At 69.7% G+C, this 113,330-nt stretch carries 98 protein-coding genes and 6 pseudogenes (1 of these 104 running past the window's edge); 48 read left to right on the top strand and 56 right to left on the bottom strand.

The window, feature by feature from the left end:
- The 4 genes in view from ASF58_RS07605 to ASF58_RS07590 are tightly spaced (at most 2 nt apart) and all read left to right on the top strand, a layout consistent with a single transcriptional unit that may run on beyond the window.
- A protein-coding gene (locus tag ASF58_RS07605; protein WP_055949817.1) for a DUF4345 domain-containing protein crosses the window boundary here: on the top strand, positions 1-246 show its 3' portion. The gene continues 171 nt to the left of window position 1, outside the view; the window shows 246 of its 417 coding nt (coding positions 172-417); its start codon lies off the left edge, out of view; it ends in the stop codon at positions 244-246.
- A complete protein-coding gene (locus ASF58_RS07600) occupies positions 243-2,258 on the top strand; it encodes an FUSC family protein (protein WP_055949814.1) in 2,016 nt (671 codons plus the stop codon). The genes ASF58_RS07605 and ASF58_RS07600 overlap by 4 nt, the downstream gene beginning before the upstream one ends.
- On the top strand, positions 2,258-2,452 hold the full coding sequence (locus ASF58_RS07595; protein WP_055949811.1) for a DUF1656 domain-containing protein: 195 nt from the start codon (positions 2,258-2,260) through the stop codon (positions 2,450-2,452). The genes ASF58_RS07600 and ASF58_RS07595 overlap by 1 nt, the downstream gene beginning before the upstream one ends.
- Before the next feature lie 2 nt (positions 2,453-2,454).
- Positions 2,455-3,474 (top strand): HlyD family secretion protein, encoded by a 1,020-nt coding sequence (locus ASF58_RS07590; protein ID WP_055949808.1) that lies wholly within the window; start codon positions 2,455-2,457, stop codon positions 3,472-3,474.
- Between the two features lie 698 nt (positions 3,475-4,172).
- On the opposite strand, the gene gatB is transcribed toward ASF58_RS07590, so the two are convergent.
- From gatB to ASF58_RS07565, 5 genes are all read right to left on the bottom strand, one after another.
- Complete coding sequence (gene gatB, locus ASF58_RS07585; RefSeq protein ID WP_055949805.1) at positions 4,173-5,645, bottom strand: Asp-tRNA(Asn)/Glu-tRNA(Gln) amidotransferase subunit GatB; 1,473 nt, start codon at positions 5,643-5,645, stop codon at positions 4,173-4,175.
- 98 nt (positions 5,646-5,743) lie between these two features.
- Positions 5,744-6,043, bottom strand: a complete 300-nt coding sequence (locus tag ASF58_RS07580) for a hypothetical protein (protein WP_055949802.1) — start codon at positions 6,041-6,043, stop codon at positions 5,744-5,746.
- A 10-nt stretch (positions 6,044-6,053) separates the two neighbouring features.
- Positions 6,054-7,535, bottom strand: a complete 1,482-nt coding sequence (gatA, locus tag ASF58_RS07575; protein WP_055949800.1) for an Asp-tRNA(Asn)/Glu-tRNA(Gln) amidotransferase subunit GatA — start codon at positions 7,533-7,535, stop codon at positions 6,054-6,056.
- Positions 7,536-7,656: 121 nt separating this feature from the next.
- Positions 7,657-7,944, bottom strand: a complete 288-nt coding sequence (gene gatC / locus ASF58_RS07570) for an Asp-tRNA(Asn)/Glu-tRNA(Gln) amidotransferase subunit GatC (RefSeq protein WP_055949797.1) — start codon at positions 7,942-7,944, stop codon at positions 7,657-7,659.
- A gap of 147 nt (positions 7,945-8,091) precedes the next feature.
- Positions 8,092-8,271, bottom strand: a complete 180-nt coding sequence (locus ASF58_RS07565; protein WP_055949794.1) for a hypothetical protein — start codon at positions 8,269-8,271, stop codon at positions 8,092-8,094.
- A 113-nt stretch (positions 8,272-8,384) separates the two neighbouring features.
- On the opposite strand from ASF58_RS07565, the gene ASF58_RS07560 reads away from it, so the two are divergent.
- Positions 8,385-8,930, top strand: coding sequence for an SMI1/KNR4 family protein (locus ASF58_RS07560; protein WP_055949791.1), 546 nt, complete (start codon positions 8,385-8,387; stop codon positions 8,928-8,930).
- Between the two features lie 71 nt (positions 8,931-9,001).
- The gene (gene ruvX / locus ASF58_RS07555) at positions 9,002-9,496 is read left to right on the top strand and encodes a Holliday junction resolvase RuvX (protein WP_055949789.1); all 495 of its coding nucleotides are present in this window, start codon (positions 9,002-9,004) and stop codon (positions 9,494-9,496) included.
- Positions 9,497-9,573: 77 nt separating this feature from the next.
- On the opposite strand, the gene dprA is transcribed toward ruvX, so the two are convergent.
- From dprA to acnA, 5 genes are all read right to left on the bottom strand, one after another.
- Positions 9,574-10,749, bottom strand: coding sequence for a DNA-processing protein DprA (gene dprA / locus ASF58_RS07550; RefSeq protein WP_055949786.1), 1,176 nt, complete (start codon positions 10,747-10,749; stop codon positions 9,574-9,576).
- A gap of 31 nt (positions 10,750-10,780) precedes the next feature.
- Entirely contained in the window at positions 10,781-11,380 is a 600-nt protein-coding gene (gene plsY, locus ASF58_RS07545; RefSeq protein ID WP_200930185.1) for a glycerol-3-phosphate 1-O-acyltransferase PlsY, read from the bottom strand.
- Between the two features lie 5 nt (positions 11,381-11,385).
- Entirely contained in the window at positions 11,386-12,693 is a 1,308-nt protein-coding gene (locus ASF58_RS07540) for a dihydroorotase (protein ID WP_055950087.1), read from the bottom strand.
- A gap of 110 nt (positions 12,694-12,803) precedes the next feature.
- The gene (locus ASF58_RS07535; protein ID WP_055949781.1) at positions 12,804-12,992 is read right to left on the bottom strand and encodes a DUF1508 domain-containing protein; all 189 of its coding nucleotides are present in this window, start codon (positions 12,990-12,992) and stop codon (positions 12,804-12,806) included.
- Positions 12,993-13,169: 177 nt separating this feature from the next.
- Positions 13,170-15,869 carry an aconitate hydratase AcnA gene (acnA, locus tag ASF58_RS07530; protein WP_055949778.1) on the bottom strand — a complete coding sequence of 900 codons (2,700 nt, stop codon included), beginning with the start codon at positions 15,867-15,869 and terminating at the stop codon, positions 13,170-13,172.
- Positions 15,870-16,323: 454 nt separating this feature from the next.
- Here acnA and ASF58_RS24805 point away from each other — a divergent pair, with 454 nt between their 5' ends.
- The 3 genes from ASF58_RS24805 to ccmB are packed head-to-tail and all read left to right on the top strand — an operon-like array spanning position 16,324 to position 18,009.
- Positions 16,324-16,671: a hypothetical protein gene (locus ASF58_RS24805; RefSeq protein WP_244477215.1), complete on the top strand. Its 348-nt coding sequence runs from the start codon at positions 16,324-16,326 to the stop codon at positions 16,669-16,671.
- A gap of 22 nt (positions 16,672-16,693) precedes the next feature.
- Complete coding sequence (gene ccmA / locus ASF58_RS07525; RefSeq protein ID WP_055949776.1) at positions 16,694-17,344, top strand: heme ABC exporter ATP-binding protein CcmA; 651 nt, start codon at positions 16,694-16,696, stop codon at positions 17,342-17,344.
- The gene (gene ccmB, locus ASF58_RS07520) at positions 17,344-18,009 is read left to right on the top strand and encodes a heme exporter protein CcmB (protein WP_181017307.1); all 666 of its coding nucleotides are present in this window, start codon (positions 17,344-17,346) and stop codon (positions 18,007-18,009) included. The genes ccmA and ccmB overlap by 1 nt, the downstream gene beginning before the upstream one ends.
- 4 nt (positions 18,010-18,013) lie before the next feature.
- Here ccmB and opgC read toward each other — a convergent pair whose 3' ends face one another.
- From opgC to ASF58_RS07500, 4 genes are all read right to left on the bottom strand, one after another.
- The gene (gene opgC / locus ASF58_RS07515) at positions 18,014-19,231 is read right to left on the bottom strand and encodes an OpgC domain-containing protein (RefSeq protein ID WP_082512902.1); all 1,218 of its coding nucleotides are present in this window, start codon (positions 19,229-19,231) and stop codon (positions 18,014-18,016) included.
- Positions 19,232-19,355: 124 nt separating this feature from the next.
- Complete coding sequence (locus ASF58_RS07510) at positions 19,356-20,543, bottom strand: L-dopachrome tautomerase-related protein (RefSeq protein ID WP_055949774.1); 1,188 nt, start codon at positions 20,541-20,543, stop codon at positions 19,356-19,358.
- 39 nt (positions 20,544-20,582) lie between these two features.
- Entirely contained in the window at positions 20,583-21,566 is a 984-nt protein-coding gene (locus ASF58_RS07505; protein ID WP_156375575.1) for an SMP-30/gluconolactonase/LRE family protein, read from the bottom strand.
- 66 nt (positions 21,567-21,632) lie between these two features.
- On the bottom strand, positions 21,633-22,910 hold the full coding sequence (locus ASF58_RS07500) for an L-dopachrome tautomerase-related protein (protein WP_082512901.1): 1,278 nt from the start codon (positions 22,908-22,910) through the stop codon (positions 21,633-21,635).
- Between the two features lie 391 nt (positions 22,911-23,301).
- Between ASF58_RS07500 and ASF58_RS07495 the strand changes: the two genes are divergently transcribed.
- Positions 23,302-24,771: a PAS domain-containing methyl-accepting chemotaxis protein gene (locus ASF58_RS07495; RefSeq protein ID WP_055949772.1), complete on the top strand. Its 1,470-nt coding sequence runs from the start codon at positions 23,302-23,304 to the stop codon at positions 24,769-24,771.
- Positions 24,772-24,844: 73 nt separating this feature from the next.
- Here ASF58_RS07495 and ASF58_RS07490 read toward each other — a convergent pair whose 3' ends face one another.
- The 3 genes from ASF58_RS07490 to ASF58_RS07480 form a co-directional block, all read right to left on the bottom strand.
- Positions 24,845-25,024 carry a hypothetical protein gene (locus ASF58_RS07490; RefSeq protein ID WP_055949770.1) on the bottom strand — a complete coding sequence of 60 codons (180 nt, stop codon included), beginning with the start codon at positions 25,022-25,024 and terminating at the stop codon, positions 24,845-24,847.
- 118 nt (positions 25,025-25,142) lie between these two features.
- Positions 25,143-26,051, bottom strand: coding sequence for a response regulator transcription factor (locus ASF58_RS07485; RefSeq protein ID WP_055949769.1), 909 nt, complete (start codon positions 26,049-26,051; stop codon positions 25,143-25,145).
- Positions 26,044-29,406, bottom strand: a complete 3,363-nt coding sequence (locus ASF58_RS07480) for an ATP-binding protein (RefSeq protein ID WP_055950076.1) — start codon at positions 29,404-29,406, stop codon at positions 26,044-26,046. Before ASF58_RS07480 ends, ASF58_RS07485 begins: the two co-directional genes overlap by 8 nt.
- A gap of 385 nt (positions 29,407-29,791) precedes the next feature.
- Between ASF58_RS07480 and urtA the strand changes: the two genes are divergently transcribed.
- From urtA to ASF58_RS07425, 12 genes are all read left to right on the top strand, one after another.
- Positions 29,792-31,051: an urea ABC transporter substrate-binding protein gene (gene urtA, locus ASF58_RS07475; protein ID WP_055949766.1), complete on the top strand. Its 1,260-nt coding sequence runs from the start codon at positions 29,792-29,794 to the stop codon at positions 31,049-31,051.
- Positions 31,052-31,200: 149 nt separating this feature from the next.
- A complete protein-coding gene (gene urtB, locus ASF58_RS07470) occupies positions 31,201-32,127 on the top strand; it encodes an urea ABC transporter permease subunit UrtB (RefSeq protein WP_055949763.1) in 927 nt (308 codons plus the stop codon).
- 14 nt (positions 32,128-32,141) lie between these two features.
- On the top strand, positions 32,142-33,296 hold the full coding sequence (urtC, locus tag ASF58_RS07465) for an urea ABC transporter permease subunit UrtC (RefSeq protein ID WP_055949761.1): 1,155 nt from the start codon (positions 32,142-32,144) through the stop codon (positions 33,294-33,296).
- Between the two features lie 8 nt (positions 33,297-33,304).
- The gene (gene urtD, locus ASF58_RS07460; protein WP_055949758.1) at positions 33,305-34,090 is read left to right on the top strand and encodes an urea ABC transporter ATP-binding protein UrtD; all 786 of its coding nucleotides are present in this window, start codon (positions 33,305-33,307) and stop codon (positions 34,088-34,090) included.
- A gap of 86 nt (positions 34,091-34,176) precedes the next feature.
- On the top strand, positions 34,177-34,866 hold the full coding sequence (urtE, locus tag ASF58_RS07455; protein WP_055950073.1) for an urea ABC transporter ATP-binding subunit UrtE: 690 nt from the start codon (positions 34,177-34,179) through the stop codon (positions 34,864-34,866).
- Positions 34,867-34,895: 29 nt separating this feature from the next.
- The gene (locus tag ASF58_RS07450) at positions 34,896-35,912 is read left to right on the top strand and encodes an alpha/beta fold hydrolase (protein WP_055949755.1); all 1,017 of its coding nucleotides are present in this window, start codon (positions 34,896-34,898) and stop codon (positions 35,910-35,912) included.
- Between the two features lie 128 nt (positions 35,913-36,040).
- Entirely contained in the window at positions 36,041-37,270 is a 1,230-nt protein-coding gene (gene fmdA, locus ASF58_RS07445) for a formamidase (RefSeq protein WP_055949752.1), read from the top strand.
- Between the two features lie 217 nt (positions 37,271-37,487).
- Positions 37,488-37,811: a zinc ribbon domain-containing protein gene (locus tag ASF58_RS24800; RefSeq protein ID WP_082512899.1), complete on the top strand. Its 324-nt coding sequence runs from the start codon at positions 37,488-37,490 to the stop codon at positions 37,809-37,811.
- A gap of 142 nt (positions 37,812-37,953) precedes the next feature.
- On the top strand, positions 37,954-39,432 hold the full coding sequence (locus tag ASF58_RS07440) for a carbohydrate porin (RefSeq protein ID WP_055949749.1): 1,479 nt from the start codon (positions 37,954-37,956) through the stop codon (positions 39,430-39,432).
- Positions 39,433-39,511: 79 nt separating this feature from the next.
- Complete coding sequence (locus ASF58_RS07435; protein ID WP_055949747.1) at positions 39,512-40,564, top strand: aliphatic amidase; 1,053 nt, start codon at positions 39,512-39,514, stop codon at positions 40,562-40,564.
- A gap of 190 nt (positions 40,565-40,754) precedes the next feature.
- Complete coding sequence (locus ASF58_RS07430) at positions 40,755-43,691, top strand: PAS domain S-box protein (protein WP_055949746.1); 2,937 nt, start codon at positions 40,755-40,757, stop codon at positions 43,689-43,691.
- Between the two features lie 154 nt (positions 43,692-43,845).
- Positions 43,846-44,064 (top strand): hypothetical protein, encoded by a 219-nt coding sequence (locus ASF58_RS07425; protein ID WP_162242033.1) that lies wholly within the window; start codon positions 43,846-43,848, stop codon positions 44,062-44,064.
- 311 nt (positions 44,065-44,375) lie between these two features.
- Here ASF58_RS07425 and ASF58_RS07420 read toward each other — a convergent pair whose 3' ends face one another.
- The 12 genes from ASF58_RS07420 to ASF58_RS25645 form a co-directional block, all read right to left on the bottom strand.
- The gene (locus tag ASF58_RS07420) at positions 44,376-45,179 is read right to left on the bottom strand and encodes an inositol monophosphatase family protein (RefSeq protein WP_055949742.1); all 804 of its coding nucleotides are present in this window, start codon (positions 45,177-45,179) and stop codon (positions 44,376-44,378) included.
- Positions 45,180-45,235: 56 nt separating this feature from the next.
- Complete coding sequence (locus ASF58_RS07415) at positions 45,236-46,174, bottom strand: choline kinase family protein (protein ID WP_082512898.1); 939 nt, start codon at positions 46,172-46,174, stop codon at positions 45,236-45,238.
- Between the two features lie 19 nt (positions 46,175-46,193).
- A complete protein-coding gene (locus ASF58_RS07410) occupies positions 46,194-47,168 on the bottom strand; it encodes a phosphotransferase (RefSeq protein ID WP_055949739.1) in 975 nt (324 codons plus the stop codon).
- Entirely contained in the window at positions 47,165-48,463 is a 1,299-nt protein-coding gene (locus tag ASF58_RS07405; protein ID WP_055949737.1) for a Zn-dependent hydrolase, read from the bottom strand. Before ASF58_RS07405 ends, ASF58_RS07410 begins: the two co-directional genes overlap by 4 nt.
- Complete coding sequence (locus ASF58_RS07400) at positions 48,438-49,190, bottom strand: DeoR/GlpR family DNA-binding transcription regulator (protein ID WP_055949735.1); 753 nt, start codon at positions 49,188-49,190, stop codon at positions 48,438-48,440. Before ASF58_RS07400 ends, ASF58_RS07405 begins: the two co-directional genes overlap by 26 nt.
- A 438-nt stretch (positions 49,191-49,628) precedes the next feature.
- Positions 49,629-51,173 (bottom strand): amidase, encoded by a 1,545-nt coding sequence (locus tag ASF58_RS07395; RefSeq protein WP_055949732.1) that lies wholly within the window; start codon positions 51,171-51,173, stop codon positions 49,629-49,631.
- A gap of 39 nt (positions 51,174-51,212) precedes the next feature.
- Positions 51,213-51,926 carry an ABC transporter ATP-binding protein gene (locus ASF58_RS07390; RefSeq protein ID WP_055949730.1) on the bottom strand — a complete coding sequence of 238 codons (714 nt, stop codon included), beginning with the start codon at positions 51,924-51,926 and terminating at the stop codon, positions 51,213-51,215.
- On the bottom strand, positions 51,923-52,666 hold the full coding sequence (locus ASF58_RS07385; protein ID WP_055949727.1) for an ATP-binding cassette domain-containing protein: 744 nt from the start codon (positions 52,664-52,666) through the stop codon (positions 51,923-51,925). Before ASF58_RS07385 ends, ASF58_RS07390 begins: the two co-directional genes overlap by 4 nt.
- On the bottom strand, positions 52,663-53,754 hold the full coding sequence (locus tag ASF58_RS07380) for an urea ABC transporter (protein WP_055949725.1): 1,092 nt from the start codon (positions 53,752-53,754) through the stop codon (positions 52,663-52,665). The genes ASF58_RS07385 and ASF58_RS07380 overlap by 4 nt, the downstream gene beginning before the upstream one ends.
- Positions 53,751-54,623, bottom strand: a complete 873-nt coding sequence (locus tag ASF58_RS07375; protein WP_055949722.1) for a branched-chain amino acid ABC transporter permease — start codon at positions 54,621-54,623, stop codon at positions 53,751-53,753. Before ASF58_RS07375 ends, ASF58_RS07380 begins: the two co-directional genes overlap by 4 nt.
- An 8-nt stretch (positions 54,624-54,631) precedes the next feature.
- A complete protein-coding gene (locus ASF58_RS07370; protein WP_055949719.1) occupies positions 54,632-55,885 on the bottom strand; it encodes an ABC transporter substrate-binding protein in 1,254 nt (417 codons plus the stop codon).
- 55 nt (positions 55,886-55,940) lie between these two features.
- On the bottom strand, positions 55,941-56,099 hold the full coding sequence (locus tag ASF58_RS25645; protein WP_156375573.1) for a hypothetical protein: 159 nt from the start codon (positions 56,097-56,099) through the stop codon (positions 55,941-55,943).
- A gap of 174 nt (positions 56,100-56,273) precedes the next feature.
- On the opposite strand from ASF58_RS25645, the gene ASF58_RS07365 reads away from it, so the two are divergent.
- From ASF58_RS07365 to ASF58_RS07340, 6 genes are all read left to right on the top strand, one after another.
- On the top strand, positions 56,274-57,380 hold the full coding sequence (locus tag ASF58_RS07365; protein WP_055949716.1) for a ring-opening amidohydrolase: 1,107 nt from the start codon (positions 56,274-56,276) through the stop codon (positions 57,378-57,380).
- A 4-nt stretch (positions 57,381-57,384) separates the two neighbouring features.
- A complete protein-coding gene (hydA, locus tag ASF58_RS07360) occupies positions 57,385-58,806 on the top strand; it encodes a dihydropyrimidinase (protein ID WP_055949713.1) in 1,422 nt (473 codons plus the stop codon).
- 123 nt (positions 58,807-58,929) lie between these two features.
- Positions 58,930-59,925, top strand: a complete 996-nt coding sequence (locus ASF58_RS07355; protein WP_055949711.1) for an ABC transporter ATP-binding protein — start codon at positions 58,930-58,932, stop codon at positions 59,923-59,925.
- 50 nt (positions 59,926-59,975) lie between these two features.
- On the top strand, positions 59,976-61,250 hold the full coding sequence (locus ASF58_RS07350; protein WP_055949708.1) for an extracellular solute-binding protein: 1,275 nt from the start codon (positions 59,976-59,978) through the stop codon (positions 61,248-61,250).
- A gap of 70 nt (positions 61,251-61,320) precedes the next feature.
- Positions 61,321-62,271 carry an ABC transporter permease gene (locus tag ASF58_RS07345; protein ID WP_082512897.1) on the top strand — a complete coding sequence of 317 codons (951 nt, stop codon included), beginning with the start codon at positions 61,321-61,323 and terminating at the stop codon, positions 62,269-62,271.
- A 2-nt stretch (positions 62,272-62,273) separates the two neighbouring features.
- Entirely contained in the window at positions 62,274-63,164 is an 891-nt protein-coding gene (locus ASF58_RS07340; RefSeq protein WP_055949705.1) for an ABC transporter permease, read from the top strand.
- Positions 63,165-63,315: 151 nt separating this feature from the next.
- Here ASF58_RS07340 and ASF58_RS07335 read toward each other — a convergent pair whose 3' ends face one another.
- The 7 genes from ASF58_RS07335 to ada all read right to left on the bottom strand — a co-directional run bounded on the left by ASF58_RS07335 (position 63,316) and on the right by ada (position 73,084).
- Entirely contained in the window at positions 63,316-64,344 is a 1,029-nt protein-coding gene (locus ASF58_RS07335) for an ABC transporter ATP-binding protein (RefSeq protein WP_055949703.1), read from the bottom strand.
- Positions 64,341-65,402 carry an ABC transporter ATP-binding protein gene (locus ASF58_RS07330; protein WP_055949701.1) on the bottom strand — a complete coding sequence of 354 codons (1,062 nt, stop codon included), beginning with the start codon at positions 65,400-65,402 and terminating at the stop codon, positions 64,341-64,343. The genes ASF58_RS07335 and ASF58_RS07330 overlap by 4 nt, the downstream gene beginning before the upstream one ends.
- A complete protein-coding gene (locus ASF58_RS07325) occupies positions 65,399-66,328 on the bottom strand; it encodes an ABC transporter permease (RefSeq protein WP_055949698.1) in 930 nt (309 codons plus the stop codon). Before ASF58_RS07325 ends, ASF58_RS07330 begins: the two co-directional genes overlap by 4 nt.
- Positions 66,328-67,281, bottom strand: a complete 954-nt coding sequence (locus ASF58_RS07320; protein WP_055949695.1) for an ABC transporter permease — start codon at positions 67,279-67,281, stop codon at positions 66,328-66,330. Before ASF58_RS07320 ends, ASF58_RS07325 begins: the two co-directional genes overlap by 1 nt.
- Positions 67,282-67,485: 204 nt before the next feature.
- A complete protein-coding gene (locus tag ASF58_RS07315) occupies positions 67,486-69,033 on the bottom strand; it encodes an ABC transporter substrate-binding protein (RefSeq protein ID WP_156375588.1) in 1,548 nt (515 codons plus the stop codon).
- 388 nt (positions 69,034-69,421) lie between these two features.
- Positions 69,422-71,776, bottom strand: a complete 2,355-nt coding sequence (locus tag ASF58_RS07310; RefSeq protein ID WP_055949690.1) for a TonB-dependent receptor — start codon at positions 71,774-71,776, stop codon at positions 69,422-69,424.
- Between the two features lie 216 nt (positions 71,777-71,992).
- On the bottom strand, positions 71,993-73,084 hold the full coding sequence (ada, locus tag ASF58_RS07305) for a bifunctional DNA-binding transcriptional regulator/O6-methylguanine-DNA methyltransferase Ada (protein ID WP_082512896.1): 1,092 nt from the start codon (positions 73,082-73,084) through the stop codon (positions 71,993-71,995).
- 181 nt (positions 73,085-73,265) lie between these two features.
- Between ada and ASF58_RS07300 the strand changes: the two genes are divergently transcribed.
- Complete coding sequence (locus tag ASF58_RS07300) at positions 73,266-73,553, top strand: hypothetical protein (RefSeq protein ID WP_055949687.1); 288 nt, start codon at positions 73,266-73,268, stop codon at positions 73,551-73,553.
- A gap of 161 nt (positions 73,554-73,714) precedes the next feature.
- On the opposite strand, the pseudogene ASF58_RS07295 reads toward ASF58_RS07300, so the two are convergent.
- The 4 genes and pseudogenes from ASF58_RS07295 to ASF58_RS07285 all read right to left on the bottom strand — a co-directional run.
- Positions 73,715-74,411 (bottom strand): annotated as a pseudogene (locus ASF58_RS07295) (PhnA-like protein); the annotation flags it as partial.
- Between the two features lies 1 nt (position 74,412).
- A pseudogene (locus ASF58_RS26995) lies at positions 74,413-74,630 on the bottom strand (PhnA-like protein); the annotation flags it as partial.
- A gap of 45 nt (positions 74,631-74,675) precedes the next feature.
- Positions 74,676-74,820: pseudogene (locus ASF58_RS27605) on the bottom strand (PhnA-like protein); the annotation flags it as partial.
- A gap of 826 nt (positions 74,821-75,646) precedes the next feature.
- A complete protein-coding gene (locus ASF58_RS07285) occupies positions 75,647-75,877 on the bottom strand; it encodes a CsbD family protein (RefSeq protein ID WP_055949685.1) in 231 nt (76 codons plus the stop codon).
- A 707-nt stretch (positions 75,878-76,584) separates the two neighbouring features.
- On the opposite strand from ASF58_RS07285, the gene ASF58_RS07280 reads away from it, so the two are divergent.
- From ASF58_RS07280 to ASF58_RS07250, 9 genes are all read left to right on the top strand, one after another.
- Positions 76,585-77,067 (top strand): sigma-70 family RNA polymerase sigma factor, encoded by a 483-nt coding sequence (locus ASF58_RS07280; RefSeq protein WP_244477213.1) that lies wholly within the window; start codon positions 76,585-76,587, stop codon positions 77,065-77,067.
- A 552-nt stretch (positions 77,068-77,619) separates the two neighbouring features.
- Positions 77,620-77,844 (top strand): hypothetical protein, encoded by a 225-nt coding sequence (locus tag ASF58_RS25640; protein WP_156375572.1) that lies wholly within the window; start codon positions 77,620-77,622, stop codon positions 77,842-77,844.
- 113 nt (positions 77,845-77,957) lie between these two features.
- Positions 77,958-78,110, top strand: a complete 153-nt coding sequence (locus ASF58_RS25635) for a hypothetical protein (RefSeq protein ID WP_156375571.1) — start codon at positions 77,958-77,960, stop codon at positions 78,108-78,110.
- Between the two features lie 608 nt (positions 78,111-78,718).
- Positions 78,719-79,825, top strand: coding sequence for a BMP family ABC transporter substrate-binding protein (locus tag ASF58_RS07275; RefSeq protein ID WP_244477212.1), 1,107 nt, complete (start codon positions 78,719-78,721; stop codon positions 79,823-79,825).
- Between the two features lie 69 nt (positions 79,826-79,894).
- Complete coding sequence (locus ASF58_RS07270) at positions 79,895-81,019, top strand: ABC transporter permease (RefSeq protein ID WP_156375587.1); 1,125 nt, start codon at positions 79,895-79,897, stop codon at positions 81,017-81,019.
- A gap of 39 nt (positions 81,020-81,058) precedes the next feature.
- A complete protein-coding gene (locus ASF58_RS07265; RefSeq protein WP_055949672.1) occupies positions 81,059-81,979 on the top strand; it encodes an ABC transporter permease in 921 nt (306 codons plus the stop codon).
- Between the two features lie 53 nt (positions 81,980-82,032).
- The gene (locus ASF58_RS07260; RefSeq protein ID WP_055949669.1) at positions 82,033-83,061 is read left to right on the top strand and encodes a formamidase; all 1,029 of its coding nucleotides are present in this window, start codon (positions 82,033-82,035) and stop codon (positions 83,059-83,061) included.
- Positions 83,058-83,771 (top strand): isochorismatase family cysteine hydrolase, encoded by a 714-nt coding sequence (locus ASF58_RS07255; RefSeq protein WP_055949667.1) that lies wholly within the window; start codon positions 83,058-83,060, stop codon positions 83,769-83,771. Before ASF58_RS07260 ends, ASF58_RS07255 begins: the two co-directional genes overlap by 4 nt.
- A gap of 117 nt (positions 83,772-83,888) precedes the next feature.
- On the top strand, positions 83,889-85,403 hold the full coding sequence (locus ASF58_RS07250; protein WP_244477224.1) for an ABC transporter ATP-binding protein: 1,515 nt from the start codon (positions 83,889-83,891) through the stop codon (positions 85,401-85,403).
- A gap of 53 nt (positions 85,404-85,456) precedes the next feature.
- Here the strand turns inward: ASF58_RS07250 and ASF58_RS07245 are convergent, their stop codons facing one another.
- The gene (locus ASF58_RS07245; RefSeq protein WP_055949663.1) at positions 85,457-87,043 is read right to left on the bottom strand and encodes an alkaline phosphatase D family protein; all 1,587 of its coding nucleotides are present in this window, start codon (positions 87,041-87,043) and stop codon (positions 85,457-85,459) included.
- A 508-nt stretch (positions 87,044-87,551) separates the two neighbouring features.
- On the opposite strand from ASF58_RS07245, the gene ASF58_RS07240 reads away from it, so the two are divergent.
- The 6 genes and pseudogenes from ASF58_RS07240 (at position 87,552) to ASF58_RS07215 (ending at position 94,809) form a co-directional block, all read left to right on the top strand.
- Entirely contained in the window at positions 87,552-88,220 is a 669-nt protein-coding gene (locus tag ASF58_RS07240; RefSeq protein WP_156375586.1) for a response regulator transcription factor, read from the top strand.
- 316 nt (positions 88,221-88,536) lie between these two features.
- Entirely contained in the window at positions 88,537-88,908 is a 372-nt protein-coding gene (locus ASF58_RS07235) for a response regulator (protein ID WP_055949661.1), read from the top strand.
- A 476-nt stretch (positions 88,909-89,384) separates the two neighbouring features.
- Complete coding sequence (locus ASF58_RS07230; RefSeq protein ID WP_055949658.1) at positions 89,385-89,831, top strand: (2Fe-2S)-binding protein; 447 nt, start codon at positions 89,385-89,387, stop codon at positions 89,829-89,831.
- 10 nt (positions 89,832-89,841) lie between these two features.
- Positions 89,842-92,088 carry a molybdopterin cofactor-binding domain-containing protein gene (locus tag ASF58_RS07225; RefSeq protein WP_055949656.1) on the top strand — a complete coding sequence of 749 codons (2,247 nt, stop codon included), beginning with the start codon at positions 89,842-89,844 and terminating at the stop codon, positions 92,086-92,088.
- Positions 92,089-92,116: 28 nt separating this feature from the next.
- Positions 92,117-93,125, top strand: a pseudogene (locus ASF58_RS07220) (SLAC1 anion channel family protein).
- Between the two features lie 433 nt (positions 93,126-93,558).
- Positions 93,559-94,809 carry an ATP-binding protein gene (locus tag ASF58_RS07215; RefSeq protein ID WP_055949653.1) on the top strand — a complete coding sequence of 417 codons (1,251 nt, stop codon included), beginning with the start codon at positions 93,559-93,561 and terminating at the stop codon, positions 94,807-94,809.
- A gap of 30 nt (positions 94,810-94,839) precedes the next feature.
- Here the strand turns inward: ASF58_RS07215 and ASF58_RS07210 are convergent, their stop codons facing one another.
- The 5 genes and pseudogenes from ASF58_RS07210 to ASF58_RS07195 form a co-directional block, all read right to left on the bottom strand.
- The gene (locus tag ASF58_RS07210; protein ID WP_055949651.1) at positions 94,840-95,652 is read right to left on the bottom strand and encodes an SDR family oxidoreductase; all 813 of its coding nucleotides are present in this window, start codon (positions 95,650-95,652) and stop codon (positions 94,840-94,842) included.
- Positions 95,653-95,984: 332 nt separating this feature from the next.
- On the bottom strand, positions 95,985-98,147 hold the full coding sequence (locus ASF58_RS07205; RefSeq protein ID WP_055949648.1) for a malate synthase G: 2,163 nt from the start codon (positions 98,145-98,147) through the stop codon (positions 95,985-95,987).
- Positions 98,148-98,538: 391 nt separating this feature from the next.
- Positions 98,539-98,647: pseudogene (locus tag ASF58_RS26990) on the bottom strand ((S)-ureidoglycine aminohydrolase); the annotation flags it as partial.
- A gap of 1 nt (position 98,648) precedes the next feature.
- A pseudogene (locus ASF58_RS24790) lies at positions 98,649-99,180 on the bottom strand (cupin domain-containing protein); the annotation flags it as partial.
- A gap of 99 nt (positions 99,181-99,279) precedes the next feature.
- Complete coding sequence (locus tag ASF58_RS07195; protein ID WP_055950056.1) at positions 99,280-100,590, bottom strand: dicarboxylate/amino acid:cation symporter; 1,311 nt, start codon at positions 100,588-100,590, stop codon at positions 99,280-99,282.
- A gap of 203 nt (positions 100,591-100,793) precedes the next feature.
- Here ASF58_RS07195 and ASF58_RS07190 point away from each other — a divergent pair, with 203 nt between their 5' ends.
- Both ASF58_RS07190 and ASF58_RS07185 read left to right on the top strand, forming a co-directional pair.
- A complete protein-coding gene (locus tag ASF58_RS07190; protein ID WP_055949644.1) occupies positions 100,794-101,672 on the top strand; it encodes a LysR family transcriptional regulator in 879 nt (292 codons plus the stop codon).
- Between the two features lie 570 nt (positions 101,673-102,242).
- Positions 102,243-102,755, top strand: coding sequence for a DUF892 family protein (locus tag ASF58_RS07185; protein ID WP_055949641.1), 513 nt, complete (start codon positions 102,243-102,245; stop codon positions 102,753-102,755).
- A 123-nt stretch (positions 102,756-102,878) separates the two neighbouring features.
- On the opposite strand, the gene ASF58_RS07180 is transcribed toward ASF58_RS07185, so the two are convergent.
- Positions 102,879-103,241, bottom strand: coding sequence for a cytochrome c family protein (locus tag ASF58_RS07180; RefSeq protein ID WP_055949638.1), 363 nt, complete (start codon positions 103,239-103,241; stop codon positions 102,879-102,881).
- A gap of 213 nt (positions 103,242-103,454) precedes the next feature.
- On the opposite strand from ASF58_RS07180, the gene ASF58_RS07175 reads away from it, so the two are divergent.
- Positions 103,455-103,850 (top strand): DUF4149 domain-containing protein, encoded by a 396-nt coding sequence (locus ASF58_RS07175; protein WP_055949635.1) that lies wholly within the window; start codon positions 103,455-103,457, stop codon positions 103,848-103,850.
- Positions 103,851-103,931: 81 nt separating this feature from the next.
- Here the strand turns inward: ASF58_RS07175 and ASF58_RS26655 are convergent, their stop codons facing one another.
- The 7 genes from ASF58_RS26655 to ASF58_RS07140 all read right to left on the bottom strand — a co-directional run bounded on the left by ASF58_RS26655 (position 103,932) and on the right by ASF58_RS07140 (position 111,560).
- Positions 103,932-104,450: a hypothetical protein gene (locus ASF58_RS26655; RefSeq protein WP_200930184.1), complete on the bottom strand. Its 519-nt coding sequence runs from the start codon at positions 104,448-104,450 to the stop codon at positions 103,932-103,934.
- Between the two features lie 507 nt (positions 104,451-104,957).
- Positions 104,958-105,329 carry a hypothetical protein gene (locus tag ASF58_RS07165; protein WP_156375570.1) on the bottom strand — a complete coding sequence of 124 codons (372 nt, stop codon included), beginning with the start codon at positions 105,327-105,329 and terminating at the stop codon, positions 104,958-104,960.
- Positions 105,330-105,373: 44 nt separating this feature from the next.
- Complete coding sequence (locus ASF58_RS07160) at positions 105,374-106,522, bottom strand: patatin-like phospholipase family protein (protein ID WP_156375585.1); 1,149 nt, start codon at positions 106,520-106,522, stop codon at positions 105,374-105,376.
- A gap of 186 nt (positions 106,523-106,708) precedes the next feature.
- On the bottom strand, positions 106,709-107,188 hold the full coding sequence (locus tag ASF58_RS07155; protein WP_082512891.1) for a MucR family transcriptional regulator: 480 nt from the start codon (positions 107,186-107,188) through the stop codon (positions 106,709-106,711).
- 26 nt (positions 107,189-107,214) lie between these two features.
- Entirely contained in the window at positions 107,215-108,717 is a 1,503-nt protein-coding gene (locus ASF58_RS07150) for an efflux transporter outer membrane subunit (RefSeq protein WP_055949629.1), read from the bottom strand.
- 9 nt (positions 108,718-108,726) lie between these two features.
- Positions 108,727-110,292 (bottom strand): DHA2 family efflux MFS transporter permease subunit, encoded by a 1,566-nt coding sequence (locus ASF58_RS07145; protein ID WP_055949626.1) that lies wholly within the window; start codon positions 110,290-110,292, stop codon positions 108,727-108,729.
- Complete coding sequence (locus ASF58_RS07140) at positions 110,289-111,560, bottom strand: HlyD family secretion protein (protein WP_082512890.1); 1,272 nt, start codon at positions 111,558-111,560, stop codon at positions 110,289-110,291. The genes ASF58_RS07145 and ASF58_RS07140 overlap by 4 nt, the downstream gene beginning before the upstream one ends.
- Before the next feature lie 179 nt (positions 111,561-111,739).
- On the opposite strand from ASF58_RS07140, the gene ASF58_RS07135 reads away from it, so the two are divergent.
- On the top strand, positions 111,740-112,399 hold the full coding sequence (locus ASF58_RS07135; protein ID WP_055949623.1) for a TetR/AcrR family transcriptional regulator: 660 nt from the start codon (positions 111,740-111,742) through the stop codon (positions 112,397-112,399).
- Positions 112,400-112,547: 148 nt separating this feature from the next.
- Here ASF58_RS07135 and ASF58_RS07130 read toward each other — a convergent pair whose 3' ends face one another.
- Positions 112,548-112,769 (bottom strand): hypothetical protein, encoded by a 222-nt coding sequence (locus ASF58_RS07130; protein WP_055949620.1) that lies wholly within the window; start codon positions 112,767-112,769, stop codon positions 112,548-112,550.
- A 26-nt stretch (positions 112,770-112,795) separates the two neighbouring features.
- Positions 112,796-113,218 carry a hypothetical protein gene (locus ASF58_RS07125; protein WP_055949616.1) on the bottom strand — a complete coding sequence of 141 codons (423 nt, stop codon included), beginning with the start codon at positions 113,216-113,218 and terminating at the stop codon, positions 112,796-112,798.
- Positions 113,219-113,330: the final 112 nt, after the last annotated feature.

The raw sequence follows: 113,330 nt of genomic DNA, 5'->3' as shown, positions 1-113,330 counted from the left end.
GGCATCCTGTTCTGGACCTGCGTGCCCGGCATCGAGGCCAAGACCACCCTGTTCCGCTTCCTCACCCTGGTGGTGGCCCTCGGTGGACTCGCCCGCCTCCTCGGCTGGGCTCTGACGGGATTGCCGTCCTTCCTGATGCTGGCCGCCCTGGCCGTCGAACTCCTCGTCACCCCGCTGCTCTGTCTGTGGCAGGCCCGGGTCGCGGCGCGTGCCCCCGACGCGATGCCCGGCGGAGTCCCGGGGTGAGCACCGTCGCCGACAGCCTGCCCCGCCTGCCGGACCGGATCCTCGCCGCCCTCGAGCGCGTGATCCCGAAGCCCGCCGCCTGGGCCTTCGCCGTGCGGATCTGGCTCGCCATGGTCCTGGCTCTCTACGCGGCCTTCTGGCTGCAGCTCTCGAGCGCCTCCTCGGCGGCCGTCTGCGTGGCGATCCTGGCCCAGCCCAAGCGCGGGCAGGCCCTGTCGAAGGCACTCTACCGCTTTCTCGGCACCCTGGTGGGCGCTGCCGTGGCCATTGTCCTGATGGCGCTGTTCGCGCAGGACCGGGTGGTGCTCCTGGTCGCCTTCGCGACCTGGCTCGGCCTGTGCGTCTTCACCGCCCACTTTCTGCAGGATACCCGCGCCTACGGGGCGATGCTGTCGGGCTACACCGTGGCGATCATCGCCATCGCCCATATCGATACGCCACAGAGCACCTTCGACGCGGCCGTCGAACGGGTCGCCGCGATCACGCTCGGTATCGTGGCGATCACCTTCATCAACGACGCCCTCGGGTCGCCGAGCATCTGGCGGACCGTGCGCGACACCCTCGGCGACGCCCTCGCGGAGACCCGGGCCTTCGCCCGCGAGACCCTGACGCAGGGCGATCCCGGCTCCGAGCGGACCGCGGCGCTGATCCGCAAGATCGCCGCCCTGCGGGGCGACGCCAGCGCCATCGCGGGTGAACTCGACGACGGGCCGGACCGGGCCGCGGGGGCCCGCAGCGCCATCGCGGCGCTCTACGTCATGGCGGCGGCCGCCCGCCATCTTCGCGGGGCCGTGGCCCGCCTCCCGGCCCCGCCGCCCGCCGTGGTGGAGGCGCGCGCCCTCTGCCTCGGGCTCACGGAGCCGGAGGCCGACGCGGTCCGGGCGGCGGCACGTCTGTCGGATCTCGTCGAGGATGCGGTGCGCACGGGCGGCCAGCCCCTCGACGCGATCCTCGCCCTGCAGCGCGCCCTCGACTTCGCCCGGGCGGCCGCCTTCGCGGCGGACGGGCATTGCGTCCTCGCCCATGGCGGCCGCCCCTTGCGCGACGTGCCGCTCCCGACCCACCGCGACATGCCGGAAGCCCTTCGGGGCGCCATGCGGGTGGTGATCGCCTTCGGCCTCACGGCTCTCCTGCTCGTCGCCACGGGATGGCCCGCGACCTCCTTCGCCCTGGTCCAGGTGGCGTCGACCTGCTCGCTCTCCTCGATCACCCCCGACCCGCGCGTCTTCGCCAAGGGCGTGCTCATCGGCATGCCGCTGGCAGCCCTCTGCGCCGGTCTCGTGCTGTTCGGGGCGCTCGCCGGCGTCCAGGGCTTTCCCCTGCTGGCCATCGCCATAGCGCCGGTGGTCTTCGCCGCCTGCTTCCTCAGCCTCAATCCGCCGACCTTCGGCATCGGTTTCATCCTGCTGGTGTTCTTCCCCGTGCTGCTCTCGCCCGCCAACCCCCAGAGCTACGACCCGCAGGGGTTCCTCACCAACGCGTTCCTGGTGATCTTCGCGGCCCTGATCCTCTTCTTCACCGTCCGGGTCATCCTTCCCGTCTCCAATGCCCGTCACCGCGCCTTCGCCCTCGATTCGGCCCGGCGCGCCCTGGTCGAGGCCCTGGCAGGCCGAGGCGGCGACGCCACGACGCGGACCAGCCTCAACAGCGACCGTCTGCTGCAATTCGCCCGCTGGAGCTCGGGCAGCGCGGCCGTGCGCCGGGCGAATCTCGACCGCGCCTTCGACCTCGCCCGGATGGAGTCGGCCGCCGCCCGCGCCCAGGCGCAGTTGCGCGGTCTCGCCCGGGACAAGGCCCTGACGTCGGTCGCCGGCCGGGCCGGCGCGGCCCTCGCGAACGTCGATGTCGGCCGGATGCGGGAGGCCGCTGCGGCCCTTCTCGCCGCCGGCGGACAGGCCGATCCGGCCACGCGCCTGCACCTTGCCCGGGCGGTGAGCGACCTCGCAACCGCCGCCCACGTTGCCGAGGGCCAGGGGCGCTTCCTGCGGCGCCTCGGCATCCAAGTCGCCTGATGCGCAGCGACCTCGATCTCGGCGGCGTGATGCTCTCGCCCTTCGTGGCCTACGCCGCCGGCGCACTGGCGATCCTCGTGGGGCTGCGCCTGATCTTCGCGCGCCTGCGCATCGCCCGCTACGTCGCCAACCCACCCCTGGCGGAAGCCGGCCTCTACGTCTGCATCCTCGCTCTCCTGATCGTGTTCCTGTGACCATGGCTCAAGACCCGCCCGCCGAGACCGCCGCCACAGGCTCCGACAGCCGCCCCCGTGCTGCGCCGGATACCCGCCCCCGCGCGCCCGGCCGGGGGCGCCGGGTGCTGCGCCTGCTGATCACCGGACTCATCCTGGCCTGCGCCTTCGTGGCGGCAGCCTTCGTCTGGCAGTTCTACGTGACCGCTCCCTGGACCCGCGACGGAAGGGTGCGCGTGCAGGTCGCCAGCGTGGCGCCCCAGGTCTCGGGCCAGATCACAGAGCTGCGCGTCGCCGACAACCAGACCGTGAAGAAGGGCGACATCCTCTATGTGATCGATCCGTTCGACTTCGAGGTCTCGGTGACTTCGGCCCAGGCCGAGCTCGACAACCGGGAGGCCGACCTCCAGGTCAAGCGGACCCAGGCCGCCCGGCGCGAGGCGCTGACCACCCTCTCGACCTCGGTGGAGGAGAAGCAGCAATATGCGGGCACCGCCAAGATCGCCGAGGCGGCGGTGGCCTCGGCCAAGGCGCAGCTCTCTCAAGCCAAGACCAACCTCCAGCGCACCCAGGTGCGCTCGCCGGTGAATGGCCGGGTGACGAACCTCCTGCTGCGTCCTGGCGACTATGCCACCACCGGCACGGTCAACATCGCCATCATCGACACCGATTCCTTCTGGATCGACGGGTACTTCGAGGAGACCAAGATGGCCCATATCCACGTGGGCGATCCGGTCTCGGCCGAGCTCCTGGGCTACGACCCGCTGATCCGTGGCACGGTGGAGAGCATCACCCTGGGCATCAGCACCGCCAACGCCACCGCGAGCACCCAGGGCCTGCCCAACGTCGACCCGGTCTACACCTGGGTCCGCCTCGCCCAGCGGGTGCCGGTGCGCATCCGCATCGAGGCGGTGCCCGAGGGCGTCACCCTGGTCGCCGGCATGACCGCCACCGTCTCGGTGGGCGAGCCCGGTACGCATCGGCAGGACTGGCTCGCACGCCTGCGGAGCCGCTTCCCCGGAGCTGCGGCCCCCACCCCGTAGGCTGTTGCGCCATGGCGAGGGGTTGCAGCCGCGCCCAAGCGACTGCCGCGACAGGATATTTCAAGGCTGTGGCGATGGAAATGAATACAGTCGCGAAATCCTGCAAATAGGCTCTTGACGCATTCACGATCCGGTCGCACCTTGATGTGGTGCTTCGACGGCAAAGCACAGCTCAAGCAACGAGGAGGCCTTGATCGGATAACGATCACGACCGACCGGACGCAGGAGATGTTGGAATGACGCCACCCCAGCAGGCGGCTGCGGCGATCATCCAGGGCTGATTCGACCTGGACGTTGAGCAGCGCACACGCGAATTACGGGACGGAAGCGGTCTCCGGGGCACAGAAGCGGCCATCACGGCACGACTTCAGACATGCACCAGGCCCCACCTCGGCCGCTTCCGCCGCCAGTTTTCTCAACACAGGCTGGTGCGCGTCGCGCCGGAATTCCATGAGAACGTTCATCTCGACACGTCGCCGCTGCGCTTCCGCGCGAGCGGCTCGACCCATGCGCGGGAGCATCTGAGCCAGGGTTCGGGCGCCGACGGACCGCGACCGTCACGCTGAGGAAGGCCGGTCCCGCGCCCGAAGGCAGCACGCGCTCTCAGCGGACGATGCATGCATCGACAAGCCGGACGGGCCGGTTCGCCAAACGGTTCCGGCCGCGGCTGTCCGACGCGCGGAATACAGGCCCGATCGCTACTCGATCCCGAGCTTCGCCTTCAGCAGCGCATTCACCGCCGCCGGATTGGCCTTGCCGCCGGTCGCCTTCATGGTCTGGCCGACGAACCAGCCGAGGAGGGTCGGCTTCTCACGCGCCTGGGCGACCTTGTCGGGGTTCTTGGCGATGATCTCGTCCACGGCAGCCTCGATGGCGCCGGTGTCGGTGACCTGCTTCATGCCGCGCGCATCGACGATCTGGCGCGGATCGCCGCCCTCGGACCAGACGATTTCGAACAGGTCCTTGGCGATCTTGCCCGAGATCACGCCCTCGCCGATGAGGTCGACGATGGCGCCGAGCTGGTCGGCCGAGACCGGACTGGACTCGATGCTGTGGCCCTCCTTGTTCAGGCGCCCGAACAGCTCGTTGATGACCCAGTTCGCCGTGGCCTTGCCGTCGCGGCCCTTGGCCACCGCTTCGAAGTAGTCGGCCGAGGCGCGCTCGGCGATGAGCACGCCGGCATCGTAGGGCGACAGCCCGTAGGACTCGATGAAGCGCGCCTTCTTGGCGTCGGGCAGCTCGGGCAGGCCGGCGGCCAGGGCATCGACGTAGGCCTGGTCGAATTCCAGCGGCAGCAGATCCGGGTCCGGGAAGTAGCGGTAGTCGTGCGCCTCCTCCTTCGAGCGCATGGAGCGGGTCTCGCCCTTGCCCGGATCGAACAGGCGGGTCTCCTGGCTGATCGTGCCGCCATCCTCGATGATCGCGATCTGGCGCCGGGCCTCGGTCTCGATCGCCTGGCCGATGAAGCGGATCGAGTTGACGTTCTTGATCTCGCAGCGCGTGCCGAGCGGGTCACCGACTTTCCGCACCGAGACGTTGACGTCGGCGCGGAGCGAGCCCTTCTCCATGTCGCCGTCGCAGGTGCCGAGGTAGCGCAGGATGGTGCGCAGCTTGGTCACGTAGGCGCGCGCCTCCTCCGACGAGCGCAGGTCCGGCCGCGAGACGATCTCCATCAGGGCGACGCCGGAGCGGTTGAGGTCGACGAAGCTCTGGGTCGGGTTCTGGTCGTGCAGGGACTTGCCGGCATCCTGCTCCAGGTGCAGGCGCTCGATGCCCACGGTGATCGACTCGCCGTCGGGGAGATCGACCAGCACCTCGCCCTCGCCGACGATCGGGTCCTTGAACTGGCTGATCTGGTAGCCCTGCGGCAGGTCCGGATAGAAGTAGTTCTTCCGGTCGAACACCGAGCGGTGGTTGATCTGCGCCTTCAGGCCGAGGCCGGTGCGCACGGCCTGGGCCACGCACTCCTGGTTGATGACGGGCAGCATGCCGGGCATCGCCGCGTCCACCAGGGAGACGTGGTCGTTCGGCTCGCCGCCGAACGCGGTGGAGGCGCCGGAGAACAGCTTCGAGCGGCTCGTGACCTGGGCGTGGATCTCCATGCCGATCACGACCTCCCAGTCGTGCAGGCCGCCCTTGATGAGCTTCTTGGGGTTCACGGCAGCGGTCATGATGGCCCGAATTCAGCGTTGCGGGGCGCGGGGATGCGCCGGAAGGGGTGCGTGGCGCGGCTTCGCGCCGGAAAAGGTGGAAGGGCCCGCCGGCGCGGTCAAGCGCGCAGGCGGTAGAGCTGGTGCGCCAGGAAGCCCACGGTGCCCCACAGGAAGCCGGCGATCCAGCGCACGGGGAAGAAGGTCGGCCCGTCGTGGCTCACCGGCGCCGGCCAGGGAATGCCGATCGCGGTGACGGCCCAGGATACCAGAACCGAGATCGCGAAGGCCATCAGCGACACGAGGATGACCTTCACGAACTGGTCCGACTTCCAGCCCATCACCAGGGCGATGGCGATCAGCACCGGATCGAAGGCGGCCCAGATCCAGACGTCGAAGGGATAGACCGGGACCGTCATCGGGCGCGCCTCATGCCCACCACGCGGCCGGCAGCCTGGTCCGCCCGGCGGCGTCCTCGATCACCTGGGCGGCGGCGAACAGCGTCTCCTCGTCGAAGGGCCGGCCGATGAGCTGGAGCCCGAGGGGCAGCCCCTGGGCGTCGAGACCGGCCGGCACCGAGATGCCGGGCAGGCCCGCCATGTTCACCGTGATGGTGAACACGTCCTGCAGGTACATCTCGACCGGATCGCCCGAGCCCTTCTCACCGATGCCGAAGGCCGCCGACGGAGTCGCGGGGGTGAGGATCGCGTCGATGCCGGAGGCGTAGGCCTGCTCGAAGTCGCGCTTGATCAGGGTGCGGATGCGCTGGGCGCGCACGTAGTACGCGTCGTAGTAGCCCGCCGAGAGCACGTAGGTGCCGATCATGATGCGGCGCTTCACCTCGCGGCCGAAGCCGGCGGCGCGGGTGTTCTCGTAGAGGCCGGCGATGTCCTTGCCGGGCACCCGCAGGCCGTAGCGCACGCCGTCGTAGCGGGCGAGGTTGGAGGAGGCCTCCGCCGGCGCGACGATGTAGTAGGCCGGGAGCGCGTACGGGGTGTGCGGCAGCGAGATCTCCCGCACCGTGGCGCCGGCGTCCCGGAGCATGGCGGCGCCCCGGTCCCAGAGCGCCTGGATCTCGGCCGACATGCCCTCGACCCGGTACTCCTTCGGAATGCCGATGGTCAGCCCCTTCACGCCGCGGGCGACGGCGGCTTCGAAGTCCGGCACGGGCAGGTCGGCGCAGGTGGTGTCGCGCGCATCCTGGCCGGCCATCGAGCCGAGCAGGATCGCGCAGTCGCGCACCGTCCGGGCGATCGGGCCCGCCTGGTCGAGGGAGGAGGCGTAGGCCACCGTGCCCCAGCGCGAGCAGCGGCCATAGGTCGGCTTGATGCCCACGGTGCCGGTGAAGGCGGCGGGCTGGCGGATCGAGCCGCCGGTATCGGTCGCCGTGGCGCCGAGGCAGAGATGGGCGGCCACCGCCGCCGCCGAGCCGCCCGACGAGCCGCCCGGCACCAGTTTGGCGTCCGATCCGGCGCGGCGCCATGGCGAGACCACGTCGCCGTAGGCGGAGGTCTCGTTGGACGAGCCCATGGCGAACTCGTCGAGGTTCAGCTTGCCGAGCATCACCGCGCCGTCGCGCCAGAGATTGGCGGTCACGGCCGATTCGTAGGCGGGCATGAAGCCCTCGAGGATCTTCGAGCCGGCGGTGGTCGCCACGCCCTCGGTGCAGAACAGGTCCTTGATCCCGAGGGGAATGCCCTCCAGCGGACGGGCCTGTCCGGAGGCGATCCGCCCGTCGGCCGCCTGCGCCATGGCCAGGGCCCGGTCCGGCGTCTCGACGAGGTAGGCGTTCAGCCCCCGCGCCTTCTCCATGGCGTCGAGATGCGCGCGGGTCAGGTCGGTGGCGGAGAAGTCCTTGGCCTTGAGCCCGTCGCGGGCCTCCGCCAGGGTGAGTTCGTTCAGAGAGGTCATGGGTGGGAGAGTCCTGGGCGCTCGTCCTGGTGGGTCCCGGGGCACCGCCGCCGTCGCCGTTCGGGCGCCGGGCGGACCGTCCCTCGGGGCGGCCGGGTTCGGGGGTCGGCGGCGCGTACGCCTACTCGACGACCTTCGGCACGAGGAAGTAGTGGTCCTCGGTCTCAGGCGCGTTGGCCACGATGGCGTCGGCCTTGGCCCCGTCGGTGACCACGTCCTCGCGCTTCTTCATGGCCATCGGCGTGACCGAGGTCATCGGCTCGACCCCCGTCACGTCGACCGTGCCGAGTTGCTCGACGAAGGCCAGGATCGCGTTCAGCTCGCCCTGCAGGGGGGCGACCTCGTCCTCGCTCACTGCGATGCGCGCCAGGTGCGCGATGCGCCTCACCGTCGTTGCGTCGACCGACATGCTGTCTTCAGATCCTCAGGGCCCCATCCGAAGCCCGGCGGGGTTCCGCGGGCGATGGAGCGTCGCGCCGGGCTATAGCACCCGCCTTCCCGCGCTCGCAACGGCGCGGCCAGGCGCGTACCGGATCGGGAACGCGACCCCGGCGTCTCAGGCGATCGCGTGATGCGGCAGCACCGGCGATTCGATCAGGATCCCGGCCCGCGCCGGCCCGCGATCCGCCTGCCGGAACCCGACGAGGAGGATCTCGCAGGCCAGGGCCAGCATCAGCTTGTGCCGCAGGGGCATCCGGCGTGGGGCGGGCGTGGTCGCGCGGGGCGGCAGGGGCATGCGGTCGGCTTTCAGCGTCTTAACGGTTCTTTAACCCTGCTCTGGCCGATCCGGTCCCCGCAAGGCTATGACAACGTTTCTTCAAGGTTAACGGCGAGCCGGAGATCAGATTCATGTGGGAGACGGTGTTCTCGCCCTGTGCGCCGGGGCCGGTCGCCACCGAGGCGGCCCTCGACCGGGCAGAGGCGGAGCTCGGCTACGGCCTGCCCGAGAGCTATCGCACCTTCTGCCGGAGCCTCGGGGCAGGGCTCGCCAACGGCTATTTCCGGGTGGCGGTCCCGAGCGAGGCACCCGAGACGGACCTCGTCGCCCATTCCGAGCTGATCGCCCACAGCATCGCCTCCGTCCTCGGCGACCGTCCCGAGCATCGCTTCGAGGTCGAGGGCGACGATCCGAGCGTCATCGAGCGGGCCGGCTTCTTCGGGCGCTCCGAGGCTGGCGAGTTCCTGTTCTGGGACGTGGTGCCGGGGCGCGACGAGTACGAGATCTGGGTCCTGGGCGCCGACCTCGAATCGGTGCGCTTCGGCGGGGCCGACCTCGTCGACCTGATGCGGCGGAGCCAGGGCGCGGCCGTGCGCGGCATCCTCGGCATGGGCGCCGAGCCCCTCCCCGCCAGCTTCGTCGGCGACGGCACCGAAGGTTCGACCGGCCTGCACTGATCCGCCAGGAGCCCCTTGCCGGCCGGGGCCGGATCGCGCAGGACGGGCGCCGGCACGGGAGAGCGACGGACATGGACGAGGCCGAGATGCGGGCCTTCGCGGAGGCGTCGCAGGGCGGCCCCCGCCTGATCGGGATCGACCTCGGCACCAAGACGATCGGGCTCGCCCTGTCGGATATCGGGCGCCAGATCGCCTCGCCCCTGGAGACCATCCGGCGGGTGAAGTTCACCCCGGACGTCGCGCGCCTGCGGATGCTGTGCGAGACGCATGCCGTCGGTGGCCTCGTCATCGGCCTGCCCCTGAACATGGACGGCAGCGAGGGCCCACGGGTCCAGTCGACCCGTTCCTTCGTGCGCAACATGAAGCCGCTGCTGCCCCTGCCCGTCCTCTACTGCGACGAGCGCCTCTCCACCGCCGCCGTCACCCGCGCGCTCATCGCGGCGGATGCCTCGCGGGCCAAGCGCGGCGAGGTCGTCGACATGCTGGCCGCCGCCTACATCCTGCAGGGCTGCCTCGACCAGATGCGCCGCGCCCTGGGCGAGGAGGAGCCCGACGACGACGCCTGATGCGGTGTCCGTGGCCGGGAGCGGGCGCCGTCGAACGCCGCCGTCCCGAAGGACTCGGGGCACCCGTCTGACGGCCCTCACCCCACCAGGGACACCGATCCGCTGCCGTGGCGCTCGATGCGCCCGTCGAGCTCCAGCTCGAGCAGGGTGGTCTGGACGACGCGGACGCTGAGGCCGGCGGTGCGCGCCAGCTCGTCGGTCCCGATCGGGGTCGGGCTCAGATAGGCGATGAGACGGGCGCGGTCGTCGGTCGGCTCCGGTGGGGCGAAATCTTCGGCGGGGAGCGGCAGCACGATGCCGTCGACGTCGAGTTCGTCCCAGAAGATCGGCGCGTCGGCGAGGTCCGGCCGGTCGACGGCCAGGGCCTCGACGCTGCGCGCATCGGCGCCGCCCGCCAGCAGCGGGGCGATGACGTCGGTGACGTGGGTGGCGTCGGAGACCAGGGTCGCGCCCTGGCGGATCAGGTCGTTGGTGCCTTCCGCCCGCGGGTCCAGGGGAGAGCCCGGCACGGCGAAGACCTCGCGGCCCTGCTCTAGGGCGAAGCGGGCGGTGATCAGCGAGCCCGAGCGGCGGGCGGCCTCCACCACGACGGTGCCGTAGGCGAGGCCGGAGATGATGCGGTTGCGCCGGGGAAAGTCGCGGCCGCGCGGCTCCCACCCCATCGGCATCTCGGCCAGCACCGCCCCGCCCGCCTCCAGGATCGCCTCCACGAGGGCGGCATGGTTGGCCGGGTAGATCCGATCCTGTCCCCCCGCCAGCACCGCCACGGTGCCGGGCGCCAGGGCGGCCCGATGGGCGCGGGCATCGATGCCGCGCGCCAGACCCGAGACCACGACGAGACCGGCGTCGCCGAGCCCGCGGGCGAGGCGCTCGGTAAAGGCGAGGCCGGCGGCCGAGGCGTTGCGCGAGCCGACGATGGCGATGGCCGGGCGATTCAGGATCGCGGCCTCGCCCCGGATCGCGATCAGCGGCGGCGCCGAATCGGCGGCCTGCAGCAGCTTTGGGTAGTCCGCCTCCCCGAGGGCGACCAGGCGGGCGCCCAGGCGACTGGCCGCGTGGAGCTCGGCCTCGGCCTCGGCCCGGCTCGGCGGCGTGATGCGCCGGCCGCTGCGGCCGGTGAGGTTCGGCAGGGCGTCCAGCGCCGGGCCGGCGCCGCCGAAACGGTTGACCAGGGTGCGGAAGCTGCGCGGGCCGATGCCCTCGCTGCGGATCAGGCGCAGCCAGTCGAGACGCTGGGCATCAGTGAGCTGCATCGCCCTCCCCTCACGGAGCGGGCGGCGAGCCTCAGCCCTTCTGCCCGATGCGCCCCTCGGTCCCGTCGATCAGCCGACGGATGTTGGGCGCGTGCTTCCACCATAGCAGGATGGCGAGCAGGAGAAACAGGCCTGCAACCGCAGGCTGTCCCAGGGCCCACAGGATGAGGGGTGTCAGGCCCGAGGCCGCCAGGGCCGCGAGGGAGGAGTATTTCAGCGTGAAGGCGAGACCGAGCCAGATGGCAGCGAAGGCCAGGAGGCCGAGGGGGCTCAGCGCCAGGAGGACGCCGAGGAAGGTCGCCACTCCCTTCCCGCCCTTGAACCCGAGCCAGACCGGGAACAGGTGCCCCAGGAAGGCGCCGAGGCCGGCGACGAGGGCCGCCTCCAGCCCGAAGCGGCCGGCGATGAGCACCGCCAGCGTGCCTTTCAGGGCGTCGCCCAGCAGCGTCGCGGCCGCGAGACCCTTGCGCCCGGTGCGCAGCACGTTGGTGGCGCCGATGTTGCCGGAGCCGATCGCCCGCACGTCGCCGAGCCCGGCATAGCGGGTCAGGATCAATCCGAACGGGATCGAGCCGAGAAGGTAGCCCCCCGCCAGCGCGGCCAGCAGCAGGGTCCAGGGCAGGGTATCCAGGGTGATCACGCGGCGGCCTCGGTCTCGGCGGGGGCGCGGAAGACGATGCGGCCCGCCACCATCGTCAGGATGGCGGCCCCCTGGAGGCGCGCCTCGTCGAAGGGGGAGTTCTTCGAGCGGGACTTCAGCGCGCGCTTGTCGATGACGTAGGGCAGGTCCGGATCGATCAGCACCAGGTCGGCGGGCGCGCCGGCTGCGAGGCGTCCGGCCGGTCGTCCGAGGAGCGCCGCCGGGCTTGCGCTCAGGGCGGCCAGCAGGCGCGGCAGGGTGACGTCGCCGGTATGAACCAGCCGCAGGGCCGCGCCGAGCAGCGTCTCGATCCCCAGCGCCCCGTCCGCGGCCTCGGCGAAGGGCAGGCGCTTGGTCTCGACGTCCTGCGGGTTGTGGTCGGAGACGATGACGTCGATCACGCCCTCGTTGAGGCCGGTCACCAGGGCGAGGCGGTCGGTCTCGTGGCGCAGTGGCGGCGAGAGCCGGCAGAAGGTGCGGTAGTGCCCGATGTCACCCTCGTTCAGGACGAGGTTGTTCACCGAGGCGCCGCAGGTGACCGGCAACCCGTCCGCCTTGGCCCGGCGCACGATCTCGATCGAATCGGCACAGGAGATCATCGCGGCGTGGTAGCGGGCGCCGGTGAGGCGCACGAGGCGGATGTCGCGCTCCAGCATCACCGTTTCGGCCTCGCGCGGGATGCCGAGGAGCCCGAGGCGGGAGGCCATCTCGCCCTCGTTCATCACGCCGTCGCCGACGAGGTCCGGCTCCTCCACGTGCTGCATCAGCAGGGCGCCGAAGTCGCGGGCATAGGTCAGCGCGCGGCGCATGACCTGGGCATTGGTCACGGCCTTGAGGCCGTCGGTGAAGGCGACGGCACCGGCCTCCTGCAGCAGGCCGAACTCGGTCATCTCTTGGCCCGCAAGGCCCTTGGTGATGGCGGCGGCCGGCAGGACGTGGACGCTGGCCGTGTCGCGGGCGCGGCGCAGTACGAAGTCGACGATGGCCGGCCCGTCGATGACCGGATTGGTATCCGGCATGCAGACCAGGGTGGTGACGCCGCCGGCCGCCGCCGCCGCGCTGGCGCTGGCCAGGGTCTCCCGATGCTCGGCGCCGGGCTCGCCCACGAAGGCCCGCAGATCGATGAGGCCGGGGCTGAGGACGTGGCCTCCGCAATCGACGGTTTCGGCCTCGTCCGGCACCCCGGCGAGGGGCCCCCAGCCGACCTCCTGGATCAGGCCGTCGCGCACGAGGACGTGGCCGGGCGCCTGGCGGCCCGTGGCCGGGTCGCAGAGCGTCGCGTGGGTCAGGAGGATGGGGCGCATCGTCATGCCTCGCGGTTTCGACCGGGCGCGCCGTGGCGTCAAGCCGGATGCGATGGGCACGCTACTGCGGGACGCAGCGGCGTGCCCTGGCAGGGCTCAACTGCGTCGTCTCAGACCTCGTAGATCGGATCGTTGCCCGAAGCCTTGTTGAGCTTGAGGCCGTGGAGGCAATCCGCCTTCGCCACGTAGCTCTCGCTGCTCTTGGAAATCTCCTCGCCGTTCTTGGCGTAGTAGATCCAGTACCAATGCCCCCGAACGTCCTTCTTGATTTTGTAGCAGGGGTAAGACAACGCCGACATCGCTTCGCTCCTCGATTCACGGCGGCCAACGGGGACCTCCGATGTAAATCAAACTCTAGGTTTGATTTACATCGATTTGTTAACCTGAGTGAAGTTTTGCAAGGCCTCTGGAACGGAAAAAGGCCCCGCCCTTTCGGGCGAGGCCTCAGATTCGCGGTCCGCAGAGGCTGGGGAGGCTTACGCCGCCAACGAACGCAGGACGTAGGGCAGGATACCGCCGTTGCGGAAGTACTCGAGCTCGTCGAGGGTATCGATGCGGCAGGTCAGCGGGACCTCCCGCTTCGTGCCGTCCGCGGAGGTGATCTCGGCGATCATGGTCTGGCGCGGCTTCAGGTCGCCCGACAGGCCCCGGATCGAGACCGTCTCGTCCCCCTTGAGGCCGAGCGAGGCCCAGGAGGTGTCGCCCTGGAACACCAGGGGCACGATGCCCATGCCGACGAGGTTCGAGCGGTGGATGCGCTCGAAGCTCTCGGCCACCACGGCGCGGATGCCCAGGAGCTTGGTGCCCTTGGCCGCCCAGTCGCGCGACGAGCCGGTGCCGTATTCCTTGCCGGCGAAGACGACGAGCGGGGTTCCCTCGGCCTGATACTTCTGCGCGGCGTCGTAGATGAACATCCGCTCGCCCGAGGGCTGGAACAGCGTCCAGCCGCCCTCGACCACTGTTCCGGACGCGTCGCGGACCATCTGGTTCTTGATGCGGATGTTGGCGAAGGTGCCGCGCATCATGACTTCGTGGTTGCCGCGCCGCGTGCCGTACTGGTTGAAGTCCTGCACCCGGACCTGATGCTCCTGCAGGTAGGCGCCCGCCGGGGAGTTCGCCCGGATGTTGCCCGCCGGCGAGATGTGGTCGGTGGTGATCGAGTCGAGGAAGAGGCCGAGGATGCGGGCGTCGACCACGTCCTCCACCGGGGCCGGGGTCTTCTGCATGCCGACGAAGTAGGGCGGGTTCTGCACGTAGGTGGAGGTCGAATCCCACTTGAAGGTCTCGGCCTCGGTGACCTCGACGGCCTTCCAGTAGTCGTCGCCGCCGAACACGTCGGCGTAGCGGGACTTGAACAGGGTCGAGGTGATGTTGGCCTCGATGAACGCCTGCACCTCGGCGCTCGAGGGCCAGATGTCCTTCAGGTAGACGGGCTGGCCGTCAGACCCGGTGCCCAGGGGCTCGGTGGTGATGTCGATCTGCATCGAGCCGGCCAGCGCGTAGGCGACGACCAGCGGCGGCGAGGCGAGGTAGTTCGCCCGCACGTCGGGGTTCACGCGGCCCTCGAAGTTGCGGTTGCCCGAGAGCACGGCGGCGGCGACGACGTCGTTGTCGTTGATGGCCTTCGAGATCGGGGCCGGCAGGGGGCCGCTGTTGCCGATGCAGGTGGTGCAGCCGAAGCCGACGAGGTTGAAACCCAGGGCATCGAGGGGCTTCTGCAGGCCGGCGCTCTCGAGGTACTCGGCCACCACCTGGGAGCCGGGCGCCAGGGAGGTCTTCACCCAGGGCTTGGAGCGCAGGCCCTTGGCGACCGCGTTGCGGGCCAGGAGGCCGGCGCCGATCATCACGCTCGGGTTCGAGGTGTTGGTGCAGCTCGTGATGGCGGCGATCACCACGTCGCCGTGGCCGATGTCGAAGTTGGCGCCCTCCACCGGGTAGCGCTTGGCGATGTCGGCGGCCTTCTTGAACTCGGTCTCCATCGACTGCGCGAAGCCGGGCTTGGCACCGTCGAGGAGCACCCGGTCCTGCGGACGCTTGGGGCCGGCGAGCGACGGGCGCACGTCGCCCATGTCGAGTTCGAGCGTGTCGGTGAAGACCGGGTCCGGCGTGGCCGCGTCGCGCCACATGCCCTGCGCCTTGGCGTAAGCCTCCACCAGGGCGATCCGGTCGTCGGCGCGGCCGGTGACCTTGAGGAAGTCGATGGTCTTCTGGTCGATGGGGAAGAAGCCGCAGGTGGCGCCGTATTCGGGGGCCATGTTGGAGATCGTGGCGCGGTCGGCCACCGCCATGTCGTCGAGGCCGGGGCCGTAGAACTCCACGAACTTGCCGACCACGCCCTTCTTGCGCAGCATCTGGGTCACGGTGAGCACGAGGTCGGTGGCCGTGGTGCCCTCGGGCAGCTTGCCCGAGAGCTTGAAGCCGACGACCTCGGGGATCAGCATCGAGAGCGGCTGGCCGAGCATCGCGGCCTCGGCCTCGATGCCGCCGACGCCCCAGCCGAGGACCGCGAGGCCGTTGACCATGGTGGTGTGCGAATCGGTGCCGACGAGGCTGTCCGGATAGGCGAGCTCGGTGCCGTCTTCCGACTTCGTCCAGACCGTCTGCGACAGGAACTCAAGGTTCACCTGATGGCAGATGCCGGTGCCGGGCGGTACGACGGAGAAGTTGTCGAAGGCCGACTGGCCCCACTTGAGGAAGGTGTAGCGCTCGCCGTTGCGCGAGTATTCCAGCGCGACGTTGTCGGCCAGCGCCTTCGGGGTGCCGAACTCGTCGACGATCACCGAGTGGTCGATCACGAGGTCGACCGGCACCAGCGGGTTGATCTTCTGCGGGTCGCCGCCCAGAGCCACCATGGCGTCGCGCATCGCGGCCAGGTCGACCACCGCGGGCACGCCGGTGAAGTCCTGCATCAGCACGCGGGAGGGGCGGAAGGCGATCTCGGTCTCGGTCTTCCCCTTGTTGCCGAGCCAAGCGACGGTGGCGGAGATGTCGTCCTTCTTGACCGAGCGCTCGTCCTCGAAGCGCAGCAGGTTCTCGAGCAGCACCTTCATCGAGAAGGGCAGCGCGGTGGCGTCGGCGAGGCCGGACTTCTCGGCATGGGGGATCGAGTAGTAGGTGTAGGACTTGTCTCCGACGGTGAGGGTCTGGCGAGACTGGAAGCTGTCGAGCGATGCCACGGCGTTATAATTCCTCGCGAGCGGTTGGTCGAACACGCGCAGGCATAACCTGCGCCACGAAAACACGTGTTCGGCTGGGAGCGCTATGAAGCGCGCGCCGCCCCGGGGGTGCCCGGATAGGGTGTTGCGCGAAGGGCGATTTGGACGCCCTGAAATCTCGCGCGGCGCAGCCTGCGCGCGTTATAGAACACTTCGAAACTGGCCGCTACCGGTGCCCTGACACCGGGTGAGATCTGTTCGGACGCGTCTTCGCCAACCGAGGCCCCCCCCCTGCTGGGCTCCGGCAATCCGATGGCGACACCGATGCGCGCGCTGCGCCTGCCGCCCGAGATCGAAGACCGCCTGGAGGCGCCGGCCCGGCGCACGGGCCGGAGCTAGGACGATCACGTCGGGGACGCCATCCTCGAACACTTGGAAAATCCTGGAAAACCTGGAGGATCTTGAGGACGCCGAGATGCGCCTCGCGGCGGTCCGCAGCGGCGCGAGGGATGCCGTTCCCCTGGATGACCTGCTGTCGCGCTCCGGTCTGCGGGATTGGGTTCGAGCGTTCCGCGGAACGCGAACTCGCCGGTGTCGATCACGCGGCGGCCCAGCGCAGCCTGAGTTTTCTGCGCGACCGGGCTCGCCACTGGACGATCCGCGTGTCATTGGCGAAGCCCGGAAGGGCTCTCGGCTCGGCAACTTCTGGAAAGACCGGATCGGCGACGTTCGCGTGATCGCCGCGATCGAGGACGACGCCCTGCGCATCCTCGTGATCAAGATCGGCCACCGCGGCGACGTCTGCCGGTCGCTGGTTCGATGAGGCTCATGATTCAGGACCCCCCGTGCGGCTGACCGCTCAAGACCTCGCCGTCCGCCGCTCCGGCCGCCGCATCTTCTCGGGCCTGTCCTTCGCCCTCGGGCCGGGGGAGGCGCTGATGGTCACCGGGCGGAACGGGGCCGGCAAGTCGACGCTGCTCGCGGTGCTGGCCGGCCGGCTCAAGCCCGAGGCCGGAACCGTCACGGCGAGCGAGGTCGGCGAGGCGACCCTGTCCGAGTGCCTGCACGTGGTCGGCCATCGCGACGGGCTGAAGAGCCCGCTGACGGCGGAAGAGAACCTCGCCTTCGCCCGCGACCTCCTCGGCGCACCGACCGCGAGCCCGCAGGCGGCCCTGGAGGAACTCGGTCTCGGCCACGCCCTGCGCCTCCCCGTGGCTTATCTCTCCGCCGGCCAGCGCCGGCGGGTCGCGCTGGCCCGCCTCCTGGTCTGCCGACGTCCGCTCTGGCTCCTCGACGAACCGACGGCCGCCCTCGATGCGGCCTCACAGGAGGTCCTGGCGGGAATGATGGCGCGGCACCGTGCGGCGGGCGGCCTCGTCATCGCGGCGACGCACCAGGCCCTCGGCCTCGTCGACGCCCGGGAATTGCGGATCGAGGCGCCCGCTGCATCGACGCAGGCCGCTCCGGCGGCCGCGGCCGACGAGGTCTGGTGGTGATGCGCGCCCTCAGGGCCCTCGTCGCCCGCGACCTCGCGCTCGCCGCCCGCGTCGGCGGTTCGGGGGCGCTCTCCCTCGTGTTCTTCCTGATGATCGTCGCTCTGGTGCCGTTCGCCCTCGGCCCGGACCTCAACCTGCTCTCGCGGATCGGCCCGGCCATCCTCTGGCTCGCCGCGGTGCTCTCGACCCTGATCGGCCTCGACCGCCTGTTCCAGGCCGACGAGGAGGACGGCTCCCTCGACCTGATGAGCGGCTCGCCGGCCCCGCTGGAGGGCGTCGTGCTCGCCAAGGTGCTGGCGCACTGGCTCACCACCGGCCTGCCGCTCGCCCTGGCCTCGCCCCTGTTCGGGCTCCTCGTCGCCCTCGACGGACGGGCCATGGCGGCGACCGCCCTCACCCTGCTGGTAGGCACCCCGGCCCTGACCTTCGTGGGTGCCGTGGGCGCCGCCCTCACCGCCTCGATCCGCCGGGGCGGGCTCATCCTGGCGGTCGTGGTGCTGCCGCTGATGATCCCGACGCTGATCTTCGGCGTCTCGGCCAGCGAGTCGGCCCTCGGCGGCACCGTCCCGTTCACCACGCCGCTGGCCATCCTGTGCGCTCTCAGCCTGATCGCGGGCGTGATCGGAACGCTCGCCGCCGCCGCGGCCCTGCGCTGGTCGGAATAGGGCGTCAGGCGAGCGCCGCGCTCTCCCGCAGGCCGAGGGCGGGGCGATCCGGTGTCGGAACCTGAGGGTCCCGCCGGGAAGCTTGACCCTCCGGTTGCGCGGGGCGGGAGGGCTGCGTCCGGCCCGGGCGCCCGCCGATGTGCAGGGCGATGCCGATGAACAGCGCGATCATGCCGGCTTCCAGGAGCAGCAAGGGAAGCCAGGCGGCGTTCCAGGACAGGGCGGCGAGATCGAGCGCCTCGCTGGCGAGCATGGCCCCGATTGCGCCGGCGGTGAAGACCGGAAGGGAGCGGCGGCCGAGCCGGGTCAGCATGTGGTCGCGCGGCACCTGGTGCAGCAGGCGGATCAGCGGAGCCCGCGGCAGGGCCATCACCAGGTAGGCCAGGGCGAGCACGTGCAGGACGCGCAGGGGCGACTGGTAGGTCTTGCTCGCGCCGAGCCAGAACGCGTCGTTGCGCGTCGCGGCCCAGTCGGCGGCCGCCGGCCAGAGACGCACGACGACCACCGCCAGCACGAGGTAAGCGACGAGATAGGCCAGGGCGAGGCCGGTCAGCCATCGCGGGCGCGGCAGGGCGACGCCGTTGACCAGGCCCTGTCCGATCGTGATCCCCACAGCGAAGATCAGGGTCCAGGGCAGGATCGTCAGGAAGAAGGGCGCGCCCGTGAGGCTGTTGCTCAGCACCAGGTGGAAGTGACCGGCCGCGATCCAGAGCAGCAGCGCCGGCGGCAGGGGCGCCCAGAACCGCCACCCGGCCAGGCGCAACAGGATCGGTGCGATCAGCATCAGGGCCACGTACAGGCGCAAGACGGACGAGTAGCCCACCGTCTGGCGAAGGGTGAGCGCGTGGCCCAGCAGGTTCGGGAAGCCGTGCTCCCGCAACAGGCCGGTTTCCTGCGCGTGCACGCCCGTCACGCCGCGAAGGGCCAGGATGGCTGCCAGGAGACCGAGCGTCGCGAAGACGATGGCCAGTTCGAAGGCGTAGATCCGGGCCGCCCGCCGCCACAGGTGAGCGACGATGTCCGGCAGCCGGCGCCGCGAGGCCTGGCTCGCCGCCAGGGCGATGGAGATGCCGCTGAGCAGGACGAAGATGTCGGCGCTGTCGGAGAAGCCGAGCCGGGAGGGCGACACGACCGAGATGGCGCCGTCCTGGATGTGGTTCACGAAGATATTGATCAGGCACAGACCGCGAATGGCGTCGATCGTGGACCTTCGCTGCGGCATGCCTCACCCCGATGCGGCCTAGACGCACCCAGGTTAGGAACGAAAGCTTAAGGTTGCGTTGCAACCGCTGCGGGTGATTCCGGGAAACGGCTCGGCCGTGCCCCGGGATGCGGATCCGCGCGCCTCACGCCGGATCGGCGTCGATCCGCATCCGCAGGATGGCGTAGGGCGGTGCCTGCAGGTCCTTGCCGCCGTTGTATTCCGGGCGCCGGTTCACCTGGGCGGACGAGATGTGGAGCCAGCGATCCGGGGTGATCCAGAACGTGTCGGCCCAGATCAGGCGCGGATCGGACGCGATGAGCGTGACGGTGCCGTCGGGGTCGCGCCGGCCGACCGCGTTGAACTCCTGCATGGCGAGGTAGACCCGGTCCTTCGAATCCGTGGTCAGGCCGCCGGTCATGCCCTTCTCGCCCAGATCCGTGACGCCGGCCGCCACGGCCGCGTCGCTGGACTCGGGATCGAGGAGCGCGGCGGTCTCCACCGCGTAGAGGCGGCGCCCGATCAGCGGAGCGTAGTAGAGGCGTCGTCCGTCGGGACTGAGGGCGATGCCGTTGGCCCCACCCTGGACCGGGCGCGGCGGTCCCTCCCCCTTCCGCTGCACCACCGGACGGTCCTCGACGATCTTGAGAAGGCCTTTCTGCGACTTGGTGCTGGCATGACCGGCGAGGCGGCGCACCACCCGGCCGCTGGCGAGGTCGACGGCCAGGATGGCGCCCTCTCCGTCCTGGCCCTGGTCGGTGATGTAGGCGCGGGCGTAGCCGTCGCGGATATCCACCCGCAGGTCGTTGAGCGACGAGGTCGGAGTGATGCCGGCCTCCAACGGGACCACCCGGCGGATGCGGTTGTCGGAGAGATCGATCTGCACCAGCTTCGCCCCGCCCTTCACCGGCGGTCCGGAGCCGTCCGGCAGGCCGGCATCGAGGCACCACAGGGTGTCGTCGCGGTCGAAGACCCCGTTGGGCACGTGGAACAGGCGGGCCTGCGGGTTCTCCGGGTCGGGCTGGTTCGTCGGCAGGTCCGGGTAGGGCCGGACCTCTCCGTCCGCCAGCACCTCGCCCAGGGTGTAGGGCACCGTCGCGGTGAAGCGCGGCATCATCACGAAGCGCCGGCCGCCGGCCGAGATGGCGAGGCCGGTGGGGGTCGAGGGGGCGTTGGCGGTGAAGGCGAGCTCGAGCCCGCCCGCCGCCCGGCGGGTGGCGACCTCCGGGGACGGCGCGGCCACGGCCTCTCCGGGGCGGGCGAGGGCCACCGTCCCGGCGAAGCCGGCACCGGCAATGCCGGCAGCGAGGAGGTCACGGCGAGCGAGCGTCATGGTGGGATCCGGTCGAGCAAGGGGGAGGAAGATGGCGGGTCAGCCCCGGGCGGAGCCGCGCACCCTGAGATCGATGGCGAGGACGTGGGCCCCCGCGCCGATGAAGAGGCGCCGGCCGTCCGGGCCGCCGAAGGCGACGTTGGCGGCGTCGGTCGCGGTGGCGATGCGTCCCAGGAGCGTGCCGTCGGGCGCGTAGATCCGCACGCCGTCGAAGCAGGCGGCGTAGACCCGGCCGTCGGCATCCACCGCGAGCCCGTCCGGCACGCCGGCCTCCACGGTGGCGAAGGGCTTCGGGGGGCCGAGCCTCCGGCCCTCCAGCACCGGGAAGGCCAGGATGGTGCGGGCGCCTTCCGGGTTCTTCAGGGAGGCGCTGGTGTCGCTGACGTAGAGGCGGCGCCCGTCCGGGCTGAAGGCGATGCCGTTGGGCTGGCCCACGGCGTCGGTCATGCCCTCGACCCGGCCGGACGGATCGATCCGGTAGACCCGCCGCGCCGCTTGCGCCGGAATTGCCATCAGGCCCTCGTCCGGCATGGTGATGCCGAAGACGGGGTCCGTGAACCAGATCGCGCCGTCCGGAGCCAGGGCGGCGTCGTTGGGGGAATTCAGAGGCCGGCCCTCGAAGGCGTCGGCCAGCACCGTGAGGCTTCCGTCCGGCTCCCGCCGCACGACCCGGCGCCCGCGATGCTCACAGGTGACGAGACGGCCCTCGGCGTCGAGGGTGTTGCCGTTGGCGTTGTTCGAGGGATCGCGAAACACGGCGGCGCCGCCGTCGTCGGCGATCCGGATCATCCGGTTGGCCCGGACGTCGCTGATGATCAGGCCGCCGAGGCCGGGGGCGTAGCACAGGCCCTCGCACCAGCGTCCGCCCGCATAGAGCGTGCGCAGCGCCGCGCCGGGATCGAGCACGTCGCGCAGCCGCGGATCGTCGACCCGGACGATGGGGGCCGCTGCGGCCGGCCAGGCGCGCAGGGCGAGGACCGCTCCCGCGCCGCCGAGCAGCGCGCGTCGTCGTATCGTCGGCATCGATCCTCGGGGGGGCTGCGGGTGCGATGAGGGCGCCGCCCCGTCGGCGGGGCGGCGCGGGACGGGTCAGCGCGCGGCCGGCGCGGGGGCGGTCGAACCGGTGGCGTCCGCTGTTCCCGGCTTGAAGCTCCACAACTCCGTCGGCAGGGCCGCCGGGGCGTCGGGCTTGTAGAAGGCCGAGTCCTGGATGTGCGAGGTGGTGACGTAGAGCGTCCCGTCCGGCCCTTCCGCGAAGGTGTCGGGCCAGCGCAGGCGCTTGTCCTGCACCACGGTGCTCAGGGTGTTCCCCTTCGCCGAGAGGTCGCGCACCTTGATCGAATCGTCCTGCGGCGATGTCACGTACATCCGCCCGTCCTTGCGGGCGATGATCAGGCCGTCGGCCGGCCCGTTCTCGCCCACGGGCTCGATGCGGCCCGACACGCTCTTGTCGGCCAGCGCGGTCGGCATCAGCGCGTTGGTGATGCTCCCCGCGAGGGTCTCGGTGGGCAGGCTGTAGAGCGTCTTGCCCTTGATCGCCTGCCAGTACAGCGTCTTGCCGTCGGGGGAGAGGGCGATGCCGTCGGCGGCGAACTCGACGCCGCGCCCGTCCGGCCGGCGCAGGGGCTTGCCGTCATAGGTTACTGTCACGCTCTTGTCGGGCTGCGTCGTCGGATCGCCGTCGAGCACCCGGTGGGCCCGGCCGCTGTCGAGGTCGACCACCACCAGGGCCCCCTTGGCACCGGAATCGGTCAGGTAGGCGGTCTTGCCGTCGGGGGCGAAGCGCACGTCGTTGAGGTAGGAGCCCTGCGGTGCGACGCTTTCGTCGAAGGCGATGGTGCGCGCCGGCTGGTTGGTCTTCAGGTCGATCTCGACGAGCTTGGGACCGCCGGGCACGAGCGCCGCCATGGCGGGCGCCGCGGGATCCAGTACCCAGAGGTTGCCGTTCGGGCCCGCCACAACGCTCTGCACGCAGACCCAGTGATCCTTGGCCGTGACTTCATCCTTGCGGGCGTTGCGCCAGGAGTTCCAGGCCGCATCGGGGAACGGCACCAGCTTGCCGTCCTTCAGCTCGGCGACCGACACCTCGGTGTCCTCGGTCCAGCGGGGGAAGTTCACGAAGATCCGCCCGTCCTTGGACACGGTGACGCCCGTCACTTGGTGGTCGAAGCTCGCCACCTTCGTGAGCGATGCCGTCGGCGCGGCGGCGCTGCCCTGTGCCAGGACGGTGCCGGGCACGAGGACGGCTCCCGGGAGGAGGACGGCGCCCAGGAGGGCCGCGGCGAGCGTCCGGCCCTGCCGCCGAGGGCGGGCCGACCGGCGCGGAAGCGCGGCGAAGAACGGATGGTCGGACTGATGGTGCGTCATCGGAACCCTGGAAAATGGAATCCCTGGCATCGGACCCCTTGGCATCGCGACGATCGAACCGCGCGGTGTGCGAACCGTGCGGTGCGATCATGACGGCCTAACGCATGAAGCGTCGGCCAAGGTTCATCCGCCCCGCGAGTTGTGAACGGCCGCCGCCGGCGGCGCGACCCATCGGAGGCGTTGGATCGCGCGGTCTGCGCGCTTTGAGCGAATTTGGCTCTCGTCCCGATACAAGAGCGCTCAGCGCGATTTCACGAACTCTTTTTGACGAAGACGTTTCAGGTTCTTTGGCCGTTAAAGACAAATTCATGGATTGTAACTAAATTTACTCACATCAGGCTGTGACTGGAATAGTCGCATACTAGAAACGTATCCGGGAAAGAAACTAACGATGTTGGGGTCCGGTCTTCGTGCAACGCTCGAGGCGCTCGATCGATCGCAAGGTCGCATCGAATTCGCGATGGATGGAACTGTCCAGAGCGCGAACCAGATCTTTCTCGACCTCCTCGGATATACCTTCGACGAAGTCCGTGGCCGGCCGCACAGCTTGTTCGTGCCTCCCGAAGAGCGGGACACGGCAGCCTACCGGGCATTCTGGGACAGCCTGCGCCGGGGCGAGCATCAGGCCCGTGATTTCTGCCGGATCGGCAAGGACGGCGGCCGGATCTGGATCCGGGCGAGCTACAACCCGATCCTCGATCGGCGCGGCAAGCCGATGAAGGTGGTGAAATTCGCCACGGACATCACCGAGCAGGTCACGCGCAACGCCGCGTTCGAGGGCCAGATCACGGCGATCAACCGGTCGCAGGCGGTGATCCACTTCACGCCGGACGGTCTCGTCACCGACGCCAACCCGATCTTCCTCGAGACCCTCGGCTACCGCCTCGACGAGATCAAGGGCCGGCACCACAGCCAGTTCGTGGCGCCGGCGGACTGGGCGACGCCGGCCTACGCCGCCTTCTGGACCGCGCTGGCGGGCGGCGCCTACCAGGCCGGCGAGTTCCGCCGCTTGGCGAAGGGCGGCCGCGAGGTGTGGATCTACGGCGCCTACAATCCGGTGTTCGGACCCGACGGCCGGGTGGTCTCCGTGGTGAAGTTCGCCAGCGACGTCACCGCCCAGGTCGCCGACCGGCTGCGCCGCCACCAGGGCCAGCAGGCGATCGACAAGGATCTCGGGATCATCACCGGCTCGATCTCCGACGTCAGCCATCAGGCCACCCTCACGGCGGAGGCGGCGGCCCAGACCTCCGGCAACGTCCACGCGGTGGCGGCGGGCGCCGAGGAGTTCTCGGCCTCCATCGAGGAGTTGAGCCGCCACGCGTCCGAGGCGAGGACCGCGTCCGAGGAGGCGGTGGTCCGGGCCCAGGAGGCCTCCGGCATCATCGCCGGGCTGACCTCCGCCGCCGACAAGATCGGCGAGGTGGTCTCGGTCATCCGCACGATCGCCGACCAGACCAACCTGCTGGCGCTCAACGCCACCATCGAGGCGGCCCGGGCCGGCGAGGCGGGGCGCGGCTTCGCCGTGGTCGCGGCCGAGGTGAAGGCCCTGGCCAACCAGTCGTCCCGGGCCACCGAAGAGATCGGGACGCAGATCGCGGCGGTGCAGGGCTCCACCAACCAGGCCGTCACGGCGATCGAGGCCATCGCGCGGACGATCGGCCATCTCAGCGAGATCTCGGTGAGCGTCTCCTCGGCCGTGACCGAGCAGGCCGCGGTGACCCGCGACATGACGGTCAACATGCAGAACGCCGCCCGCAGCGTTGAGGTCGTGCGTCAGAACATGGACGGGATCGCCGCCGCCGCGATCGACGTCGACGCCTCGGTGCGCAAGGCCGGCGCCGCGGCCCGCGCCCTCGCCTGAGGGGCGGGCGCGGCCAAGGCGCGAAAGGCCAAGTCGGGCGAGGCCAAGGCGCGAAAGACCAAGTCGGGACGGATCAGTCCGGGCGCGGGCCGGCCCCGGGCTGCATCACCGTGGGCTCGGAGCCCGAGCCGCGCACCCGGCCGCGCAGGGAGGGAGGCGCGCCCGGCCGTCCGGGTTCGCGCCGCTCGAGGCCGGGCACGACGCGCTCGGTGAGGTCCACGCAGCGGCCGACCAACCACGTCATCCAGTTCATCGCGAAGCTCCCAGCCTGACCTCTCTCCTAGATCGGGTGTCGCGCCGCCAAAGCGAGGGGGCGAGCGGGAATTATCCACGCCGTCTCCGAACCCGCGCGGGGTCCGGACCGCCGCCCCTCAGTCGAGGTCCTGCAGGTGGCGGGCGGCGATGACGGACGCGGCCGTGCGGTTCTCGACGCCGAGCTTCTCGTAGATGCCTTCCAGGTGCTTCGTCACCGTGCGGGGGCTGAGGCCCAGGATCTCGCCGATGTCGCGGCTCGACTTGCCCCGCGAGAGCCAGAGCAGCACCTCCGCCTCCCGTCCGGTGACCCGCAGGCGCAGGCGCAGGCGTTCCAGTCCCGCCTCGGTGCCGTCGCGCGACAGGCGCAGCAGGATCTCGTCGCCGGTGCCGCCGATGAAGCTGAAGGTATAGGCGGTGCCCGCGCGATCGCCGAGGGTCAGGGCCGGCGCGCCCGTGCCGGCGAGGCAGCCCCGGAGCCAGGCGGCGCCCTGCGGCGGCAGGCTCAAGGGGGCGCCGGGTTCGGTGAAGCCGCCGAGCAGGCGGGCGGCCTGGGGCGTGCCCCACAGGACCGTGCCGTCGCGGTCCACCGCGAACAGGGTGCGGCCGGTGGTGTCCAGGGCGGCTCGGGCGCTCTGTGCCGCGCGGGCGCTCGCGAGATGGACCCGGATGCGGGCCAGGATCTCGTCCGGCGCGATGGGCTTGGTGACGTAGTCGACGCCCCCCGCCTCCAGGCCCTTCACGATGTGCTCGGTCTCCGACAGCCCGGTCATGAAGATGACGGGGACGTGGGCGAGGTGCCCCTTCGCCTTGAGGCGGCGGCAGGTCTCGAACCCGTCCATGCCCGGCATCACCGCGTCGAGCAGGATCACGTCCGGGGTGATCTCGTCGACCAGGGCCAGGGCGAGGTCGCCCGCCACCGCCACCACCACGGTGGCGCCCGAGCGCTCGATCGCCTCGGTGAGGAAGCTCAGGGTCTCGGGGGAATCGTCGACCACCAGGACGGTATCGCGCTGCGCCTCAGCCATCGGCGGGCTCCAGCAAGCCTTCGATCACCGCTCGGGCACGGCGCAGGTCGAAGGCGGCGGTGAGCCCCCGCATCTGCGCGATGAAGGCGGTCGGTGCCGCGGGTCCGCCTTCCATCTCGGCGAGCTTCGCCTCGATGCCGCGGACGTGGCCGATGCGCACGAGGCGCAGGAGGTCGGCGAGGTGCTCCGGGCGGGGGGGCGGCGCGGCGGCCGCGGGCGGGGCCGCCGCGGGGGCCTCGCCCGCGGTCCAGTGGAGGCCGAGGAGCCCGGTGACGCATTCGAGGAAGTCGCGCAGGTCGAAGGGCTTGGCGATGATGGCGTCGTGGGGCGCATCGCTCCCGCGCGATGGGCTGATCTCGTGCACGTTGGCCGACATCATGGCGATGCGGCCGGTCTGGCCCGCCTCGCGCAGGGCCTTCGCCAGCACCCAGCCGCTCATGCCCGGCATGGCGATGTCGAGGAGGAACAGGTCCGGCGGCCGCGTCGCCGCCAGCGCCAGGCAGGCCGGGCCGTCGCCGGCCTCCAGCACCACGAGGCCCAGGGGTTCGAGGATGTCGCGCATCAGGCCGCGATGGGCGGCATCGTCGTCGGCCACCAGGATGGTGCGGCGGGCCCCCGCATAGGTGCGCGCCGGCGCGCTGGCCTGGGTCAGGACCGGCTTCGGGCGCGCCACCGAGGCGAGCATCAGGCGCACGCGAAAGCGCGTGCCGCGCCCGACCTCGCTCTCCACCGTGATCTCGCCTCCCATCACCTGGGCCAGCAGGTGCGCGATGGTCAGTCCGAGGCCGGTGCCGGGCGTGGAGCGGGCCGCCGCCAGGGAGCCGCGCTCGAAGGGCTCGAAGATCCGCTCCAGGTCGTCCGGGCGGATGCCGAGGCCGGTGTCGCTGATGGTGAACACCGCGATCTGGTTGCGGTAGGTCAGGTCGAGGGTCACCGTGCCGGCGGGGGTGAACTTGATCGCGTTCGACAGGAGGTTGAGCAGGATCTGGCGCAGGCGCTTCTCGTCGGTGGCGACCACCGCCGGCAGGGTCTCGGGCCGGGTGAAGCGGAAGGCCAGGGCGGCGCCCTGGGCCTGGAGCCGGATCATGTCGACGATCTGGTCGAGAAAATCGGCGAGCCGGACCTCGTTGCGGTGGATCTGGAGCCGTCCGGCCTCCATCCGGGAAATGTCGAGGAGGCCGTCGATCAGGCCCGAGAGGTGCTGGGCCGAGCGCCGGATGACCCGGATCCCGTTCTGGCGCGGGGCCGGAATCGAGGGATCGCCCTCGAGCAGCTGCGCGTAGCCGAGCACCGCGTTGAGGGGCGTGCGCAACTCGTGGCTGATGCCGACCACGTAGCGGCTCTTGGCGAGGTTGGCGGCCTCCGCGACCTCCTTGGCCTGCTGCAGCTTGGCGTCCGTGACCTTATGGGCCTCGATCTCGGCCTGGTAGAGCCCGGTCTGGCGGGCGGTCTCCTCCAGGGCGACCCGGCGGCTCTCCTGGGCCAGCACGAACAGCCAGGCGACGATCCCCAGGATGACGATGAGGATCAGGAACACGCTGGTCAGCGCCGCGCCGAGGACCGCGCGGTGCTCGGGATGCTCGGCGCTGGCCCCCGCATGCACGATGCCGAGGATCAGCCCGATCGCCACCACCAGGGTCAGCATCAGGGCGAGGTAGCGGCCCAGCGGCGCGCCGATCCAGGCGGCGGTGCGGGCCGGGGCGACCCGGGCGAGCACGCTCTGGGCCTGGGCCTCCAGGCGTCCGTGCGGCTTGCAGAGGTCGCCGCAGCGGGCATCGAGGGAGCAGCATAGGGAGCAGATCGGCCCTGCATAGGCCGGGCACTGGGCCATGTCCTCGGGCTCGAACGGGTGCTCGCAGACCCGGCAGGTGATCTCGGCCGCGCCCTGCCAGTCGGTGCGCGGGGTACGGGCGAGATAGTAGCGCCCGCCGGTGGCCAGGGCGATGGCGGGGGCGCCGAGGCAAGCGACGGCCAGGGCCAGCATTGGCGCGAACGGCACGGCGGGCGCCCCGAACCCGCCCGCATGGGCCACGAACCCGCTGAGGATCGCCAGCGCCATGGCGCCGGTCCCCACCGGATTGATGGCGTAGAGATGGGCGCGCTTGAACTCGATGCCGGGGGGCGACAGGCCGAAGGGCTTGTTGATGGCGAGGTCCGCCGCCAGCGCGCCGACCCAGGCCGAGACCACCACGGCGTAGAGCGACAGGGTGCTGACGATGGTCTTGTCGATGCCGAGCTCCATCAGCAGCAGGGCGATGGCGACGTTGAAGACGAGCCAGACCACGCGGCCCGGATGGCTGTGCGTCAGGCGCGAGAAGAAGTTCGACCAGGCGATCGAGCCCGCATAGGCGTTGGTGACGTTGATCTTGAGCTGCGAGACCACCACGAACAGGGTCATCAGGGCGACGGCGCCGAACCCCGAGGGCAGCACGTAGCCGAAGGCCACCGCGTACATCTGGGTCGGCTCCGCGGCGCGCTCGGCCGGGACGCCGTGCGCGATGGCGAGCACCGCCAGGAACGACCCGAGCAGGATCTTGAGCATCCCGGGCAGGATCCAGCCGCCGCCGGCCCCCAGCACCGCCGCCCACCAGCGCCCGGAGCGCTCGGGGGCGCGCGCCGGCACGAAGCGCAGGAAATCGACCTGCTCGCCGACCTGGGCCAGCAGCGCCAGCAGGATGCCGGAGGCCAGCCCGAAGCGGGGCCAGTCGAAGCCGCCGAGGCCGTCGGCCCCCGGATGGGCGAGCCAGGCCGCCACCGGCGCGTCCCCGGCCCAGGCGATGCAGGCCAGCGGGATGAGGTTGAGGACGATCCAGACCGGCTGCGTCCAGAGCTGGAAGCGGCTGATCATGGCGATGCCGTAGACGACCAGCGGGATCACCGCGAGGGCGCTGACGAGGTAGCCGAGGCTCGGCGGCAGCCCGAAGCAGAGCTCCAGGGCCAGGGCCATGATCGCCGCCTCGATGGCGAGGAACAGGAAAGTGAAGCTCGCGTAGATCAGCGAGGTCACGGTCGAGCCGATATAGCCGAAGCCGGCGCCCCGGGTGAGGAGGTCGATGTCGACGCCGTAGCGGGCGGCGTAGAGGCTGATCGGCGTCGCGGTGGCGAAGATGATGGCGCTCACCACCAGGAGCGCCGCCAGGGTGTTGGTGAACCCGACCGTCAGCACCAGGGTGCCGCCGATCGCCTCCAGGGCCAGGAAGGAGAGCGACCCGAGGGCGGTCTGGGCGACCCGGAACCCGGACCAGCGCCGCGCCTTCTTGGCGGTGAAGCGCAGGGCATAATCCTCCAGCGTCTCGTCGGCGACGAGGCGGTTGTAGTCGCGCCGGATCGGCAGGATACGCTGGTGCTCGGTCATCGTGTTCGGCGGGGACGGTATCATGCGGCGCAGGGTCTGGCGCGGCATCCCGGCTCGTCCGAAACCGCGGCGCTCCGTCCTCCCCAGCCAAGCAAGGACCGTGCCTGGATTCCCGTGCGCCCATGCGGGCGCGCGTCGCGCTCGGCGGGCGGAGCGGCGATGGCCTCCGGGGCGATCGGTCCCGCGGGGTGCGGTCCGAAGCGGCGGCGTCCGAAGCCTAGTGGGGGAGACTCGCGGGGAGTTCGACAGCATGGGCCCGTCCGCCGGGGTCCGACATACGCAAAACAGCGTATAGGCCGCACCGCACCACGCGGCCTAGCCTCCGCTCCGTCGATCCACGGCCGTCCGATGCGCCGTGCGACGACCGACAGGGGTTTTGGGCACGATGGCAGAGGACAAGGGCAACGGCCTGCAATCGGCGCTCCGGCGCAGGCTTCTCATGGGTCTGGCCGGCGCTCCGGCGATCGCCTTGATGCCGCGCATGAGCTTCGCGGCCGCGCCGCCGACCTCGGCGGTGAACACCACCGGCCTCGCGGTGACCGACACCGAGGTCACGGTCGGCATCCTGCACTCCGCCACCGGCACGATGGCGATTTCCGAGACCGGCTCGATCCAGGCCGAGAAGCTCGCGATCTCGCAGATCAACGAGGCGGGCGGCGTGCTCGGCCGCAAGATCAAGATCATCCAGGAGGACGGCGCCTCCGACTGGCCGACCTTCGCGGAGAAAGCCAAGAAGCTCCTCGTCAACGATCACTGCGCCGCCGTGATGGGCTGCTGGACCTCGGCCTCGCGCAAGGCCGCCTTGCCGGTCTTCGAGCAGTACAACGGCCTCCTGTACTACCCGACCTTCTACGAGGGCCTGGAGCAGTCCAAGAACGTCTTCTACACCGGCCAGGAGGCCACGCAGCAGATCCTCGCGGGCCTGAACTGGGTCAACAAGGAGAAGGGCGGCGACACGTTCTTCTTCATCGGCTCGGACTACATCTGGCCCCGGACCTCGAACAAGATCGCCCGCAAGCATGTCGAGAACGTGCTCAAGGGCAAGGTCGTCGGCGAGGAGTACTTCCCCCTCGGCCACACGCAGTTCAACTCGGTGATCAACAAGATCAAGCTCACCAAGCCGAAGGTGATCTTCGCCGACGTGGTCGGCGGCTCCAACGTGGCGTTCTACAAGCAGCTCAAGGCGGCCGGCATCGACCTGTCGAAGCAAATCCTCCTGACGATCTCGGTCACCGAGGACGAGATCGATGGCATCGGTGGCGAGAACATCGCCGGCGCCTATTCCTGCATGAAGTACTTCCAGTCGATCGACAACGCGAACAACAAGGCCTTCGTCTCGGCCTTCAAGAAGATGTGGGGCGAGAAGACCGTCATCGGCGACGTGACCCAGGCGGCCTATCTCGGGCCGTTCCTGTGGAAGATGGCTTGCGAGAAGGCCGGCTCCTTCGACGTCGACAAGGTGGTCGCCGCCTCGCCGGACCTCGAGTTCAAGGCCGCGCCCGAGGGCTACGTCCGGATCGATCCGAACCATCACCTCTGGTCGAAGACCCGCGTCGGCAAGGCGCTGCCGGATGGCCAGTTCGAGATCGTCTACACGAGCCCCGAGCTGATCAAGCCCGATCCGTTCCCCAAGGGCTACCAGTAGAGACAGCTACCAGTAGAGACAGCTACCAGTAGAACCCGCTCCCCCAGGACCTGCTCCCCCCTCCCCTTGCGTGGGGAGGGGGACGTCTACGGTGTTGATCGGCCCGATGCTTGCACATCCTTCGGCGGCATCCTTCGGAGAACGAACCCATGTTCGGCGACTACTCCCTCGGTGATCTTGGCGCGATCTTCGCGATGCAGGGCTTCGCCGGGCTGATCCTGTTCTCGGTCTACGTGCTGATGGCCCTGGGGCTGGCGATCATCTTCGGCCAGATGGGGGTGATCAACATGGCCCACGGGGAGTTCATGATCCTCGGCGCCTACATGACCTATCTCTGCTCGGGCTTCTTCCAGAGCCACCTGCCGGCCCTGTTCCCGGCCTACTTCTTCGTGGCGATGGCCCTGGCCTTCCTGGCCTCCGGGGCGCTCGGAATGCTGGTGGAATGGGCGCTGATCCGCCACCTCTACAAGCGCCCGCTCGACACGCTGCTGGCCACCTGGGGCCTCTCGCTGATCCTGCAGCAGGCCTACCGCTCGATCTTCGGCGCCCGCGAGGTCGGCGTGGAGCTGCCCGCCTGGCTCATCGGCTCCGTGCAGGTCACCGACACCATCGAGATCCCGATCAACGGCATGTTCGTGATGGCCATCACCACCCTGATCACCGTCGGCGTCGCGATCCTGATGTACCGCTCCCGCTTCGGCGCCCAGGTCCGCGCCGTGGTGCAGAACCGCGCGATGGCCGGCGCCGTCGGCATCGACACCGAGAAGGTGGACCGCCTGACCTTCGGCCTCGGCTGCGGCATTGCCGGCATCGCCGGCTCGGCCTTTACCATGGTGGGCTCCACCGGGCCGACCTCGGGCCAGCTCTACATCGTCGACACCTTCCTGATCGTGGTCTTCGGCGGCGCCGCCTCCCTGCTCGGCACCATCGCCTCGGCCTTCTCGATCTCGCAGACGCAGTCGACCCTCGAATTCTTCCTCTCGGGCTCCACCGCGAAGGTGATCACGCTGCTGGCGGTGGTCGGCATCCTGATGCTGCGGCCGCAGGGCCTCTTCACCCTCAAGGTCCGGCGCTGAGGAGCCTGAACGTCATGACCCGCTCCACATCCCCCACCCCCGTCGTGAACGACAACCCCTTCATGAAGCCGATGGAATGGGTGAGCCTTGCGCTCCTCGTGGCCGTCATCTTCGTGGTGCTGCCGCTGCTGCTCGACGCCTTCCGCCTCAACCTCGTCGGCAAGTACCTGACCTATTCCTTCGTGGCCCTCGGCCTCGTCATCTGCTGGGGCTTCGGCGGCATCCTCTCCCTGGGCCAGGGCGTGTTCTTCGGCCTCGGCGGCTACCTGATGGCGATGTATCTCAAGCTGGAGGCCTCCAGCATCGAGAACACCAAGATCCAGTCGACGCCCGGCATCCCCGACTTCATGGACTGGAACCAGATCACTGCCCTGCCCTGGTTCTGGAAGCCGTTCCAGAGCCTGCCCTTCACCCTCCTGGCGGTGCTGGTGGTGCCGGCGCTCTTCGCCTTCGTCATCGGCACGGCGATGTTCCGCCGCCGCGTCGGCGGCACCTACTTCGCCATCATCACCCAGGCCATCGCCGCCATCCTGACGATCCTCATCGTCGGCCAGCAGGGCTACACCGGCGGCATCAACGGCATCACCGACCTGCGCACCCTGCACGGCTGGGACATCCGCACCGACAGCGCCCATAACATCCTCTACTTCGTCAATGCGGGGCTGCTCGTCGGCTGCATCCTGTTCGCCCAGATGGTGAAGAAGTCGAAGCTCGGGCGCATCCTCCTGGCCATGCGCGACAAGGAGGACCGGGTCCGATTCTCGGGCTACCAGGTGGCGAGCTTCAAGACCTTCGCGTTCTGCCTCGCGGCGGTGTTCGCGGCCATCGGGGGGGCGATGTTCACCCTGCAGGTCGGGTTCATGTCGCCCTCCTTCGTGGGCATCGTGCCCTCGATCGAGATGGTGATCTACGCCGCCGTGGGCGGGCGCCTGTCGCTGTTCGGCGCCGTCTGGGGCACCCTCCTCGTCAACTGGGCCAAGACCAGCTTCTCGGAGAGCTTTCCGGAGCTCTGGCTCTTCGGTCTCGGCGCCCTGTTCATCGCCGTGGTGCTGGCCTTCCCGAACGGCCTGGCGGGCATCTACCGCACCTACGTCGAGCCCCGCCTGACCCGGCGCGTGAAGGCCCTGGAGCCCGCCCCCGCCGTCGCCCTGACCCACGCGGCCGAGTAGGACCTCCGATGAACGCAGCCCTCCTGCCCTCGCACCGCATCGGCGCCGATCCGGCCGAGAAGGACTTCCTCCTGGCGGTGGAATCCCTCACCGTCTCCTTCGACGGGTTCAAGGCGGTCAACGACGTCTCGTTCTACGTCGACCCCAACGAGATCCGGGTCATCATCGGTCCCAACGGGGCCGGCAAGACCACCGTGCTCGACCTGATCTGCGGGCGCACCAAGGCCAGCGCCGGCTCCATCAAGTACAAGGGCCAGGAACTCACCAAGCTCTCCGAGAGCGCCATCGTCCAGGCCGGCGTCGGCCGCAAGTTCCAGACCCCGTCGATCTACGACGACCTCACGGTGTTCGAGAACCTGGAGATCTCCTTTCCGCGGGGCCGCTCGGTCTTCGGCGCCCTGACCTTCAAGCGCGACGCCGAGGTCCGCGACCGGATCGAGGAGGTCGCCAGCATGATCTTCCTCAAGGACCAGCTCCTCGAGCGGGCCGAGTTCCTCAGTCACGGCCAGAAGCAGTGGCTCGAGATCGGCATGCTGCTGATCCAGGACCCGGAACTGCTGATGCTCGACGAGCCGGTGGCGGGCATGAGCGTCGGCGAGCGCATCAAGACCGCCGAGCTGCTCAACCAGATCATCAAGGGCCGCTCGGTGCTGGTGATCGAGCACGACATGAAGTTCGTCGAGGACATCGCCCACCGGGTCACCGTGCTGCACCAGGGCAAGGTCCTGTCCGAGGGCTCGATGGAGCGGGTCAAGAACGACCCGAAGGTCATCGAAGTCTATCTCGGCCACTGAGAGGAAACGGCGCCATGCTCCAGACCACGCCCGCCCCCTCGCCGGCCTTCTCGCCCGCGCCCCTGATCCAGGGCGGCGTCCCGCCGATGCTGGCGATCCGCGACCTGCACGCGGCCTATGGCCAGAGCGAGGTCCTGCACGGCCTCGACATCGCCGTGGCACCCGGCGAGATCGTCGCCGTGATGGGCCGTAACGGCATGGGCAAGACCACGCTGATGAAGACCCTGATGGGCATCGTGCCGGTCAAGTCCGGGACGATCCAGGTCGACGGCGCCGGGGTCGAGGGCCTGAAGAGCCACCAGCGCGTGGCCAAGGGCCTCGCCTACGTGCCGCAGGGCCGGATGATCTTCTCCGCCATGACCGTGCAGGAGAACATCGAGACCGGGCTCACCGTCACCGGGGAGCGCCGGGTGCCGCAGGAACTCTACACGATGTTCCCGGTCCTCCTGGAGATGAAGGGCCGGCGCGGCGGCAACCTGTCGGGCGGCCAGCAGCAGCAGCTCGCCATTGCCCGGGCGCTGGCGAGCCGGCCCAAGGTCCTCCTCCTCGACGAGCCCACCGAGGGCATCCAGCCCTCGATCATCCGTGAGATGGGCCGCACCCTGAAGAAGATCCGCGACGACCGCGGGCTCTCCATCGTGGTCTCCGAGCAGGTGCTCAGCTTCGCCCTCGATGTCGCCGACCGAGTCCTGGTGATCGAGAACGGCCACATCGTCCATGAATCCCTGCGCGCCGATATCGACGAGGCCCAGGTCGCCCGCTTCCTCTCCGTCTGACGGGACCCGACATGCCAAAAGGGGCCGAGATGGCCGATTACGAGATCTTCGAGCTCGGCGACTTCGTCCTCCAGTGCGGGAAGACGCTGCGCAGCGCCAAGCTCGCCTACAAGACCTTCGGCACGCTCAACGCCGCCCGGGACAACGCCATCGTCTACCCGACCTGGTATTCGGGCCAGCACACCGAGAACGAGTGGCTGATCGGCCCCGGCAAGGCCCTCGACCCGGACAAGTACTTCATCATCATCCCGAACATGTTCGGCAACGGGCTCTCGTCCTCGCCGAGCAATACGCCGCCGCCCTGGAACGGGCCGCGCTTTCCCAACGTCACCGCCTACGACAACGTCACGGCGCAGCATCGGCTCGTCACCGAGCGTTTCGGCATCGAGACCCTGATGCTGGTGACCGGCTGGTCGATGGGCGCCCTGCAGACCTACCATTGGGGTGCGCTCTACCCCGACATGGTGCCGCGCATCCTGCCGTTTCAGGGCTCGGCCAAGTGCTCGCGGCACAACTTCGTCTTCCTGGAAGGGGCCAAGGCCGCCCTGCAGGCCGATGCCGCCTACGCCGAGGGCTGGTACACCCGCCCGCCGAACCGGGGCCTGCGCGCCTTCGGTCGGGTCTATGCCGGCTGGGGCCTGTCGCAGACCTTCTACCGGATCGAGGCCGACAAGACCCATATGGGCTACGCCTCGCTGGAGGACTTCCTTGTCGGGTTCTGGGAGGGGCTGTTCTACACCCGGGACGCCAACGACCTTCTGGCCATGCTCTGGACCTGGCAGAACGGCGATATCAGCGCCAATGACCGCTTCAACGGTGATCTCAAGGCCGCCCTCGGTGCCATCCGCGCGAAGGCGATCCTGATGCCGGCCTCCACCGACCTCTACTTTCCCCCCGAGGACAACGCCCTCGAGGCGGCGGCCATGCCGAACGCGGAGCTGCGCGTCATCGAGACCTGGTGGGGGCATTTCGCGGGCGGTCCCGGCACGAGCCCCGACGACATCGCCACACTCGACGCAGCCCTCAAGGCGCTGCTCGCGAGCTGACCGGCCCCGGGCCGGGGTGCACCGCGCCCGGCCCGACGACCACCGGCACATCACCCGCCGACGGATCTCACCGCCGGCGAGAACGGGGACGCGTGTCCTCACGTCTGGGAAGGGAGCACCGACGCAACATGCCCGAGACCCTGATCAAGGTCGATCTGACCCAATCGGCCTACGACAACGACATGGTGCACAACCGCTGGCACCCCGACATCCCGATGGTGGCGATGGTCAAGCCCGGCGACGACTTCATCGTCGAGACCTATGACTGGACCGGCGGCTTCATCAAGAACAACGATTCCGCCGACGACGTGCGCGACATCGATCTCTCGATCGTGCACTTCCTCTCCGGCCCGATCGGCGTCGAGGGCGCCGAGCCCGGTGACCTCCTCGTGGTCGACCTCCTCGACATCGGCGCCAAGCCCGAGAGCCAGTGGGGCTTCAACGGCTTCTTCTCCAAGAAGAACGGCGGCGGCTTCCTCGACGAGCACTTCCCCCAGGCCCAGAAATCGATCTGGGACTTCGAGGGCATGTTCACCAAGTCGCGCCACATCCCCGGCGTGCGCTTCCCCGGCCTGATCCATCCCGGCCTGATCGGCTGCCTGCCCGATCCGAAGATGCTGGAGACCTGGAACACCCGCGAGAAGGCGCTGTTCGACACCGACCCCAACCGGGTCCCGGCGCTGGCCACCCTGCCCTTCGCGCCGACCGCCCATATGGGCCGGCTCAAGGGCGAGGGCCGCGACGCGGCGGCGGCCACGGGCGCCCGCACCGTGCCGGGGCGCGAGCACGGCGGCAATTGCGACATCAAGGACCTGTCGCGCGGCTCGAAGATCTACTTCCCGGTCTACGTGCCCGGCGCCGGCCTCTCGATGGGCGACCTGCATTTCAGCCAGGGCGACGGCGAGATCACCTTCTGCGGCGCCATCGAGATGGCGGGCTGGGTCCACCTCAAGGTCAGCCTGATCAAGGACGGCATGGCCAAGTACGGGATCAAGAACCCGATCTTCAAGCCGTCGCCGATCACGCCGAAGTTCGACGACCACCTCATCTTCGAGGGCGTCTCCGTCGACGAGTACGGCAAGCAGCATTACCTCGACGTGACGGTGGCCTACCGCCAGGCCTGCCTCAACGCGATCGAGTACCTGAAGAAGTTCGGCTACTCGGGTGCCCAGGCCTACTCGATCCTCGGCACCGCGCCGGTCCAGGGTCACATCTCGGGGGTCGTCGACATCCCGAACGCCTGCGCCACCCTCTGGATCCCGACGAAGATCTTCGACTTCGACATCAATCCCGGTGCCGACGGACCGACGAAGTTCCTCGACGGCTCGATCCAGATGCCCCTGTCGCCGGACCTCTGAGAACCGGCGCGCCCGATCCGGCGCCGATCCCCCTCCCCTCGTGGGGCGGGGTCAGGGCGGGGGATTGGGCGTCCCTCGGGATGCGCAGGCTCTCGGAACGCCCCCTCCCTCCACCGCCTCCCCACGCGCTCGACGGATCTCACGCCGGTCCGAGATCCGCCGGGGAGGCGAGCCGTGCCGCCGCCCGCCCTCCAGCAGACATCACCGAGAGGCCCCGATGCCCGTCTACGATTACGCCTGCGACGCCTGCGGCCCGTTCACGGTGCTGCGCCCGATGGCCGAGTTCCAGGATCCGCACGATTGCCCGGATTGCGGGACCACCTGCGGCCGCGCCTTCCTGACCGCGCCGAACCTCGCCTCCATGGATGCCGGCCTGCGCAAGGCGCACGCCACCAACGAGCGCAGCCGTCACGCGCCCCGACGGGTGTCCGGGCATGGGGCCGGGTGCGGCTGCTGCAGCGGGTCGACGAAGGCCAAAACGCAAGCAACGCCAGCCGCTAAAAGCTTTCCATCTGCACGTCCCTGGATGATTAGCCACTAAATTAAGCACTGGCATTACCTTTGCAAAGTATTTCCCGACAGCAGATCTGCACAGTGTCTGGGCCTATCGAGATATAATTCCACGCCTGAAGTGGATGCGATGGGTCTGAGGCGGGATCGATGCTGGAACGCGGGGTGGTACGATGATCCAGAGAATCGAACGGGGACCGGTGCCGAGGCGTCGGACGGGATGGGGCGCCGCCCGGAATGCGCTCCTGTCGGCGGCTTTGGCGGCCGCCGGTGTCCTGGCTGGGAGGGCGGCGCTGGCGCAGACCGCCTCGCCGGTGGGCCAGCTCAACGAGCAGACCCAGCCGCGCACCGACCCGGCCATCGCCGACAAGCCGAAGGACCCGGTCCGCGTCGGCCCGCTGGCGCCCTGGGCCACCGAGATGGCGGCCCGCGGCCTGACCTTCGACGTCAACGTCTACGACTTCTACCAGGCCAACCCGAGCATGGGCCTGCGGCCCGGCGAGCAGTCGAACTCGGCCTACTTCGTACTCTCGATGACCGCCGACATGCAGAAGCTCGCGGGCATCTCGGGCGGGACGATCAACTTCACCCAGACCTTCTTCGGCCTGGTGCGCAACCTCAACATGGCCGCCGACATCGGCGACACCACGGTCGGCTACCAGCCGCCCTACAACCCCAACTTCGCCCGGCTGTCGCTCTTCACCTACCAGCAGAAGCTGCTCGACGACCGCCTGGTGGTCGAGGTCGGACGCACGCATCCGGACCGGTATTACGGCCTGCCGCCGTGCAACTCGATCAATTCCTGCTTCCAGGACATGTTCTACTTCAATGCCGGCTTCACCTCGCCGCTCTACGGGGTCTGGGGGGCCAACGTCGCCTACAAGCTCTCGCCGACCACCTACATCCAGGCCGGCGCCTTCAGCGTGAACCCCAACACCAACGTGCTGTCGGGCTATGATTTCGGCTACGAGCGCCTCGCCGGCGCCGTCGTCATGACCGAGATCGGCCGCAAGACCGACTTCTCCCAGGAAGCCTATCCGGGCCGCGTCTCGCTCACCGGCTTCTACAACACCGCCGACCACGAGGATAACTTCAAGACGGCGCTGGGCCGCTCCAAGGGCCTCTTCCCCGGCGATCCGGCCCTGCAGAAGTCGGGCACCTCGGGCGTGGTGCTCACCGCCTCGCAGACGGTCTGGCGCGCCGACGGCGGCGCCGAGGCGGCCAACCCCCACCCGGCCGCGATCGCGGTCTACACCGGCACCGGCTACGCCTTCGATCCGACGATCCCGATCCGGTTCAATTCGTTCGCCGGCATCCTGCTGCAATCGCCCGACCAGACCCGGCCCAACGACACCTACGGGCTGAAGGCCAACTGGCAGCGCATCAACGCCAACTACGCGGACTTCCTGGCGGACGCGAACGCCTTCGCGGGCGGCTCCGGTGCGCCGTTCTCGCGCGACAAGTTCATCTTCGAGGCGAACGCCCACATCGATGTCGGGGCCGGCGTGATCCTCGAGCCCGTGGTCCAGTACGTCGTCAATCCGAACTCGTTCTGGAATCCCTACACCGCCCGGCGGCCGAAGGACGGCGTCTATGGCGGCTTCACCCTCGTGGTTCCCCTCGGAACCCTCCTCGGCCTCGCGCCGGGCTAGGGCCCCGGGGGACCTCGTCCCCGCGCGTGCCGCGCGACCCCGCGGCACGCGCCACGTCTGGAAACCGGAGGATCACGCCATGATGCACGGAGACATTTCGTCGAGTCAGGACAGCGTCGGCGTCGCCGTCGTGAACTACAAGATGCCCCGCCTGCACACGCGGGAGGAGGTCCTGGAGAACGCCGCCAAGATCGCCGACATGGTGATCGGCATGAAGTCCGGCCTGCCCGGCATGGACCTGGTGATCTTCCCCGAATACTCGACCCACGGGATCATGTACGACGCGGCGGAGATGTACGAGACCGCCACCACGATCCCGGGGCCGGAGACCGACATCTTCGCCGCCGCCTGCCGCAAGGCGAAGGTCTGGGGCGTGTTCTCCCTCACGGGCGAGCGCCATGAGGAGCACCCGAACAAGGCGCCCTACAACACCCTCATCCTGATGAACGACCAGGGCGAGATCGTGCAGAAGTACCGCAAGATCATGCCCTGGACCCCGATCGAGGGCTGGTATCCGGGCGACCGCACCTACGTCTCCGACGGCCCCAAGGGCCTGAAGATCAGCCTCATCATCTGCGACGACGGCAACTACCCGGAGATCTGGCGGGACTGCGCCATGCGGGGCGCCGAGCTCATCATCCGCTGCCAGGGCTACATGTATCCGGCCAAGGAGCAGCAGATCCTGATGTCGAAGGCGATGGCGTTCGCCAACAACACCTACGTGGCGGTGGCCAACGCCGCCGGCTTCGACGGGGTCTACACCTATTTCGGCCACTCGGCGGTGATCGGCTTCGACGGCCGCACCCTCGGCGAGTGCGGCGAGGAGGAGATGGGCATCCAGTACGCTGCCCTGTCGAAGTTCCTGATCCGCGATGCCCGCGCCCACGGGCAGTCGGAGAACCACCTCTTCAAGCTGCTGCATCGCGGCTATACCGGCATGATCGCCTCGAAGGAGAACCGGCACGGCCTGTCGGAATGCCCCTACGACTTCTACCGCCGCTGGATCGAGGATCCCGACGCCGCCCGCGACGCCGTGCGGGCCATCACCCGCCAGAGCGTGGGCACCGAGGAATGCCCGATCGAGGGCATCCCCTTCGTCGGCAAGGGCGAGGGCCCGCCCGACCCGCGGTGAGCGGCGCTGTGGCGCGCGCGCCACGCCCGATCCGGATCGAGGGCCGGTTCCGCCGCCGCGGGGCCGGCCCTCGCCGTTTCGCGGCGGCGGGTCCGCCTCGCCCGGTTTGACCCGGGCGGGCAGCCCCTCTACCGCCCGTGGCGAGACCCGTCGCCCCTGATCGACACCCCGGAAGGATGGACGTCCCGGCATGAGCCAGCCCGAGACCGACGCGCTCCTGCGCCGCGCCGCGGATCTGGAGCGGGACGCCGCGCGCCTGCGGGACGCGGCGCGCCGGTCCGCCGGAGAGCCGGGCGCTGCGCCGGACAGGGCCGCGCCGGGGTCCGACCCGGTGCCGCACCGGCAGGCGATCCTCGACAGCACCACCCGCTTCGCCATCGTGGGCACGGATCGCGACGGGGTGGTGACCGACTGGAACGCCGGCGGCGCCCGCATCTTCGGCTGGAGCGCCGCCGACATCCGCGGGCGCAACATCGCCGACCTGTTCACCCCCGAGGATCGCGCGATCGACCGGCCCGGGATCGAGATGCGCCTCGCCCTGGAGCAGGGCCGCGCCGAGGACGAGCGCTGGCACCTGCGCGCCGACGGCACGCGCTTCTGGGCCTCGGGCGAGATGATGCCCCTGCGCGACGGCGACGGCCATCACATCGGCTACGTCAAGGTCGTGAGCGACCGCACCGCGGAGCACCGGGCCGGGGACGCCCTGCAGGACGCCGAGATGCGCCTGCGCCGCGCCCAGGAGGCCGGCGGCATCGGCGTGTTCTCGGTCGGCATCGACGACGGCATCCTGCATCCGACCCCGGAATTCTGCCGCCTCTACGGCCTGCCCGAGGCTGCGACCTACCCGGCCTCCACCTTCGAGCGCCTGGTCATCCCCGACGATGCCCACCTCGTCTCCACGGCGGAGAGCCGCCGGCGGGGCGAGCCGCCCCGGGACGTCGAGTACCGCATCCGCCGGCCCGATACCGGCGAACTCCGCTGGATCGCCCGCCGGGGCGAGATCGAGCGCGATGCCGCGGGGCGCCCCCTGCGCTTCTCCGGCATCGCCCGGGACGTCACCGAGGCGCGTTCCGCCCGGGACGCCCTGGCCACCAGCGAGGCGCGCTACCGCGCCCTGTTCGAGGCCGTGGACGACGGCTTCTGCATCATCGAGTTCTTCGACGGACCGCACGGTCCGGCCAGCGACTTCGTCCATCTCGAGGCCAATGCCGGCTACGAGCGCCACACCGGCATCCCGAACATCGTCGGCCGCACCCTGCGCGACCTCGCGCCGGCGGAGGCCGAGGGCTGGCTCGAGCTCTACGGCGGCGTCCTGCGCACCGGCACCGCGATCCGGTTCGAGCGCGCCTTCCCCCTGGCCGGGCGTCACATCGAGGTCTCCGCCGCCCGGATCGAGCCGGCGAGCCGGCGCCAGGTCTCGGTGCTGTTCCGGGACATCTCGGCCCGCCGCCGGGCGGAGGACGCCCTGCGCACCAGCGAGGCGCTGGCCCGGGAGAACATCGAGCGGGTGCAGCTCGCCCTGGCCGCCGGGGCGATCATCGGCACCTGGCTCTGGGACCTGCCGACCGACCGCTTCAGCGTCGACGAGGCCTTCGCCCGCAGCTTCGGCCTCGATCCCGCCGCCGGGCGCGAGGGCCTGAGCCTCGCCCGGGTGGTGGAGACCGTGCACCCGGACGACCGCGCCGGCCTCGCCGAGGCCATCCAGGCCGCCATCGCCCGGGGCGGCGCATACGCGCACCAGTACCGGACCCGCCGCGCCGACGGCCGCTACTACTGGCTCGAAGCCAATGGCCGCGTCGAGCACGGCCCGGACGGGACCCCCCTGCGCTTTCCCGGCGTGCTCATCGACGTGGAGGAGCGCCGCGCCGGCGAGGCCGAGCGGGCGCGGGTCACCGAGCAGCTGCGCAGCCTGAACGAGACCCTGGAGCAGCGCGTCGCCGAGCGGACGGCCGAGCTGATGCGGGCCGAGGAGGCCCTGCGCCAGTCGCAGAAGATGGAGGCGGTGGGCCAGCTCACGGGCGGCCTCGCCCACGACTTCAACAACATGCTGGCGGGGATCGTCGGCTCCCTGGAGCTGATGCAGACCCGCATGCTCCAGGGCCGGGTCGGCGACCTGGAGCGCTATATCGGCGCCGCGCAGGGGGCGGCGCGCCGGGCCGCGGCCCTGACCCATCGCCTCCTCGCCTTCTCGCGCCGTCAGACCCTGGCCCCGAAGCCCACCGACGTGAACCGCCTCGTCGAGGGCATGGAGGAGCTGGTGCGCCGCACCGTGGGTCCGGCGGTCTCGGTGGAGGTGGTGGGCGCCGCCGGCCTGTGGCCGACCCTGGTCGATCCGAGCCAGCTCGAGAACGCCCTGCTCAACCTCTGCATCAACGCCCGCGACGCCATGCCGGAAGGCGGCCGCATCGTGGTCGAGACCGGCAACCGCTGGCTCGACGCCCGCGGGGCCCGCGAGCGCGACCTCGACCCGGGCCAGTACGTCGCCCTCTGCGTCTCGGACAACGGCACCGGCATGACCCCGGACGTCGCCGCCAAGGCCTTCGATCCGTTCTTCACCACGAAGCCCCTCGGCGAGGGCACCGGCCTCGGCCTCTCGATGATCTACGGCTTCGCCAAGCAGTCGGGCGGCCAGGTGCGGATCTATTCCGAGCCCGGCGAGGGCACGATGGTGTGCATCTACCTGCCGCGCCATCTCGGCGAGGCGGAGGGGGTGGAGACGGTGCCGGACCTGTCGGAGGCGGCCCGGGCCAAGGTCGGCGAGACGGTGCTGGTGGTTGACGACGAGCCCACGGTGCGGATGCTCGTGACCGAGGTGCTGGAGGATCTCGGCTACGCCGCCATCGAGGCGGCCGACGGCGCCTCGGGCCTCAAGATGCTGCAATCCGATGTGCGCATCGACCTCCTCGTCACCGATGTCGGCCTGCCCGGCGGCATGAACGGCCGCCAGATGGCGGAGGCGGCCCTGGTGTCCCGCCCGGGCCTGAAGGTGCTGTTCATCACCGGCTATGCCGAGAACGCCGCCCTCAACCACGGCCACCTCGCCCCCGGCATGCAGGTGCTGGTCAAGCCCTTCGCCCTGGAAGCCCTCGCCACCCGCATCCGCGGCCTGATCGAGGGCGCCGACTGACGCTCCGGGACCGGGCGGGTCTCGTGTCCCCCGGCGATCGCTGCACGCAGGGCAAGACTACCGTCGTTAGCATCTTGTTAAGATCCTCGCGCTGAAAGTGGAACGCTCAGCAACGACCGGAAACAACACATCGAAGGGGACCGAAATGCAGGACTTGGGCTTCAAATCGCTCCTGGTTTTGGCGAAGATTGGCTACGAGCTGCGCGACGAGTTCGCCCATACTTTCGATGATGATGTCCGGCGCGCCTTCGGCCCGCTCCTCGACGCCCTCGACGACAGCGCCGGCGTGCTCCGCCTGGTGGCCTCGGACGAGAGCTGGGTCAGCGACGCCGCCTTCTTCGAGGCCCGGGGCGCCGTCGGCCTCGGGCACTGAGCCCTCGTTCTCGCCCTCGCCCCCGGGCGCCGGACCGGATCGCCGATGCCGTGTCCCCCTTGCGGGAGCAGCCCTGATCGACCCCCAGTCCAGGGCGGTTCCGCCGCTGTGAGGGCGGAGCCGGATCGCGGCCCTCGGCAGCGGTACGACGGACTTTATCACCTGCAAGGCTGGGCGGTCGCGGCTGGTGCGGCCTCGCCGGCGACGTTCGCGGGCAGCCCCGCGGCATCCCGGGACGGCGCAGCGGAGCCCGGGATCCAGACCCGCAGGGGGGCAGAGCTTGCGAGCGTCGTCGGTTCGGGATGGTCGCCTCAGGCAAACCCCGTCAGCTGGCGCAACGCCGCCGCGTGCAGCTCCGGGTTGGCGGCGGCGATGACGCGACCGTCGAAGTCCGGGGTGAGCGGGCGTCCGGCCCAGTCGGTCATCACGCCGCCGGCCCCCTCCACCACGGGGGCGAGGGCCATGACGTCGTAGACCTTGAGGCCGGCCTCCACCACGAGGTCGCAATGGCCCGAGGCGAGGAGGCCGTAGGCGTAGCAGTCGCCGCCGAAGCGGCGCAGGCCCACGGCGGCGCTGAGGGCCGCGAAGGCCTCGGCGTCGGCCCCCTTGAACAGGTCGGGGGAGGTCGCGAACAGCCGGGCCTCGGCGAGGGCGCGCCGGCTGGTGCGGATCGGCTTGCCGCCGAACCAGGCGCTGCTGCCGTTGCCGTGCCAGCGCTCGGCCAGGGCCGGCATGTCGATGAGGCCGAGGATCGGCCGCCCGCCCCGCACCAGGGCGATCAGGGTGCCGAAGAGCGGCATGCCGGTGATGAAGCTCTGGGTCCCGTCGATGGGGTCCACCACCCAGGTCAGGTCGTGGGCGAAGTCGCCCCCCTCCTCCTCGCCGAGGATGCCGTGCCCCGGGTAGGCCTGGTGGATCTCGGCCCGCAAGCGGGCCTCGATGCCGCGATCGGCCTCGGTGACGGGGCTCGCATCGGCCTTGGCCTCGACGGCCAGGGGCGTGCGGAAGTGCCGGCGCGCCAGGGGGCGCACGCTGTTGGCGAGGTGGTGGGCGAAGGCCATCAGCCCATCGGGGGTGGCGTCGAAGCCCGCCGGTGGGGCGAGGGTCGGGAACATGGGATCGGCCTTGCGCGAAGGGGAACGCGGGAACGGGACGGCGGCGCGGGCGGCGGTCACAGCAGTCGCAGCCAGCGCGGCCAGTCGGGATGGTGGAACAGGGTCCGGGCCCGCGAGAGCTTCCAGGTCCCGTACTTGTAGTAGTCGAAGTCGAGGGTCGAGACCCGCTCCTGGATCATCGCCCAGGTCGCCCATTTGAGGTCGCCCAAAGCCTTCAGCACCTCGGTGCGGGCGTGGATCTGCGGGGTCCAGCGGCCCCAATAGGCCGCGATCATCTCGCGCTCGACCTCGGCCGAGAACGCCATCTCGTCGAACCACAGGGCGAGCTCGTAGGCGCGCTCGTTGTTGGAGGCGTACTCGAAGTCGACGAGGCGGACATGGTCCTGCCCGTCGAGCATGAAGTTGCCGGCCAGCGTGTCGTTCATGCAGGGTACGAGGTCGAGGCCCGAGGCCAGGAGCGCCGCCTTGGCCTGGCCGTAGCGGCGCATCAGGAAGGCCGCATCCGGCGGCACCCGGCCGCCGACGGCCTCGACCTGCCCGACATGCTCCTCGATCATGTCGAAGATCGTCTTGGTCAGGGTCAGGGCCGGCGCATCGTTGAAGGCCCGCAGGGCCCGGACCGCGTTGTGGCGCACGACCGGGCGCAGGAAGTCGAGGTTCGAGGAGGCCCGGAAGTCGTCCAGGAAGGCGAAGATCTCGACGCCGTCCTCGGGCAGGTAGTCGAGCACCGCGACCCCGAAGCCGCAGGCCTCCGCCCGCCGGCTCGCCTCGTGGGCGGCGTCCCGCGTGATGAACATCTCCGTGCCGCGTCCCGGGACCTTGAGGAAGACGTCCGTGCCCTCCCCCGCCTGGACCCGCCAGTTGGTGTTGCTGATGCCGCCCGAGACGGCGCGGTAGCGCAGGGGGGCGCCCGCCCAGGCCGGCACCCGGGCGAGGATCGCCTCCAGGGCCTGCTCGGCGGCGCCCCGCCCCTCGCCCATCCGTGTCCAGCTCATCGTCCCCTCCCCGCGGCCGTCACAGCTGGCGCAGCCAGAGCTCGAAGTCGCGCGCCGCCAGGGTGGTGCGCGCATGCAGCAGCCGCCACTGGCCGTACTTGAAGAACTCGATGCCGGGCCGGCGCACGGTCACGGCCCGGGTGATCCCCCACAGGCCCCACATCAGGTCGTCCACCGCGCCGTAGAGGCGGCAGCGGGCGAGCAGGGCCTCGGTGCAGCGCCCGGCATAGATCTCGATGGCCTGCCGGCGCTCCGGGTCGAACGCGGTGGCCTCGTTGAGGAGCGCGCCGACCTCGAACCAGGGGTCGAAGTCGCCCGCGAGGTCGAAATCCACGAGCCGGACCCCGTCCGGCGCGAGGCCGCTCCCTTCGAAGCGCAGCATGAGGTTCGAGGCGGTGCCGTCGTTGCGGCTGAAGCGGCGGTCGAAGCCGGCCGCCGCGATCGCCCCCCGGATCAGCGCGGCATCCGCCAGGAGCGCGTCGATGTCGTCGGGCACCGGGGCGGCGCAGGCCCGGGCCTCCGCCGCGAGGGCGGCGATCCGCTCGAACGGGCAGAAGGTCTGGCCCAGGGGCTCCGCCCCGTGCAGCCGCCGCAGGGCCCCGAGGACCTGCGCCATCGTGTCCGCATCCTGCAGGTCGCCGACCCGGGCGTAGCGCCAGGGCTCGGGCAGGTCGGCCAGAACGACCACGCCGTCGCCCTCAGCCCCACCTCCCGCCAGCAGGGCCGGCCCGAGGCCGAGAGCGCCGGCCCGGCGCGTCGCCTCCGCCATGGCGGGCCGGAGGTCGGCGGCCATGTCGGCGTGGCGCCGCTTGACGAAGACCGGATCGGCGCCGTCGCGCCGGACCCGGGCGCAGTCCGAGGCCACCGCCCGGTGGGTCGGGGACGCGACCGGCGCCGCCGCCAGGGCGATCTGCGCCGTTCCGGCTTCCCAGCCCGGGAGGCGCGCCAGGGCGGCGGCGATTCGCGTCGCGAAGTCGGGTTCGGGCGGCCTCATTCCGTCGGCTCCGGTTGCGCGGCCCGCACCGGGTCGCCGCCCCGGCGGCACAGGCGCTCGGCCGCCTCCCGCATCAGGGCCAGTCCGGCGGCGAGGTCGGCCGGGTCGGTGGCCTCGGCCTCGTTGTGGGCGATGCCGTCGATGCTCGGCACGAAGACGAGTCCGGTCGGACAGATCCCGAGGAAGCTCAGGGCGTCGTGCCCCGCCACCGTGTCCATCCGCAGGGCCCCGAGCCCCTGCGCCTCGGCGCAGGCGGCGACGAGGTCGCAGACCGCCTCGGGCATCGCCCGGATCGGGCGCTCGCCCCGGCTGGTGATCGTCAGCCCGGTGCCGGCCCGGTCCGCGGCTCCCGCCAGGAGCCGGTCGGCCCGGCCTCCGGCCTCCGTCAGGATGGCGTCGTCGGCGGATCGGAGCTCCACCGAGATCGCGACCCGTGCCGCGACCACGTTGGCGGAATTCGGCGCGACCTGGACACGACCTACCGCGGTATACAGCAGGCCGGGCCACGCGTCGGCCAGCGCCCGGATGTCCGCGATCGCATAGGCTGCGGCGAGCAGCGCGTCGCGCCGGCGCTCCATCCGTCCGGGCCCCGTATGGGCCTGAACGCCGGTGAAGACCGCCTCGATCTTGGTCGCGCCCCAGTTCCGGGTGACGATGCCGATGGTCCGCCCGGCCTCCTCCAGCGCGGTGCCCTGCTCCACGTGGATCTCGAGGTAGCAGGCCGGACGCGGCGGCGGTGCGTCGTCGCCCGCCAGGCCGATCGCCGCCAGCGCCGCGCCCAGGCTGATGCCGTCGTCGTCGCGGCAGGCCAGGGCCTCCGCCACCGTGTGCCGGCCGAGATAGGTGCCGCTGCCGAGGAGGCTCGGCCGGAAGCGGGCCCCCTCCTCGTTGGTCCAGTTCACGGCGCAGAAATCGGCGGTGAAGCGCGCTCCGGCGCGGCGGGCCGTCATCAGTCCGGCGCCCACCTGCAGGGCCGCCGCGACGCCGTAGGTGCCGTCGAGGCGGCCGGCGCGGCTCTGGCTGTCGAGGTGCGAGCCCATCATGACGAGGGGCGCATCCCCTTGGCCCGTCAGCGAAAACAGGCCGAACTGGTTGCCCACCGCGTCGACCCGCAGGGCGCCGCCGGCCGCCCGGACCCCCTCCGCGAACACCGCGCGGGCGGCCCCGTCCGCCGGGCTGGCGCAGAGCCGCGTCACGCCCCCCCCCGGGGTGGCGCCGCAGGCGGAGAAGCGTTCGAGCAGCTCCGCGAGGGCGCTCGCCGCGCCGGCCTCAGGTATGGATGGTCTCGATCTCATGCCGCGCGAACGCGTCCTGGAACGCCTCCGGCGGCGGCTTGTCGGTAACGATGCTCAGCTTCTCGCCGAGCCCGAAGGTGCAGAGATTGGCCTGCCGGCCGAACTTGCGGGAATCGGCGAGCAGGACGGCCCGGCGCGACTGCCCCCTGAGGGTCCGGCGCAGCACCGATTCGTGCTCCTCGTAATCCATCCAGCCGTGCTCGAGATCGCAGGCCGCGATCCCCATGAAGGCGATGTCGAAGAAGTAGCGCTGCGCATAGGCCACGGTCTCGTAGCCCACCAGCGCGTTGTCGTTGCTCCGCAGGGTGCCGGGCGTCAGGTTGACCCGGGCCGGGCCGCCGCCGAAATGCAGGGCCACGTCCACCGAGTTGGTGGTGATCGTGAGATTGCGCCCGGTGAGCCGCCGCGCGAGGGCGAGCGTGGTGGTGCCCGTGTCGATGAAGATCGACATCCCGTCCAGCACCAGGGCCTCGGCCAGGACCGCGACCCGCCCCTTCTCGCGGGTGTTGAGCTTGCCGCGCTCCTGCAGCGGGCGCTCCTGGTCGAGGCGCGGCGGCACGGCGCCGCCATGGATGCGCCGGAGCAGGCCACGTTCCTCCAGCACCTTCAGATCGCGGCGGATGGTCTCCTCGGAGACCTTCAGGAAGAGGGCCACATCCGCGACGCCGACCCGGCCGGTCCCGTGGAGGCGGGACAGGATTTCCTGGTGGCGATGATCCGTCAGCATGCTCGATGGCCGTCCTACCGTTCACCCGATGATAACGGTGATCCGTGGCCGCGGTCGCGCGGGAATGCGGAAGCGGCATGCGGTATCCCATGCTCGTTCGCGTTGTAATGCAACCGGAATGATGCATCGGCTCTCGCATTTCGTTTTGAGCGCGTATGACTGCTCGGTCAGAAACCACACCCACAGGCCGTACCCCGAAACCCGGCGGCACCGCCGAGGACGGCCGGCCCACTGCCTCTGCGCAGTTCGCCCGCCCCCGGCGGGGGCATCGACCGGGTCGCTGACGGAACTTCTCCGCTGACCGACTACGCCGCGTTACGGGATGGAGGTCAAACGGAAAATGTGACGTTTGTGGGCTATGTGGTTTTATTGCTTATCAACAGGGCCGCCTGCCGGTCCGTTGAGCAATCCTGCCCGCGCGGTACACGCGACCGAGCCTCAGCCGATCAGGTCCGGAGCGCGGCGGTGACGCGTCGCCTGCTCGTAGTCGTAGGCGAAGCCGAGCAGGTCGGCCTCGCTCCACATCCGGCCGACGAAGATCAGGTTGAACGGCGCCCCCGAGGCGTAGAACCCGGCCGGAACCGTCACGCCGGGCAAGCCCGCGATATTGATCTCGCACACCGTGGTCTCGTTGATCGCCTCGTCGCCGTGAAGGGGGGGAAGTTCGTTCCGCATCTGCGGGAAGACGAGGCCGTCGAGCCGGTTCGCATCCATCACCGTGTCGAAGATCGCCAGGTAGGCCTCCCGCAGGGTGAGGAAGGCGGAGAGATCCGGCGGTACGGTCGGGTTGGCCAGGATCGGCGCGAAGGCCGGGATGCTGTGCAGGTAGCGCAGGACGCCGATGGGGCCGAAGGCATCCTCCGCCTCGGTGGCCGCGGCGAAGGCCTCGACGCTGCGGAGGGCGGCGCTCGGGCCGAGGCGCTGCAGATAGAGGTGCAGGTCGTAGGGCACCGATTCCATGCCGCGGGCGTCGAAGTGGTTCAGGCCCGGCGTGGGGCGGCCGAGCCCGGCAAAGCCGGTCCCGGCGAAGGGATCGGCCACCAGCGTGGCGCCGCGGGCGGTGATCTCGTCCTGCGCGCGGGCATAGAGCGTGCCCGCCTCCGGGGAGAGCGGCAGGTCGCGCCAGCCCGGTCCGAACAGGCCGAGGCGCTGACCCTTCAGCGCACCGGTGTCGAGGCGGGCGGTGTAGCCGCCCCCGGGGCGCTTGCCGATGCCGGCCACGGTCTTCGGATCGGCGGGTGTGTAGCCCGCCAGCACGTCGAGGGTCAGCGCGGCGTCGCGCACGCAGCGGGCGATGGGGCCGACCACGTCGCGGGTGCTGCCGGCGAGCGGCACCACGCCGGCATTGGGCACCAGGGCGAAGGTTGGCTTGATGCCGACCAGACCCTGCGCCGAAGCGGGATTCTGGATCGACCCGCCCGTCTCCTCGGCGAGGCCCAGCACCGCGAAGCTGGCACCGACGGCGGTCGCCGTCCCGGCGCTGCTGCCGCCCGGCAGGCTCTCGGGCGCTGCCGAATTCAGGGTCGGGCCGGCCCAGCTGTCGTTGGCGTGGCTGCCGGTGGCGCTCAGCACCGGCACGTTGGTCTTGCCGAGCATGACGCAGCCGGCGGCCCGCATCCGCGCCACCACGGGCGAGTCGGTCTCCGGGATGAGGTCGACGCCGCCGGCCCGGGCGCTCAGGAAGTGCCAGCCGGCGGTGGTCGGCAGGCCGGCCATGTCCATCGGGTCCTTGATCACCACGGGGATGCCGGCGAGGGGCCCCAGGGCCTCGCCGGCCGCCCGCCGGGCGTCGATGGCGCGGGCATCGGCCAGGGCATCCGGGTTCATGATGATGAGGGCGTTGTAATGCGGGTTATGCGCCGCGATGCGATCGAGGAAGGCCTGCGTCAGCGCCTCGGAGGTCACACCGCTGGCAAAGGCGTCGGCCGCATCGGCCAGGGTCATCTCGACCACGTCGAAGGGGCTGTGTGTCGTGGCATCCATTCCGGAGGTCTCCTGACTGGAACAAGACGGGCATGGCCTTCAGGCCATGCCGACGAATTCGTCGATCATCGCCCGGTCCCGGGCGACATCGGGCGGCACCTCGCGGGTGATGCGGCCCTTCTGCAGGATCAGCACGCGCTGCGAGAGCGACGCGATGAAGTTCAGGTTCTGCTCCACCAGCAGCACCGTGAGCCCGCGTTGCCGGCCGATGGCCTGGAGCGTCTCGATGATCTCTTCGATGATCGAGGGCTGGATGCCCTCGGTGGGCTCGTCGAGCAGGAGAATGCGGGGAGCCCCGCAGAGGCAGCGGGCCAGCGCCAGCAACTGCTGTTCGCCCCCCGAGAGTGCGCCGCCCGGCCGGTCGAGATAGGCCTTGAGGCGCGGGAACAGCGTGAGGATATCGGCGATGACCGCCTCCTCCTTGTCCCGGGACAGGAGACAGCCCATCCGCAGGTTCTCGTGGACGCTCAACGCCGGGAAGATCTCGCGGCCTTGAGGAACGTAGCCGATGCCGGCCCGGGCCCGGGCGGTCGGGGAGAGCCGCGTGATGTCGCGCCCGTCGAACGTGATTGATCCGGCCGCGGCGGGCAGGTTGCCGGTGAGCGTCCGCAGCAGGGTCGACTTGCCCATGCCGTTATGGCCGAGGATGCCGACGAACGCGCCCTCGCCGACCTGCAGCGACACGCCGCCGAGGATCGGGATGCGGCCGTAGCCGGAATGCAGGTCGTCGACGGTCAGGATGGGAGCGGTCATGCGGCCTGCTTGCCGAGATAGACGTCGCGGACGCGCGTGTCGGACAGCACCGTGTCGACGTCGCCCTCGATGAGGATGCGGCCCTGGTTGAACACCGTCACGGTCTTGGCGATCATCCGGATGAACGGCATGTCGTGCTCCACCACGATGACCGCGTGGGTGCGGTTGATCTCGCGGATGAGAGCGGCGGTGCGCTCGACCTCCTCTTTCGTCATCCCGGCGGCAGGCTCGTCGAGGAGGATCAGCTCCGGCTCCTGGGCCAGGACGGTGGCGATCTCGACCCATTGACGCTGGCCGTGGGCGAGCTGCCCGACGAGGCGGGTGGCGATCTCGGTGAGCTTGAGGCGGGTCAGCGTCTCTTCGACGATGGCGCGGGTGCGGGCGAGCGACTTCTTGCGCCCTGCCGCGACGAAGACGTTCTCGCGCACCGACAGGCCGTTGAAGACGTTGGGGACCTGCGTCTTGATGCCGACCCCGAGGCGGGCGATCTCGTGCGGGTGCGCAGCCGTGATGTCGGTGTCGCGGAAATGGATGCGTCCGGCGCTCGCCGTGAGCTGGCCGGTGAGCATCTTGAAGAAAGTGCTCTTCCCGGCGCCGTTCGGGCCGATGAGGCAGCGCAGCTCAACTTCGCCGAGGACGAAGTCGACCGCGTTGACGGCGGTCACGCCGCCGAAGCGCATGGTGGCGCCCTTGGCTTCCAGCAGGGGGCGGACGGGCTTCGTCGCAGGAGACACGCTCATCGACGGACCTCCCCGGCAAGGGCCGTACCCGGGGCAGGCCCGAGGGGCTTGGCCCTCATGCGCCGGCCGCTGAGCGCCGTGCCGAGGCGCAGGACGAGGTTGCGGGCCACCGGCACCAGCCCCTGCGGGATCAGCAGCACGAAGGTGACGAGGATCGCGCCGAGGCCGAGGTTGGAATCGATGACGTTCTGGGCGCCGGCCTCGATGGTCAGCCACTGGATCAGCACCGCGCCGAGGATCGGCCCGAGCAGGGTGCCGAGCCCGCCGACGAGGACGAAGATGATCACCTGGGCCGACATGGTCAGGCCGAACACCGTCGGGCTGATGAAACCGCCCCAGTTGGCGAAGAGGCAGCCGGCGAGGCCCGCGATGCCGGCCGAGATCATGAAGGCCAGGAGCTTGTAGAGGCGCGGGTCGTAGCCGATGAGCTGCGCCCGGGTCTCGTTCTCGCGGATCGCCACGACCACGCGGCCGAACCGGCTTGCCAGGATGGCGCGCAGGAACATGTAGACGACGACGAGGCTCCCCATCGCGGCGTACCAGATGCCCTCGGGGTCGAGCTGGTTGCCGGCATCGCCCGGCAGGTTGAGGGCCGGGATGGCCGGGATGCCGTTGAAGCCCCCGAGCTCGGCCTCTCCGATCCGGTACTGACTGCCCGAGGTGGTGTTCACGAGCTGGAACAGGATCACCGACACCGTCAGCGTGATGACCCCGATATAGGCGTCCGAGATCCGGCCGTAGAACATGAAGTAGCCGAGCAGCCCGGCGAACAGCATCGGCACCGCGATGGCGAGGAACACGGGCACGGTCGAGTCGCCCATGTTCAGGACCCCGACGGCGTAGGCGTAGCCGCCCAGTCCCAGGAAGGCGGCCTGCCCGAAGGACATCACCCCGCCATAGCCCCAGATGAAGCCCTGGCTGAGGGCGAACATCGCCATGGCGGTGAAGCCCGTCATCTGCACGAGGCCGAAGGTGTCGAGGACGTGGGGGGCTCCGAACAGGATGACGAGGCCGGAGGCGACCATGGCGAGGAAGCTGAGGGAAGCCGGGCGGGCCAGGGCGCGGAGCGGCGACGGGGGACGGGTCATAGGCTGCGCCTCAGGTAGCGGCCGGTGATGCCCTGGGGCAGCACGCGGATGAGCAGGACCGCGGCGACGAGGAGGGCCACGTCGCCGATGACGGGGGTGGTCTTGAACGAGACGAGTTCGTTGATGAAGCCGAACAGGGTGGAGGCGAGGCCCGTGCCGGTGAGGATCGCCGGTCCGCCGCCCAGCACCGTGATGAAGGCGCGCGAGATGTAGGCCGCGCCCATGGCCGGCGAGATGCCGGAGATCGGTGCCAGCACGCCGCCGGCGAGACCCGCGAGGCCTGCACCGAGGGCGAAGGTCGCCATGTAGATCCGGTCCGGAGAGACCCCGAGGGAGGCGGCCATGCGCGGGTTCTGCATCGTCGCCCGCAGGATCAGCCCGAACTTCGTCAGGCGGAGCAGCAGGTAGAGGCCGGCCAGGGCCGCGCAGGCCGCTGCCACGATGACGAGGCTGTAGAGACTTGCGCCGTACCGCCCGATCTCGAAGCTGCCCACGGGCGTCGACACGCCCCGCACGACGTTCCCGTAGATCGACGTGACGAGGCCGATGAGTCCGAGGCTGATGCCCCAGGTCGCCAGCATCGTGTCCATCATCCGCCCGTAGAGGAAGCGGATCACGGTGCGCTCGAGGACGAGGCCGATCAGCCCGACCACCAGGGGCGGCAGCACCAGCATGGCGACCCAGATGTTGAGGCCGGCATCGGAGGCGGCGACCGCCGTATAGGCGCCGAGCATCATGAACTCGCCATGGGCGAGGTTGATGATCCGCATCATCCCGTAGATCACCCCGAGTCCCAGGGTGATCAGCGCGAGCGTGGCGATGCCCGCGAGGACGTTGAAGCCGAGCAGGCCGATGAGGTCGGGCGCCATGCTCCGCCTCAACCCTTCAGGTCGGGGGTGAACTGCTTGTTGGTCTTCGGGTTCTTCAGCAGGTCGCAGGCGCCCGCGGTATCGGCGGGGAACTGGTCGGGGAAGCTCGCCAGGATCTCCCACTTCTTGTCCTTGGGCCGGGCGAGATAGGTGCTGCGGGTGGTGTGGTGGGTCGCCCCGTCCATGGTCACCTTGCCGGTCGGCCCTTCGTAGGAGATGCCGGATTCCAGGGCGGCGATGACCTTGTCGCGGTCGAGAGAGCCGGCCTTCTTCACCCCCTCGGCCCAGAGCATGATGCCGTCGTAGGTGGCGGTGTCGAGTTCGCTGAGGTCGGTGACGTCGGCGCCGAACTTGGCCTGCATCCCCTTCACGAATTCGACGCTGCGGGCGTCGGGCAGGTCGTTGTACCAGCCGTAGCAGGTGACGATGCCGTTCGTGGTCGAGGCGTCCATGGTGGTGAGCTCGTCGCCCAGCCCGAAGACCGAGGAGCCCAGGGGGATCCGGCCCTTCATGCCGGCGGCATCCCACTGGCGATAGAAGCCGGAATGGTTGGCGCCGACCAGGGCCGAGAGCACCAGGTCGGGCTGGGCCTGCTGGATCCGGCTGATCGCGGAGGAAAAATTGGTCACGTCGAGGGGGAAGAAGTCGGTGCCGGCGACCGAGCCGCCGCCCTCCTTCATGAACTTCGTCATCCAGCTCGCGGTGATGTGGCCGTAATTGTAATCCGCCGCGACGATGTACGCCTTCTTGCCCCAGGTCTTCAGGGCATAATCGACGATGTGGTTCACGGTCTGGGCTGGTGTCGTGCCCGTGCAGAATACATTGCGGTCGCAGACGCCGCCCTCGTACTGGGTGTTGTAGAAGTACAGGGTCTTGGACCGACCGAAGATTGGCCGGATCGCCTCGCGCGAGGCTGAAGTGATGCCGCCCTGGATGACGTCGACCTTCTCTTTCAGCGCGAGCTGCTGGGCGTACTGCGTGTAGAGCTGCATGCTCGACTGGGTGTCGTAGGCGATGATCTTGATCGGCCGACCGAGAAGGCCGCCGGCCTTGTTGAGCAGCTCCACCGCGTACTCGGTGGTCTCGATCATCCGCTTGCCCTCGAGGCCGAGTGCGCCGCTGCCGTCGAGGAGGCTCCCGAGCTTGATCGGTTCCTCGGCGGCGAGGCCGCGGCGGCCGAGGAACGGCGTCGCGAGGGCGCCCGCTGCGGCGGCCGTTCCGAGTTTGAGCGCGCCGCGCCGGCTGATCGTCGGGTGTGTCATGCGTTCGTGCTCCTCAGAAATGCCGGCAGGAGGCCGAGTCCGCCGCCGGGCGCAGTCAGGGCCTCGCGAAACCCGACATGGCAAAAGCAATGCCAACAAAACCCACAGATCGGTCATCGCTGTCGATCGATGCTGCGCCTGCCGCCCGCTTGGTCAGATCGGACAATTGAGCGCCATCATCGGGAGCAGAAAGCCACAAATCGTGCAGCTTCAAACCCGGGAGGTCCGAGATCGGCCGCCCTGTCGCCCGAGGCCCGGCAAGAGCCGTACCGCCGGGGCCATCGAGGCCGTTGCCGGTTCGGGAGCGCGGCGTACGCAAACCAGCACTCGCGCAGGTCGGACGCTCGGCTTAGCTTGGATTGTCCTCTCATCCAGTCGCGAACACGCCATGCCCGAATGCCTCGTCTTCCGCGTGCCGACCCGGCATCCCGCCGACGTCTCGGGGGTGATGGAGCTCGTCACCACCGGTGCCGTGGCGGCGGACGAGATCGTGGCGATCTTCGGCAAGACCGAGGGCAATGGGTGCGTCAACGATTTCACCCGCCAGCTCGCCGTGACGGCCCTGGAGACCGCCCTCGCCGGTGCAATGGGCTGCCGCCCCGAGGCGGTTGGCGCGCGGGTCGCCCTGGTCATGTCCGGCGGCACCGAGGGCGGCCTCTCCCCACACCTCCTCGTGCTGGCGCGCCGCGATGCGCCCGAGGCCGAAGGTGTGTCGGCACTGGCGATCGGCACTGCCTTCACCGCTGAGTTCCAGCCGGAGGCAATCGGCCGGATGGCGCAGGTACGGGCGACGGCCGCGGCCGTGAGCGAGGCCATGGCGCTGGCCGGAATCGACGATCCCGAGGACGTCCACTTCGTGCAGGTGAAATGCCCGCTCCTCACCAGCGCGCGGATCCAGGAGGCCGCCGGACGCGGACAGGGCGTGGCGACCCACGACACCTACGCGTCCATGGGCCTGTCGCGCGGGGCCTCGGCGCTGGGCATCGCCCTGGCCCTGGGCGAGGTCTCGGGCGAGGACCTCTCGGAGGCCGCCATCGGCACGCGGCGCGAACTCTATTCCGGCCGCGCCAGTGCTTCCGCGGGCATCGAGCTGATGCGCAACGAGATCATCGTCCTCGGCAATGCCCGTGGCTGGTCAGGCCCCCACGCCATCGCCCACCGCGTCATGCGCGACGGCATCGATTTCGGAGCGATCCAGGGTGTCCTGGCGGATCTCGGGTTTTCCCCTTCGGGCCAGTTGGCCCCCGGGGAGTCGGAGCGCGTGGTCGCCCTGCTCGCCAAGGCCGAGCCGTCGCATGACGGGCTGATCCGGGGCCGACGCCACATCATGAACGACGACAGCGACATCAACGCCACCCGGCATGCCCGCGCCCTCGAGGGTGGGGTGGCTGCCGCCGCGATCGGGCGCACGGACCTCTTCGTCTCGGGCGGCGCCGAGCACCAGGGACCGGACGGCGGCGGCCCGGTGGCGATCATCGCCCGCGTGAGGGACTGAGGGCATGCCCGACTTCGACCTCGCCATCCGCGGCGGCACCCTGGTCACCGCCACCGACACGTTTGCCGCCGATGTCGGCATTCGCGGCGGTCGCATCGCGGCGATCGGCGAGCGGATCGCCGATGCGGCCCGCAGGATCGACGCCTCCGGCCTCCTCGTCCTGCCCGGGGGCATCGACAGCCATGTCCACATCGCCCAGGATTCCGGGCCCGGCATCGTCATGGCGGACGACTTCGCCTCGGCCACCCGCGCGGCGGCGGCGGGCGGCAATACCTGCGTGATGCCGTTCGCGCTCCAGCCCCGCGGCGCGTCGCTCCGCACGGCGACCCACGCCTACCGGGCGCTGGCGGACGGGCAGTGCCACATCGACGTGGCTATCCACCTCATCGTCTCGGACCCGACGCCGGCGGTGCTCGGCCAGGAACTGCCGGCGCTGATCGCGGAGGGCTACACCTCGTTCAAGGTATTCATGACCTACGATGATCTCGTCCTGAACGACCGCCAGATCCTCGACGTGTTCGACCTGGCGCGGCGGGAAGGCGCGCGGGTCATGGTCCATGCGGAGGGTTACGATGCCATCCGGTACATGACCGAGCGGCTGGAGAAGGCCGGGGAAACCCGCCCCTTCGGCCATGCTCTGTCCCGACCGCAGGTGGTCGAGCGCGAGGCGGCGCACCGGGCCATCAGCCACGCCGAACTCGTCGACCTGCCGATCGTCATCGTCCACGTCTCGGGCGAGCAGGCCATGGAGCAGATCGCTTGGGGCCGGGAGCGCGGCCTGAAGATCCATGCCGAGACCTGCCCGCAATACCTGACCCTGACCGCCGACCACATGAAGGGCCTCGGCTCCGACGACCCGATGGCGGGGGCGAAATACGTCTGCTCGCCACCACCGCGCGAGGCCTCCAACCAAGCCGCGATCTGGCGCGGGATTCAGACCGGGTTGTTCGACGTGGTCTCCTCCGACCATTGCCCCTTCCGCTACGACGATCCCGCCGGCAAGCTGAACCCGAAGGGCCGGACCTCCTTCCGCTGGGTGCCCAACGGGATTCCGGGCATCGAGACCCGTCTGCCGATCCTGTTCTCCGAGGGCGTCTCGGCGGGGCGCATCTCCCTCAATCGCTTCGTGGAACTCACCGCCACCAACCACGCCAAGCTCTACGGCCTCTACCCGCGCAAAGGCTCGATCGGGATCGGCTTCGACGCCGACCTGACGCTGTGGGACCCGAACCGCCGCGAGACGATCCGGCAGGCCAACCTGCACCACGGGGCGGACTACACCCCCTGGGAGGGGTTTTCCGTGACGGGCTGGCCGGTGATGACCCTCGCACGCGGAGAGGTCGTGGCCGAGGATGGGCGGGTGACCGGGGCGCCCGGGCACGGACAGGTCCTCGACCGGACGCCGGTGCCGGGTCCTGCCGCCTGATCCCGCCGGCCGCCTCCGGACGGCGCGGGCAAGCCCGGCTGCCGACGATCGGGGGCGTTTTCGGGCGCGAAACGGGGACCGTCTGGCCCATCCCTTGCTGGGGATCGGGTGGGGAGAAACCGCATGGACGTCGAGCTGATCCGCCTGACCAAGCGCTACGGCCACACGACCGCCGTGGACGGCATCGACCTGAAGGTTCGCTCGGGTGCCTATTGCTGCCTGCTCGGCCCCTCGGGTTGCGGGAAGACCACGACCCTGCGGATGATCGGTGGCCACGAAACGGTCTCCGGCGGCGACGTGGTCATCGGTCCGCGCTCCGTGGGGGATGCCACGCCGGCCGAGCGCGGCACGGCGATGATGTTCCAGAGCTACGCCCTGTTTCCCCACCTGAACTGCCGCGACAACGTCGCCTTCAGCCTGAAGATGCGGGGCCTCGCGAAGGCCGAGCGCCGCGCCAAGGCGCTGGCGATGCTCGACCTCGTGCAGATGGCCCATCTGGCGGAACGCTTGCCGGCGCAACTCTCCGGTGGCCAGCAGCAGCGCGTGGCGCTCGCCCGCGCGCTGGTCACCGGACCCAAGGTGCTGCTCCTCGACGAGCCGCTCTCGGCCCTCGATCCGTTCCTGCGGGTGCGGATGCGGACCGAGCTGAAGCGGCTCCAGGCCGAACTCGGCATCACCTTCATCCACGTCACCCACAGCCAGGAGGAGGCGATGGCGCTCTCCGACCTCGTGGTGGTGATGAACGGCGGTCGCATCGAGCAGGCGTCCGACCCCCGCACCGTGTTCGAACGCCCGGCCACCGCCTTCGTCGCCCGCTTCATCGGCGGTCACAACATCATCCGCCTGCCCGACGCGACCGAGGTGGCGGTGCGCGCCGACCGGATGCGCCTCGGCGCTCAGGCCGGCCCGGGGGCGGTGCCGGCCCGCGTCGTCTCGGTGGAGTACCAGGGCACCAGCGTGCATGTGGGGTTCGAGGCGGAGGGGCCGGGTGGGACCGCCACCGCCCTCACAGCGTTGATCGACGACCGCGCCTATGCCGGTGATCCCCTCGCCCTGGGCCAGACCGTGCCCCTTGGCTGGGACGCCGACGCCGCCCATCGCCTGAGCCCCCGCGCCTGAGCCCCCGCGCCCGACGCGTGACCCGCCTTCGTTTCCTCAGAGGACCCTGCATGACGACCACGATCAAGCTGAGCCGCCGCACCCTGCTCCAGGGCGCGGGTGCCACCGGACTGGCGCTCGGCGCCGGCCCGATCACCGGCTTTCCCAACGTGATCGCCGCCGAGCCCGTGACCCTGCGCTACCTCGGCACCGCCGTGAACCAATCCGGCGACATCGCCCGCAAGGTGAAGGAGGATCTCGGGATCACCATCGAGTACATCCCCGTCGTCACCGACGAGGTGACGAAGCGCGTGGTGACGCAGCCGAATTCCTTCGACCTCCTCGACACCGAGTTCTTCAGCCTGAAGAAGCTCATCCCGTCGGGCAACATCCAGGGCATGGATGCCCGTCGGATCAAGCAGGCCGATAACATCACCCCGGTCTTCACCAAGGGCGAGGTCGGGGGCAAGAAGATCGGCGACCAGGGGACTGCGCCCAAGAAAGTCTTCTATCTCGAGGGGCAAAACGCGAAGACCTTCGCAGGCATGGCCACCGAGTGGATCACCCTGATCCCGACCACCTACAACGCCGATACGCTCGGCATCCGCCCGGACCTGATCAAGCGCCCGATCTCCAGCTGGAAGGAACTCCTGAATCCCGAATTCAAGGGAAAGGCCTCGATCCTCAACATCCCCTCCATCGGCATCATGGATGCCGCCATGGTGATCGAGGCCACGGGCGACTACACCTATCCCGACAAGGGCAACATGACGAAGGCCGAGATCGATCGCACCATCAAGCTGCTGATCGAGGCCAAGCGTGCCGGCCAGTTCCGCGCCTTCTGGCAGGACTTCAACGAATCCGTGAACCTGATGGCGTCGGGCGAGACCGTGATCCAGTCGATGTGGTCGCCCGCCGTCACCAAGGTCCGCAGCCAGGGCGTGGCCTGCACCTACCAGCCCCTCAAAGAGGGCTACCGCGCCTGGGCCACCGGCTTCGGCCTGCCCAAGACCCTGACGGGCCGCAAGCTCGACGCGGCCTACGACTTCATCAACTGGTTCCTCTCCGGCTGGGCCGGCGCCTACCTCAACCGGCAGGGTTACTACTCGGCCGTGCTGGAGACGGCCAAGGCCCATATGGAGCCCTACGAGTGGGCCTACTGGATGGAGGGCAAGCCCGCCGAGAAGGACATCAAGGGGCCGGACGGCAGTGTGCTGGAGAAGGCCGGCGCCACCCGCGACGGCGGCTCCTTCGAGACCCGCATGGGCAGCGTCGCCTGCTGGAACGCCGTGATGGACGAGAACACCTACATGGTCCGCAAGTGGAACGAGTTCATCGCCGCCTGAGTGGGGCGACGATGCGACCTTCTCCCCGGCAGCGGGGGGAAGGGTTTCGCCTGTCACGAGGGGTTGAGCCATGACCGACATCGCCCTGCCGGCTGCCGTGACGGAGGCGGCGCCCGCCAAGGCCCCCGCCGCCAGCCTCACGACGAAAATCCGCCGTCACCGCGCGCTGGCCTATCTCCAGGTCGCGCCGATGGCGCTCGTCTTCCTCGTGTTCTTCGTGGTGCCCCTCGCGCTCACCCTGATCGTCAGCTTCTGGGAGTACAACGAGTACGAAATCATCCCCGCCTTCACGGTGCAGAACTACGTCGACGTCTTCGAGGGGTGCCTCAACACGTCGGATGCCTGCACGACTGTCCGGACCTATCTCTCGACCCTCAAGTTCTGCGCATTGACCTGGGCCTGCACCCTCGTGATCGGCTTCACGGTCGCGTATTTCGTCGCCTTCCACGTCCGCTCGCGCACCCTGCAGATGGCGTTGTTCCTCGTCTGCACGATCCCGTTCTGGACCTCCAACGTGATCCGAATGATTTCCTGGATCCCGCTGCTCGGCCGCAACGGCCTCGTCAACGACACGCTGATGAGGATGGGACTGATCAAGTCGCCGATCGAGGGCCTGCTCTACTCCGACTTCTCGGTGGTGCTCGCCTTCGTGCACCTCAACACGGTCTTCATGATCGTGCCGATCTTCAACAGCATGGCGCGCATCGACCGGTCGCTGATCGAGGCGGCCTATGATTCCGGCGCCACCGGCTGGCAGACCCTCTGGAACGTGGTGGTGCCGCTGGCCAAGCCGGGCATCGCCATCGGGTCGATCTTCGTGGTGACCCTGGTGATGGGCGACTTCGTCACCGTCGGCGTCATGGGCGGCCAGCAGATCGCCTCGGTCGGCAAGGTCATACAGGTCCAGATGTCGGCCCTGCAGCTGCCGGCGGCCGCTGCCAACGCGGTGGTTCTGCTGGGCGCCGTGATGCTGATGATCGTGGCCATGACCCGGCTCATCGACCTGCGCAAGGAGCTCTAGACGTGAGCGACCGCCCCCGCTCCCCGGCGTTCTACGCTCTGGCGGCGTTCTTCGCTCTCTTCGTCGTTTTCCTGTACGGGCCGACGCTGACGATCCTCGTCCTCAGCTTCCAGGGTCCGCAGGGCGGCCTCACCTTCCCGATGAACGGGGTCTCGACGCACTGGTTCGGCAAGCTCTGGGCCGGCCTCGGGATCGTCGACATCTGGGGCGCGCTCTGGCGCTCCCTGCGCCTCGGCCTCGTGGTGATGCTGCTCACCGTCGTCATCGCGTTCTTCGCGGGCCTCGCCTTCCGCAAGCGGTTCCGCGGTGAGCGTGCGCTGTTCACGATCGCGGTCGCGAGCCTGATCGTTCCCTCGATCGTGGTCTCGCTCGGCATCGGGTTGGAATTCCGCCTCCTCGACGAGGCGGTGAAATGGGCTGCGGCCGAGACCGGATGGGGCTGGCTGCAGGAGCACGGCACCCTGATGGGGCTCTACACCTCGGCGCTGGGTGCCCACCTGACCTGGACCCTGCCCTTCGGCCTCCTGATCATGTTCGCGGTCTTCAACCGGTTCGACCCGGCCTACGAGGAGGCCGCGCGCGACCTCGGCGCCACCGGGGCCCAGACCCTGCGTCACGTGGTGGTGCCGATCCTCGGCCCCTCCCTGGTCGGCGTTGCCCTCTTCGGCTTCACCCTGTCCTTCGACGAACTCGCCCGCACCAGCCAGGCCATCGGCGGCCGCAACACCCTGCCGCTGGAGCTGCAGGGCCTGACCACCACCGTCACGACGCCGGAGATCTACGCGCTGGGCACCCTCACCACCGGCATGTCGCTGGCGGTGATCGGGCTGGCGTTGGGGACGAGCCTGTACCTGCAAAGGCGAAAGGCGAAGGCGGGCCTGCGATTGGGCTGAACCGCGTCGTCGCGTTCCTCGCCCTTTCGCGGGAAACGGCGGCCCGCGCCTGCGGGTCGGATGGGGCGCGCGCCATGTCCGGACAAGTCGTCCCCCCTCCCGCCTCGCTCCGCAAGCTCCCTCCCCGTTCGCCGAGGGAGGGAATGCGTCCTCACACCGCGGCGTCCGCCAGCACCGGCGCCCGGTCCCCCTGAAACGCCGCGTGGGCTGCGTCCGTGCGCCAGCAGGCGGCCCGGTGGCCGGGCTGCACCGCCACGGCGGGCGGCGCCTCGACCCGGCAGCGTTCCTCGGCGAGGAAGCAGCGCGGGGCGAAGGGGCAGCCCGGCGGGCGGTTGGCGAGGTCGGGCGGGCTGCCGGGAATCGTCTTCAGGCGCGTGCCCTTGGCGAGGGCGCCGTCGGCGCGGCTGCGCAGGAGGCCGATCGTGTAGGGGTGGTGCGGGTTCAGCACCACGTCGCGGGCGGAGCCCTCCTCGACGATGCGGCCGGCATACATCACCGCGATCCGGTCGGCGACCTCCACGGCGGCGCCGAGGTCGTGGGTGACGAAGATGGTGGAGAGGCCGAGTTCCGCCTGCAACTCGCGCAGGAGCAGAAGGATCTGGATCTGCACGGTGGCGTCGAGCGCCGTGGTCGGCTCGTCGGCGAGCAGCACCTGCGGCCGGCAGGCGAGCGCCAGGGCGATCATGGCGCGCTGGCGCATGCCCCCCGACATCTCGTGCGGATAGGCATCGAGGCGCCGCTCGGGACTCGGGATGCGGACCCGCTCGAACAAGGCCAGGGCGCGCTGGCGGGCCGCCCCGGCACTGATCCGCTCATGCTGGCGGATCGCCTCGGTGATCTGCTGGCCCACCGTGTAGACGGGATCGAGGGCCAGCAGCGGCTCCTGGAAGATCATCGCCACCGCCCGGCCGCGCAGGGCCCGCAGGGCTTTGGGCGACATCGAAATCACGTCCGTGCCCCCGACCCGGATCGTGCCGCCGATCCGCGTCCGGCGCTCCGGGTTCAGGCGCATGATCGCCCGCAAGGTGACGCTCTTGCCGGAGCCGGATTCGCCGATCAGCGCCACGGCCTGGCCCCGCTCCAGGGTGAGGTCCACCCCGTCGACGGCCTCGACCACGCCGCCGAAGACCACCGTCAGGCCGCGGATGGCGACCGCCGGCTCGGATGCGGGCGCGCTCATGCGGCCACCGTCAGGCTGGGCGCGAGGGAATGGCCCGAGCCGGGCTGGCGGGCGAGGCAGGCGACCCGGTGGCGTGCATCGAGGGCCTCGAGGGGCGGGACCGTGCCGCGGCAGACCTCTTCGACGAGGGTACAGCGGGGATGGAAGCGACAGCCGGCCGGCGGGTTGATGGGGTTCGGCGGGTCGCCCGCCAGGGGCGCGACCTCGGTCCGCGCATCCGGGTTCATCGAGGGCATCGAGGACAGCAGCGCGGTCGTGTAGGGATGGGCCGGGGCGGCCAGCACGGTGTCGGCGGGACCGATCTCCACCACCTGGCCGAGATACATCACCGCCACGCGGTCGCAGATGAAGCGCACCACGTTGAGGTCGTGGCTGATGAACAGGTAGGTGAGGTTGAACTCCTGCTTGAGGTCCATGAGCAGGTTCAGCACCTGCGCCTCCACCGACTTGTCGAGGGCCGAGACCGCCTCGTCGAGCACCACGAGGCGGGGTTCGAGCGCGAGCGCCCGGGCGATGTTCACCCGCTGGCGCTGGCCGCCGGAGAGCTCGTGCGGGTAGCGCGCGGCGAAGCGTGCCGGCTCCAGCCCCACCCGGGCGAGCAGGCTGCGAGCGCGCTCGATGGCCTGCCGCTTGGGCACCCCGTGCACCTGCGGCCCGAAGGCGATGGAGCCCTCGATGGTCATGCGCGGGTTGAGGGAGGAGTAGCTGTCCTGGAACACCATCTGGGCCTGGGCCCGGAAGTCCCGCAGGGGCAATGCCCGGCTGCCGATGCGCTCGCCGTCGAACAGCAGGTCGCCGGAATCGTAGCGGATCAGGCCCATGATGAGCCGGGCGGTGGTGGACTTGCCGCAACCCGACTCGCCGACCACGCCGAGGGTCTCCCCCTTCAGGATCTCGAAGTCGACGCCGTCCACCGCTCGCACCACGGCGCGTGCGCCGCCCAAGCCCTTCTTGACGGGGAAGTGCTTCACGAGGCGCTCGACGGTGAGGAGGGGCTGGGCCGGGCCACCCCGATCGCGGGCGAGCGGCACGGTGGCGAGGCCGATGGGCGTACTCATGCCTTCACCTCCATGGCGGACCGCAGGCCGTCGGAGAACAGGTTGAACGAGATCGAGACGATGAAGATGGCGAGCCCCGGCAGGGCTGCGACCATCGGGTTCACGTAGATCGCCGTGCGCAGGGTGTTCAGCATCAGGCCCCATTCGGGCTCCGGCGGCTTCACGCCGAGGCCGAGGAAGGACAGGCCCGAGGCCAGGATCATCGACACGCTGATGAGGCTGGTGGCGTAGACGAAGATCGGCCCGAGCACGTTGCCGAGCACCTGCACCCGCAGGATCGTCAGGGTCGAGGCACCCGAGAGGCGCGCGGCGTCGACGTAGTCACGGGCGCGGATCTGGGTGGTCACGCTCTCGGCCACGCGGGCGATCTGGGGCACGAACACGCAGGTGAGGGAGACGATGGAGTTGAAGATGCCCGCGCCGAGGGCGCCCGAGAGCGCGATGGCGAGCAGCACCGAGGGGAATGCGAAGAAGACGTCCACCGTGCGCATCAGCACGGTGTTGACCCAGCCCCCGACATAGCCGGCCAGGATGCCGATGCCGGACCCGATCACGAAGGCGAGGATGACGGGGGTGACGCCGATGAAGAGGGACAGGCGTCCGCCCAGCATCAGGCGGCTCAGCATATCGCGGCCGAGCTCGTCCGAGCCCAGGATGTAGGTCGCATCGCCGATGGGCTTCAGGCGTCGCAGCATCGAGCCGCGATAGGGGTCCATCGGGGTGATCCAGGGCGAGAGCAGCGCCACCGCCACGATGGCGAGGATGATGCAGGCGGCGGCCATCGCCACCGGATCGCGCAGGAGCTTGTGGCCGACCTGACCCCAGAACCCCCGCGAGGGCACGAAGGCGTCGGGCGCCGCCGGCGCGGGGGCAGCGCCCCCGGCAATGTCGAGGATCGGCGCGGCGGACTGGGTCGCGAGTGCCATCAGCCCCTCTCGATGCGCGGGTCGAGCGCCGTCTGCACGACGTCGACGATGAGGTTGAGGGCGACGAAGAACATCGCCAGGACGAGGATCGAGCCCTGCAGCAGGGGCAGGTCGCGCTGGAAGATCGCGGCGTTGAGGAGGAAGCCGGTGCCGGGCCAGGCGAACACCGTCTCGATCAGGATCGAGCCGCCGAGCAGGTAGCCGAGCTGCAGGCCCATGATGGCCAGTGCCGTCGGGGCTGCGTTCTTGACGACGTGCTTGAACACGCCGAATTCGCTCATGCCCTTGGCCCGCAGCGCCCCGACGAAGTCCTGCGCGAGGATGTCGCCCACCAGCGCCCGGATGGTGCGGGCGATGACGCCCATGGGGATCACCGACATCGTGAGCGCCGGCAGGATGATGTAGCGCAGGTGGTCGAAGTCGGGCCGCCAATTGCCCGAGCCGTCGGGCCCCGCCCCGGTGGGCGGCAGCCAGCCGAGCTGGGCCGAGAACACGATGACCAGCACCATGCCGAGCCAGTAATGTGGCACGCTCACCCCGAAGACCGAGACCGCCGAGGCGAGCCGATCCAGGATCGAGTTGCGGAAGTAGCCGGCCACGAAGCCGAACAGGCAGCCGAACGTGAAGCCGATCAGCGTCGCGACGAAGGCGAGGATCAGGCTGTTCACCACCGCCCGACCGACCTCCTGCACCACGGGGCGGCCGGTGGCGATGGAGGTCCCGAGATCGCCCTGGATCACGTGCCAGAGCCAGATCACGTATTGGACGGGCAGCGGCTTGTCGTAGCCATAGGCCGCCCGCATGGCGTCGATGGTCTCTTGCGTCGCGTCCACCGGGAGTACGGCGCTCAAGGGGTCGCCGGGGGCAAGGTGGACCAGCATGAAGCAGACGATGCTCACGCCGAGCGCCACTGGGGTCACGGTCAGCAGGCGCTGGAGGATGAACTTCAGCATGGCACCGACTTTCGGATCGTCCCTTCCCGCCCTACGGCGAAGGATCGGCCTCGCAGGAGCGCGGGTCGTGCCCGGACGACGTCCCGCGAGAGGGGAGCACCACCGAACCGGGGCCGGTCGCGATCGCCTCTCCCGCCGGCTCCGCAGGCACCCTCCCCCGCAGCATTGGGCGGGGTCTGCCGCGTGACTCTCCTGGTCATCCGATCACTTGCCCATCGAGATCGGCGAGAAGTCCTGGAACCAGTTCTGCGCCTGCACGAAGCCCTTCACCTTGGGGCTCAGGGCGCGCGGGTTGGTGTCGTGGGCCACCATCAGGAACAGGGCGTCGTTGACGTACTTCTCGTGCACCTTCTCCAGGACCTTGGTCTGCTCGGCCGGGTCGAAGGTGGTGCGGACCTGATCGAAGAGCTTGTCCATCTCGGGGTCGCAGTAATGGCCCCAGTTGGTGCCGTTGGGTGCCGCGAGGTTGCACTGGAGGTGGCGGATGAAGCCCGTGAAGGGGTCCTGGATGAAGTAGGAGAAGTTCATCCCCGTCGCCTTGCGCGACATGTCGGACTTGGCGCCCGCGCGCCACAGGTTGATGAGCGTGTTCCACTCGACCACCTCGAACTCGACCTTGATGCCGACATCCGCGAGGTTCTGCTGGATGAATTCGTTCATCGGCAGGGGCTGCATCTGGCCCGAGCCCGACGGCGCGATCAGGATCTTGGTGACGATGGGCTTGTTCGGGCCGTAGCCGGCCTCGGCCAGGAGCTTCTTGGCGGCCTCCGGATCGTAGGTCGGCTTGAAGGTGGGATGGCCGAACCAGGCCGAGCCCGGCGGCATGAAGCCCTGGGCCGGAATCATCAGACCGTTGAGCAACTCCTTCATGCCCTCGCGGTCCACCGCGAGATTGGCCGCCTTGCGCACGCGGATGTCGTTCCAGGGCGAGCCCTCGACGCGGGACAGGTGCCAGGTCCAGTTGTGCGGGTAGGCGTTGGTGACGATGCCGAAACCGGCGGCCTTCAGGGACGCGACGGCATCCGGCGGGGGCGCCTCGATCCAGTCGACCTGGCCCGAGCGCAGAGCGGCCACGCGGGCATTGGCCTCGGGCAGCGGCACGAGCACGAGCTTGTCGAGCTTCGGCACCCGGGCCTTGTCCCAGTACTCCTTGTTCGGAACCATCTCGGCGCGCTCGCGCGGGGCGAACAGGGTGAGCTTCCACGGGCCGGTGCCGGCCGGATTCTTGGCGAAGGCGTCCCAGCTCTTGCCGACCTTCTCCCACTGGGCCGGCGACGAGATCATGATCCAGGCGATCTGGTAGGGCAGCGTCGCGTCGGGGTTCTTGGTAACGACCTCGAGGGTGGTCGGGTCGATGGCACGGTAGCTGGCCACCGCCGGGATGCGCGAGCGTCCCTGGGCCGACTGCCGCGGGTCGAATTGCGGCGCGTCGGTCTTCAGGAGCTTGTCGAGGTTCCACACCACCGACTCGGCGGTGAAGGGCGAGCCGTCATGGAAGGTCACGCCCTCGCGCAGCTTGAAGGTCCACTTGGTGTTGTCGGCCGGATCGACGGCCCAGCTCGTGGCGAGGCCCGGCACCAGCACGGAGGGCTTGGTGGCGGAGGAGAGGTCCCAATTGATGAGCCCGTCATAGACCGTGTAGCCCGTGAACCGCATGCCCTCGCCGCCATTGTCGGCCTGGCCCGTGGTGAGCGGGATGTCGGAGGCCGTCATGCCGATCTTGAGGACGCCCTGCGCGAAGGCGGTGGGCATCAGGGCCCCGGACAGCAGGGTGGCGGCCAGAAGACGGGACTTCGACCAACGGGAGACGGAAGCAAACATGCGCGGACGGGTTTCCCTGGGCTGCAGACGGTATGACGAGACCGTGAATGCAATCCATCGGCCAAACCGCTGCGCTGCTGTCGGGCGCCCGGAACAAACCCGCGCCCCGATCAGTTCTGAGCGCCCATGATCCGGGTGGTGGGCCGCACTGGCGCGGAAAGCGTCGATGCTGTCCCGGCAGCCGCGCACACGGCCAATCGCTGCCTCGAAGACATGCGGAAATCTTGACGCCGTTCGAACGGTCTACGCTGCGTGCCTAATTTGTGGGCAATGCGTCGGGAATGCCTTCCGGACCCGCAGCCCACCAGAGCGCCGATCGTTAAAACGAGAGCTTGAGCCCTCCGACGACGTTGCGTGGCGCTCCCGCAAGGATCGATCCGGCCGTCCCCGCCAGGGTGGCGGCCCCGTTCTCCAGGCCGGTGGTCCGGCTGAGGGTGCTCGTCAGGTTCAGGGCCGAGGCGATGTAGGTGGTATCCAGCAGATTGCGGACCTCCAGGTACAGGCTGAGGCGCTTGGCGTAGCCGGTGGACAGTTCGGTGGCGTAGTGGATATTCGCGTTGAGGACGGCGTAGCCGGGTATCCGCAGGCGGTTGCCGTTGTCGATGAGGACGCCGTCCTGGACCACGGTCTCCAGGAAGGCGCCGAGCCCGTTGAGGGGGCCGCCGACCTGGTCGTAGCCGACCCGCGCCAGCAGTTGATGCGCGGGGACGCCGGGAATGGACTGGCCCGCCCGGTCGAAGCGCGCGCTGAAGGCCCCGGCACTCAGCTGCTCGGTGAACCGGGTGTAGATCTGGTCGTCGAAGCTGTAGGCCAGCGTTCCGCGCCAGCCCGGCGCGAAGGCCCATTCGCCGCCGAGTTCGACGCCGCGGTGCTCCGAGGCCGGGGCATTGACGAAGTAGCTCAGGCGGCCCCCGCCCGGTGATTGCGACAGGAGTTCGTTGCGGAAGAACTCGTAGAAGCCCGTCAGGCTGATCCGCAGGGATTCCACCGGCGTCCAGTCGACGCCGAGGTCGAAACCGAGGTTTTCCTGCGCCTGGAGCTGCGTGTTGTTGCCCGGTAATCCCGCGCTGGTGACGAACAGGTTGCTGCCCGTCGGCGTGGCGTAGCCGGTGGCGACGCGGCCCCGGAAGCTCCAGGCGTCCTGGGGCCGATAGACCAGCGCGAGTTCCGGCGCCACGTTGAGGAAGCTGCGCGCGGCATCGACCACCGAGACGGTCCGTCCGGCATCGGAATAGCCGTAGGCGATGTTGCGGCCGGTGATGCTCGTGTTCGTCGCGCTGATCCCGAGGAGCCCGGTCCAGTGCTCGGAGAGTGCCACCTCCGTGCGGGCGCGCCCGCCGAGATTTGTCTGGTCGCCGCGCAGATCTCCGATCAGGGCGCCCAGGGCCGGTCGCCCCGCCCCCGGCGCCCGGTTGAACGTCGTCACGTGGTTGTCGAGGATCTCGGAGGTGAAGGCCACGTAGCCCACGGCCGGCAGGCCCATCAGGTCGTAGCGCCGGGTGAGGTCGGTGAGGAAGGTCAGGGACGGGTAGCTGCCGCGGAACGCGGAGGTGTAGAACGGCTGGTCGAAGTTGCGCTCGTCGAAGCCGAGCTGAGTGCGCCAGGTCGTCTGCGCGTCGAGGTCGTGCTCCCAGCGCAGGGCCACGACGGTGCGCCGGTCGTCGCGTCCGAACCCGCCCTCGGCCGCGGTGACGCCCACCGTCCGGCCGAACGCGCCGTTGGCGAACAGGGTGGTCAGGGTGCAGCCGGGCGCGGCCGTCGCCGCCCGGGCACAGCCGCGCTGATCGGGGTTGATCCGGTACTGCTCGAGGGAGGCGCGCGCCGGCAGGTCCGCCTGCAGCTGGTTGTTGATCAGCTTCAGGGTGAAGCGGTTGTCCGGTGTTGGGGTGTAGCTCGCCAGTAGGTTGATCGTCTGCGTGTCGTAGGCGCTGTGATCCTGGTAGCCGCCGGCGCGGACGTCGCTGGCGAACAGGCTGATCGCGACGGGGCCGCTGACGCCGCCGACCGTGAAAGAATTGCTGAGGTAGCCGAAGCTGCCCGCATCGGTGCCGATCTCGAAGCCGCCGATCTCGCGGCCCGACCGGGTGCGGAACGCGAGTGCGCCGCCGGTGGCGTAGTTGCCGAACAGCGCCGATTGCGGGCCACGGAACACGTCGATGCGGCTGTAGGCGCGGGGATCGACGAGGTCGAAGCGCGAGGCGCCGTCCGGCTGGGTCAGGAGGAAGCCGTCCTCCAGCACGACCATGTTTCGGATGACGCCGGTGGAGCGGGCATTGTTGCCCCGGATGGAGATCACCACGTCGCGCCCGCCATTGCCCTGGCGCACGGTGACGCCGGGACTGTCCAGCAGCACCGATCCGATGCTGGTGGCTGGCCGGTTCTCGATCGTGTCGGTGCGTCCGACGCGCGCCGCGGTGGCGCCCAGGGGTTGTTCGATCAGGCTCGGGCTCGAACCGGGAGGTGCCGAGACGCCGAAGGGCACCGCGGCCGGTGCCGGGCGGCCCTCGGCCGAGACCGAGAGTTCCTCCAGGACGATCCCCGCCGCATCCTCGGGTCGCGCGTCGGTCGCGGCGAGGAGGACGACGAAGCAGGCGAACCGAACGGCTCCGGTCCGAGAGCCCGCACTTCGGGACGCGACGGCCTGGGAACGGCGAGAGCGGGGAGCAGCGGCCATGCCGGTTTCGACCACGGGAGTGGAGGCGGATCACGCCGCATGGGGGCCGGTCCGGACGGATGCGAACCGGCACGCCCCATCAGGCGTGTCGTGTGCCCGAACGTACCGGCACGACGTGTACCCTGTGACACCGGGGTACGCGACGGGTCGGACATCCTGTGGTCGTGACCTGTGGCGCGCATACCACGTCGGACGGTCGGGGGCGCTGCGCGGCCCTCATCGCGCGTCGGCCTCGCGGTCGAGCAGCAGGCGTTTGCGCTCGACGCCCCATCGGTAGCCGGAAAGCGACCCGTCCGAGCGGACCACCCGGTGGCACGGGATGGCGACCGCCAGCCGGTTGGCGCCGCAGGCCTGGGCCACGGCCCGCATGGACGTCGGGGCGCCGATGGCCCGGGCGATCGCGCCATAGGTCGTCGTGGTGCCGATGGGGACGGCACGCAGGGCGGCCCAGACCCGCTGTTGGAAGACGGTGCCGCCGATGTCGAGCGGCAAGTCGAGCCCGCGGCCCGGCGTCTCGATGAAGCCGACGACCGCCGCCACCCACGCGTCGAAGGCGGGGTCGCCGGGCGCCAAGTCGGCCCTGGGGAAGCGGTCCTGGAGATCGCGGACCAGGGCGTCGGGATCGTCGCCCAGGAGGATGGCGCAGAGGCCCCGGGCGGTCGCCGCGACGAGCAGCGCGCCGAGGGAGGACGCGGCCACCGCGAAGCGGATCGCCGTACCGGTGCCGCCGGCGCGATAGGCCGATGGGCTCATCCCGAGCCGAGCCGGCCCCTGCGCATAGAAGCGGCTCGAGGCGTTGAAGCCGGCTGCGAAGGCCGCTTCGGTCACCGTCCCGGCCTGGGGCAGGCGCTGCGCGATTCGCTCCGCCAGCTTGGCTGCCGCGTAGGCCTTCGGTGTGATGCCGGTGATCCGCCGGAAGACGCGGTGGAAGTGGAAGGTGCTCATGCCCGCGGTCGCCGCGAGGTCCTCGAGGGTCGGCATGGTCTCGGCCGCGTCGATGCGGCGGCACGCCCGGACGATCACCGCGGCGTGCCGTTCGGCCGCGGCCACGTCGTTCGGCCGACAGCGCCGGCACGGGCGGAAGCCTGCAGCCTCGGCCGCATCGCAGGTGGCGTGGAAGCTGACGTTCTTCGGGTTGGCCGCCCGGGAGGGACAACTGGGGCGGCAATACACCCCGGTGGTGCGAACGGCGTAGACGAAGGCGCCGTCGGCCCGAGCGTCCCGGGCGGTCACCGCGGCCCAGCGCTGCGCCTCCTCGTCGAGGGTGATCGAGTCGTCCCTGACCCGTTGGGGGTCTGCGCTCTGCATGGGGAAACGTCCTCCGTCGTCCAGGGCCGGTCGCCGCCTGTCACGGCCGCGCCTCGGCCTGTCCTGGATTGAAATGACCGCTGCCGCATCCCGATCCTTGCTGTCCAATCCAGGCCGCGACGCGCCCGCAGGGAAACCGGACGGTGATCCTGAGTTATCGCAGTCAGCAACAGGAGTGACCATGAAAACGCTCACGCTCTCGACCTGCGCCCTGGCCCTGTCATCCCTCGTGCTGGTGCAGATGAGCACGACCGCCGACGCGCGGGCCCGGCACAAGAAGCGCGGCATCGCGATGTCCAGCAGTCAGAATACCACGGGCGGCCGTCGCGGGCGGACCCTGTCGCGCGGCGCGACCGGGGCCGATACCACCACGTCGAACTCCGCCGCGGGCGGGAACGCCGGTCAGCCTTCGCGGGCGAACGGCACGGGCAGTGCCGGTGGCGGCGCAGGCGGCGCCGGCGGCCTGTAGGTCAGCAACGATGCGTCGGCGTTCGGCCTGCTTGTCGCACAGACCCGAGGGCGCTGGCGGTTCGCATCGGCGGTCGGAGGCTCCGTGGCTCGGTGCAAGCCTGACGGGGTCGCTCGATGGGAGGCGTGCGGGGCCGACCTCCAGGGTCAGCCCCATTCGCTTCAGACGCGGCGGGCGTCGGTGCCGTCGGCGAGGGTAAGGCGCTTGGGAGCGCCGAGGCGGCCGCCGAGGAAGCCGGCGAGCGCGCCCAGGATCAGGGCGAGCGCGCCGTAGAAGGCGCCCTGGGTGGCGGCGGACTTGGCGGCCACGGCGGCGGCCTCGGCCTTCACCTTCGCGGCGGCCACGGTCTCGTCGTACTGCTTGCGGTAGTCCTGGATCTGCGCCTTGGCCTGCTCGACCGGGATGCCCTGGGCCTTGGCCAGCGCGTCGGCCGCGCGGGTCTCGGCCTGGGCCTTCTGGGCCGGATCCCCGGGCCGCGTCCTTGGCCGCCTGCGGGTCCTGGCCGGCCGCCTGGTTGCGCACCGACTGCTCGATGCCGTCGAGGGGGTTGCTGATCTTGGAGAGCGAGGGCGCGGYCGCCTGCGCGGCGGTCTGCACCGTGCCGCCCACCAGCGAGCCGGCCCCGCCCAGCGTGCTGGTCACGCCCGAGACGGCGCCGCCGATCAGGCCGCCGGCGGCCGAGGTCAGGAGGTAGAGCACCACCAGGGTGGTCACCGCCCAGGAGACCAGGCCGTGCAGGCCGGCCGCGCCGGTGACGGGCTTGCCCGAGAGGCGTCCGGCGATGAGGCCGCCGGCCAGGGAGGCGAGCACGCCCGAGCCGACGAACCAGAGGCCGGCGCTCAGGGACAGGGTGGAGGCNCCGGTGACGGGCTTGCCCGAGAGGCGTCCGGCGATGAGGCCGCCGGCCAGGGAGGCGAGCACGCCCGAGCCGACGAACCAGAGGCCGGCGCTCAGGGACAGGGTGGAGGCGGCCGGGTTGTCGGCAGCCACCGGGCCGACGCTGGACAGGCCGACGCCGACCCCGACCATGTTGAGGATGACCTGGGTCACCAGCGCGGTGACGGCGCCGGCGAAGATCGCCCCCCAGGAGACCTGGTTCAGCAGGACCGTGCGGGTGTCGGNCGACCATGTTGAGGATGACCTGGGTCACCAGCGCGGTGACGGCGCCGGCGAAGATCGCCCCCCAGGARACCTGGTTCAGCAGGACCGTGCGGGTGTCGGCCGAGGCCGCCGTGGAAGAGGTCGCGAGAAGGGGAGAGGTAGACACGTGACAGGTACTCCGGGTCGTCGGTCGTCCGAGAAGTTCGGTCGTTCCAAGGGTCAAGGTRKGAAGGGTCAGGRTRKRAAGGGTCGGTCGGGGGGCGTTCCCRGGTCCGACCGCGCMGTCCCGGCGCGGTCGGACCGATCCATCGCGGTGTCGGGGCGCGGTGCCGCGGTCAGTCGCGGCCGTGGATGAGCAGGCCGAGGCCGTAGCCGAGGAGGCCGGCCACGAGCAGCGCGGCCACGGGGTGCTCGGCGACCTGATGGCTCACCTCGCGCCCCCCCTGRCGCAGGGAGCGGCCGCCGKTCTCGTAGGCGTCCCCGGCGCGGTCGTAGGCCTCGCGGCCGGCGCCGCGCACGGCGCGCTCGGCCCGGTCGTAGGTGTCGCCGCCCGCCCCCTGGGCCCGGCGGGCCCGGTCCTCGACATCGTCCGACCCGATCAGGTTGCCGACGGTGTCGCGGACCTTGCCGCCGATCTCGCGGGCGGTGTCGGCCACGTGCTCGGCGGCGTCGCGCACGCCGTCCCTGGCCTGGCCGTACAGGTTCTCCGCAGCGCCCTGCGCCTCGCGGGCACGGCCCTCGAGCGCGTCCCGCTTCGAGCCGGTGAGGTCGCCCACCGCGCCCTGAACCTTGCCGCCNAGGTTCTCCGCAGCGCCCTGCGCCTCGCGGGCACGGCCCTCGAGCGCGTCCCGCTTCGAGCCGGTGAGGTCGCCCACCGCGCCCTGAACCTTGCCGCCGAGCTCCTTGGCGGTCCCCGTGATGCGATCCGTGTCGACCATGCTGAAGTCTCCTGTGTTCGTGGATGAGGGTCGTCGCGCGGCGCGCGGCCGAAGCTAGGGTTCGAGGTTGGTCTTGGTTTTGGGGCTGGCCCCGTCCGACTTCGGGCGGGACTTCGGGCGGGACTCCGGGGGCTCGTCGGACGCGGGAGGATCCTGCTGGGATCGACCCTCGGCCTCGACCTGTCGGTCGCCGATCAGTTTCCCGATGGCTTCCTTCACCGAGCCCTTGACCGCGTCGCTCGAAGCGGGGGCAGCACCGGGTGCGGAGGGCTTGGTGGAACTCACGTGATCCTCCGGGGTGGGATGAACGGGACCGAGGCGGGCCAGGGGTGGGAGAGACACGGCCGCAGGCGCCCTGCGTCTCGGCTGACCCCTCAGATGGTCCCAGACGAATCCCCAGCAATGATACAGACGTACCGGTAGGCCGGTTTTTTCTACCCGGACGCCGCTATCCGAACGGGAGTGGAGCGAACGCCCCGGAGGCCGCGATCCCGGAGGAAATGTCCCGGTCCGTCACGCATCCCCGCGCGCCGGGCTTTTCCCGGGCCGGCTCGCGTCTGTGTGCGGGACTGCGTGTCGACGCCGCGTATCACTGGAACTCCCCATGGCGCATCGCGCCGTTTGCCAAGTCCCGGTCGTAACAAGTGCGTGGGACCGCAGTTCCGCGTCGGATAATCGATTGTCTGGTATATCTGGATCATTGACGTGAATGTGATTGCCCAATCACAAGCCCCAGACTGCGTCGGCTTCCACGACGTCGAGCAAATCATCGTCTGTCCCAGACAAGAGGGCGATCATCCGTGCAGACAGATGTCAGAGTGCTGAGCTCCTCTTCGGACAACGAAGGATTGCCACGACCGATTCAGGATCTGATCGGCCGAAGACTGAACGAGATTTTTCCCTTCCCTGGTGAAGTCGCGCCGGATTCCCGTCTCGGCCAGGTCCTGGTTCGGCTCCGAAGCGCCTTGTCCGCGGCACAGGCGGACGGACAGGTGCCCGATACGTTCCGGACCGACTTGATCGCCGCCGTCCCGCGGCTTCGCCGCTATGCCTGGTCCCAGTGCCGGAACGCCGCTGAGGCCGACGACCTCGTTCAGACCACCCTGATGCGGGCCTGGGAGAACCGCGCACGGTTCGAGCCGGGGACCCGGTTGATCGCCTGGCTGTTCACGATCCTGCGCAACACCTTCCTCAATCAGCGCAAGCGGCTTCGCCGCGAGGTCGAGGACGTCGACGGTGCCTTCGCGGCAACCCTGCGCCTGGAGCCCGAGCAGGAGCACCGCGTCGGACTGATCGAGCTTCAGGCCGCCCTGAACAGCCTGACGGCCGAACACCGCGAGACGCTGCTCCTCGTGATGGTCGATGGATTGCTCTACGACGAGGCCGCGGCCGTCCTGGGATGTCAGACCGGCACCGTGAAGAGCCGCGTCAGCCGCGCCCGGGAACGTCTGGTCAAGGCCATGGGTGCGGCCTGAGCGGCGCGGACCTCCCTGCGACCAGCCCGGCCGGCGGGCCGGCTCGACGACACGGGCCGGCCTGGCCCGGTCCACGATCGACGCCGCGATGGCCCGGCGCCCACACCCTTCGAGCCGGCGCGCCGGGTCCACCGTCTCCGCACCCATGCATCCCGCCACCGGAACCCCATCCGCGCTCGGAGCGGAGCAAGCACGGGAATCGCGTTTGACCCGGTAAAATCCGAGACAAATGATGCATCTGCATCATTGAGCGCACCGATGGCGCGCATATCTCGACGTCATCGCCGATCGCCGGCGTAACATCCATCGCGTTCAAGCTATTCGCAGAGTTATGCCGGACCTCATATGTCCCCCCGATCAGGTTCGGCATGGCCGCAGGGCCGGGCACCGCGCCACTCCGGGCGCTCGCCCGGCCCGAAGGCCCCGTCGGGATCCCAGACCTCATCGAAGGCTTCGAGAGGCGAGTCTTCGCTAGGCGAGTCTTCGCTAGACGAGTCTTCGAGAGGCCAGTTTCCGCGAGGCCAGTTTCCGAGAAGAGAGACTTCAGAGATCATGGCAGGAGAGAGCCTCGCAGAAGCGCAGGAGCGCCGCACGGCCGATCCCGACAGGCCCGGGCGCATCGCGGACGACCCCCCGCCCGCGATGCCGCCTCGACCCTATCCGGGCGAGCGTCCGCTGGGGGCCGACGAACCCTCGGCCCCATTCGAGGAGCCCCCAAGCGAGGCCGCTCCCGACGCGCTTCCCCGCGGTCCGGCCGGTGCCGGGGCCGTCGCCTGACGTTCGTTCGACCCACCCGGCCCCCGGCCGCGGACAAACGGGCCACGGATACACGGGCCACGGACAAACGGGCCTGTGACGCGAGCGCCATCCGGGAGGCCGTCGAGTCCGGGATGACGCGCGCGGAACTCGCCGTCCTCCTGGACGGCGGCTCCGTGACGGATGTGATCCCGCCGCACGTCGGCGAGACGGCCGCGGCCTATGCGGTTCGGGCGACAGGCGAACTGATGGTTCTCTACCTGGCCCGAGACCCAGAGGAACACTGACGCGCTCCAAGCGGGCGGCCCGCAGAGGAGACCGTGACACGCTTTTCACGGTGGTTCGCGACGCGTCTGGCGGCCGCGAGCGTCTCGGCCGCCGAAGCTGCCACCCGGTTCGACGGCCATTGGTCCGTGACGGCAACCGTCGACGACGGTGGATGCCCGGGGCCTTACCGATATCCCATCGTCATTCGTCACGGTGTCGACGCCTCCGGCCGGGCCGGAGCGGTCGGGCGCATCGTCGGGACCATCCGTCGCGGTCTGGCGAGCGTGGCTGTCCGAGGCCGGCTGCGTGCCGCGGAGGGCCGCGGTGACCGGACCCTGTCCGGATCTTTGCGCGGCTCGGGCCGGTGGACCTCCCGCAGGAGCGGCTGACGAGACGGTTGGCCGGTCTCGAAAGCCGTCGCCATCGGCAGACCCGATGAGACGCGCGCGCACTCCGCCCCGGCGCATGCACCGCGGCCGGGGCATCCCTCGGAGCCTCGTTGCGCCGGCGTGGATTGTGGCGGCCGACGTCCGACCGGATGACGAAGACAGGGGTGGTGCGCCCGCGCTGCGGCCCAGACCTTGCAAAGGTCTGTCCCATCGCTTGCCAAACGATGGAACGAGGCCCCGTGGCTCATCAGTCGATCTCGCGCAGAACCCTCCTGGGCGGCACCGCCGTTCTCGGCCTCTCGGCCCTGGCGTCGACGGGCGCCCGAGCGGCCGGGCCGATGACCGTCGGGGTCGTCTACGTCGGCCCGAAGGACGATTACGGCTACAATCAGGCCCATGCGAAGGGCGCCGCGGCCCTGAAAGGGTTGCCCGGGGTCGAAGTGGTCGAGGAGGAGAATGTCCGCGAGACCAACGACGTCCAGAAGACCATGGAGAGCATGATCAACATGGACGGGGCGAGCCTGCTCCTGCCGACCTCCTTCGGCTACTTCGATCCCCACGTGCTGATCGAGGCCAAGAAGAACCCGAAGGTGCAGTTCCGCCATTGCGGCGGCCTCTGGACCGCGGCGAACCCGAAGAACGCCGGCTCCTATTTCGGCTACATCGCGCAGGGCCAGTACCTCAACGGCATCGTGGCCGCGCATGCGACGAAGTCGAAGAAGATCGGTTTCGTGGCGGCCAAGCCGATCCCCCAGGTCCTCAACAACATCAACGGCTTCCTGCTCGGCGCCCGCAGCGTCGACCCGTCGATCACCTGCCAGGTCATCTTCACCGGCGAGTGGTCGCTGGCGGTCAAGGAGGCGGAAGCGACCAACGCGCTGATCGACGGCGGCGCCGACGTCATCACCTGCCACGTCGACAGCCCGAAGGTGACGGTCGAGACCGCCGCCCGGCGGGGCGCCTACGTCTGCGGCTACCATGCCGACCAGTCGGCGCTGGCCAAGGACCGGTACCTCACCGGTGCCGAGTGGGACTGGGCCCCGATCTACAAGGGCTTCGTCGCCGACATGCAGGCGGGCAAGGCGCCCCCGAACTTCCTGCGCGGTGGCCTCGCGGACGGGTTCGTCCGGATGAGCCCCTACGGTCCCGCCGTCTCCGAGGCGGCACGCAAGAACGCCGATGCGGTCAAGGCCGAGATGATGAAGGGCGGGTTCGCCATCATCCGGGGGCCGCTCAAGGACAACAAGGGCAACGCGATCGCCGAGGCCGGCAAGGGCTTCCCCGAGAATGCGCCCGAACTCGAGAGCACCGGCTACCTCGTCGAGGGTGTGAGGGGCTCGGCCTGAGGGAAACGTCCGTCACGCACGCCGCCAGCGGGAGGAACATCCTTGGTCGCCGAGACTGCTCCGTCGAACATGGCCGTGGCAGTGCCGCGCCCCTCGGCGAGTCTGCCCCTGCGGGCCTGGGCGGCGCGCCGGGTGGAGGCGCTCGCCATCCCGCTCGGGGCGCTCGCCCTCGGCTTCGGCCTGTTCAGCCTGTTCCTCCTGAGCCTCGGCAAGTCGCCGGCGGCCTTCCTCGACCTCGTTTACCGGGGCGGCTTCGGTTCCGCCTTCGCCCTCCAGAACAGTCTCCAGCGCGCCGCGCCCCTGTTGTTCGCGGCCCTGTGCGTGGCGCTGCCCGCCCGGCTCGGCCTCGTGGTCATCGGCGGCGAGGGCGCGATCGTGCTCGGCGGCCTCGCCGCGGCGGCGGTGGCGGCGCCCCTGTCGGGGGCACCCTCCGGCCTCGGCATCGCCACCATGGCGCTGGCCGCCCTCCTGACCGGGGCGCTCTGGCTCGGGGCGGTGGGCGCCCTGCGGGCCTGGCGCGGCGTCAACGAGACCATTGCCAGCCTGCTGATGTCCTACATCGCCATCGCGCTGGCCAACCACCTGATCGAGGGCCTGCTGCGCGACCCGGGCAGCCTCAACAAGCCGTCGACGCGGACCATCGACGAGGCCTTCCGGGTCGGCCCGATGCCGGGCCTGGAGGTGCATTGGGGCCTCGGCGTCGGGGTGGTGGCCTGCCTCCTCGCCTGGCTCCTGACCGAGCGCACCACCCTGGGCTTTGCCGCCCGGATCGCCGGCGGCAACGTGCGCGCGGCCCAGATCCAGGGCTTGGCGGTCGGGCGCCTGATCGCCGGCTTCACCGCCCTCGGGGGAGCCCTGGCGGCGCTGGCCGGATTCTTCGAGGTGGCCGCCGTCCACGGCAACGCCAACGCCTCGCTGATCGCCGGCTACGGCTACACCGGCATCCTCATCGCGTTCCTGGCCCGCCAGAACCCCCTGGCGATCCCGCCCGTCGCCTTCCTGCTCGGCGGGATCGAGGCCTCGAGCGGCCTGATCCAGCGCCGCCTGCACCTGCCCGACGCCACCATCCTGCTGCTGGAGGGGCTGCTCTTCCTCCTCGTGCTCATGGGCGAGACCCTGTACGGGCGCTTCAAGCTGTTCAGTCCGCATCTCTGGGGCGAGAAGCGCGCCGCGGCGGCCCAGACCGTGCCATGAGCGCCCTCCTATGAGCGCCCCCCCAATGAGCGCCCCCCTATGAGCGACCTCGGCCTCTGGAACGTCCTCATCGCGGTCATCGGCGGGGCCATCCGTGTCTCGACGCCGTTCCTGTTCGTCAGTCTGGGCGAGACCATCACGGAGCGCTCGGGCCGGATCAATCTCGGCCTCGAGGGCACCCTCGTGTTCGGGGCGATGTCGGCCTACGCCACGGCGGTGCTCACCGGCTCGGCCTGGGCCGGCGTCGCGGTGGCGGGCGCGGCGGGGGGCCTGTTCGGCCTCGCCCACGGCTGGATCTGCCGGCTGCCGCGGGTCAACGACGTGGCCCTCGGCATCGCCCTGATGCTGTTCGGCTCGGGCCTCGCCTTCTTCTTCGGCAAGGCCTTCATCCAGCCCGCGGCACCGCAATTGCCGGCGCTCCCCTTCGGCAATTGGTCCGACGTGCCTCAGATCCGGGCCGCCCTCCAGGTCAACGTGCTGTTCCTGATCGGAGCGGTGCTCAGCGTCCTCCTGTGGTGGGCGTTCCGCAACACCCGCACCGGCCTCGTGGTCCGCATCGTCGGCGACAGCGCAGAGGCGGCGCGGGCCATGGGCTACGACGTCGATCGTGTCCGGCTGCTGGCGACCGGGGCCGGCGGGGTGCTCGCCGGCATCGGCGGGGCCTACCTGTCGCTCTACTATCCGGGCTCGTGGAACGAGGGCATCTCCTCCGGGCAGGGCCTGATGGCCGTCGCCCTCGTGGTCTTCGCCCGCTGGAATCCCCTGGCCTGCTTCGGCGCCGCGCTGCTGTTCGGCGGGGCCGGAGCCCTCGGGCCGGCGCTCCAGTCGGTGGGCGTCTCGCAGGGCTATTACCTGTTCTACGCCGCGCCCTACGTCCTGACCCTCGGCGTCCTCATCGCCACCTCGTCGCCGAACCACGCCCTGGCGGGAGCGCCGGGCGAACTCGGCCAAGCGAAGTAAGCCCAGAAGAACCAAGCCCAGAAACAGTAAGCCCGAGCAGACAGGTATCTCCGATGAACGGACTTGGCGGCCTCAACAAATCCCCGAACGGCGTGGTGCTCGGTCTGGTGCAGCTGCAGCTGCCGACCGTCGTCACCAGGGCGGACCTCGCGGCGCAGACGCAGCGCATCGTCGCCCTGGTGGGCAAGGCCCGGCGCAACCTGGCCACCATGGACCTCGTGGTCTTCCCCGAATACGCCCTCCACGGCCTGTCCATGGAGACCAACCCCGACATCCTGTGCCGGATGGACGGGCCGGAGGTCGCGGCCTTCGCCCAGGCCTGCCGCGACAACCGGATCTGGGGCTGCTTCTCCCTCATGGAGTTCAACCCGCACGGCAGCCCGTTCAACACCGGCATCATCATCGACGACACCGGCGCGGTGAAGCTCTATTACCGCAAGATGCACCCCTGGGTGCCCGTCGAGCCCTGGGAGCCCGGCGACATCGGCATCCCGGTCATCGAGGGGCCGCGCGGGGCCAAGATCGCCCTCATCATCTGCCACGACGGGATGTTCCCCGAGATGGCCCGGGAATGCGCCTACAAGGGCGCCGAGATCATGATCCGCACGGCCGGCTACACGGCGCCGATCCGCGAGTCCTGGCGCTTCACCAACCAGTCGAATGCCTTCTGCAACCTGATGGTCACCGCAAACGTCTGCATGTGCGGTTCGGACGGCTCGTTCGATTCCATGGGCGAGGGCATGATCGTCAACTTCGACGGTCAGATCATCGCCCACGGCACCACGGGGCGCGTCGACGAGATCATCACCGCGGAGGTCCGTCCCGACCTCGTGCGCGAGGCGCGCCTCCACTGGGGCGTCGAGAACAACATCTACCAGCTCGGACACCGCGGCTACACGGCCGTAAAGGGTGGCGCCGGGGACTGCCCCTACACCTACATGCAGGACCTGGCCGCCGGCCGCTACCGACTGCCCTGGGAGGATGGGGTCAAGGTGGTCGACGGCACCTCCTGCGGGTTTGCCGCGCCCACCCGGTCCTACGGCGCCGGACAGACCCCGGACGCCCGAGAGGCGGCGGAATGAGCGCGGCGCCCCTTCGCCTGCCGGCGGATGCGGCGCGCTACGCCGTCGCCGAGCCCTATCCCTGGCCCTTCGACGGAGCCCTTCGGCCCGACAACACCGCCCTCGTCATCATCGACATGCAGATCGATTTCTGCGGTCCCGGCGGCTACGTCGACACCATGGGCTACGATATCGGCCTGACCCGGGCGCCGATCGCGCCGATCGGGCGCCTGCTCGCGGCGGCCCGGCGTCTCGGCTACGGCGTCATTCACACCCGCGAGGGTCACCGGCCGGACCTGGCCGACCTGCCCGAGAACAAGCGCTGGCGCTCGCGCCGGATCGGGGCCGGCATCGGCGATTCCGGACCCTGCGGGCGCGTGCTGGTGCGTGGCGAGCCCGGCTGGGAGATCATCCCCGAGCTGGCGCCCGAGCCCGGCGAGCCGATCATCGACAAGCCCGGAAAGGGCTCGTTCTGCGCCACCGACCTGGCGCTGATCCTCGGGCAGCGCGGCATCCGCAACCTGATCCTGACCGGGATCACCACGGATGTCTGCGTCCACACCACGATGCGCGAGGCCAACGACCGCGGCTTCGAGTGCGTGATCGTCTCCGACGCCTGCGCGGCCACCGACCGGGGCAACCACGAGGCTGCCCTCAAGATGGTGACGATGCAGGGCGGCGTCTTCGGCGCCGTGGCGACCTCCGAGGCCCTCCTGGCGGCGATGGGATGATCCGCGATGGTGTCCTTCTCGCAAGCGGTTCGCACGGCGGTGCCCCGGGACGGAGGCGCGGCGCCGGTGGCGCCCGAGGCCCCGCCGCCCGGCGCCATCGCGGTCGAGACCATCGGCATGACGAAGCGCTTCGGCACCTTCGCGGCCCTCGACGACGTCTCGATGAAGATCGAGGCCGGCGGCTTCCACGCGCTGCTGGGTGAGAACGGCGCGGGCAAGTCGACCCTGGTGAAGTGCATCATGGGCTTCTATGCGCCGAGCGCGGGCAGCGTCCTGGTGGATGGCCGGGAGGTCGCGATCACCAATCCAAAGGGCGCCCAGGCCCGCGGCCTCGGCATGGTCTACCAGCACTTCACCCTGGTGCCGTCCCTGACCGGCCTCGAGAACCTCGTCATCGCCCGGCCCCGGGTGCCGACGGTGATCGACTGGCGCGCCGAGCGCGCGGCGCTGGCCGCCTTCATGGAACGGATGCCGTTCCGGCTGAACCTCGATCGCCCGGTGGCCGAGCTCGCGGCGGGGGAGAAGCAGAAGCTCGAGATCATCAAGCAGCTCTCCCTCAAGGCGCGATTCCTGATCCTCGACGAGCCGACCTCGGTGCTCACGCCGGCGGAGGCCGAGGAGGTGCTGGGCCTCCTGCGCGCCATGGCGGACCGGCGCGAGCTGACGGTGCTGATGATCAGCCACAAGTTCCGCGAGGTCGAGGCGTTTGCCCGCAGCGTCAGCGTCCTGCGCCGCGGCACGCTCGCGGGCGGCGGACGGGTCGGCGAACTCAGCCGCGACGACATGGCGGCGATGATGATGGGCGCCCGCCCGGTGCGCGCCGCCACCGACCGCGTCGGTGGGCCCGACCCGGACCGGGTGGTCCTGCGCATCGCGGATTTGCGCGCCACCGACGCCTCCGGCCTGCGTCACCTCGCCGTCGACGCCCTCGCGGTGCAGGCCCGCGAGATCGTCGGGGTCGCCGGGGTCTCGGGCAATGGCCAGAAGGAACTCGCCGACGTGCTCGGCGGCCAGATCCGCGCCACCGGCGGCCGGGTGGAGGTCGCAGGCAAGGCCTATGACGGACGCCGCGCCCAGAGCCGGGCGCGGCGGGTGCGCGTCATCCCGGAGGAGCCGCTGCGCAATGCCTGCGCGCCGCGCATGTCGGTGGCGGAGAACCTGGCCTTCCGGGCCTTCGACCGACGCGCGGAGCGTGCCGCCGCCGCGGGGGGCGCGGTCACGGGCCGGTCGACCGTCTGGCTCGACACCGGCGCCCTGCGCCGCCGCGCCCGGGACCTCATCGCGCGTTTCGGGGTCAAGACCGCCTCCGCCGAAGCGCCGATCGCCACCCTGTCCGGCGGCAACGTGCAGCGCGCCGTGCTGGCGCGCGAGCTCACCGATCCGGTCGACCTCCTCGTCGTGGCCAATCCCTGTTTCGGGCTCGACTTCACCGCCGTCGCCGAGATCCGGGCCCGGATCATGGCGGCCCGCAACGCCGGCGCGGCGGTTCTGCTGATCAGCGAGGATCTCGATGAGATCCTCGAGCTCTCGGACCGCATCGTGGTGATGTCCGACGGCCGCATCGTGCACGCGGTGAGCCGCGCCGAGGCCGACGCCCGCAGCATCGGCCGGCACATGGCGGGGCATCACTGAGGCGCGCGACGGGGGGACCGGCCGGAAGGTGCCCGGCGATTCGGTCCGGCCGGCTAGGGTCGTACGGGATCGAGGGTCACCGACCAGAGCGCGGTATCGGCGGCGTCCTTCAGGGTGACGGTCATCTGTTCCGTCGCGCCCTCGACCGCGACGTGGCCGAAGAACTGGTAGCCCGCGGCCGGCGAGAGATTGGTCTGGCCCGGCGGGGGCGCCTTCGCGAAGCGCAGCTGGGGTCCGAAGGTGTCGTCGAGGGCGTTGGGGCCGAAGGTGCCGGCATGCAACGGGCCCGCGACGAACTCCCAGAACGGCTCGAAATCCTGGAATCGCGCCCGGTTCGGGTCGTAGTAATGCGCCGCCGCGTAGTGCACGTCCGCCGTCAGCCAGACGGTGTTGCGGATGCCCGCATCGCGCAGGAAGCGCAGGAGGTCGGCGATCTCGAGTTCCCGGCCCAGCGGTGGCCCGTCGCCCTGCGCGATGGCCTCCGAGCCGAAGGGCGGCTGGGACTCGTAGGGGACGACGAGCCCGATCGGCATGTCGGCCGCGATCACCTTCCAGGTCGCGCGGGAGGCGAGAAGTTCCCGCTTGAGCCAGGCGATCTGCGTCGGGCCGAGGAAATGGGCCTCAGGCCCGTAGGCGGTCTGCCGGTTCTCGCCGTTCGGCCCGCGATAGGAGCGCATGTCGAGCAGGAACACGTCGACCAGCGGCCCATGCGAGATCTTGCGGTAGACCCGGCCGGGCTCCGACGGCGCGAAGCGCATCGGCATGTACTCGTGGAAGGCCCGCGTGGCGCGGACCTGGAGCGCCAGCACGTTCGGGTCGCGATAGGCTTTCCGCAGGTGTTCGGCCCGGGTCAGAGGCTCGCCCGGCCACCAGTTGTTGGTGACCTCGTGGTCGTCCCACTGCGCGAAGATCGGGATCTCGGCGTTCATCGCCAGCACGTTCGCGTCGGTCAGGTTGTAGCGGTAGCGCCCGCGGAACTCCTCCAGGGTCTCGGCCGGCTTCGACACCGCCTCGGTGACGCGGTTGCGCCAGAGGGTGCCGTCGGGCAGGCGCACCTCCGGTACGATCGGGCCGTCGGCGTAGATGGTGTCGCCGGAATGCAGGAAGAAGTCCGGCCGGTTGCGCAGCATGGCTGCGTAGATCGTCATCCCGCCCCGGGCCGCGTCGATGCCCCAGCCCTGGCCCGCCGTATCGCCGGACCAGCAGAACGAGACCGAGCGGCGCTCGGCCGGGGCCGTGCGGAAGCGCCCGACCTGAGGCGCGCCGAGGATCGTCGGCGCGGCGAGATCCTGCAGCCGGACCCGGTAGAACACGTCCTGGCCCGGCGGCAGGTCCGTCAGGGCGACCTTCACGGTGCCGTCGCTCGCCGGGAGTGCATCGGCGAAGACGCCGCCGCGAACGTCCGCGAAGCGCTCGGTGGTCGACCACTCGATCATCGCCCGGCAGGGGCGGTCGGCCCGGGCCCAGACCACGGCGGAGGTGCCGTCGACGTCGCCGGATTGCAGACCGTGGGTGAGGACGGGGCGGTCTGCGGCCCGGCTGAGGCCGGGCCGGAAAACGCCGGTGCCGAGACCGATGAGGCCTGCAGCCCCCGTCAGGAACGGACGGCGGGTCAGGCTGGAACGGGACGAGGAGGACATGGCGGCGGGCTCCCTTCCGAAGGCTCCGCTATGGCGATCCTGTCTGACGCCTTGACGACGCTGCACGCCTCACACACGGGCGGCTTTCGGCGACAACCGTCCTGCGCGGGGGCGGCATGCGCCGCGATCGACGCGGTGGCACGATCCTGCGCCTGCGAAGATCCCGCGAACGGGCCGCGGCAGCCGGTGCCCTTGCCCCGACAGGGCGCTCTGCCGCGCCTGGAAGCCAGCACAGAACCGCTTCTTTCCGCTATCGCCGATGCCCGGCGCCACCGGGACCACAAGAATCGGACAAGTACGAAGACCGCTTTGGATCAGTCTCCGATCGACGAGGATGCGGTGTTTCGCGGCCAAGCAGCGTCATGCCTGGGCGCCGGTGGCTCGATGACTCGGTAAGCGAAAGAAGAAAATCGGTTCTGGCCTGCTGAAGCGCGCTTGATCAGGCAACGGAAATCTCGGTAAGCACGACCTTGATCGACGCACGCCCACGGGTTCCAAGGTCTCGTTGATGACGATGGCAAGCGATATCCGCCGCTCTTCAAGGCCGACTGCCGCCGCCAAAACCGCTCCCCTGGTTGTCATCGTCGAGGATGACGAGGGCGTCCGCGACGGCCTGCAGGACCTGCTCCGGTCGGTCGGACTCGATACGCTGGCCTTCGGATCGACGCACGACCTGCTCGCCGCCGCCCTGCCGGATCGCCCCGGCTGCCTGGTTCTGGATGTCCGGCTGCCCGGAGCCAGCGGCCTCGATCTGCAGACGAAGCTGATCGCCCTGGGCAATCGCATGCCGATCATCTTCATGACCGGTCACGGCGACATTCCCATGAGTGTCCAGGCCATGAAGGCCGGCGCGCTCGATTTTCTGACCAAGCCGTTCCGCGATCAGGACATGCTGGACGCGATCGCCGTCGCGATCGATCGGGATCGGGCGCGCCGCGCCGAGCGCGCAGGTATGGCCGCACTCGAAGCCCTCGCCCGGACCCTCACGGCGCGTGAGACCGAGGTCATGCAGCAGGTGGTCAAGGGGCTCCTCAACAAGCAGATCGCCCATGCGCTGGGGATCAGCGAGATCACCGTCAAGATTCACCGCGGCAACGTCATGCGGAAGATGGCGGCCGGCTCCGTCGCCGACCTCGTGCGGAAGACCGAATGGCTGAAGGCGGCAGGCGTGAACTGATCGGGCGGGGAGTACGAGCGCCGGGTCTCCGCGATGGGCGTGTCTCGGAACGGACCCGGGCGAGCGCGGAACGAGGGCTCCGGCGCACGCGTTGGCCGCCGCAGTCCGAGACCACGTCGTGCACCGATCCCGGATCGCTCGGCCGGCTCCCCTTCCGCGCGCGGTCTTCCACCGACGGTTCGAGGTGCCTCGGCCGGTGGGAGTCGCGCCGGAGCGCGAGCGGCCGGACCACACGAACGTATGATATCCCGGTCCGATCTATGGGCTTATGGAGGCGGATATCGTCCGCCGGTAGGGAGCCACGAAAGGAAGACTCGTGTCGGTCGAGAAGAAAGCCGTCGCTGTCGTTGACGATGACGAAGCCGTCTTGGACGCGACGTCCTGCTTTCTTCAGGCCTTGGGCTATGACACGCGACCGTTCAGTTCGGGTGAGGCGTTCCTTGCCTCAGGCGTCGAGGGCGAGGTCTTTTGTCTTCTCACTGACATCAACATGCCTGGTCTCAGCGGCTTGGAGTTACAGGATCGCGTACGGCTCTCGCGACCAGCCCTGCCGATCGTCATGATGACCGCGCTGACCGACGAGACGGTCCGGCGCCGGGCTTTCGCCGGAGGCGCCCGGGACCTCCTGCGCAAGCCTCTCGCAGCCGACGACCTCATCCGCTGCCTGGACGCGATGACGGAAACCTGACGCGGATCGGGCTGGCCTCCGTTCAAGACCTCCCGCCCCGGGAGGTGCTCCCGTCTCGAGCCCAAAGCTTGCCTCGGCCAAGGCCCCGTTCCCCGCCCCGGTTGCGCATCGGGAGGCGAACCGGGACGGGTAGATCCGGAGCCTCCGCGTGCATCTCCGCGGCGATCGAGTCGACCCATCGGCCTCCGTCACCACCGGATCGCGCGTCGTGCCGGGCACGATTGCGCAGACCGGTTCGGGCGCGCTCGCCCCTTCGGAGAGGACGTCCATACGAGGGTTGTCGACGCCTCCCGGGGATCATCGCTTGGGGTGAGCACCCCTAACCTTCGTATGATTCCGAGCCAGGGCGCGGGCCTGTAGGCCTGTTCGGACAGCAGGCGAACCGCGATCCCCTCTCCCGCCGAGACCGTCGGGGCGGCCAGGGCCACGGATGATGGCGTCAGATCCTGTGACCACGCTTTCAAAGAGGTCGAACGATGGTCCAGCTCTCGGTGAACGGGCACCCCTACGAGGTCGAGGCCGAGCCCGACACGCCGCTGCTCTTCGTTCTGCGTGACAGCCTGGGAATGACCGGCACCAAGTATGGCTGCGGGATCGGGCAGTGCGGCGCCTGCACGGTGCTGCTCGATGGGCAGGCGATCCGCTCCTGCCAGATCCCCGTCGAGAGCATCGGCGCGCAGGCGATCACCACCATCGAGGCGATCGAGCGGGATGCGGTCGGCGCGAGGGTCGTGGCGGCCTGGATCGGCATCGAGGTGCCGCAATGCGGATACTGCCAGTCCGGGCAGGTGATGGCCGCCACCAGCCTGCTCAAGCAGACCCCGAAGCCCTCCGACGCAGACATCGCAGGCGCCATGACCAACCTCTGCCGCTGCGGAACCTACAACGCCATCGCCGCCGCCGTGCGGCAGGCCGCGGCTTGAGGAGGAAGCGATGACCGACCTGACGCCCCTCCACCGCACCGACCGCGGCGAGCCGATCCGCAACCTCTCCCGCCGGGGCTTCCTGGGCGCCGCCTCCGGTGCCCTGTTCCTCGGCATCGGCATGCGCCTCGATCCAGCGGCCGCCCAGACCCGCGCCGAAGGCCCGGCGGCGGTCGCCCCGAAGCCCGGAACCCGCGTCGCGGCCTTCCTCGAGATCGGCCCCGACAGCCGCGTGCGCCTGCTCAGCCCCTTCGTGGAGGGTGGACAGGGCATCAACACCGGACTCGCCCAGACCATCGGTGAGGAGCTGGACCTCGATCCCGCGCGCTTCACCGTCGAGTGCGCTCCGCCCGGTCCCGACTACGCCGTCGTCAATGGTCTGCGCATGACCGGCGGCAGCTTCTCCACCCGCTCCAGCTTCGAGGCCATGCGGCGGCTCGGGGCCACCGCCCGCGAGATGCTGCTCCGCGCAGCCGCGGCGCGACTTGCCGTCCCGCAGGACAGCCTGACGACGGATGATGGCCGGGTGATCCACGCCGCTACCGGACGGTCGCTCGACTACGGCGCCTTGGCCGCCGCCGCCCTCGCCCTGCAGCCGCGGGACGACGTGGCCCTGAAGGATCGCAAGGATTTCCGCTGGATCGGCAAGCCCGTCGCCCGTCTCGACATGCGCGACAAGTCCACCGGCCGGGCCGCCTACAGCATCGATCTCCGCATCGACGGCATGCTGCATGCCGCCGTACAGCATGCCCCTCACCTCGGCACCGAGCCCGAGGCCATCGCCAACGAGGCCGCGGTGCGCGCCATGCCCGGCGTGCAGGCGGTGCAGCGGCTTCCCGGCGCGGTGGCCGTTCTGGCCGATACCTGGTGGCGCGCGCGCAAGGGCGCGGAAGCCCTGCAGGTCACCTGGACCAAGCCGTTGCCGGAGGGGATCGCGACCGTCTCGGCGAGCTTCTCCTCGGCGTCGATGCTGGCGGCCCTGAAGGGAGCGACCGAGCCCGGCGTCCCGGCCGAGCAGGTTGGCGACGCAGCCACCGCCTTCCAGGCCGCAGCACAGGTCGTCGAGGCCGAGTACGACGCGCCCTACCTCGCCCACGCCCAGCTGGAGCCACCCTCGGCCGTCGCCCGCTTTGCGGAGGACGGCAGCCTCGATCTCTGGCTCCCGAACCAGATGCCGGAGCTGTTTCAGCAGGTTGCGGCGAAGACCGCCGGGCTGCAGCCGGATCAGGTCCGGATCCACTCGCCGCTGCTGGGCGGCTTCTTCGGGCGCCACTTCTACTACGGGTCGGCCACCCCCTTCCCGCAGGCAATCCTGCTCGCGAAGGCCACCGGCAAGCCGGTGCGGGTGCTGTGGTCGCGGGAGGAGGAGTTCGGCATGGACGCCCTGCGCCCGCTGAGCTTCGCGCGCTTTCGTGCCGCCCTGGGGCCGGACGGGATGCCCGTGGCACTGGAGATCCGGGCCGTGGGCGAGGGGCCGATCGGGCGCTGGTTCGGCGCGCTGTTCAAGTCGCCGGTCGATTCGTCGGTGGTGGAGGGCCTCGACCAGAAGCCCTACGCGATCCCGAACCGGACGCTCACCTACGTGAAGGTGCCTCATCCGGTCACCATCGCGTTCTGGCGCTCGGTGGGGCACTCGATGAACGATTTCTTCTACGAATCCTTTCTCGACGAGGTGGCCCAGGCCGGTGGCAAGGATCCCCTTGCCCTACGTCTGGCCCTGCTCAAGGACAGTCCCCGGCAGCGCACCCTGCTGAATGCGGTCACGGATCTCGCCGGCGGCTGGAAGCGTGGGCCGTTCGCGGCTGCCGACGGCACGCGCCGGGCCAGGGGCGTCTCCATGGCCTCCCCCTTCGGCTCCGAGACCGCGACCATCGCGGAGGTGTCGCTCAAGGACGGGGAGGCGCGGGTCCATGACCTCTGGATCGCCATCGATCCGGGCGCCGTGGTCAATCCGGCGATCGTGAAGCGACAGGTGGAGAGCGCGGCGGCTCTCGGCCTCTCCTCCGCCCTCCTGGAGCAGGTCGTCTACGAAGGCGGCCAGCGGCAGGCGCGGAACTTCGATGCCTACCCGATCCTCGACCGGGATCGGATGCCGCGGGTGCACGTGACCATCGTGGAGAGCGGCGCGCCGATGGGGGGCATCGGCGAACCGGGCCTGCCCGGCGTTCCGCCGGCCGTGGTCAACGCGGTGGCGGTGCTCACCGGCCAGCGCCCGCGCAGCCTGCCCCTCGGCAAGGCGCGCCTTTCAGGAGCGTGAGACGAACATCGGAACGGGAGTGCTCGTGATGACGACGGTTGCCGCACGGACCCCTCGGGGGGCGTGGTTCCCGAAGGGCCCGCAATTCGCCTACCTGCCGGTGTCCCTGTTCGGCTCCGTGATGGGGCTGACGGGCCTGAGCGCCGCGTGGCAGCTCGCCGCCAGGCGGTTCGGTGCGCCGGTCCTGGTGGCGGACGCGATCGGGTGGATCGCCCTGGCGGTCTTCCTCGCCCTCGCCCTGGCCTTACGGGCTCAAGGCGGTGACGGCCTGGCCTGCCGTGGTGGCGGAGTTCCGGCACCCGATCGCCGGCAACCTGTTCGGCACGATGCTGATCAGCCTGCTGCTCCTGCCGCTGGTGATCGCCCGCTTCAGCCTCGTCCTGGCCCAGGGCCTCTGGATCCTGGCCACCGCCGGGATGGTGCTGTTCGCGGTGGTGATCGTCAGCCGCTGGATGAGCAGTCGGCAGCAGCTCACGCATGCGACGCCCGCCTGGATCGTGCCGGTCGTCGGCCTCCTCGACATTCCGCTCGCCGCGCCCTCCCTGAATCTGCCGCAGACCGGAACGCTGACCCTGTTCTCTCTGAGCGTGGGCCTGTTCTTTGCCGTTCCGCTCTTCACCCTCGTCTTCACGCGCCTCCTCTTCGAGGAGCCGCTCGCCCCGGCTTTGCGCCCGACCCTGATGATCCTGGTCGCGCCCTTCGTCGTCGGCTTCTCCAGCTACGCAGCGACGCTGGGTCGGATCGATGCCTTCGCGGAAGCTCTGTTTCTGGTCGGATTGTTCGTCTTCGTGATTCTGATCGGGCTGCTGCGCGACCTGCCGCGATGCTGCCCCTTCCGGGTGTCGTGGTGGGCGGTGAGCTTCCCGGTTGCCGCGACGGCCGTGGCGGCCCTGCGCTATGCCGATTACGCGCAGACCGGGCTCGCGGACGGAATGGCCCTGCTGCTCCTGGCGTTCGCGACGGGGCTGATCGGCGCCCTCACCGTCCGCACCGCGGCGGGCATCGTGCGGGGTGAGTTGCAGGCTCTCAGCGGCTGAGGCGGCCGCGCTTCTCGGGCCACGAGGGGGCCTCGGCGGCCATCGATTCCACCGGCCACGGAGATGGAGTCATGAACGCGTCCGCATCGACCACGCGCATCACGATCGCGCATGTGCCGATCCCGCATGTGCCGATCCCGTCGGCAAAGCCCGTCGACACGCGAAGACAAAGCCCTTCGACACGCCAAGACTTGCAGGTGGGAGACTTCCAGATTGGAGACTTGCAGGCGGGAGACTTGCAGCTTGGAGACTTGCAGGTTGGAGCCTTGTCGCCGCCGATCCTCGGACCTATCCGTTTTGCGGATCCAGAGCGGAGTTTTCCGATGACGAGCACCGGGGTGGTGCCGAGCCGGGGACGGAAACCGGCCGGTGTGTGGATCGAGCGGCCGGCGATGGGGCGCAGGCAAGGCGTCCCCGCCCCAGGGTCGAGGACATGAGCCCCGGTCTTGCGCCGACGTTCGACCGGATCGTCGTGGCAACCGAAGCCGATTGGAGCGACGCCTGGTACCTCGTCTGCATGAAGGTCTCGACGATCGGGTTCGTCGTCGTCGACGCGCGCGAACGCGTCGCCGCCATCGATGAACTCCACGCCGCCGGGATCACCGAGATCACCGGATATCTCGACGCCCATCCGGTGATGGCGGACCGACTGCGACGCGGCATGGTCATCCTCGACGTCAACGAGGCGGCGGTGCGGATGTTCGGCGCTGCGGTTCGCTCGGACATGATCGGGCAGCGCACGCAGCGCTTCTTCGATCCGCTCTGCACGGCCCAGGTAAACTCCGCGCGGGCCTTCGCGGCCGGCGCCACCTCGTTCCAGCAGCAGGCGCACAGCGTCCGGCTGGATGGGTCACGCTTCGAGACGCTGTTCTGCGTCGTTCCACGGGCGGATGGCGCCACGTCGGGACTGTGGCTGGCCTCCTTCGTCGACATCACCGAAGACGTGCAGCGGCAGTCATCCCTCGATACCCTGCGGGACGAACTCGCCCACGTCTCGCGCATCTCCACGCTGGGCGAACTCTCGGCCTCGATCGCGCACGAGATCGGCCAGCCCCTCGCGTCCATCGGCATGACCGCCGGGGCGATGCTTCGCCTCCTCGATCGCGAGCCCGTCGACCGTGACCTCCTCCGGCGTCAATGTCAGCGCATCGTCGACCAGGTCGCCCGCGCCGGCGACATCATCGACCGCACCCGGCGCATGGCCGCCAAGCGCGACAGCGTGCAGGTCTCGGTCTCGGTCGCGGAGGTCCTGGCCGAATCCGTGCAGTTCGTGCTGCACGACCTCAACCGCACCAACGTGACGTTCAGCATCGTCTGCGGCGATCCGTCCGCGACGGTTTTCGCGGACCGGGTCCAGCTGCAGCAGGTCTTCGTCAATCTGCTCATGAACGCGATCCAGATCCACCGGGAAGCCCGGACGCCGAGGCCGGAAATCATGATCGAGACGTTTCGCAGAGACGATTCGGTCGTGATCGACGTCGTCGACAACGGGCCGGGCCTCGCGCACGAAGCCATCGACCGGTTGTTCGACGGCTTCTTCACGACGCGCGCCGAGGGGCTCGGCCTGGGCTTGCGGATCTGCCGCACCATCGTGGCGGCCCATGGCGGCTCGATCGAAGCGCAGACACGCCACGGAGAACCGGGGGCCCGGTTTTCCGTGTGCCTGCCGCTCGATCGGGCCTGACGGCATCGGCCCGGCTCGCCTCTCCGGGGTCTACGCCGCGGATCGGACCATCCGATAGCGGCTCGCCGGCGTTGCGGCGGCAAGGTGCGTGGACAGGTCGCGGCGTGCGCCATCCAGGGCGGTCCAGGCGTCGTTGTTCTCCAGGGGCGGAATCGTAATGATCTCGCCGGCATCGAAGCCGGCGAGCGCGGCTGCGACCAGATCGCCCGCCGTCATGACGATGCCGGCCGGAAGGTTTTGATGGCCGCCGATACCGGCCACGGCCCAGAACTCCGTCGCGGTCGCGCCGGGCAGTACGGCCTGGATCCGCACGCCCTTCGACGACAGTTCGTGCTGCAGCGACTGCGTGAAGGCGAGAACGTAGGCCTTGCTGGCGCCGTAGACGCCATTGAGCAGTTCGGGCGCGAGGGCGACGGTCGAGGCGATGTTGATGATCGCGCCATGGCCCCGGGCGACGAATGCCGGAGCCGCCGCGTAGGCGAGACGGGTCAGGGCCGTGACGTTCACCCCGATCATGCGCTCCATCTCGTCCGGCTCGGCCTGGAGCAGCGGGGCCGCCGAGCCGAACCCGGCATTGTTGACCAGCATGGTGATCGTCGCGTCGCTGCGCAGCAGCGCTTCGACGCGCCGAAGGTCCGAGCCGTCGTTCAGGTCCGCCTCGACCGTCCGGACGTTTCGACCGGACGCGCTGCGCAGCGCGTCTGCAGTCTGATGCAAGCGATCCCCGTTCCGAGCGACCAGGATGAGATCATAGCCGCGCTTGGCGAGTTCTTCGGCGTAAATTGCACCGATACCGCCCGATGCGCCCGTGATCAGCGCAACACCTTTCGCATGGTCCGTCATCGTCACTCTCCGGCAAGTCTTCTCGACTGCTCGAGAGCGTATCGATGCGTACCGGCCCAAGCATTCATACGGATGCCGGACTGCGACATACCTTCGTATGGGTCCGTGCCGCGACGATCAGGTCGGCAGGGCCCAGGTCGGCAGGGCCCTGGCCGGCAGGGCCCAGGTCGGCGCAGCGTCCGGAACCGGCAGGGCGCGAAAGTTCGCGCCGCCCGCGTGTGGGCGGTCGTCGACGGGAGCGATGCCGGCAGGCGTCTCGAGGGACGTCCGCCGGCCCGCTGCCCGACATGGGTTCGGGACAGGGGCCCGGTTCGGGCGGATCCGATGCTGGTCTAGCGGACCGCCTTCGCGGCACGACGGCGCTCGGTCAGGATCCATTCGGTGTAGCCGTTCGGCTGCGCGCGGCCCTTGAAGACGAGGTCGCTGGCCGCCTGGAAGGCCGGTCCGTCGTAGTCGGGAGCCATGGGGCGGTAGAGCGGATCGCCGGCGTTCTGGCGGTCGACCACCTTCGCCATCCGCTTGAGCGCCGTCATCACCTGCTCCTCGCTGACGACGCCGTGATGCAGCCAGTTCGCGATGTGCTGCGACGAGATCCGCAAGGTCGCGCGATCCTCCATCAGCCCGACATCGTGGATGTCCGGCACCTTCGAGCAACCCACCCCCTGGTCGATCCAGCGGACGACATAGCCGAGGATGCCCTGGACGTTGTTGTCGATCTCCTGGGCCACGTCGTCGGGGGCGAAGTTCGAGCGGGCGAGCGGGATCTCGAGGATCTCGTCGAGGGCCGAGCGCGGCCGGCGGGCCAGTTCCACCTGACGCGCCCGCACGTCGGTCTCGTGATAGTGCAGCGCGTGCAGGGTCGCGGCGGTCGGCGACGGCACCCAGGCGGTGCTCGCGCCGGCCTTCGGGTGGGCGCCCTTCTGCATCAGCATGTCGGCCATGGCGTCGGGCGCCGCCCACATGCCCTTGCCGATCTGGGCCCGGTCGAGCAGGCCGCAGACGAGGCCGACATCGACGTTGTTCTCCTCGTATCCCTTGATCCAGGGCGTCGCCTTCATGTCGTTCTTGCGAATGACCGGGCCGGCCTCCATCGCGGTGTGGATCTCGTCGCCCGTGCGGTCCAGGAAGCCGGTGTTGATGAACACGACCCGCTCCGCCGCGGCCGCGATGCAGGCAGCGAGGTTGACCGTGGTCCGGCGCTCCTCGTCCATGATGCCCATCTTGAGGGTGTTCGCATCGAGACCCAGCATGGCCTCCACGCGTCCGAACAGCTCGACCGCGAAAGCGACCTCCTCGGGCCCGTGCATCTTCGGCTTCACGATGTAGACCGAACCGCGCCGGCTGTTGCGGAGTCCGGAATCCCCCTTGAGATCGTGGATTGCGATCATCGCGGTGACCGCGGCGTCGAGCATTCCCTCGGGGATCTCGCGGCCCTCGGCGTCGAGCACCGCATCCGTGTCCATGTGGTGACCGACGTTGCGCACCAGCACTAGGGAGCGGCCCGGCACCACCACCTCGCCGCCGTTCGGCGCGATGTAGTGCCGATCGGGGTTGAGGCGCCGCTCCAGGGTGCGGCCGTCCTTCTGGAGGGAGGCCGTCAAGGTCCCGTTCATCAGGCCGAGCCAGTTTCGGTAGACGACGACCTTGTCGTCGGCATCGACCGTGGCGACGGAATCCTCGAGATCCATGATCGTCGAGACGGCCGATTCCAGCAGGATGTCGGCGACGCCGGACGCATCGAAGCGACCGATCCGATGCGTCCGGTCGAGGACGACCTCGACGTGCAGCCCGTGGTGCCGCAGCAGCAGGGAAGCGGGCATGCTGGCCCGGCCGCGATAGCCGATGAAGAGATCCGGTCGCGCGAGCGGCACGGTCTCGCCGGTGTTCATGTTGCCGACGAGGCCGCCCTGCTCGACCGCATAGGTGACCACGTCGGCATGGCGGCCGCCGGCCAGTGGCACGAAGCGGTCGAGGTAGCTGCGGGCGCGGGTCACGACCCGGGCGCCGCGAGTGCGGTTGTAACCACCGCTGCGGATCGCGCCGCCCTCCTCCGAGATCGCGTCGGTGCCGTAGAGGGCATCGTAGAGCGAGCCCCAGCGGGCATTGGCGGCATTCAGGGCGTAGCGGGCGTTCGAGACCGGTACGACGAGCTGCGGCCCGGCGATGCGGGCGATCTCGTCATCGACGTTGTCCGTGCGCACCGCCACCGGTCCCGGATCGGGCAAGAGATAGCCGATGTCCTTCAGGTACGCCTTGTAGGCTGCCGAATCGAACGGCTTGCCGGCCCGCTCCCGGTGCCAGGCGTCGAGCTGTGCCTGGAGCGTGTCGCGCTTGGCCAGCAGGGTCCGGTTCTTCGGCGTCAAGTCGCGGACGATCGCGCCGAGGCCGCCCCAGAACACCTCGGGCGAGATGCCGGTCCCGGGCAGGGCCTCCTCCGCAACGAAGTCGTATAGCACACGGGCGACGGCGAAGCCGCCGATATCCATTCGATCCATCTTCGATCCATTCACGGAAGGTTTGCGCTGGAATGCCACCGGCTGCGGTCGTAGCCAACCGCCGATGTCGACCGCCCGTTCTCGAATTCACGCGCAGGGGGGAGAAAGCCCGACAACGTCCCTGCGGCCGTCGTCTCGGCGAGAGCTCCCCGCACGGGGGTGCGGAAAGCTCCGAACCGGCTTCCAGTGGGCGACGCAATAGACGCGCCGACCGAGATCGACAAACTCGGCGGCTGCCGGCACCGCAGCTGCCATGCCGTCCCGGGGCGCAGAGAAGGCGCTCAGGGCTGGGTGGGCGAGCGTCCTGATCGCCTGTGCGCGCGCTGCGCGCGGGGGGGGCGCAACGGTCGGAAACGGTGTCGGGCGACAGGAGGGCGCCGCCCTCCGCCGCTCATCGGCGGGCCCGGATGGGGTCGAGCGCGGGGTGTCGGTTGACGTCCTTGTAGAGGAGGTAGCGGAAGGGTCCGGGTCCCCCGGCGTAGCAGGCCTGGGGGCAGTAGNGTTCCTGTACCACGCGCTGATCGCGCCGGCGCTGAATGCATGAAGAGGCCGTGCTCCATGACGTGGGTCTCCTCGAAGGGGATGGAGGCGCCCGGGCGCAGGGTGACGATGTTGACGTGCATGTCGTGGCGGACATCGTCGGGGGCGACGAAGCGGGTTGTGGCCCAGGCTCCGTCGGTGCCGGGCATGGGCACGGGGGTGACGGCGGTCTCGTGGGTGACGAAGGCGGGAGGCGGCTCGAGGCCGGGTACGCGGGCGTAGGCCTTGCGGATCCAGTGGAAGCGGGTGGGTCCGGTTCCGTCGTTGCGCAGGTTCCAGGTGGTGCCGGGGGGCAGGTAGGCGTAAGCGCCGGGGGTGAGGGCGTGGGCCTGTCCGTCGCAGACGAGGCGGGCCTGGCCCTCGACGAGGAAGAGCACGGCCTCACGCCCCGGGGGATGACGGCGTAGGCCTCGGTGAACACGGCCCGGCCGGTCATCAGCGCGGTCTGGGGCGGCAGGCCGCCGCAGGGCGGGTGGTAGGGCGAGGGGGGCATGAGGCGTCTCCGGTGGTCCGGTTGGGACTGCGCAACCGGCTGGACGGCCGGACGACTGCAGGGGGCTGACCGCACTGGGCGGGTGTCTTGGGATCGCCGTCAGGTCGAATGCGGCGCCGCGACGGGCGCGTCGAGGATCGCGGCCGTGTCTGTCGTGACGTGTCCGTCGAGGACACGCTGCGCCTGCGCCCGGTCGATGTCGCCTTCCCACGCGGCGATCACCACGGTCGCCACGCAGTTGCCGATCAGGTTGCCGAGGGCGCGGGCGATGCCGACGAACCAGTCGATCGACAGCACGAGCACCAGTCCGATGACGGGAATTTCCGGGACCGCCGACAGGGTGGCGGCCAGCACGACGATGGCCGAGCCAGGCACCCCGTGCGCGCCCTTCGAGGTAAGCAGCGCGATGCCGAGGATCAGCATCAGGTGACCGAAGGAGAGATCCGTATTCGTGGCTTGGGCGATGAAGACGGTGGCCAGGGTCAGGTAGAGCGAGAAGGCATCGAGGTTGAACGAGTATCCGGTTGGGATCACGAGGCCGACGGTCGAATCCTTGATGCCGAGGCGCTCCAGCTTGCGCATCACCTGCGGCAGCACGCAGTCCGAGGAGGCGGTGCCGGCCACCACGGTGAGTTCTTCGCGCAGGTAGGCGAGGAGCTTGAGGATGCTGAAGCCGGCCAGGCGCAGGATGCCGCCGAGCACCACGAACACGAAGAACGCCACGCCTGCGTAGAACAGCACCACCAGCATGCCGAGCTGCTTCAGGGAGCCGACGCCGTACTTGCCCACCGTGAAGGCAACGGCACCGAGCACGCCGAGTGGGGCGAGTCTGACGATGAAGCCGATGATCTTGAACAGAACCTCGGTGATGCGCTCCAGGCTGTCGGCCAGCGGTTTCCCACGATCGCCCAGGAGGGACAGACCGGATCCGAACAGGATCGCGATGATGAGAACCTGCAGGATATCGCCCTTGGCGAAGGCATCGACCAGCGTGGTCGGGATGAGCTTCATCAGGAAGTCGACGGTTCCGGTGACCTGACCGACGCGGTCGGTGTAGCCGGCGATCGATTTCGCGTCCAAGGTCGCCACATCGACGTTCATGCCGTGCCCGGGTGCGAACGCGTAGGCGAGGACGAGGCCGAGAACCAGGGCGAGGGTCGTCACGGCCTCGAAGTAGATCAGGGATTTGAGTCCGACGCGGCCAACCTTCCGCAGATCGCCGGCGCCGACGATGCCGTGAACGACGACGCCGAAGACGAGCGGTGCGATCGCCATCTTGATCAGCTTGATGAATCCATCGCCGAGCGGCTTCAGCGCGATCGCAACATTCGGCCAGACCATGCCCAGGACGATGCCCAGCGCCAGGGCCGCGACAACCTGCCCGAACAACGATGCGAAGAACCGCTTCATCATACCCCCCGTACCGCGTCCGGTCGTTCCATGGTCCGACACTCCGGTTCAACACGGTGTCGTTCGCCCGGCAGGCGCCGGACGGGAATTCTGCCGTATGTCGGCCCGGGCATGCCTGCCGCTGCGGCAGCATGTTGCCGGGCAATCTAGACGTCAAATATTTCATCTGTCTCGATTGATATCTTTCTAATATAAGAAGGGGTATGGAACTCCGGCACCTTCGCTACTTCGTGGCCGTCGCCCGGCATCTCAGCTTCACCGCCGCCGCCGCGAGCCTCGGTGTCGCCCAGCCGCCCTTGAGCCAGCAGATCCGTGATCTTGAGGCAGAGGTCGGCACCGCGCTGTTCGAACGGACGACCCGTCGCGTGACGTTGACGCGGGCGGGCGCCGACTTCCTCGTGCAGGCGCTCGACATCCTGGAGAAGTCCGGCGAAGCCATCGGGCGCGCCCGTGCCATCGGTGCCGGTGCGGCCGGCATCGTCAATGTCGGCCTGACAGGGTCAATGCTGGCCGGCCCCCTCGGGCGCGCCATTCGCGACTTCTCGGTCACCTATCCCGACGTCGCGCTGCGGATCCACGAAATGTCGCCGGACCGCCAGATCGCGATGCTGAGGGCCGGACAGACCGACATCAGTTTCCTGCGCAGCCCGCCCCAGGACCTCGACCTTGCCAGCGAGCGGGCCTGGTGTGAGACCGTCACCCTCGTCCTGCCCAAAGGCTACCGCCTCGCCGGGATGGCAGCCATCGACCTCGCCGATCTGAACCGCGAGCGCTTCGTATTCCTGCGGCTCTCGGATTCGCTGTTCGCGAAGTATCTCTGGGAGTGCTGCATCGAAGCGGGGTTCACGCCGGACATCACGCATCAGGTCGTCGAAGCCGCGTCGTTGACGAGCCTCGTCGCGACGGGGCTCGGGATCGCCATCATTCCGGAATTCGTTGCCCGCTTGGCGCACGCGGACGTCGTCTACAAACCGATCGGGGGGAAGCCGATTCACGCCGACGTCTATGCCCTGTGGGCGAGAGAGAAGGCGGGGCCTTTGATCCGCAATTTCCTGGAGCTCGTTCGCTCCGCAGGACCCTAGTTCGCGTCGCATGACTGGCGAAGATTGCTGCGAAAAGGATCGAGCGCGGAGAGGGGGAATGGCTTCGGCGCAGAGCTGGCGTCAGGATCGCTGCTGCCGGCGTCCTCGATCTCGTTTCCAGATTCCGTCTTTCCGGGCACGGGGTTACCTCGGCGACCTCAGGGATCAGCTAGCAAGTTGTACTGGCCACCATCCAGCGCCTATCCGACCGGCTTGTGTACGCTTCAAGTTGTCCCGGACGCGCCGCACCGAAACCCTGACGGCCTCCGTGCCCCGCAGGCCTCGCAACCGGTTGGCGACTTCGTAGACCTCGACCCTACTCACCATGATCCCTACCCCGGCACCGTTCGCGGCATCATAACGCCTGGGCGTGAAGAACCGGTCTCCATGCGGATGCGCCCGGCCACGCATCCCGGTCGATGAGTAGCGCAGGACGTTACCCGATACGCGAGTCCTTCACCCCGGCACCCATAAGGCTTGGCGGGGCGCTTCCGCCGCAGGATGCATCTGGAACGCAGGTAGTCGCGTCACGTTGGCCGCCGAACCCTATGACAGCGGAGCAACGACTACATGGCCAGCACGGATATCGGCACGATCTACGCGGGAGCACTTCGGAATACGCGCGCCCTGGAGAAGCAGGGCCTCGAACAGATGGAGCGCCAGCTTTCCGGATTGGAGCGCTATCCCGACTACGCCGCGGTCCTGAGTCGTCACGTCGAGACCACGAAGGCGCAGATCGGGCGCCTGGACAAGGCCCTGGCCGACGTGGGCGAGAGCGCCTCGACGCTGAAGGAGACGGTCACCAGCGTTGCCGGCTCCATCGGGGCGGCGGTCCATGCCATCGCTCAGGACGAGACCCTCAAGAACCTCTACGCGGGCTACGCCTACCAGTACGATCAGGTCGCCGCCTACCGTTCCCTGGCCGTCATTGCGGAGCGGGCCGGCAAGGCCGATCACGCCTCGGCCTTCCACAGCGCCGCCGAGGATGAGGCGAAGGTTGCCGAGGAGATCGCGGGCCTGATCGAGCCGGTCACCAAGACCTATCTCGACTTCACCCTCAGCGGCGCCAAGGCCGATAGCTGATCCATTCCGGGCGGCCATGCGCTGGTCGCCCGGCCCTTACTTACGTGCCGGAGGCCAAGGCGGGACGGAGGCGCTCCCACCGGCCGGAAACGCCTACCCTGGCGTCCCCGGCTTCGGCAGCGCCTACTTCATGGTCGCGAGATAGGCGATGACGTCGGCGACCTTCTTGTCGTCCTTGAGACCTTGATAGACCATCTTGGTGCCCTTCACCTTATTGGCCGCAGGCCCGGTCAGCCATTCCTTCAGATTGGCCTCGTCCCACGTGATGCCCGACTCCTTGAGTGCCGTCGAATAGTTGTAGCCCTCCACCGACGCGGCCTTACGTCCGACGACGCCGGTCAGGTTCGGGCCGACGCCGTTCTTGCCGAAGGCATGGCAGGCCTTGCAGGCCGTGAATGCCTTCTCGCCAGCAGCCGCATCCTGGGCGCGGGCGGAAACAGTGGGGATGACGAGCGCGACGGCGGCGCCGAGAATAAGATTACGCATCGGTATGGATCTCCAGGTGCGACAGTGGACGCTCGCCCGTGACCGGTTGGCCACGCCGCAGAACCTGAGCCGCTCACTCAACCTAGGAAGGATCCGGTCGGCGAGTGGGGGTAGGACGATGCGGCCAAAAGCAGCCTGGTCGCCACGGATTAAAGTCGAGATGCAAACGAGCGCCGCCCGCAAGGGCGATCCGAGTGAACGAGGACTGGAACAATGCTCTCACAAGCGGCTATCCTCCTGACCGCCCTCCTGTTCGGCGGGATGATCCTGTACTCGTTCGGCTTCGCCTCGTTCCTGTTCAGCGCCCTCCCCGCCGACGCGGCAGGCCCGCTCCTGCGCCGCGCCTTCCCGTACTTCTACGTCTTCGTCATAGGATGCGCCCTCGCCGGCGCGGCGCTGACAGCCAATGTCGATGGGACCTCCGCCCTCATTCTCGGGCTCATCGCTGCCACGGCCCTCCTGGCGCGCCAGATCCTCATGCCGGCCATCAACGAGGCGACCGACATGGGCAATCGCCGACGCTTCGGCGTGCTTCATACCGGGTCGATCCTGATCACCCTGGCCCACATCGCCGGTTCGGCTGCGGTGATCCTGAGGCTTTCCGCCTAGGCGCCAAAAGTCGACGCTTCCTCAAAGGCGCACGGACCGTCAGGTACGAACACCTCATTTCCCGCCCAGGCCGGCGCGATCTTAGCAGGCGGACGGCTTTCCGGTGCGGATCAGGTGCCGCACGTCCGCGCCGGCCTGGTTGACCGCGCCGATCCGCTCGATGAGCTGGGCCGGCCGGCTGCCGCGCAGGCCCGCCAGCGTCAGCTCCCCGTCGCGGACGTAGGTGTAGACACCGCTGACCGCGAACGCCGAGGCGTAGGCGACATGGTCGGCCAGCCCCACGGTCGCGGCTTTGAAGGCGTCGGACGCGTAGAACGTCCGACGCACGAGCGGCGAACGGAACGCCAGTTCCAGGACCGCGATCAGCCGACGTTCGTCCGGGACCGCATGGTCCACGTCTGGCGCGGGCGGAGCAGGCTTGGCGTTGTCGTAGGGGTCCGGCAGGTGGAGCCGCACCTTGAGGACCGGGGCCTCTGCCGCGAGAGCGCGAGCCAGTCCCGCGATGCGCTCGCCGAACTTCGACGCGTTCCCGTGCGAGGCGCCGAGGTGGAGCTCGATCCGGTCGAGGCCGTCGTCCCCGTTGGGGGACGCCTCGGCCACGCGGTCCACCAACGTCGTCGACCCATGCGGGAGCGCATACGCGACCGGGCCTCCTCAAAGGCTGCCTGATCAGCGGCGGAGATGAACCCGATCTCGACGCCCCCGTCCAACTCGTAGTCCGGAAATGGCCCGATGCCCTCGACCACCGGCCACAGATGCGCGTCCCGTTCGCGGTCGAGGTGCCTCTGCACGTACCAGCCGAGACCGGGGATGCGCGAGCACAGAGGGCCGTGAACGTCCCGCCAATAGGTCGCGAAGAGCTCATGCGGAACCCGGGGGCGGCGCAGCACCGTCGTGTAGGTGTTGATCGCGATGGTGGCATCGCGCTCGGAGTAGTCGCTGGCTGTCGTCGTGGGCATGTCGGTTCCTATCGCCAAGTTCAAACTGATCCTCAGGACGCCGGGGCATCCTCGGCGCGGCGTTCGGGCGCGAGCTCTCCGAACCAGTACGCGGCAGTGACGCCGCCATTTATCAGGAAGCCTCGTCGATGCAGTCGCCGTACAGCCGCTACTCGGGCGGCCGTCGCAGGCAGCTCTTGACGATGGGCGCGCACGCGGCGTCGTGGCTCATCAACGACGACGTGTCGCCGCTGAACGTGACGCCGGTGACCCGGTCCCCCGCGATCCGGACGGTGGCGTGGCAGTATCCATTGAACGACAGGCTGACCAATCCGGCCGACATCCCAAACGTCCGGGTCGCGTTCGCAAAGTAGGTCAGCAGCGTGGTCCTGCCCATGACCAGTCGCTGGTCGGGCAGGCCGAGGCACGTCTGGACGTCAAGCGCGGACATGCCGACCAGATCGACCTTGGCCGCCTGCGCCACCCGCTCGTCGATGGCGGCGCAGCCAACCAGGGAGCCCACGAAAAGCAATGCCGACATCACCCCGAGCAGGGTCCTAGCCCCCCTTGTGCCTCCGGCCCTCGTCATCGAGACGCGAGCGTCTTCGCAACGACTGGTGCGACCGGGACCGTGCCCTGCCACGCGGTGCCCGAGCGGGCCTTCTCGTAACCGATCTGGTAGAGGCTGCGCATGTAGGCGGTGTCGAAGCCCTTCGCGGTGGTCGTACGCGGCGCCGCTTCGTCGATGTACGTGAGGTGGAATCCGATCCGGTTCGCCCGGGCGAAGGCGTAGGTCGCGGCGAGGCTCGCGCGGCTGCGCGCCTGACTGCCGGTCGCCACCGTCTGCTCGACGATGGACAGGGTGTCGTTGCGAACCAGCTCGAAGTCGGGCTCGATCCGCCCATTCATCAGCACGTAGATGTCGGCCTTCGACGGGGCGACCGAGCGGCCACGGCCGTTCGCGATGACGGCTTGCGGGACCGTGAACACGGGCGTGACTACCGAACCGTCGACGTGAAGCTCCTGGAAGCCGTGCCCCGCTGCCTCGACGTCGAGGAGTTGCGCCGGGAAGACTGCCGGTATGCTGGCCGAGGCCGTGAGGACGTCCCTGAAGAGCGCCGGAGCGTTCGGGGCACCACTCGCGGCGATGGCGCCCATGTTCCAGATCATGGCGCGCTTCGAATCCAAATTCGTCGTGACGACGAGCAGCCTGCGGCCCTTGGCGTACTCGGCCGCGACCGCCGCGAGCAGGTCCGGCGTGACGTAGCGCCCGACGAGATCGCGCAGGCGCCCGTCGCCGAACAACCCGGACCCGAACACGACATTCACGAGGCTCGGGTCCTTGACCAAGGTGCCGGCGACGCCGCTGGTGTAGATTTCGTCCAGTACCGGGTCGTAGGCCGATCCCAGGAAGGCGAAGGGCGCGGTCAGAGCGCCGGTGGAGACGCCCGAGACGAGGCTGAACTCGGGCCGGGTCCCGCTCTCCGACCAGCCCCTTAGCACGCCCGCGCCGTAAGCCCCGTCGCCACCGCCGCCCGACAGCGCAAGGTAGGCGAACGGTCGGCCTTGCGCGCCGGGCGCCGCCATCATGGTACTCAGGGTCGCCATCGGCGCATCCGCGAAGGCTCGGGCATTCGGGATGCCCGTGACTTCCGCGATTTGCGCCTCAGCGGCGGTGTAGGCCTGGCGCGGCACCGAGGCACAGGCGCCCAAAGTCAGCGTCGCCGTCAGCATGAGCACTTGAGTCGGCGTGGGCGACCGCTTCGACGACTTCATCGGGGTTCATCCTATGGTGCGCTTGGGAGGGGGGACGGAAACCCCGGGGGATAGGCAAACGGCCGGTTCGATGACGATCGGGAAGGTCGAACCGGCCGTCGCACCGCGCGCTGGGGGCATGCGCGCGATCCGAGAAAGGATGGGTCAGGCAGGTCGAAGGCCCGGGGAGGACGGGGACGGGGCTCCGCCGGCTGGAGCGTGCTCAGTCGAGCCAGGTCGCCGTGTTCCGAGCCCGATGTCCTTCGCGAACCTGGACCGCCGCTGACTGAAGCCAGGGGCGACCATGGGGTAGTTGTCGGGCAGTCCGAACCGTTCGCGGTATGCGTCCGGATCGAGCCCGTGGACCCTGAGATGGCGCTTCAGCACCTGGTAGGTCTTGCCGTCGATGAAGCTGACGATGCCATCCGGTCGAACCGACGCTCGGACCGCCTTGGGCGAGCACCAGCGCGGATCGACCTCGACCGGGCCGGGCGGGAGGCTGTGGCAGAGCGAGCGCAGGCTGCCATGGACGAGCCTGAGCAGGTCCGCGAGCTCGCAGGCCGGCAGGCTATTGTTCGCGACGTAGGAGCGAACGACCGCCGCCGAGCAGGCGAGCACCGGGTCGTCCGTCTTGTTCCCAGTCATGTGCATCTCCGGGTCGGCAGGAAGGATCAGCGTTGGACGAGGGCGACGCGCTCGGTGGGCAAGCCCCAGCCGAGGCCGAGGCTCTTCTGCAGTGCGACGTAGTCGTTGGTGTACTCGGCCTGCGCCTGGGCGAGGCTCTGCTCGGCCTGCAGGCGCTGGCGCTCGACGTCGAGCACGTCGATGGTGCTGATCGTGCCGGCCGTGTTGCGCTGGTCCGTCAGCATCGAGGCCTTGCCGGCCGAGGCGCTTGCCCGGGCAAGGCGGGCGACGGTGGCGCGCTGGTTGCCGTAGCGCGACAATGCAGTTTCGGCGTCCTGCATCGCCTGGAGCACGGTCTGCTCGTACTGCGCCAGGGCCTCGTCGGTCCCCGCCTCGGATTGCCGGATCTGCGCGAGCGTCCGTCCGAAGTCGAGGATGCTCCAAGACAGGGTCGGCCCGAGGTTGTAGGTCGAGGCGGCGAGCGAGCCGATGGAGCCGATGTTCGGCGAGACCCAGCCGGCGTTCCCGATGAGGTTCACCTTCGGAAAGAGCTTGGCGACCGCCTGGCCAATCTGGGCGTTGGCGGCCGCGACCTGCCGCTCGGCCCGGCGGATGTCGGGACGCCGACGCAGCATGCCTGCCGGGTCGCCGACGGCCAAGGTGGACGGCGGCATCGGCACCGACCGGGCCGGCTTCAGGAGGGCGTCGACGGCTCCCGGCTCGCGGGACACGAGGACGGCGATCTGGTTCAGGGATTGGTCGACCTGGGCCTGGAAGGCCGGCGCCTGGGAGGCCGTGGTCTCGAACTGCGTGCGCAGGCGTTCCACGTCGAGGGACGATGCTGCGCCGCCGGCAAGCCGCTGCTGGCTGAGGCCCACGGCCTCGCGCTGGAGGGAGGCGGCGCGCAGGGTCAGGGCGAGGCGACGCTGGGCGCCACGGAGCGTGACGTAGGCCTGCGCGACCTCAGCGGCGACCTGGACCTGGGCGTCCGCTACCGCGGCCTCCGCGGCCTCGCCCTGCGCGGCCGCCTGCTCGATGGCCCGCTGCTTGCCGCCGAAGATGTCGATTTCCCAGGTGGCGTCGAAGCTCGCGTTGTAGAGGTCGAAATTCATCGATTTCGGAATGGCGCCCCCGGCGCCCCCGGCGCCCCCGGCAAGGCCGCCGAGGCCGCCGCCGACGAAGTCCTTGACGGGAACCTGGTTGTTCAACGCCACCGTGTTGGTGGAGATGCTGGGCGCCAGGTCGGCCGTACGCTGGCCCAGCACGGCGCGTGACTGGCGCAGCCGGGCGGAGGCGACCTGCACGTTCGTGTTGGTCGCCAGCGCCTCCTCGACGAGGTCGGAGAGGATGGGGTCGCGCAACGACGTCCACCACCGGGCCGGCGGGTCGACCGGGACCATGCGCGTGGAGGTGGCGCGGACGAACGGGGCACCGGTCTCGGCGCGCGGCGCGGCGACCGGCGGTCCGGCGTAGTCGGGGCCGACCACGCAGCCGCCGAGGAGTCCGGCGACCGCCAGGGCAAGGCCGGGACGGAAGTTCAGGGGAAACATCGCGCGGCCTCAGTGCGTCGCCACCGGGCCGCCCTTCGGCGGCGGGCGCAGGAACAGGACGAGCGGCAGGACCGCGAGCAGGATCCAGCCGAAGACGAAGTACAGGTCCGAGAAGCTCATCACGGTCGCCTGCGCCGAGATCATCCGCTTCACCCCGCTGAGCGCCAGCCGCATGGCCTCGGGGCCACCGGAGCCGACCATGGCGTCGATGCGGTCCTGGACGATCACCGAGTTCGCGCGCACGGACTCCTCCAGGCGGGCGTTGTGGAAGTCGTCGCGACGCTGCTGCAGGGTCGAGATCAGGGCGAGGCCGAAGGAGCCGCCGAGGTTGCGCGCGCCGTTGAACAGGCCGGAGGCGTCCTCGGCCTTGTCCCGTGACACCGCGGTGGCCGCGGCCTGGTTCAGGAACAGCAGGGAGAAGGCTTGGCCCACGCCGCGCAGCAATTGCGAGGTGACGAACTGCGGGCCTGCGTCCTCGGTGGTGAGGCCCGACTCCATGAAGCAACTGGTGGCGTAGCACAGGATGCCGAACCCGATGGCCACCCGGATGTCGAGGAGCCGCACCAGCATGGGGAAGAACGGCATCAGCGCCAGGGTCGGGATGCCCGAGATCAGGACGACGTAGCCCGACTGCTCCGAGTTGTAGCGCGGCACCTGACTGAGAAACTGCGGGATGATGTAGAGGATGCCGTAGAGCGCCCCGCCAATGGCGAAGCTCATCAGGAAGACGCTACCGAAGCTGCGCGTGAACAGGATGCTCATGTCGATGACGGGCTCGCGCGCCGTCACCTGCCCGAGGACGATCAACACGAAGCCGAAGGCGGCGAGGACGCTGAACCAGACGATGAAGGAGGACTCGAACCACTGCTCGCGCTGACCCTCCTCCAGCACGATGGTCAGGCAGCCGAGCCCGACCGCGAGCCCGACGATCCCGAGCCAATCCCCCTGCCGGATGCGCTCGATCTGCGCCGGCTTGTGCGGCAGGCCGACGAGCAGGAGCACGACGAGGCCGATGCCGATGGGCAGGTTGAGGAAGAACGAGTAGTGCCAGCTCACGTTCTCGGTGAGCCAGCCGCCGACCAGGGGACCGAGCACGGGGCCGAGGACGGCCGTCAGCCCGAACAGGGCGACGCCGACCGGACGCTGCGCCGGCGGCAGCCGCGTCGAGACGATGCTCAGCGCCGTCGGGATCATGGCGCCGCCGGTGAAGCCCTGCCCGACGCGCCCGACGATCATCGTGCCGAGGCTGCCCGAGACGCCGCACAGCATCGAGAAGCTGACGAACAGGACCGTCATGACCAGAAGGAAGCTGCGCAGCCCGAAGACCTTCTCCAGCCACCCGGACAGCGGGATCATGATGATCTCGGCCACGAGATAGGCGGTCGAGATCCAGGTGCCCTCCGAGCCGGAGGCACCGATCTCGCCCTGGATGGTCGGCAGCGCCGCGTTGACGATGGAGGTGTCGAGCGTCGCCATCAGCGCGCCGATGGTGCCGGCGGCGACGGCGAGCCATGCGGCTGCGTCCGCCTTCTCGCCGCGTTGCGGCTTGCGCGCGAGTGGGTTCTCGGCGTTCACGGCCGGGCCTTCGCGCTGCGGGTCCGCTGGGCGGGCTGGGTCCCGGCCCCGGCCTCGGAGACCTTCGGCTCGTCGGTCTCCTCGTCCTCCTCCCCTTGGTCGTCGCGCGCCCCGCGGGTGTCCACGGAGACGACGACGGACAGGCCGGGGATCAGAACCTTGCGTGCCTCGCCGCCGGCCTTGAAGCGGATGCGGACCGGAACGCGTTGGACGATCTTGGTGAAGTTGCCGGTGGCGTTCTCGGGCGGGATCAGGGCGAACTGCGCGCCCGTACCCGGGGAGAAGCTGGCGACGCGCCCCTTGAGGTCGTGGCTGGAAAGCGCGTCGACCGCGATGGTGACGGGCTGGCCGACCCGCATCAGCCCGATCTGGGTCTCCTTGAAGTTCGCCTCGATGTAGAGGTCCTCGACCGGGACCACCGCCATCAACCGGGTGCTGCCCTGGACATACTGCCCGATGCGAGCGGTGAGATCACCGACCCGTCCTGCGATGGGGCTCTTGACGACCGCGTGGTCGAGGTCGAGCTGTGCCGCGGTCACACCCGCCCGGGCCTGCTCGACAGCGGCCTTAGCCTGCGCGACGGCGGCCTTGAGGGAGGCGACCTGCTTCTGCGCGGACTGGACCTGAGCCTCGTTGACGTCGACTTGGGCCTGGTTCTGCTCGGCCTGGCTCTTGTACTGGTCGAGCTTCTCCACCGTGTCGGCACCGGACGCAGCCAGCGGCTTGTAGCGCCGGACCTGCTCGGCCGAGAACTTGGCGGTGACCTGCGAGGCCGCGACCTGGGCCTTGGCCTGGTCGATCTGCGCCTGCTGGCGGACGAGGTCGGCCTCGGCTCGTGCGACGTCGGCCTGCCGGGCGTCGACCTGCGCCTGCTGCTGGGCGAGCTTGGCGCGGTACTGCCCGTCGTCCACCGTCGCGAGGATTTGCCCGGCGGTCACGATCTGGTTGGCGGCGACCGGCACCGTCGCGACGTATCCGGAGACCTGGGGCGAGATCGCGACCTGATCCGCCTGCACGTAGGCGTCGTTGGTCTCCTGGATGAAGCGTCCGACGGTCCAATATCGGAAACCCCAGATGCCGCCCCCGACGAGGACTGCAACGAGGAGGACGGCGAGGAGAACCTTCACCCAGGGCTTCTTCAGCGCGGAAGGCTTCTTCTCTTCGGATTGGCTGGACTCTCCCGGGCGTCCCTCCTTGGGGCCACCAGCATCGGAGCGTTCGGTCCCATCCGGGGGCGCCCGGCCTTCGTCCTCATCCGCGCGCGCCATCAGAAATCGACCCAATTAAAGAAACTGAATCGTTCCCTATAGAGTTTGTTTCCCGATCGCAACTCGGCGTGGGACGGCAGCGGCCCGCCTTGCACAGGGTGAAAGCATGAGAGCTATGCTTGACCTATCGTCCCGTGCTAAATGTTCTGCGCACGTTTCCGTGAGCCGGTGAGGTCGTCGTGAATGCCAAGGACGTGACGCCGCGGGTGCCGAGCCGCCTCGGTCGCCCTCCACGCGGCTCCGAGGGCGAGGCCACGCTGCGCATCCTCGCGGCGGCGAAGCCCGTCTTCCTGAAGGAGGGTTTTGAGGCGACGAGCATCGATGCCATCGCCGGGTCGGCGGGCATCTCCAAGAAGACCATCTACGGGCGCTTTACCTCCAAGGCGGATCTCTTCGAGGCCGTCATCGTCCGCTTCATCGAGGAAAACGTCCCGGCCATCGAGCTTGCGGCTTCGCAGGCCGGCCCCGTGGCGGAGCGGCTCCACCGTATCGCACTCGCGGTGCTGGAGGTCGCCCTCACCGTCGACACCATCGCCGTTCGCCGTATTATTGTCGCCGAGGCCGCGCGCTTCCCGGAGTTCGCTCGGCTGCTGCACGATTTCGGGGTCGCCCGCGTCGCCCCGCTGATCGAGCGATGCCTTGAGGAAGGAAACGCCTCAGGCGAGATCGCGGTCGACGACGTCAGGCACGCCGGCGACATGTTCCTCAGCATCGCCATTCGCGGTTTCATCGACAAGGCGGAGCTCGGCCTGGACCGTCCGGGCCTATCCCACGTGAAGCGGGAAACGCTGAGACGCTCCATCGAGTTCTTCATGGCGGCGTGCCGGAAGCGAGATTAGCCGGTCCGTGGGAAAGACCCGCCGGCACAGTGCGGAGAGGCCGCCTTGCTCCCCGGGCGGCTCCTCCCTCCGCCGGGAAGCGCTGAGTGAAAAGATACGTTCTAGGGCCCGGACCGCACAGCATGGGGCGCGGATACCGGAAAGGCGCTCAGGAGCGGAGATAGCGGACCATGATCTCGCCGGCGGCCCGACGAGCATATCCGGGGACGTCCTCATCACGGTAGGGCGGGACCAGTTCGGTCGGGTCGAGTTCGCCGAGGACGCCGTCGAGTTCCTCCGCGGTGAAGCCGCCTTCGAGCGCCTCCTGGATGGCGCGGCGCGCATACGGACGCGCTTGTGGCCATGGGCTGGCGCGCCCGTACGCGTTCAAACGACGTCGTGGGGCCCTCCTCAACATCACTCCCCGTCGGTTACGACGGAGGCGGGAGCCGGGCGATGCGAGGCGAGCAGCGCGTGTGAGACAGGGGAGCCGACGCGCGCGACCGACGTGGACGGCATCATCGCCGCGCCGGAGGCGACCAGTCCCGCCATCATGCGCAAATCCTCGGGCTGGCGCGGGTCGGAAGCGACGCGCTCGGCATCCGCCTGCAGGCGCATGTTGCACGCCTTCGACGGCAGGCCGTCGTCGGGCGTGCAGGCATCGTGGCGGGCGCACGCGGCATCCAGCGCGTCGACCGGTGCGGCGGGAGCGTTGTTCCCTGGGCCGCAATAGTTGCCGTACAGGAGCAGCTTCGGCTTGCCCGCCGGCGAGCCTTCTTGGGCGTTGGCCGGCACCGCGAGGGCTGCAAGGAGCCCGAGGGCAAGAAAAGATTTGGTCATGGGTTCTCGTCCTTAGAGTCCGTCCGATAAGTCATGAGGCGCGTCCTAGCCGTCGAACGAGGATCATGACGGCAGCGGCGTAGAGGAAGGCTTGGGCCGAGGCGAGGGTCGC

Origin of the sequence: Methylobacterium sp. Leaf125 (assembly GCF_001423085.1) — a bacterium.
Lineage (GTDB): Bacteria > Pseudomonadota > Alphaproteobacteria > Rhizobiales > Beijerinckiaceae > Methylobacterium.
The sequence above is the reverse complement of the archived record's forward strand: the minus strand, read 5'-3'. Positions and strand labels throughout refer to the sequence as shown.

Excerpts from the sequence above, each read along its gene's own strand:
- urtD (WP_055949758.1), top strand. The coding sequence starts at position 33,305 with ATGAACGCAGCCCTCCTGCCCTCGCACCGCATCGGCGCCGATCCGGCC.
- ASF58_RS24800 (WP_082512899.1), top strand. The coding sequence starts at position 37,488 with ATGCCCGTCTACGATTACGCCTGCGACGCCTGCGGCCCGTTCACGGTG.
- ASF58_RS07205 (WP_055949648.1), bottom strand. The coding sequence starts at position 98,147 with ATGGATCGAATGGATATCGGCGGCTTCGCCGTCGCCCGTGTGCTATAC.
- ASF58_RS07345 (WP_082512897.1), top strand. The coding sequence starts at position 61,321 with ATGACCGACATCGCCCTGCCGGCTGCCGTGACGGAGGCGGCGCCCGCC.
- ASF58_RS07405 (WP_055949737.1), bottom strand. The coding sequence starts at position 48,463 with ATGAGATCGAGACCATCCATACCTGAGGCCGGCGCGGCGAGCGCCCTC.
- ASF58_RS07400 (WP_055949735.1), bottom strand. The coding sequence starts at position 49,190 with ATGCTGACGGATCATCGCCACCAGGAAATCCTGTCCCGCCTCCACGGG.
- ASF58_RS07370 (WP_055949719.1), bottom strand. The coding sequence starts at position 55,885 with ATGACACACCCGACGATCAGCCGGCGCGGCGCGCTCAAACTCGGAACG.
- ASF58_RS07255 (WP_055949667.1), top strand. The coding sequence starts at position 83,058 with ATGAGCGCGGCGCCCCTTCGCCTGCCGGCGGATGCGGCGCGCTACGCC.
- ASF58_RS07160 (WP_156375585.1), bottom strand. The coding sequence starts at position 106,522 with ATGCTGACGGCGACGCTGACTTTGGGCGCCTGTGCCTCGGTGCCGCGC.
- opgC (WP_082512902.1), bottom strand. The coding sequence starts at position 19,231 with ATGCCGCAGCGAAGGTCCACGATCGACGCCATTCGCGGTCTGTGCCTG.
- ASF58_RS07315 (WP_156375588.1), bottom strand. The coding sequence starts at position 69,033 with ATGCCCACCGCCTTCGCGCAGGGCGTCCTCAAGATCGGCATGACGGCC.
- ASF58_RS07150 (WP_055949629.1), bottom strand. The coding sequence starts at position 108,717 with ATGTTTCCCCTGAACTTCCGTCCCGGCCTTGCCCTGGCGGTCGCCGGA.
- ASF58_RS07365 (WP_055949716.1), top strand. The coding sequence starts at position 56,274 with ATGCCCGAATGCCTCGTCTTCCGCGTGCCGACCCGGCATCCCGCCGAC.
- ASF58_RS07540 (WP_055950087.1), bottom strand. The coding sequence starts at position 12,693 with ATGCGCCCCATCCTCCTGACCCACGCGACGCTCTGCGACCCGGCCACG.
- ASF58_RS07270 (WP_156375587.1), top strand. The coding sequence starts at position 79,895 with ATGGCCGTGGCAGTGCCGCGCCCCTCGGCGAGTCTGCCCCTGCGGGCC.
- ASF58_RS07330 (WP_055949701.1), bottom strand. The coding sequence starts at position 65,402 with ATGAGTACGCCCATCGGCCTCGCCACCGTGCCGCTCGCCCGCGATCGG.
- ASF58_RS07535 (WP_055949781.1), bottom strand. The coding sequence starts at position 12,992 with ATGTCGGCGTTGTCTTACCCCTGCTACAAAATCAAGAAGGACGTTCGG.
- ASF58_RS07510 (WP_055949774.1), bottom strand. The coding sequence starts at position 20,543 with ATGACGCTCGCTCGCCGTGACCTCCTCGCTGCCGGCATTGCCGGTGCC.
- ada (WP_082512896.1), bottom strand. The coding sequence starts at position 73,084 with ATGCAGAGCGCAGACCCCCAACGGGTCAGGGACGACTCGATCACCCTC.
- ruvX (WP_055949789.1), top strand. The coding sequence starts at position 9,002 with ATGGACGAGGCCGAGATGCGGGCCTTCGCGGAGGCGTCGCAGGGCGGC.
- gatC (WP_055949797.1), bottom strand. The coding sequence starts at position 7,944 with ATGTCGGTCGACGCAACGACGGTGAGGCGCATCGCGCACCTGGCGCGC.
- ASF58_RS07325 (WP_055949698.1), bottom strand. The coding sequence starts at position 66,328 with ATGGCACTCGCGACCCAGTCCGCCGCGCCGATCCTCGACATTGCCGGG.
- ASF58_RS07230 (WP_055949658.1), top strand. The coding sequence starts at position 89,385 with ATGGTCCAGCTCTCGGTGAACGGGCACCCCTACGAGGTCGAGGCCGAG.
- ASF58_RS25635 (WP_156375571.1), top strand. The coding sequence starts at position 77,958 with ATGACGCGCGCGGAACTCGCCGTCCTCCTGGACGGCGGCTCCGTGACG.
- ASF58_RS07195 (WP_055950056.1), bottom strand. The coding sequence starts at position 100,590 with ATGAAGCGGTTCTTCGCATCGTTGTTCGGGCAGGTTGTCGCGGCCCTG.
- ASF58_RS07485 (WP_055949769.1), bottom strand. The coding sequence starts at position 26,051 with ATGGCTGAGGCGCAGCGCGATACCGTCCTGGTGGTCGACGATTCCCCC.
- ASF58_RS07390 (WP_055949730.1), bottom strand. The coding sequence starts at position 51,926 with ATGACCGCTCCCATCCTGACCGTCGACGACCTGCATTCCGGCTACGGC.
- ASF58_RS07375 (WP_055949722.1), bottom strand. The coding sequence starts at position 54,623 with ATGGCGCCCGACCTCATCGGCCTGCTCGGCTTCAACGTCCTCGCGGGC.
- urtC (WP_055949761.1), top strand. The coding sequence starts at position 32,142 with ATGACCCGCTCCACATCCCCCACCCCCGTCGTGAACGACAACCCCTTC.
- ASF58_RS24805 (WP_244477215.1), top strand. The coding sequence starts at position 16,324 with ATGCGCCTCGCGGCGGTCCGCAGCGGCGCGAGGGATGCCGTTCCCCTG.
- ASF58_RS07155 (WP_082512891.1), bottom strand. The coding sequence starts at position 107,188 with ATGACTGGGAACAAGACGGACGACCCGGTGCTCGCCTGCTCGGCGGCG.
- ASF58_RS07395 (WP_055949732.1), bottom strand. The coding sequence starts at position 51,173 with ATGGATGCCACGACACACAGCCCCTTCGACGTGGTCGAGATGACCCTG.
- ASF58_RS07495 (WP_055949772.1), top strand. The coding sequence starts at position 23,302 with ATGTTGGGGTCCGGTCTTCGTGCAACGCTCGAGGCGCTCGATCGATCG.
- ASF58_RS07410 (WP_055949739.1), bottom strand. The coding sequence starts at position 47,168 with ATGAGGCCGCCCGAACCCGACTTCGCGACGCGAATCGCCGCCGCCCTG.
- hydA (WP_055949713.1), top strand. The coding sequence starts at position 57,385 with ATGCCCGACTTCGACCTCGCCATCCGCGGCGGCACCCTGGTCACCGCC.
- ASF58_RS07210 (WP_055949651.1), bottom strand. The coding sequence starts at position 95,652 with ATGACGGACCATGCGAAAGGTGTTGCGCTGATCACGGGCGCATCGGGC.
- ASF58_RS07165 (WP_156375570.1), bottom strand. The coding sequence starts at position 105,329 with ATGTCGGCATTGCTTTTCGTGGGCTCCCTGGTTGGCTGCGCCGCCATC.
- ASF58_RS07335 (WP_055949703.1), bottom strand. The coding sequence starts at position 64,344 with ATGAGCGCGCCCGCATCCGAGCCGGCGGTCGCCATCCGCGGCCTGACG.
- ASF58_RS07190 (WP_055949644.1), top strand. The coding sequence starts at position 100,794 with ATGGAACTCCGGCACCTTCGCTACTTCGTGGCCGTCGCCCGGCATCTC.
- ASF58_RS07415 (WP_082512898.1), bottom strand. The coding sequence starts at position 46,174 with ATGAGCTGGACACGGATGGGCGAGGGGCGGGGCGCCGCCGAGCAGGCC.
- ASF58_RS07440 (WP_055949749.1), top strand. The coding sequence starts at position 37,954 with ATGATCCAGAGAATCGAACGGGGACCGGTGCCGAGGCGTCGGACGGGA.
- dprA (WP_055949786.1), bottom strand. The coding sequence starts at position 10,749 with ATGCAGCTCACTGATGCCCAGCGTCTCGACTGGCTGCGCCTGATCCGC.
- ASF58_RS07300 (WP_055949687.1), top strand. The coding sequence starts at position 73,266 with ATGAAAACGCTCACGCTCTCGACCTGCGCCCTGGCCCTGTCATCCCTC.
- ccmB (WP_181017307.1), top strand. The coding sequence starts at position 17,344 with ATGCGCGCCCTCAGGGCCCTCGTCGCCCGCGACCTCGCGCTCGCCGCC.
- ASF58_RS07185 (WP_055949641.1), top strand. The coding sequence starts at position 102,243 with ATGGCCAGCACGGATATCGGCACGATCTACGCGGGAGCACTTCGGAAT.
- ASF58_RS07320 (WP_055949695.1), bottom strand. The coding sequence starts at position 67,281 with ATGCTGAAGTTCATCCTCCAGCGCCTGCTGACCGTGACCCCAGTGGCG.
- ASF58_RS07595 (WP_055949811.1), top strand. The coding sequence starts at position 2,258 with ATGCGCAGCGACCTCGATCTCGGCGGCGTGATGCTCTCGCCCTTCGTG.
- ASF58_RS07355 (WP_055949711.1), top strand. The coding sequence starts at position 58,930 with ATGGACGTCGAGCTGATCCGCCTGACCAAGCGCTACGGCCACACGACC.
- ASF58_RS25640 (WP_156375572.1), top strand. The coding sequence starts at position 77,620 with ATGGCAGGAGAGAGCCTCGCAGAAGCGCAGGAGCGCCGCACGGCCGAT.
- ASF58_RS07590 (WP_055949808.1), top strand. The coding sequence starts at position 2,455 with ATGGCTCAAGACCCGCCCGCCGAGACCGCCGCCACAGGCTCCGACAGC.
- ASF58_RS07420 (WP_055949742.1), bottom strand. The coding sequence starts at position 45,179 with ATGTTCCCGACCCTCGCCCCACCGGCGGGCTTCGACGCCACCCCCGAT.
- urtE (WP_055950073.1), top strand. The coding sequence starts at position 34,177 with ATGCTGGCGATCCGCGACCTGCACGCGGCCTATGGCCAGAGCGAGGTC.
- ASF58_RS07250 (WP_244477224.1), top strand. The coding sequence starts at position 83,889 with ATGACGAAGCGCTTCGGCACCTTCGCGGCCCTCGACGACGTCTCGATG.
- ASF58_RS07490 (WP_055949770.1), bottom strand. The coding sequence starts at position 25,024 with ATGAACTGGATGACGTGGTTGGTCGGCCGCTGCGTGGACCTCACCGAG.
- ASF58_RS07505 (WP_156375575.1), bottom strand. The coding sequence starts at position 21,566 with ATGCCGACGATACGACGACGCGCGCTGCTCGGCGGCGCGGGAGCGGTC.
- ASF58_RS07450 (WP_055949755.1), top strand. The coding sequence starts at position 34,896 with ATGGCCGATTACGAGATCTTCGAGCTCGGCGACTTCGTCCTCCAGTGC.
- ASF58_RS07265 (WP_055949672.1), top strand. The coding sequence starts at position 81,059 with ATGAGCGACCTCGGCCTCTGGAACGTCCTCATCGCGGTCATCGGCGGG.
- gatB (WP_055949805.1), bottom strand. The coding sequence starts at position 5,645 with ATGACCGCTGCCGTGAACCCCAAGAAGCTCATCAAGGGCGGCCTGCAC.
- ASF58_RS07560 (WP_055949791.1), top strand. The coding sequence starts at position 8,385 with ATGTGGGAGACGGTGTTCTCGCCCTGTGCGCCGGGGCCGGTCGCCACC.
- ASF58_RS07435 (WP_055949747.1), top strand. The coding sequence starts at position 39,512 with ATGATGCACGGAGACATTTCGTCGAGTCAGGACAGCGTCGGCGTCGCC.
- ASF58_RS07260 (WP_055949669.1), top strand. The coding sequence starts at position 82,033 with ATGAACGGACTTGGCGGCCTCAACAAATCCCCGAACGGCGTGGTGCTC.
- ASF58_RS07215 (WP_055949653.1), top strand. The coding sequence starts at position 93,559 with ATGAGCCCCGGTCTTGCGCCGACGTTCGACCGGATCGTCGTGGCAACC.
- ASF58_RS07565 (WP_055949794.1), bottom strand. The coding sequence starts at position 8,271 with ATGCCCCTGCCGCCCCGCGCGACCACGCCCGCCCCACGCCGGATGCCC.
- urtB (WP_055949763.1), top strand. The coding sequence starts at position 31,201 with ATGTTCGGCGACTACTCCCTCGGTGATCTTGGCGCGATCTTCGCGATG.
- ASF58_RS07125 (WP_055949616.1), bottom strand. The coding sequence starts at position 113,218 with ATGACCAAATCTTTTCTTGCCCTCGGGCTCCTTGCAGCCCTCGCGGTG.
- gatA (WP_055949800.1), bottom strand. The coding sequence starts at position 7,535 with ATGACCTCTCTGAACGAACTCACCCTGGCGGAGGCCCGCGACGGGCTC.
- ASF58_RS07175 (WP_055949635.1), top strand. The coding sequence starts at position 103,455 with ATGCTCTCACAAGCGGCTATCCTCCTGACCGCCCTCCTGTTCGGCGGG.
- ASF58_RS07140 (WP_082512890.1), bottom strand. The coding sequence starts at position 111,560 with ATGGCGCGCGCGGATGAGGACGAAGGCCGGGCGCCCCCGGATGGGACC.
- ASF58_RS07500 (WP_082512901.1), bottom strand. The coding sequence starts at position 22,910 with ATGACGCACCATCAGTCCGACCATCCGTTCTTCGCCGCGCTTCCGCGC.
- ASF58_RS07245 (WP_055949663.1), bottom strand. The coding sequence starts at position 87,043 with ATGTCCTCCTCGTCCCGTTCCAGCCTGACCCGCCGTCCGTTCCTGACG.
- ASF58_RS07240 (WP_156375586.1), top strand. The coding sequence starts at position 87,552 with ATGACGATGGCAAGCGATATCCGCCGCTCTTCAAGGCCGACTGCCGCC.
- urtA (WP_055949766.1), top strand. The coding sequence starts at position 29,792 with ATGGCAGAGGACAAGGGCAACGGCCTGCAATCGGCGCTCCGGCGCAGG.
- ASF58_RS07225 (WP_055949656.1), top strand. The coding sequence starts at position 89,842 with ATGACCGACCTGACGCCCCTCCACCGCACCGACCGCGGCGAGCCGATC.
- ASF58_RS07180 (WP_055949638.1), bottom strand. The coding sequence starts at position 103,241 with ATGCGTAATCTTATTCTCGGCGCCGCCGTCGCGCTCGTCATCCCCACT.
- ASF58_RS07310 (WP_055949690.1), bottom strand. The coding sequence starts at position 71,776 with ATGGCCGCTGCTCCCCGCTCTCGCCGTTCCCAGGCCGTCGCGTCCCGA.
- ASF58_RS07430 (WP_055949746.1), top strand. The coding sequence starts at position 40,755 with ATGAGCCAGCCCGAGACCGACGCGCTCCTGCGCCGCGCCGCGGATCTG.
- ASF58_RS07480 (WP_055950076.1), bottom strand. The coding sequence starts at position 29,406 with ATGACCGAGCACCAGCGTATCCTGCCGATCCGGCGCGACTACAACCGC.
- ASF58_RS07385 (WP_055949727.1), bottom strand. The coding sequence starts at position 52,666 with ATGAGCGTGTCTCCTGCGACGAAGCCCGTCCGCCCCCTGCTGGAAGCC.
- ASF58_RS07580 (WP_055949802.1), bottom strand. The coding sequence starts at position 6,043 with ATGACGGTCCCGGTCTATCCCTTCGACGTCTGGATCTGGGCCGCCTTC.
- fmdA (WP_055949752.1), top strand. The coding sequence starts at position 36,041 with ATGCCCGAGACCCTGATCAAGGTCGATCTGACCCAATCGGCCTACGAC.
- ASF58_RS07350 (WP_055949708.1), top strand. The coding sequence starts at position 59,976 with ATGACGACCACGATCAAGCTGAGCCGCCGCACCCTGCTCCAGGGCGCG.
- ASF58_RS07380 (WP_055949725.1), bottom strand. The coding sequence starts at position 53,754 with ATGACCCGTCCCCCGTCGCCGCTCCGCGCCCTGGCCCGCCCGGCTTCC.